The organism is Arthrobacter sp. TMN-50 (assembly GCF_054511125.1).
The window spans coordinates 1-115,343 of sequence record NZ_JBTNDG010000006.1 but is presented as its reverse complement, the minus strand read 5'-3'; the positions used below and the strand labels follow the sequence as shown (position 1 = coordinate 115,343).

89 protein-coding genes and 1 tRNA gene (1 of these 90 running past the window's edge) are annotated in these 115,343 nt (G+C 64.4%); 24 read left to right on the top strand and 66 right to left on the bottom strand.

The features are described 5' to 3' along the window. The 5 genes in view from ACX80A_RS09575 to ACX80A_RS09555 are tightly spaced (at most 7 nt apart) and all read right to left on the bottom strand, a layout consistent with a single transcriptional unit that may run on beyond the window. Nucleotides 1–459, bottom strand: partial view of a DeoR/GlpR family DNA-binding transcription regulator gene (locus ACX80A_RS09575; protein ID WP_459259473.1) — the 5' portion only. Its footprint begins 342 nt before the window's first position; 459 of the gene's 801 nt are visible here — the first part of the coding sequence; the start codon lies at nt 457–459; its stop codon lies beyond the left edge, outside the window. Beyond that, on the bottom strand, nt 456–1,355 hold the full coding sequence (locus tag ACX80A_RS09570) for a class II fructose-bisphosphate aldolase (protein WP_459259472.1): 900 nt from the start codon (nt 1,353–1,355) through the stop codon (nt 456–458). The genes ACX80A_RS09575 and ACX80A_RS09570 overlap by 4 nt, the downstream gene beginning before the upstream one ends. Next, nucleotides 1,352–2,383: a 1-phosphofructokinase family hexose kinase gene (locus ACX80A_RS09565; protein WP_459259471.1), complete on the bottom strand. Its 1,032-nt coding sequence runs from the start codon at nt 2,381–2,383 to the stop codon at nt 1,352–1,354. The genes ACX80A_RS09570 and ACX80A_RS09565 overlap by 4 nt, the downstream gene beginning before the upstream one ends. After that, on the bottom strand, nt 2,380–3,333 hold the full coding sequence (locus ACX80A_RS09560; protein WP_459259470.1) for an ROK family protein: 954 nt from the start codon (nt 3,331–3,333) through the stop codon (nt 2,380–2,382). Before ACX80A_RS09560 ends, ACX80A_RS09565 begins: the two co-directional genes overlap by 4 nt. A gap of 7 nt (nt 3,334–3,340) precedes the next feature. Further along, a complete protein-coding gene (locus ACX80A_RS09555) occupies nt 3,341–4,270 on the bottom strand; it encodes an SIS domain-containing protein (RefSeq protein WP_459259469.1) in 930 nt (309 codons plus the stop codon). Nucleotides 4,271–4,566: 296 nt separating this feature from the next. Here ACX80A_RS09555 and ACX80A_RS09550 point away from each other — a divergent pair, with 296 nt between their 5' ends. From ACX80A_RS09550 to ACX80A_RS09540, 3 genes are all read left to right on the top strand, one after another. Further along, entirely contained in the window at nt 4,567–5,814 is a 1,248-nt protein-coding gene (locus tag ACX80A_RS09550; protein ID WP_459259468.1) for an extracellular solute-binding protein, read from the top strand. Between the two features lie 85 nt (nt 5,815–5,899). Beyond that, nucleotides 5,900–6,835: a carbohydrate ABC transporter permease gene (locus ACX80A_RS09545; protein ID WP_459259467.1), complete on the top strand. Its 936-nt coding sequence runs from the start codon at nt 5,900–5,902 to the stop codon at nt 6,833–6,835. A gap of 2 nt (nt 6,836–6,837) precedes the next feature. Beyond that, nucleotides 6,838–7,752 carry a carbohydrate ABC transporter permease gene (locus tag ACX80A_RS09540; protein ID WP_459259466.1) on the top strand — a complete coding sequence of 305 codons (915 nt, stop codon included), beginning with the start codon at nt 6,838–6,840 and terminating at the stop codon, nt 7,750–7,752. A gap of 24 nt (nt 7,753–7,776) precedes the next feature. Here the strand turns inward: ACX80A_RS09540 and ACX80A_RS09535 are convergent, their stop codons facing one another. The 5 genes from ACX80A_RS09535 to ACX80A_RS09515 form a co-directional block, all read right to left on the bottom strand. Next, a complete protein-coding gene (locus ACX80A_RS09535; RefSeq protein ID WP_459259465.1) occupies nt 7,777–8,988 on the bottom strand; it encodes an amidohydrolase family protein in 1,212 nt (403 codons plus the stop codon). After that, nucleotides 8,985–10,355, bottom strand: a complete 1,371-nt coding sequence (locus tag ACX80A_RS09530; RefSeq protein ID WP_459259464.1) for a formimidoylglutamate deiminase — start codon at nt 10,353–10,355, stop codon at nt 8,985–8,987. The genes ACX80A_RS09535 and ACX80A_RS09530 overlap by 4 nt, the downstream gene beginning before the upstream one ends. Next, a complete protein-coding gene (locus ACX80A_RS09525; protein WP_459259463.1) occupies nt 10,352–11,578 on the bottom strand; it encodes an allantoate amidohydrolase in 1,227 nt (408 codons plus the stop codon). The genes ACX80A_RS09530 and ACX80A_RS09525 overlap by 4 nt, the downstream gene beginning before the upstream one ends. A gap of 78 nt (nt 11,579–11,656) precedes the next feature. Next, on the bottom strand, nt 11,657–13,351 hold the full coding sequence (gene hutU / locus ACX80A_RS09520; protein ID WP_459259462.1) for a urocanate hydratase: 1,695 nt from the start codon (nt 13,349–13,351) through the stop codon (nt 11,657–11,659). After that, a complete protein-coding gene (locus ACX80A_RS09515; protein WP_459259461.1) occupies nt 13,348–14,058 on the bottom strand; it encodes an IclR family transcriptional regulator in 711 nt (236 codons plus the stop codon). The genes hutU and ACX80A_RS09515 overlap by 4 nt, the downstream gene beginning before the upstream one ends. Nucleotides 14,059–14,167: 109 nt before the next feature. Between ACX80A_RS09515 and hutH the strand changes: the two genes are divergently transcribed. Next, nucleotides 14,168–15,745, top strand: coding sequence for a histidine ammonia-lyase (gene hutH / locus ACX80A_RS09510; RefSeq protein ID WP_459259460.1), 1,578 nt, complete (start codon nt 14,168–14,170; stop codon nt 15,743–15,745). Nucleotides 15,746–15,781: 36 nt separating this feature from the next. Then, nucleotides 15,782–17,095 (top strand): DUF2252 domain-containing protein, encoded by a 1,314-nt coding sequence (locus tag ACX80A_RS09505; protein WP_459259459.1) that lies wholly within the window; start codon nt 15,782–15,784, stop codon nt 17,093–17,095. 8 nt (nt 17,096–17,103) lie between these two features. On the opposite strand, the gene ACX80A_RS09500 is transcribed toward ACX80A_RS09505, so the two are convergent. Together ACX80A_RS09500 and ACX80A_RS09495 are read right to left on the bottom strand one after the other, a co-directional pair. Then, complete coding sequence (locus tag ACX80A_RS09500) at nt 17,104–17,835, bottom strand: DsbA family protein (protein WP_459259458.1); 732 nt, start codon at nt 17,833–17,835, stop codon at nt 17,104–17,106. Nucleotides 17,836–17,890: 55 nt separating this feature from the next. Further along, nucleotides 17,891–18,436 (bottom strand): AMIN-like domain-containing (lipo)protein, encoded by a 546-nt coding sequence (locus ACX80A_RS09495; RefSeq protein WP_459259524.1) that lies wholly within the window; start codon nt 18,434–18,436, stop codon nt 17,891–17,893. Between the two features lie 187 nt (nt 18,437–18,623). Here ACX80A_RS09495 and ACX80A_RS09490 point away from each other — a divergent pair, with 187 nt between their 5' ends. Beyond that, nucleotides 18,624–19,448 (top strand): siderophore-interacting protein, encoded by an 825-nt coding sequence (locus ACX80A_RS09490; protein WP_459259457.1) that lies wholly within the window; start codon nt 18,624–18,626, stop codon nt 19,446–19,448. A gap of 22 nt (nt 19,449–19,470) precedes the next feature. Here the strand turns inward: ACX80A_RS09490 and ACX80A_RS09485 are convergent, their stop codons facing one another. From ACX80A_RS09485 to ACX80A_RS09425, 13 genes are all read right to left on the bottom strand, one after another. After that, nucleotides 19,471–20,661 carry a cation:proton antiporter gene (locus ACX80A_RS09485; protein WP_459259456.1) on the bottom strand — a complete coding sequence of 397 codons (1,191 nt, stop codon included), beginning with the start codon at nt 20,659–20,661 and terminating at the stop codon, nt 19,471–19,473. Between the two features lie 8 nt (nt 20,662–20,669). After that, entirely contained in the window at nt 20,670–21,152 is a 483-nt protein-coding gene (locus ACX80A_RS09480) for a cation:proton antiporter regulatory subunit (protein ID WP_459259455.1), read from the bottom strand. A gap of 29 nt (nt 21,153–21,181) precedes the next feature. Further along, nucleotides 21,182–22,255, bottom strand: coding sequence for an NAD(P)/FAD-dependent oxidoreductase (locus ACX80A_RS09475; RefSeq protein WP_459259454.1), 1,074 nt, complete (start codon nt 22,253–22,255; stop codon nt 21,182–21,184). Between the two features lie 35 nt (nt 22,256–22,290). Next, entirely contained in the window at nt 22,291–23,493 is a 1,203-nt protein-coding gene (locus ACX80A_RS09470) for a glycine C-acetyltransferase (RefSeq protein ID WP_459259453.1), read from the bottom strand. Nucleotides 23,494–23,501: 8 nt separating this feature from the next. Then, nucleotides 23,502–24,545 carry an L-threonine 3-dehydrogenase gene (gene tdh, locus ACX80A_RS09465; RefSeq protein ID WP_459259452.1) on the bottom strand — a complete coding sequence of 348 codons (1,044 nt, stop codon included), beginning with the start codon at nt 24,543–24,545 and terminating at the stop codon, nt 23,502–23,504. Between the two features lie 125 nt (nt 24,546–24,670). Next, nucleotides 24,671–25,420, bottom strand: a complete 750-nt coding sequence (locus ACX80A_RS09460; RefSeq protein WP_459259451.1) for a hypothetical protein — start codon at nt 25,418–25,420, stop codon at nt 24,671–24,673. 1 nt (nt 25,421) lies between these two features. Continuing rightward, a complete protein-coding gene (locus ACX80A_RS09455; RefSeq protein ID WP_459259450.1) occupies nt 25,422–26,369 on the bottom strand; it encodes an aminoglycoside phosphotransferase family protein in 948 nt (315 codons plus the stop codon). 102 nt (nt 26,370–26,471) lie between these two features. Further along, nucleotides 26,472–27,980, bottom strand: coding sequence for an Asp-tRNA(Asn)/Glu-tRNA(Gln) amidotransferase subunit GatB (gene gatB / locus ACX80A_RS09450; RefSeq protein WP_459259523.1), 1,509 nt, complete (start codon nt 27,978–27,980; stop codon nt 26,472–26,474). Between the two features lie 5 nt (nt 27,981–27,985). Further along, nucleotides 27,986–29,542, bottom strand: a complete 1,557-nt coding sequence (gene gatA, locus ACX80A_RS09445; RefSeq protein WP_459259449.1) for an Asp-tRNA(Asn)/Glu-tRNA(Gln) amidotransferase subunit GatA — start codon at nt 29,540–29,542, stop codon at nt 27,986–27,988. 3 nt (nt 29,543–29,545) lie between these two features. Then, nucleotides 29,546–29,842, bottom strand: a complete 297-nt coding sequence (gene gatC, locus ACX80A_RS09440) for an Asp-tRNA(Asn)/Glu-tRNA(Gln) amidotransferase subunit GatC (RefSeq protein WP_459259448.1) — start codon at nt 29,840–29,842, stop codon at nt 29,546–29,548. A 92-nt stretch (nt 29,843–29,934) separates the two neighbouring features. Continuing rightward, nucleotides 29,935–31,428 (bottom strand): HNH endonuclease, encoded by a 1,494-nt coding sequence (locus ACX80A_RS09435; RefSeq protein ID WP_459259447.1) that lies wholly within the window; start codon nt 31,426–31,428, stop codon nt 29,935–29,937. 245 nt (nt 31,429–31,673) lie between these two features. Continuing rightward, nucleotides 31,674–32,345 carry a hypothetical protein gene (locus ACX80A_RS09430; protein ID WP_459259446.1) on the bottom strand — a complete coding sequence of 224 codons (672 nt, stop codon included), beginning with the start codon at nt 32,343–32,345 and terminating at the stop codon, nt 31,674–31,676. A gap of 77 nt (nt 32,346–32,422) precedes the next feature. Then, nucleotides 32,423–33,523: an alanine racemase gene (locus ACX80A_RS09425; protein ID WP_459259445.1), complete on the bottom strand. Its 1,101-nt coding sequence runs from the start codon at nt 33,521–33,523 to the stop codon at nt 32,423–32,425. A gap of 142 nt (nt 33,524–33,665) precedes the next feature. On the opposite strand from ACX80A_RS09425, the gene ACX80A_RS09420 reads away from it, so the two are divergent. Then, nucleotides 33,666–34,643, top strand: a complete 978-nt coding sequence (locus ACX80A_RS09420) for a zinc-binding dehydrogenase (protein WP_459259444.1) — start codon at nt 33,666–33,668, stop codon at nt 34,641–34,643. A 19-nt stretch (nt 34,644–34,662) separates the two neighbouring features. Here the strand turns inward: ACX80A_RS09420 and ACX80A_RS09415 are convergent, their stop codons facing one another. Beyond that, nucleotides 34,663–35,178: a GNAT family N-acetyltransferase gene (locus tag ACX80A_RS09415; RefSeq protein WP_459259443.1), complete on the bottom strand. Its 516-nt coding sequence runs from the start codon at nt 35,176–35,178 to the stop codon at nt 34,663–34,665. A 283-nt stretch (nt 35,179–35,461) separates the two neighbouring features. Between ACX80A_RS09415 and ACX80A_RS09410 the strand changes: the two genes are divergently transcribed. Then, a complete protein-coding gene (locus tag ACX80A_RS09410; RefSeq protein ID WP_459259442.1) occupies nt 35,462–36,298 on the top strand; it encodes a formate/nitrite transporter family protein in 837 nt (278 codons plus the stop codon). A 19-nt stretch (nt 36,299–36,317) separates the two neighbouring features. Here ACX80A_RS09410 and ACX80A_RS09405 read toward each other — a convergent pair whose 3' ends face one another. The 8 genes from ACX80A_RS09405 to ACX80A_RS09370 form a co-directional block, all read right to left on the bottom strand. Further along, nucleotides 36,318–36,722, bottom strand: a complete 405-nt coding sequence (locus ACX80A_RS09405; protein WP_459259441.1) for a DUF2087 domain-containing protein — start codon at nt 36,720–36,722, stop codon at nt 36,318–36,320. Between the two features lie 44 nt (nt 36,723–36,766). Next, nucleotides 36,767–37,618 (bottom strand): inositol monophosphatase family protein, encoded by an 852-nt coding sequence (locus ACX80A_RS09400; RefSeq protein ID WP_459259440.1) that lies wholly within the window; start codon nt 37,616–37,618, stop codon nt 36,767–36,769. Further along, nucleotides 37,615–39,795: an NAD-dependent DNA ligase LigA gene (gene ligA, locus ACX80A_RS09395; RefSeq protein ID WP_459259439.1), complete on the bottom strand. Its 2,181-nt coding sequence runs from the start codon at nt 39,793–39,795 to the stop codon at nt 37,615–37,617. The genes ACX80A_RS09400 and ligA overlap by 4 nt, the downstream gene beginning before the upstream one ends. 104 nt (nt 39,796–39,899) lie before the next feature. Beyond that, nucleotides 39,900–41,426: an AAA family ATPase gene (locus ACX80A_RS09390; RefSeq protein WP_459259438.1), complete on the bottom strand. Its 1,527-nt coding sequence runs from the start codon at nt 41,424–41,426 to the stop codon at nt 39,900–39,902. Between the two features lie 229 nt (nt 41,427–41,655). Then, on the bottom strand, nt 41,656–42,447 hold the full coding sequence (locus ACX80A_RS09385) for a PP2C family protein-serine/threonine phosphatase (protein WP_459259437.1): 792 nt from the start codon (nt 42,445–42,447) through the stop codon (nt 41,656–41,658). Between the two features lie 110 nt (nt 42,448–42,557). Next, nucleotides 42,558–43,718 carry an adenylate/guanylate cyclase domain-containing protein gene (locus tag ACX80A_RS09380; protein ID WP_459259436.1) on the bottom strand — a complete coding sequence of 387 codons (1,161 nt, stop codon included), beginning with the start codon at nt 43,716–43,718 and terminating at the stop codon, nt 42,558–42,560. A gap of 62 nt (nt 43,719–43,780) precedes the next feature. Beyond that, nucleotides 43,781–44,341: a PH domain-containing protein gene (locus ACX80A_RS09375; RefSeq protein WP_459259435.1), complete on the bottom strand. Its 561-nt coding sequence runs from the start codon at nt 44,339–44,341 to the stop codon at nt 43,781–43,783. A 19-nt stretch (nt 44,342–44,360) separates the two neighbouring features. Beyond that, the gene (locus tag ACX80A_RS09370) at nt 44,361–45,242 is read right to left on the bottom strand and encodes a biotin--[acetyl-CoA-carboxylase] ligase (protein WP_459259434.1); all 882 of its coding nucleotides are present in this window, start codon (nt 45,240–45,242) and stop codon (nt 44,361–44,363) included. Between the two features lie 292 nt (nt 45,243–45,534). Here ACX80A_RS09370 and ACX80A_RS09365 point away from each other — a divergent pair, with 292 nt between their 5' ends. Further along, a complete protein-coding gene (locus ACX80A_RS09365; protein WP_459259433.1) occupies nt 45,535–46,467 on the top strand; it encodes an endonuclease domain-containing protein in 933 nt (310 codons plus the stop codon). Here the strand turns inward: ACX80A_RS09365 and ACX80A_RS09360 are convergent. Beyond that, the gene (locus ACX80A_RS09360; RefSeq protein ID WP_459259432.1) at nt 46,464–47,324 is read right to left on the bottom strand and encodes an SDR family oxidoreductase; all 861 of its coding nucleotides are present in this window, start codon (nt 47,322–47,324) and stop codon (nt 46,464–46,466) included. The genes ACX80A_RS09365 and ACX80A_RS09360 overlap by 4 nt on opposite strands. A gap of 202 nt (nt 47,325–47,526) precedes the next feature. Here ACX80A_RS09360 and ACX80A_RS09355 point away from each other — a divergent pair, with 202 nt between their 5' ends. The 5 genes from ACX80A_RS09355 to ACX80A_RS09335 all read left to right on the top strand — a co-directional run bounded on the left by ACX80A_RS09355 (nt 47,527) and on the right by ACX80A_RS09335 (nt 54,280). Then, nucleotides 47,527–49,146, top strand: coding sequence for an acyl-CoA carboxylase subunit beta (locus ACX80A_RS09355; RefSeq protein WP_459259431.1), 1,620 nt, complete (start codon nt 47,527–47,529; stop codon nt 49,144–49,146). Nucleotides 49,147–49,151: 5 nt separating this feature from the next. Continuing rightward, nucleotides 49,152–49,394: an acyl-CoA carboxylase subunit epsilon gene (locus tag ACX80A_RS09350; protein ID WP_459259522.1), complete on the top strand. Its 243-nt coding sequence runs from the start codon at nt 49,152–49,154 to the stop codon at nt 49,392–49,394. A 466-nt stretch (nt 49,395–49,860) separates the two neighbouring features. Further along, nucleotides 49,861–51,579, top strand: a complete 1,719-nt coding sequence (locus ACX80A_RS09345; RefSeq protein ID WP_459259430.1) for a DUF885 domain-containing protein — start codon at nt 49,861–49,863, stop codon at nt 51,577–51,579. Between the two features lie 106 nt (nt 51,580–51,685). Continuing rightward, nucleotides 51,686–52,312, top strand: coding sequence for a Maf family protein (locus ACX80A_RS09340; protein WP_459259429.1), 627 nt, complete (start codon nt 51,686–51,688; stop codon nt 52,310–52,312). 174 nt (nt 52,313–52,486) lie between these two features. After that, on the top strand, nt 52,487–54,280 hold the full coding sequence (locus ACX80A_RS09335) for an acetyl/propionyl/methylcrotonyl-CoA carboxylase subunit alpha (protein WP_459259428.1): 1,794 nt from the start codon (nt 52,487–52,489) through the stop codon (nt 54,278–54,280). Nucleotides 54,281–54,330: 50 nt separating this feature from the next. Here the strand turns inward: ACX80A_RS09335 and ACX80A_RS09330 are convergent, their stop codons facing one another. The 4 genes from ACX80A_RS09330 to ACX80A_RS09315 all read right to left on the bottom strand — a co-directional run bounded on the left by ACX80A_RS09330 (nt 54,331) and on the right by ACX80A_RS09315 (nt 59,305). After that, on the bottom strand, nt 54,331–54,927 hold the full coding sequence (locus tag ACX80A_RS09330; protein ID WP_459259427.1) for a hypothetical protein: 597 nt from the start codon (nt 54,925–54,927) through the stop codon (nt 54,331–54,333). After that, the gene (locus ACX80A_RS09325; RefSeq protein ID WP_459259426.1) at nt 54,924–56,156 is read right to left on the bottom strand and encodes a serine/threonine-protein kinase; all 1,233 of its coding nucleotides are present in this window, start codon (nt 56,154–56,156) and stop codon (nt 54,924–54,926) included. Before ACX80A_RS09325 ends, ACX80A_RS09330 begins: the two co-directional genes overlap by 4 nt. Before the next feature lie 153 nt (nt 56,157–56,309). After that, on the bottom strand, nt 56,310–57,722 hold the full coding sequence (locus ACX80A_RS09320) for an MFS transporter (RefSeq protein ID WP_459259425.1): 1,413 nt from the start codon (nt 57,720–57,722) through the stop codon (nt 56,310–56,312). A gap of 182 nt (nt 57,723–57,904) precedes the next feature. Continuing rightward, nucleotides 57,905–59,305: an NAD(P)H-quinone dehydrogenase gene (locus ACX80A_RS09315; RefSeq protein WP_459259424.1), complete on the bottom strand. Its 1,401-nt coding sequence runs from the start codon at nt 59,303–59,305 to the stop codon at nt 57,905–57,907. 108 nt (nt 59,306–59,413) lie between these two features. Here ACX80A_RS09315 and ACX80A_RS09310 point away from each other — a divergent pair, with 108 nt between their 5' ends. The 3 genes from ACX80A_RS09310 to ACX80A_RS09300 all read left to right on the top strand — a co-directional run bounded on the left by ACX80A_RS09310 (nt 59,414) and on the right by ACX80A_RS09300 (nt 62,371). Then, entirely contained in the window at nt 59,414–60,238 is an 825-nt protein-coding gene (locus ACX80A_RS09310; protein WP_459259423.1) for a purine-nucleoside phosphorylase, read from the top strand. Between the two features lie 26 nt (nt 60,239–60,264). After that, complete coding sequence (locus ACX80A_RS09305; protein ID WP_459259422.1) at nt 60,265–62,016, top strand: phospho-sugar mutase; 1,752 nt, start codon at nt 60,265–60,267, stop codon at nt 62,014–62,016. Between the two features lie 73 nt (nt 62,017–62,089). Next, nucleotides 62,090–62,371: a hypothetical protein gene (locus tag ACX80A_RS09300; RefSeq protein WP_459259421.1), complete on the top strand. Its 282-nt coding sequence runs from the start codon at nt 62,090–62,092 to the stop codon at nt 62,369–62,371. Nucleotides 62,372–62,481: 110 nt separating this feature from the next. Here ACX80A_RS09300 and ACX80A_RS09295 read toward each other — a convergent pair whose 3' ends face one another. The 4 genes from ACX80A_RS09295 to mfd all read right to left on the bottom strand — a co-directional run bounded on the left by ACX80A_RS09295 (nt 62,482) and on the right by mfd (nt 69,689). After that, nucleotides 62,482–63,360: an aldehyde dehydrogenase family protein gene (locus ACX80A_RS09295; protein ID WP_459259420.1), complete on the bottom strand. Its 879-nt coding sequence runs from the start codon at nt 63,358–63,360 to the stop codon at nt 62,482–62,484. Beyond that, on the bottom strand, nt 63,357–64,853 hold the full coding sequence (locus ACX80A_RS09290) for an aldehyde dehydrogenase family protein (RefSeq protein ID WP_459259419.1): 1,497 nt from the start codon (nt 64,851–64,853) through the stop codon (nt 63,357–63,359). The genes ACX80A_RS09295 and ACX80A_RS09290 overlap by 4 nt, the downstream gene beginning before the upstream one ends. Nucleotides 64,854–64,862: 9 nt before the next feature. After that, on the bottom strand, nt 64,863–65,882 hold the full coding sequence (gene deoC, locus ACX80A_RS09285; RefSeq protein WP_459259418.1) for a deoxyribose-phosphate aldolase: 1,020 nt from the start codon (nt 65,880–65,882) through the stop codon (nt 64,863–64,865). A gap of 177 nt (nt 65,883–66,059) precedes the next feature. After that, nucleotides 66,060–69,689 (bottom strand): transcription-repair coupling factor, encoded by a 3,630-nt coding sequence (gene mfd / locus ACX80A_RS09280; RefSeq protein WP_459259417.1) that lies wholly within the window; start codon nt 69,687–69,689, stop codon nt 66,060–66,062. 223 nt (nt 69,690–69,912) lie between these two features. Here mfd and ACX80A_RS09275 point away from each other — a divergent pair, with 223 nt between their 5' ends. Genes ACX80A_RS09275 through nhaA form a run of 3 tightly spaced genes read left to right on the top strand, consistent with a single transcriptional unit; the run spans nt 69,913 to nt 72,019 of the window. After that, on the top strand, nt 69,913–70,416 hold the full coding sequence (locus tag ACX80A_RS09275; RefSeq protein ID WP_459259521.1) for a DUF2505 domain-containing protein: 504 nt from the start codon (nt 69,913–69,915) through the stop codon (nt 70,414–70,416). 10 nt (nt 70,417–70,426) lie between these two features. Further along, nucleotides 70,427–70,648 carry an SCO4848 family membrane protein gene (locus ACX80A_RS09270; RefSeq protein ID WP_459259416.1) on the top strand — a complete coding sequence of 74 codons (222 nt, stop codon included), beginning with the start codon at nt 70,427–70,429 and terminating at the stop codon, nt 70,646–70,648. Nucleotides 70,649–70,666: 18 nt separating this feature from the next. Beyond that, entirely contained in the window at nt 70,667–72,019 is a 1,353-nt protein-coding gene (gene nhaA, locus ACX80A_RS09265) for a Na+/H+ antiporter NhaA (protein ID WP_459259415.1), read from the top strand. 24 nt (nt 72,020–72,043) lie between these two features. Here nhaA and sufU read toward each other — a convergent pair whose 3' ends face one another. From sufU to ACX80A_RS09235, 6 genes are all read right to left on the bottom strand, one after another. Next, a complete protein-coding gene (gene sufU, locus ACX80A_RS09260) occupies nt 72,044–72,496 on the bottom strand; it encodes a Fe-S cluster assembly sulfur transfer protein SufU (protein WP_459259414.1) in 453 nt (150 codons plus the stop codon). Beyond that, entirely contained in the window at nt 72,496–73,794 is a 1,299-nt protein-coding gene (locus tag ACX80A_RS09255; RefSeq protein ID WP_459259413.1) for a SufS family cysteine desulfurase, read from the bottom strand. The genes sufU and ACX80A_RS09255 overlap by 1 nt, the downstream gene beginning before the upstream one ends. A 176-nt stretch (nt 73,795–73,970) precedes the next feature. Further along, nucleotides 73,971–75,641, bottom strand: coding sequence for a hypothetical protein (locus ACX80A_RS09250; RefSeq protein WP_459259412.1), 1,671 nt, complete (start codon nt 75,639–75,641; stop codon nt 73,971–73,973). Nucleotides 75,642–75,982: 341 nt separating this feature from the next. After that, entirely contained in the window at nt 75,983–77,254 is a 1,272-nt protein-coding gene (locus tag ACX80A_RS09245) for a glycerophosphodiester phosphodiesterase (protein WP_459259411.1), read from the bottom strand. Between the two features lie 183 nt (nt 77,255–77,437). Then, nucleotides 77,438–78,769, bottom strand: coding sequence for a hypothetical protein (locus ACX80A_RS09240; protein ID WP_459259410.1), 1,332 nt, complete (start codon nt 78,767–78,769; stop codon nt 77,438–77,440). Nucleotides 78,770–78,808: 39 nt separating this feature from the next. Further along, nucleotides 78,809–80,239 carry a tyrosine-protein kinase domain-containing protein gene (locus tag ACX80A_RS09235; protein ID WP_459259409.1) on the bottom strand — a complete coding sequence of 477 codons (1,431 nt, stop codon included), beginning with the start codon at nt 80,237–80,239 and terminating at the stop codon, nt 78,809–78,811. A gap of 229 nt (nt 80,240–80,468) precedes the next feature. Here ACX80A_RS09235 and ACX80A_RS09230 point away from each other — a divergent pair, with 229 nt between their 5' ends. From ACX80A_RS09230 to ACX80A_RS09220, 3 genes are read left to right on the top strand one after another with little or no spacing between them, the layout of a single operon-like run. Further along, nucleotides 80,469–81,623, top strand: coding sequence for a glycosyltransferase family 4 protein (locus ACX80A_RS09230; protein WP_459259408.1), 1,155 nt, complete (start codon nt 80,469–80,471; stop codon nt 81,621–81,623). Beyond that, nucleotides 81,620–83,116 (top strand): lipopolysaccharide biosynthesis protein, encoded by a 1,497-nt coding sequence (locus tag ACX80A_RS09225; protein ID WP_459259407.1) that lies wholly within the window; start codon nt 81,620–81,622, stop codon nt 83,114–83,116. The genes ACX80A_RS09230 and ACX80A_RS09225 overlap by 4 nt, the downstream gene beginning before the upstream one ends. A 28-nt stretch (nt 83,117–83,144) precedes the next feature. Then, a complete protein-coding gene (locus ACX80A_RS09220) occupies nt 83,145–84,098 on the top strand; it encodes a glycosyltransferase family 2 protein (RefSeq protein ID WP_459259406.1) in 954 nt (317 codons plus the stop codon). Here the strand turns inward: ACX80A_RS09220 and ACX80A_RS09215 are convergent. The 14 genes from ACX80A_RS09215 to ACX80A_RS09150 form a co-directional block, all read right to left on the bottom strand. Beyond that, nucleotides 84,095–86,734, bottom strand: coding sequence for a PKD domain-containing protein (locus ACX80A_RS09215; RefSeq protein WP_459259405.1), 2,640 nt, complete (start codon nt 86,732–86,734; stop codon nt 84,095–84,097). The genes ACX80A_RS09220 and ACX80A_RS09215 overlap by 4 nt on opposite strands. 12 nt (nt 86,735–86,746) lie before the next feature. Beyond that, complete coding sequence (locus ACX80A_RS09210) at nt 86,747–87,757, bottom strand: hypothetical protein (RefSeq protein ID WP_459259404.1); 1,011 nt, start codon at nt 87,755–87,757, stop codon at nt 86,747–86,749. Nucleotides 87,758–87,819: 62 nt separating this feature from the next. Continuing rightward, nucleotides 87,820–92,340 carry a PKD domain-containing protein gene (locus ACX80A_RS09205; RefSeq protein WP_459259403.1) on the bottom strand — a complete coding sequence of 1,507 codons (4,521 nt, stop codon included), beginning with the start codon at nt 92,338–92,340 and terminating at the stop codon, nt 87,820–87,822. 2 nt (nt 92,341–92,342) lie between these two features. Then, nucleotides 92,343–93,248: a hypothetical protein gene (locus ACX80A_RS09200; RefSeq protein ID WP_459259402.1), complete on the bottom strand. Its 906-nt coding sequence runs from the start codon at nt 93,246–93,248 to the stop codon at nt 92,343–92,345. Continuing rightward, a complete protein-coding gene (locus tag ACX80A_RS09195; RefSeq protein ID WP_459259401.1) occupies nt 93,241–94,074 on the bottom strand; it encodes a CDP-alcohol phosphatidyltransferase family protein in 834 nt (277 codons plus the stop codon). The genes ACX80A_RS09200 and ACX80A_RS09195 overlap by 8 nt, the downstream gene beginning before the upstream one ends. Next, the gene (locus tag ACX80A_RS09190) at nt 94,071–95,294 is read right to left on the bottom strand and encodes a DUF1972 domain-containing protein (RefSeq protein ID WP_459259400.1); all 1,224 of its coding nucleotides are present in this window, start codon (nt 95,292–95,294) and stop codon (nt 94,071–94,073) included. Before ACX80A_RS09190 ends, ACX80A_RS09195 begins: the two co-directional genes overlap by 4 nt. Next, nucleotides 95,294–95,791, bottom strand: coding sequence for an adenylyltransferase/cytidyltransferase family protein (locus ACX80A_RS09185; protein ID WP_459259399.1), 498 nt, complete (start codon nt 95,789–95,791; stop codon nt 95,294–95,296). The genes ACX80A_RS09190 and ACX80A_RS09185 overlap by 1 nt, the downstream gene beginning before the upstream one ends. Further along, entirely contained in the window at nt 95,791–97,287 is a 1,497-nt protein-coding gene (locus ACX80A_RS09180; RefSeq protein ID WP_459259398.1) for a sugar transferase, read from the bottom strand. Before ACX80A_RS09180 ends, ACX80A_RS09185 begins: the two co-directional genes overlap by 1 nt. 497 nt (nt 97,288–97,784) lie before the next feature. Beyond that, nucleotides 97,785–100,490, bottom strand: coding sequence for a LuxR C-terminal-related transcriptional regulator (locus ACX80A_RS09175; RefSeq protein WP_459259397.1), 2,706 nt, complete (start codon nt 100,488–100,490; stop codon nt 97,785–97,787). Beyond that, complete coding sequence (locus tag ACX80A_RS09170; RefSeq protein WP_459259396.1) at nt 100,483–103,131, bottom strand: LuxR C-terminal-related transcriptional regulator; 2,649 nt, start codon at nt 103,129–103,131, stop codon at nt 100,483–100,485. The genes ACX80A_RS09175 and ACX80A_RS09170 overlap by 8 nt, the downstream gene beginning before the upstream one ends. A 455-nt stretch (nt 103,132–103,586) precedes the next feature. Next, on the bottom strand, nt 103,587–106,265 hold the full coding sequence (locus ACX80A_RS09165) for a helix-turn-helix transcriptional regulator (RefSeq protein WP_459259395.1): 2,679 nt from the start codon (nt 106,263–106,265) through the stop codon (nt 103,587–103,589). Then, nucleotides 106,262–108,589, bottom strand: a complete 2,328-nt coding sequence (locus ACX80A_RS09160) for a LuxR C-terminal-related transcriptional regulator (protein WP_459259394.1) — start codon at nt 108,587–108,589, stop codon at nt 106,262–106,264. The genes ACX80A_RS09165 and ACX80A_RS09160 overlap by 4 nt, the downstream gene beginning before the upstream one ends. Nucleotides 108,590–108,949: 360 nt before the next feature. Further along, entirely contained in the window at nt 108,950–109,537 is a 588-nt protein-coding gene (gene pth / locus ACX80A_RS09155) for an aminoacyl-tRNA hydrolase (RefSeq protein ID WP_459259393.1), read from the bottom strand. A 19-nt stretch (nt 109,538–109,556) separates the two neighbouring features. After that, the gene (locus ACX80A_RS09150; RefSeq protein ID WP_459259392.1) at nt 109,557–110,180 is read right to left on the bottom strand and encodes a 50S ribosomal protein L25/general stress protein Ctc; all 624 of its coding nucleotides are present in this window, start codon (nt 110,178–110,180) and stop codon (nt 109,557–109,559) included. Between the two features lie 341 nt (nt 110,181–110,521). Here ACX80A_RS09150 and ACX80A_RS09145 point away from each other — a divergent pair, with 341 nt between their 5' ends. After that, complete coding sequence (locus ACX80A_RS09145; protein WP_459259391.1) at nt 110,522–111,835, top strand: UDP-glucose dehydrogenase family protein; 1,314 nt, start codon at nt 110,522–110,524, stop codon at nt 111,833–111,835. Nucleotides 111,836–111,866: 31 nt separating this feature from the next. On the opposite strand, the gene ACX80A_RS09140 is transcribed toward ACX80A_RS09145, so the two are convergent. The 3 genes from ACX80A_RS09140 to ACX80A_RS09130 form a co-directional block, all read right to left on the bottom strand. Then, nucleotides 111,867–112,847, bottom strand: a complete 981-nt coding sequence (locus ACX80A_RS09140; protein WP_019483222.1) for a ribose-phosphate diphosphokinase — start codon at nt 112,845–112,847, stop codon at nt 111,867–111,869. Continuing rightward, the gene (gene glmU / locus ACX80A_RS09135) at nt 112,844–114,403 is read right to left on the bottom strand and encodes a bifunctional UDP-N-acetylglucosamine diphosphorylase/glucosamine-1-phosphate N-acetyltransferase GlmU (RefSeq protein WP_459259390.1); all 1,560 of its coding nucleotides are present in this window, start codon (nt 114,401–114,403) and stop codon (nt 112,844–112,846) included. Before glmU ends, ACX80A_RS09140 begins: the two co-directional genes overlap by 4 nt. Nucleotides 114,404–114,494: 91 nt before the next feature. After that, nucleotides 114,495–114,566, bottom strand: a tRNA-Gln gene (locus ACX80A_RS09130). Nucleotides 114,567–115,343: the final 777 nt, after the last annotated feature.

The following is a 115,343-nucleotide window of genomic DNA, read 5'->3' as shown; positions in this document are numbered from 1 at the left end:
GACGATTCCGCCGGTGACCATAATCTTGAAGTTCGGCCGGACAGCTAACTGGGCGGCAATGTTGATTGCATTGGTGACAACGGTGAGGGTGGGCTTGTTCGAGGGTTCCATCAGGTCACTGCGCTTACTGAGGGCCGACGCTATGGCCGTACTGGTGGTCCCGCCGCACAGCCCAATCACCGCCCCTTTGGGAATCAGGTCGCTGGCGGCCTGGGCGATCGCCCGCTTCTGCTCCGCATACGCGTCCCGGTTGTAGCGTCCCGGCAGGTCATAGGCGACACTCTCGATGGTGGCCCCGCCGTGGGTTCTGGTGAGCAGCCGCTGCTCGGCAAGGCTGTCGAGGTCCCGCCGCGCGGTAGCTGGCGAAACCTTTAGCTTGGTGACAATCTCATCGACATCCACCTGGCTGGCTTCAGAGAGGAGATCGAGAATGGCGCTGAGCCGTTCTGCGCGTTTCATCCTGCCGGCCCGTTCCCGGTTAGGCGAACCGACGACGTGCGAACCGACGACGTGGCCCGGTCCCCCGCGGCAAACAGGGTCAGCAGGCGGGCCGCCTCCGTTTCGATTGCAGCACGCCCGGCCCCCAGGTACTTCCGCGGGTCAACGGCCGAGGGGTTGCGCTCAAGGTACAGGCGGACAGCCCGGGTGGCGAGGCTGTTCAGGTGGGTGGAGACATTGATCTTGGTCATTCCGGCCTGGATCGCCGCAGCAAGCGTGTGATCGGAAACCCCCGAAGATCCGTGCAGCACCAAGGGCACGTTCAACGCTGATTTGATCGCGGCAATGAGCGCCAGATCCAATTCGGCGCTCCGCTGCGTCATGGCGTGGGAGGAGCCGACGGCGACGGCAAGCGCGTCAACACCGGTGGCCGCCACAAATGCTGCGGCCTCCGTCGGGTTGGTTCGGACGCCGGGGGCGTGGGCTCCGTCCTTCCCCCCGACCTTGCCCAGCTCCGCCTCCACAAACACGCCGCGTTCCTGCGCGTAGGCGGCCACCCGGGTGGTGGTGGCAACGTTATCGTCGAAGTCCAGGGCAGCGCCGTCGTACATTACCGACCCGAACCCCAGGTCCACTGCGGCGAACGCCAGTTCAGGATCCTCGGCGTGATCAAGGTGTACGGCGACCGGCACCCGGGCCGACCGGGCGATCGCGAGAGTGGCAAGCGCCAGGGGTTCCAGCCTCCCATGGTATTTGACGCAGTTTTCGGAGATCTGGAGGATCACCGGCAGCCCGGCGGCCTCAGCCCCTGTCACCAGCGCTTCGGCAGTTTCCAGCTGGATGACGTTGAAGGCTCCGATGCCCGTGCCGGCAGCCTCCGCAGCGGCCATCAGATCATGAGTCGGGGTCAGTGTCATGCGTCGGTCTCCTGCTGTGGTGGGGCGGTGCTCGGTGAGTCAGTGGTCGCTGGTGCGGTGGTCACTGGCTGAGCCTGGCTGAGGATGACTGCTGCTTCAAGCGTCCGGTAGCTGGCGTCGAGCTCGCCGGCCCCGGGCATCAGAACCGCAGCGGCCGACCACGCGGTCGCCAGCCGCAACAGGGTTTCCCCGCTGGTGATGCCGGCGCCCAGCGCGACGGCGATCGCGGCTACCGCTGCGTCCCCAGCTCCCGTCGGGTTCCCCTCGAACCGGGGCAGGGTCGCTTGCAGTGGTGGTTCGTCCAGCCGGTAGAGGTACATGCCTTGTTCCCCGCAGCTGACCACGACCGCCCGGGCACCACGGTCGAGCAACGCCCGGGCTCCGTCGTCGATGGTCGGTGCGCCGGTCGCCTCCTGGAGCTCATGGTGGTTGGGTTTGAGCACGTCCGCGCCAGCCTCGGCTGCGGTGAGCAGCGCCTCCCCGGAGGTGTCGATGATGCTGGGGACGCCGTGCACCCTGGCGCGGCGCACCAGATCAGCGTAAAAAGAGGTCGCAGCACCATCGGGAAGACTCCCTGACCCCACCAGCACACCGGCACCAGCGAGGCGGGAATCCACCAGGCGGAGCAGGTCCTCCCACTCCGCGGTAGTGAGGGGACGGCCGGCCTCGTTGAAGATGCTCGTCTGGCCGACGTCGCCGTCGACGAAGGCCATGCTGCGTCGGGTAGCAGCGGCGACCTCGGTCAGCGCATGTGGGACACCCGAGGCGGCCAGTTCGGCCCTGAATTCGGCGCCCGATGCTCCCCCGACCGGCCCGACCGCGAACGCCGGGCGTCCCGTCTGATGAACCACCCGCGCGACGTTGACGCCTTTACCGCCGGCCCGCAGCAGCGGGGTGGGAACCCGGTGGGACGCTCCGGGGGTGAGTCGCTGGATCGCGTAGGTCAGATCGAGGGCAGGGTTGGCCGTTACCGTGAGGACCGGCCCGCTGACCCGCAGCGCCGATTCGGGCAGGTCCGGTGCGCTCATGGCGCCTCCAACAGGCGGCGGGCCCGCAGTGCGGCGCCGATCAGCCCGGCGTCCTGGCCCATCCGGGCCTCGAGAAGGACCGGGTGGCGGTGGAAGGAAAGGTTTTTCTCGACCTGCCGACGCAGCGGGCCGAACAGTGCCTCGCCGGCCTGGGCCAGGCCGCCGCCGATCACCACCGCTTCCGTACCGAGGATCGCCACAAGTTGGGCAACGCTGAAGGCCAGGGCGGTGATGGCGTCGTCGATTACCTGCTGGGCGATGGTGTCCCCGGCCGCGGCGGTTGCAAACACGCCGCGTGCTCCGCTCACCGGTCGGCCGCTGAGTTCGGAGTAGCGGCGGGCGATCGCGCCGGCGGACCCGACGGTTTCCAGGCACCCATGAAGGCCACAGGTGCAGTTGAGGCCGCCGGGTACCAGGGCATGCCCCAGTTCGCCGGCGTACCCACCGGCAAGCACCCGCTCGCCGCCGGTAAACACGGCGCCGGCAATGCCGGTGCCGATGATCATAACCACCACATCGTCGAGCCCGCGGGCCGCGCCGAAGCGCATTTCGGCGTCGCCGGCGGCGCCGACGTCGTGCCCGTAAGTGACCGGCAACCCGGTCGCCTGCTGGAGCCGGTCGACGAAGGGAAAGTCACGCCACCCCAGGTTCGCCGAGTAAATCCCGACGCCGTTGACCTCGTCAACGAGGCCCGGTGCGATCAGTCCGATGGCCCCGATGCTGTGGTCCGGCCAGGCCCCCCGATACTCGGCCAGAAACTCTGCGGATCGCTGCACAATGCTCTCCCCGGGCACCCCGGTCCTCGCGGGCGTGGCGGTGCGGCGGATGTCAAGTAGGGCTCCGGTCTGGTCCGACAGTGCTGATTTCATATCTGTGCCGCCCACGTCAATGGCGAGCACCAGGCCCGGGGCCGGCTCCAAACTAAGGAGCGGCGTCGTCGGCGACGTCATAACCCGGTTACGAACCGAGAATGACGGAGCGGGTCAGGTTGCGCGGCAGATCGGGGTTCAGCCCGCGCGCCCGGGCCCTCGCCAGGGTGATCTTGTGGATCTGGGCGAGGTCGGCCAGAGGGTGGCGCCCGGTGTGGACATAGTCGGCACCGGTGGGTTCGACGTCGTCGGCCAGTCCCGGGACGTCGTCGCCGAAGAGCCACACCACCCGGCCCGGAGCAGCGATCGAGATGGGTCCGTGCCGGTATTCCATGGCGGGATATGATTCGGTCCAGCCCTGCACTCCCTCGCGCATTTTCAGGCCGGCTTCGTAGGCCAGTCCCACGGTCCAGCCCGTGCCGAGGAAAGTGAACTGCTCGGCGTCGAGCAGCGCCGGGGTGATCTCTTCCGCCAGCGCAGCCTCGGCGTCAGTCACCGCCTGCTCCAGGTCGATGCCCACGGAGGTCAGGAGGTAGGCGAGGGCAGCGGTAGCGAATCGGGTCTGCACCACTGACTGCTCATCGGCGTATGGCAGGGCGACGACGTCGTCGGCCAGTCCGATCGCGGGTGATTCGACGTCGCCGATCACGGCTATCACCCGGGTGCTGCCCTTGAGCGACGTCATGAGGTCCAGCACCTCCGTAGTGGTGCCCGAACGGGAAATGGCAACCACTGCGTCGTATCCGCGACCGGCGACGGCCGATGCCTCAGAGGCGGCAAACGCATCGGTGAGCCCTTTGCCAGCACTTTCGCGGGCGGCGGCGTAGCTTTGCGCCATGAACCAGGAGGTGCCGCAGCCGATGACGGCGACCCGCGCACCATCGGTCGGGAGGATGTTCTCGGCGGTAGCCTGGTCGATCGCCTGACGCCAGACAGCAGGCTGTGACAACAGTTCGCTATCCATGTGGGCCCCGGCGGACGCTGCGGATCCAGGTGCCTGGGAGGTGGGCTGGGACATCGGGCGCTCCTTCACGGTAACCGCGGTTTGGTCCGCGACTGATTAGAGATGACGTTTACGGGGGTAAAGCAATCAGCACCAATCTAACCATCCTCGACGCGATTTCGGCAGACCGGACGCGGTAACGCTCAGGTATCAATCAGCGCGTCAGCTTGACGTGAGACATGGATCACGTCAGTATCATTCCACTACGGATGAACAGTAATGATCATTCCAAGCGCAATACCGTCAACTTGTTGCAAGTATTCCTGTGTCAGCTGGAGCAGCTACACCACCTTTGGGAAAACGAGGAAACCATGAAGAAATCAATCCGGACCGGAGTTGTCGCAAGTGTTGCGGCGGCCGGTCTCTTGCTCACCTCCTGCGGCTTCGGCGGCGGAGAATCCAGCGGAGACGCAGAGGGCGGCACCACCCTTGACCTCCTGGTCCCCAGCTACTCGGACGGCAGCAAGGCCTTGTGGGAAGGCGTCATCGAGGAGTTCGAGGCAGCCAACGAGGGCATCACCGTCAACCTTCAGGTCGAATCATGGGAAAACCTCGAGTCAGTGCTGAACACCCAGATCCAGGCCGGCGAAGCACCCGACATCTACAACGGCGGCGCCTTCTCCGCCTTCGCCACCGAGGGCCTGCTGTACTCGGCGGAAGAAATCGCCTCACCCGAGACCCTCAGCGACTTCCAGGAATCCTTCGCTGCCAACGAACAGGTTGACGGCACCCAGTACGCCCTGCCGCTGCTCGCCTCGGCGCGCGCCCTGTTCTACAACGAGGACCTGTTCGAGGAAGCGGGTGTTGACGGCGCGCCCACCACCTGGGACGAACTGTATGACGCCGCCGAAGCGATCACCGCAACCGGCACCCCCGGCTACGGTATGCCACTCGGATCGGAAGAAGCCCAGGGCGAGGCCCTGATCTGGATGGCCGGCAACGGCGGCGGGTTCGGTGACGCGGAAGAGATCACCGTGAACACCCCCGAGAACCTGGAGGCAGCCGAGTTCATGAAACGCATGATCGACGATGGGCTGACCCAGGCCGACCCCGGCGCCACCCAGCGCACCCCCATGATCAACGTCTTCATCCAGGGCCAGATCGGCATGGTCTATGGCCTACCGCAGACCGTCGGCCAGATCGAAGTCGAGAACCCTGACCTGAACTATGGTCTGGCGAACATCCCGACAGCGTCGGGCGAGCCCGCCACGCTGGGTGTCGCCGACCGCCTGATGTCGTTCAAGAACGACGGCGACAAGGCCGAGGCTGTCACAGCGTTCATGGACCACTTCTTCGCACCGGAGAACTACGTCGAATGGGTCAGTACCGAGGGTTTCCTCCCCACCACCATCAGCGGTGCAGAGGAAATGTCGGGCGACGAGACCCTGGCACCGTTCCTGGAGATGCTGCCAAGCGCCCAGTTCTACCCCACCTCCAACCCGGCCTGGAACGCCACCGATGGTGCGTTCAAGAGCCTGTTTGGCCAGCTTGGGCAAGGGATGGACCCAACCGAGGTGCTCGACCAGATCCAAGCCGAAGCTGACGCAGCGGCCGAGTAGCCTCCAGCCGGTACCGGTGCGGTCCCTCAGGGGCCGCACCGGTACCGGCCCCTAACCATTGGCGGTAGAGAATGAGCTATTTACGATGAGCGCACAGCCCGTGCTGGCCGGGCGGCCCACGTCCCCCGGACGAAAGCGCCGCGGACAGGATTCCGACGGCCTCCCCGCAGCCCTCCCCTGGATTGGCCCGGTCCTCCTCCTGATCCTTGCGATCGTGATCTTCCCCGCCGGGTTCATGATCTTCAACTCCACCCGGGACATCAGCCAGAGCGGCATCGACCAGGGCACCGCAGGGTTCGCGAACTTCACCGAGGTGTTCTCCGATCCCAACCTCCCGCGGGTACTTCTGAACACGGCGGTCTGGGTTGTCGTCGTCGTGTCGCTGACAGTGCTCATTTCCCTGGCATTGGCCCAGTTCCTGAACAAGCCATTTCCCGGCCGCACCCTGGTCAGGATGGCTGTGGTGGTCCCCTGGGCTGCAAGCGTGGTCATGACTACCACGGTGTTCTACTACGGCCTCGACAGCAACTACGGGATCATGAACACGTTCCTGGTCGATCTCGGCATTCTCGACTCACCCTATGGCTTCACCAAGAATGTGCTTCCAGCGCTCGGGGTGGCCATCATCGTCGCGGTGTTTGTGTCCATCCCGTTCACCGCCTACACCCTGCTGGCAGGGTTGCAGTCAGTGCCGGAGGACGCGCTCGAAGCCGCCAAAATGGACGGTGCTGGCCCCGTCCGCACCTATTTCAGCATCGTGCTGCCGCAGCTTCGTGGCGCCCTCGCCGTCGCCGTGCTGATCAATATCATCAACGTGTTCAACAACCTTCCCATCCTGCGGATCATCACCGGATCGATCCCCGGCTACCAGGCCGATACCCTCATGACCTACATCTTCAAGGTGCTGCAGTTTGACCGGCGGGTCGACCTCGCCAGTGCCCTCAGCGTGGTCAACTTCGCCATCGTCATCGTGATCGTTGCGGCGTACGTGAAAATCGTCAATCCGATGAAGGAGGTCTAGGCATGTCCACCAGCACACTGAATGAACCTGCGCGGTCGGCGCTCCCACCGGTGACTGCCCGTCAGAAGCGCTACGGTGCTGATCAGGTGTCAGGTCGCAGGATGGGCCTGCGGATGGCCATCGGTGCCGTCGTCGCCCTGGTGTTTCTGCTCCCGTACCTGATCATGCTCGTCGGGTCCCTCAAGACCCGGTCCGAAATCCTTTCCGTACCGCCGGCCTACTTCCCCACCGAAGGCCTCCAATGGAGCAACTATGCGACCATGTGGGCCACCCCCGAGACGCCACTGCCCTACAACCTGATCTCGACAATCATCATCGCGGTTTTTGCCACCCTCCTGGTGCTCCTCGTGGCAACGCCCGCCGCCTACTACACCGCCCGGTTCCGGTTCCCTGGAAAGACTGTGTTCCTGTTCCTGGTCATCGTCACCCAGATGCTGCAACCAGCCGTCCTGACCGCCGGTCTGTTCAGGGAGATGCTGCTGCTAGGCATCAACGACACCTGGCTGGCCATGATCCTGGTCAACGCGGCGTTCAACCTGTCCTTCGCCCTCTGGATCATGCACAGCTTCTTCGCCGCGATCCCGAAGGAGATTGACGAAGCCGCCCAGCTCGACGGCGCCGGTAAGCTCACGGTGATGTTCCGGGTGAACCTGCCGCTGGTCTGGCCCGGCATTGTCACCGCGGTCATCTTCACGTTCGTGTCGTCGTGGAACGAGTTCGCGGCCTCCCTGGTGATCATGTCGACGGCAGAGAACCAGCCGCTGTCAGTGGCTCTGACCAAATTCATTGGCCAGTACGCAACCTCGTGGCAATACGTGTTCGGCGTCTCGATTGTCGCGATCATTCCGGTGATCATCCTGTTCGCGCTGATCGAAAAGCGCCTGATCGGTGGCCTGACAGCAGGAGCAGTGAAGTAGCTCCTCCCCAGTGGTGTGGCCGGTTCAGACGATCCTGACGCCCTGCTTCCAGACGGCGTGTGTCAGCGGCACCCCGGGCCGGTACGCCAGGTGGGTGGCAGCCGGCGCGTTCAGCAGCTGCAGGTCCGCCCGATGCCCGACGGCGAGGGACCCGACCGCGCGGGCGCCGTCGTCGTCGGTCCCGGTCTCCCTGTGCAGTGCCACAGCGCCGCCGAAGGTTGCGGCACGGATCGCTTCGTGAACGCTGAGGCGCATCTGCAGCACTGCGGTGGTGACGCAGTAGGCCATTGACGTGGTGTAGGAGGTGCCGGGGTTGCAGTTGGACGCCAACGCGATTTCGACGCCGGCGTCGAGCAGTGCCCGGCCCGGAGCCAGCGGTTGGCGGGTGGACAGGTCACAGGCGGGCAGACAGGTCGCCACCGTCCCGCGGACGGTGGAGCCCGCACCGCCGTCCCACCCCGACCAGGTGCCGGCGAGGGCGTCCAGGTCCGACGCCTCGAGGTAGTTCACGTGGTCAACGCTGGCCGCCCCGAACTCGACGGCGAGTTGCACCCCCTCGCCCGGGCCCAGCTGGTTGCCGTGGACGCGAAGCCCGAGCCCGGCGCCCTGGCAGGCGCCGAGGATTTCCCGCGACTGCTCCGGCGTGAAGGCACCGCGTTCACAGAACACATCGGCCCAGCCCACATAGGGCCGGACGGCGTCGAGCATGGGCCCGCAGACCAGACGCACATAGTCATCGGGGTCGACGCCGGCCGGGATGAGGTGCGCACCGAGGAACGTCACCTCGTCGACCACACCCGCGGCAATGCGGGCACTACGCCCCTCGTGTACGACGTCGAGCCCGTACCCGGTCTTGGTCTCCAGGTAGGTGGTGCCGCCAGCGTTCGCCTCGGCGACCCGGCCGAGCAGCAGCCGGGTCAGGTCGTAATCCGAGGCGGCCCGGGTGGCATCGGTGGTGACGGCGATCCCGCCGGCGGCGTACTCCTGACCCGCCATGCGCGCCTCGAATTCCGCGGTCCGGTCTCCGGCGAAGACGAGGTGGGTGTGGCTGTCCACCCAGCCGGGCAGTCCCGCCCTACCGTCCGCGTCAACCAGGACGTCGGCGGCGGGGGCGTCGGAAGCGGCACCGATCCAGCTGATCCGCTCGCCGTCGAAGACCATCGCCGCGTTCCTCAGCACCGCATGGTCCCGGTCCTGGGTCATCAGTTCGCCGATATTGGTGATCAGAATGCTCATGGCTGCCCTTCGAGTGCGGCGGCCAGCAGAACGGCCGGGTCGCCGAGGGTGAGATGGTGTCCGTTGCGTGCCACTAGTCGACCGGCGACGACGACGGCGGTTACGTCAGCGGCGGTGGCGGTCAGGGGGAGCTGGCCGGGGTCGGATCCGGCGGTCCGGAGGGATCGCTGGTTCAGGCTGACGAGATCGCAGGGGCTTCCCACGGTGATGGCCGCCACCGGGGTGGCCATGGAGTGGGCGGCGCCGGTGGTCGCGGCGTTGAGCAGCTCTGCGGGTTTGAACCGGCCGCGCTGCCCGGAGCCGAGCCGTTCACCGTGTTCGAGGGCGCGCATCTCCAGCCACGGGTCGATCACCGCGTGCTGATCGGTGCCGAGGGCGATCCTGGCCCCGGCCGCATGGAGGGCATGGGCGGGGCCGATTCCGTCGGCGAGGTCCGCCTCGGTGGTCGGGCAGAGCACGGCGGTGGTCCCGGCCTCGCCCAGCACCGCGATGTCCTCGGGGGTGAGGTGGGTGGCGTGGACCACGCTCAGCCGGTCGGAGAGCAGTCCGTGCCGGTGGAGCAGGCCCGTGGGCGTGGTGCCGTAGTGCGAGAGACAGTCGGCGTTTTCGGCGGGCTGTTCTGAAAGGTGGATATGGACCGGGACATCAGTCGGGAGGCCAGCCGCGAGGGTGCGGAGGGCATCTTCCGGGACGGCGCGGACCGAGTGCAGGGCGGCGCCGACAGCGACGAAGGCGGGGTCGAACTGCTCGGCGACGACCCGTCGCAGATCAGTGAACCGCTCCAGCCAGGCGCCGGCGTCGGCGTCGCCAAAACGTTCCTGGCCGACGGTAAGCGGAGCTCCAATACCGCCAGCGAGATAACACGTGTCCAGCAACGTCAGGCGGATCCCCGCGGCTACCGCCGCGCGGCACACGGCGAGTTCCATGGCGTGCGGGCCATCGCCGTCGGTGTCGGGGCCACCGTCGTTGGACCCGTAGGGTTCCCCGCCCGGCCGATGGTGAACGTAGTGGAACTCGGCGACACTGCTCCAGCCGGTGACCACCATCTCGGCGAAGACCGCCGTGGCGAGGTGTTCGTAACCGGCGGGCGTCAGCTGTCCTGCCGCTTCGTACATTTTTTCGCGCCACACCCAGAAGTCGCCACCGTCGTCGTGGGTGCGCCCCCTCAACACCCGGTGGAAGGCGTGGGAATGCGCGTTGGCGGCGGCGGGGAAGACCACCCCATCGAGGGTAAGCGAATCGTCGGGGCTGGGGGCGGCACCGCTAGTCACGCCGGTGATGGTGCCGTCGTCGTCGCATTCGATCCGCACCCCGGGCCGGATCCCGTGGCCAGTAACCCAGGCGCGTTCACACCAGATGGTGCTCACAGGAGGTTTTCGAGGACGTCGGCGAGCGCGGTGGCGGCGAGATCCGCGTCGGGGCGCTCAACATATTCTTCGGGTGAGTGACTGATGCCCGTGGGATTGCGGATGTAAACCATGCCCGAGGGGACGTAGGCGGCCAGGATTCCGGCGTCGTGTCCGGCTCCGGTGGGCAGGGCGCAGGCCGGGGCGCCACCGTTGGATCCCCTGAGGGAGTTCTGGAGCTGGCGTTGGAGGGCCGGATCGAAGTGGACCGTGGTACTGAACGATTCCTCGGTCAGTGTGACGGAGCACCCCTCAAAGGCTGCGGCCTTTTGCGCCTGACCGTGAATGGATTCGACGAGAGCCGCGGTGACGGCGTCGTCGGGGTGGCGGACGTCGAGCCACAGGTCAACGCGGGAGGCGATCACATTGGTGCCGCCCGGGACCGGCTGCACCCTGCCCACCGTGGCCCGGGCATCGTCCTGGCTGGTGGCGATGCGCCGGATGGCCAGGATGATTTGCGCGGCGACCACCATCGGGTCGGCGCGGTCTGCCATCAGGGTGGTGCCTGCGTGGTTGCCCTGACCCTGCACGCTGAACCGCCACCGTCCGTGACCGAGGATGGACGAGCCGACGCCGACTGGCGCATCAAGGTCGATCAGCGCCCTGCCCTGTTCCACGTGCAGTTCGACGAAGTCCCCGATGGTCCGCAGCGTGTCCTCGTCCCGGCCGAGACGTTCCGGGTCCAGTCCGTTGGCGCGGCTGACGTCGGCGAAGGTGTTGCCGTCGTGATCCTTGAGGTGCCGCACCCGGTCGGCGTCGATCGCCCCGGTCAGCAGCCGCGAGCCGAGGCAGGCCACCCCAAACCGTGAGCCCTCCTCCTCGGGGAACACCGCGACGGCTAGCCCGCGGTGTGGTTCCACACCGCGTTCCCTGAGGACGTCGACTGCGGCTAGCGCCGCCGCCACGCCGAGTGGCCCGTCGAACGCGCCGCCGCCGGGCACCGAGTCGAGGTGGCTGCCAGTCACGAGGGAACCGGTCCGGTCCCCCGATGCGGTGTCCCACCAGCCCCACATGATCCCATTACGGTCGGCGCTGACCTCGAGACCCCGACTGGAGGCTTCCGCCGTGAACCATTCGCGCAGCTCCAGCTCCGGCGGGGAGAACACTGGCCGCGAATATCCCCCGCGGGCACGGTCGCGTCCGACGTCGGAAATCGACTCGAGCAGGTCACTTACGGTGTTCATAGCCTTCTCCAAGATCCAATATGCACGCTCTCAAGGTCGAGCCGGCGGCAGGGGGCGGAAGCCCGCCAACCCCGGCTGTCAGTCTGCCATGGGGATCCGAACCCCACGCTCGGCGGCAACCTCGGATGCCCGGTCGTAGCCGGCGTCGACGTGGCGTATGACGCCCATGCCGGGATCGTTGGTCAGCAGCCGTTCCAGTTTCTCGGCGGCGAGGTCGGTGCCGTCGGCCACTGAAACCTGCCCGGCGTGGATCGACCGGCCAATGCCCACCCCACCCCCGTGGTGGATGGACACCCAGGTAGCGCCCGAGGACGTATTGAGCAGGGCGTTGAGCAGCGGCCAGTCGGCGACGGCGTCGGACCCGTCGGCCATTGCCTCGGTCTCCCGGTAGGGTGACGCCACCGACCCGGAGTCGAGGTGATCGCGCCCGATCACGATCGGCGCCGACACCTTGCCCTCCGCCACCAGCCGGTTGAACATCAGCCCCGCCTTGGCACGGTCGCCGTACCCCAGCCAGCAGATCCGCGCCGGAAGGCCCTCAAACTCGACCAAATCGCCGGCGGCGTCCAGCCAGCGGTGCAGGTGCTCATTCTCGGGGAACAGCTCCTTCAACGCGGCATCGGTCACGGCGATATCCGCCGGATCGCCCGAGAGCGCCACCCACCGGAACGGGCCCATCCCCTCACAGAACAGCGGTCGAATGTAAGCGGGGACAAAGCCCGGGAACTCAAAGGCACGCGCGTACCCACCCTGTCGTGCTTCGTCGCGAATGGAGTTGCCGTAATCGAAGACCTCGGCACCCGCATCCTGAAAGCCGACCATCGCCTCCACCTGATGAGCCATCGAGGTCTGTGCCTTCTTGGTGAACCCGTCGGGATCACCCTTGGCCTCCCGCTCCCATTCGTCCAGTGCAACGCCCTCAGGCAGGTAGCTCAGCGGATCGTGTGCCGAGGTCTGGTCGGTGACAATGTCGATGGTGAGCTGCCCGGCCAGGTGGCGGCGGAGCAGTTCGGGGAAGATTTCCGCAGCGTTCCCGACGACGCCGACCGACAGGGCACGCTTCTCCTCTTTCGCGGCCAGCACCCGGCGGAGGCCGTCCTCAAGATCGGTGGCGACGACGTCGAGGTAGCGTTTGGCGGCGCGGCGTTCGAGACGGGTCCGGTCGACGTCGACGATCAACACCGTTCCCCCGTTCAGCGTGACGGCGAGCGGCTGGGCACCACCCATGCCACCGCACCCGGCGGTCAGGGTGAGGGTGCCGGCGAGGGTGGCGGTCGGCGACTTGCCCAGTTTTCGGGCGATCGCGGCGAATGTTTCGTAGGTGCCCTGCAGAATGCCCTGGGTGCCGATATAGATCCACGATCCGGCGGTCATCTGCCCGTACATCATCAGGCCTTCGGCCTCGAGCCTGCGGAATTCGGGCCAGGTGGCCCAGTCCCCCACCAGGTTCGAGTTGGCCAGCAGCACCCGCGGCGCCCACGTGTGGGTGCGGAAAATTCCCACCGGCTTTCCGGACTGGACGAGCAGCGTCTCGTCGTCCTCGAGGTCCTCCAGGGAACGGACGATGGCGTCGTAAGCTTCCCAGCTGCGCGCCGCGCGGCCGGTGCCGCCGTAAACCACCAAATCCTCGGGGCGTTCGGCCACCTCGGGGTCAAGGTTGTTCATGAGCATCCGCAGCGGCGCCTCGGTCTGCCAGCTCTTGGCGGTAAGGGTGGTACCCCGGGCCGCACGGATGGATCGGGTCGGATCGTGTTGGGTAAACGGCTTGCTCATGCGGATGCTCCCATGGTGGTGATGTGGCCCGGGCCGGTGTCGCCGGGCCCGGCGGTGCAGGTTGTGCTCGTCGTTGGATTCAGGATGCCGAGGGCTTCGGCGGCGACCAGCTGGCCAAGGGTTTCGGCCTGGGGTTCGCTGATGCGATAGCTGGGGACCACCACGCTGAGCGAGGCGGCGACCCGGTCCCCGATCATCACCGGGGCGGCGACGGCGGTGACGTCCGGTTCGATGCCGTTGCGGACTACCACGTAACCGCAGGCAGGTGACTCACCGGCCAGGACGTTGCCCGCGGCGGTTCCGGTCAGGGGGATACGGCGTCCTACCCAACTGGTGTGCCTGACGGAGTGGGTGCCCTCGCGCACGGCAATGTAGATGCCGTGGCCGTTGTCGGCGGGGACGTTGAGGTACGCGGACTCCCCTGTCTCCTCCACCAGCCGATCGAGTGCGGCGCCGGCCAGGGAGACCAGCGACTCGTGGCTCAGTGCCTGGGCGCCGAGCTGGACGATGCGCATTCCGGGCCGGTAGCCGTCGTCGTCCTTCCTGACGAAACCGGTAGCTTCGAGGGTACGCAGCAGCCGCAGCGCCGTCGAGGCCGAGAGCGACGCGTCGCGGGCGGCATCGGCGAGACTCACCGCTCCCCTGTCGCAGACGGCGCCCAGCAGGAGCAGCGCACGTTCAACGGTGCGGGTTGATACGTCGGCCATCTGGCTGCTCCTTCTTGTGGGGGTCTTGCAATGCTGGAAATAATGCATTTCACTTATTGAAACGCTCTTTTCATTCATTGGCAAGACTTCTTGTGAAAGCGGGTCCCAGGTGGGCAGCACTCAGACCGTTAATGTGGGCGTCGGAGCCCTCCGGCCCGACGACGTCGTCGCAGTGGCGCGGCATGGCGCACAGGTGGAAATCCTCGAGGAGTCCATCGTCGCGATGGAAGCCTCCCGCCGGGTGATCGAGGACCTGGTGAACGATGCCACTCCGCATTACGGTGTCTCCACCGGTTTCGGTGCCCTGGCCACCACCCACATTCCCATCGCGCAGCGCACCCAGCTGCAGCGCAGCCTGATCCGCAGCCACGCAGCGTCCTCCGGCGCCGAAGTGGACCGGGAGGTGGTGCGTGGTCTGATGCTCGGGCGGCTGTCGACGATGGCGACCGGCCGCACCGGCGTCCGCCCGCTGGTGGCGACGACGTATGCGGCGCTCCTCAACGCGGGCATCACTCCCATGATCGGCGAGTACGGGTCACTGGGCTGCTCGGGGGATCTTGCACCCCTGTCCCACGTGGCGTTGGCATTGATGGGTGAGGGCGATGTGCGCGACGGCGCCGGTATTCTGATGCCCGCCGGTGAGGCGCTGGCCGCTGCAGGGATCACCCCGGTGGAGCTCCGCGAAAAGGAGGGCCTGGCGCTGATCAACGGCACCGATGGGATGCTGGGCATGCTGATCATGGCCTCGGCCGATCTTGGCCGCCTGCTCCAGACCGCCGACCTTGCCGCCGCGATGAGCGTTGAGGGGCTGCTGGGAACTGACGGCGTGTTTGCCGAAGACATTCATGCCCTCCGCCCCCATCCCGGCCAGATCTCCTCCGCCGCGAACATCCGCCTCCTCCTGGACGGGTCGCCGTTGATCCAGGAACACTCGGCGAGCGAGCTCAGTGCGCACCGCAGCACCCGGGTCCAGGACGCGTACTCGCTGCGCTGCGCCCCGCAGGTACACGGGGCAGCACGGTCCACCCTGGCCTACGTGGAATCCGTGGCCGCGATCGAGCTCGGGTCGGCCATCGACAACCCGGTGGTCACCGTCGACGGCCGGGTGGAGTCCAACGGGAACTTTCACGGTGCCCCGGTGGGGTACGCGCTGGACTTCCTGGCAATCGCCGTCGCCGACGTCGCCTCCATGAGCGAACGCCGGACGGACCGCTTCCTGGACAAGGCGCGCAGCCACGGGCTCAACCCGTTCCTGGCGCACGACCCTGGTGTCGATTCGGGGCACATGATCGCCCAGTACACGCAGGCGGGGATTGTGTCAGAGCTCAAACGGCTGGCGAATCCGGCATCCGTTGATTCCATCCCTTCCTCGGCGATGCAGGAGGATCACGTCTCGATGGGCTGGTCGGCCGGGCTCAAACTCCGGCGGGCGCTGGATGGGCTGACGCGGGTGCTGGCGATCGAAATCCTCACCGCAGCGCGGGCCCTGGACATGCGTGACGGCGGCCTGGCCACCTCCCGCAGCGCCGTGGGACTTCATGCGGCGCGGGCAGCGGTCCGCGAGGTGGTCGAGGGCCCCGGCACAGACCGGTATCTGGCACCCGAAATCGAGGCGGTCCGTGTCCTGGTGGGCAACGGATCGCTTCTTAGCGCTGTGCAGGGTGCGTTGGGAGACGCGTTGGTCTGAGGACTGGCCCCGCACGGCGCGGACTAGACTGTCGCTATGTCAGACTCGACCGACCGTGAAACCCTGATCACCGAATCGCTGGTCACCGCGTTCAAGCCGCTGATGACCGCGGACCCGCACGGATTCAGGACCAAATTCCGCAAGATGGCGGCTGACCCCTTCGCCTTCTATCGCGGCAGCGCATGCATTTTCTATGCCGACATGGAAACCCTGACCGATGCCTGGGCGGACGAGTCGACGGCGCGGGTGTGGATCCATGGGGATCTACACGCTGAGAACTTCGGGACCTATATGAGCAGCACCGGTTCACTCACGTTCGACATCAACGACTTCGATGAGGCCTATCTGGGCCATTTCTCCTGGGATCTGCGCCGCTTCGTCACCTCGCTGGCCCTCATGTGTTGGCAGAAGGCTCTGCCCGAGGAGGCGGTGCGCAGCCTGGCCCGGACCTATCTCACGTCCTATCTAGAGCAGGTGGACTCCTATGCGAGCGAGGACGGGGAAGATTTCGCGTTGCGGCTCGACAACACCACAGGAACCATTCAGGTCATGCTTCAGGCCGCGCGCTCGGCCCGGCGCACCGATCTCCTCGATGCGATGACCACCACCGAGGACTATCGGCGTCACTTCCGCGATGGACCGCTCACCCGACGACTGGGCGATACCGAGCATGCCGCGGTCCTGGAGGCCTTCGAACTGTACCTAACGACCATTCCCGAAACGGTGAAGTCATCCCGCGAGGTCTTCTACTCCGTCAAGGACATCGTGGGGAGCACCGGGTTCGGAATTGGCAGTGCCGGCCTACCTGCTTACAACGTGCTGATTGAGGGGTACAACGAGGCCCAGGAGAACGACATTGTGCTCTCCATCAAGCAGGGCAACATCGCGGCGCCCAGCAGGGTGGTCACTGATGAACGGGTGCGCCGGTATTTCAAGCACGACGGGCACCGCACGGTCATCAGTCAACGGTCATTGCAGGTACACACCGACACGTTCCTCGGTTACACCACCATTGACGGGGTGGGGTTTGTGGTGGACGAGCTGTCCCCTTACAAACTGGATCTGCGGTGGGGCGAGCTCACCGAGCCCTCCGAGATCGAGCCTGTCCTGAAAGACCTGGGACGGGCAACGGCTAAAATTCACTGCGCCTCAGACCAGGACAGTGACCAGGATCTGGTCCCGTTTCAGACGGAAGAAGCAATCATCAAGGTAGTCTCCGGTCGACGGGACGAGTTCATTGCCGACATCATCGACTTCTCGGTGGACTACGCTGCCCGGGTCAGGGCAGACCATGCCCTGTTTATCGAGGCATTCCGCGAGAACCGGATCGCCGGAGTCGCTTCAACCTAGGTCATCGGCTACTTGTTGGTCCGGCGACTGCCGCCGTGCCAATCCTCCTGAACGCCAGGATCCCCGGCCGGGACACCGAGGGCCGGGAGTTGCGGCCGCTCCCTGAGGCTGCGCTTCAGTTCGGCGAACCCGGCGAAGCCAGCCAGCCCGACGACGTGGTCCCACAACTGCACTGCCTCGTCATCGCTGGGGAGCCGGCTGATGACCGGGCCGAAGAACGCTACCCCCGTTGGCGGCTTAAAGTGGATGATCGGGGTGCCAACATCCTTGCCGGTGAGGGCCAGGGCTTCATCGCTTTCGGATTGGATCATCTCGTCGAAGCCGGCGTCATCGAGCGCAGCAGCGAGTTCGGCAGGCAGACCGGCGCTGGCCAGGATCTCTTCAGCGAAAGCACGGGTGCCCCGGCGATCCAGCGCGGGGTCGCCGTCGTCGGGAATGGGATCCGATTCGAAAATGTGCTTGCCGCACGCCGCGTAAAACGCTTCCACCGCCTCCTGGCCGTGCTCGGCGCGGGCGCGGGCGGCGACCCTGAGCAGCCGGAGCCCCGCGGTATGCCCGGCTTCGTATTCCGGCGGGAAGTGAGAAGCGTAGTCGATGTACGAATTGATTAGCCGGAGGGAAATGAATTTCCACTCCACCGAGTAGTCCCGCTGTCCCATCACCTGGCGGACCCATTTACTGGTCATCCAGGCGAAGGGACAGACGGGGTCGAAGTAGAAGTTGATGTCGGCGTCGCTCACGCCCCAACGCTAAAGTGTGCCCACGCCTAGGTCAACCATTGGCTTCCTGCTGCACCTACCAGCGGTGGGCTACATCGATCACCACTCTGGAGGCAGTGCCCGGGCCGTCCAGGGTGAATACCCTGAAAGGCAGACGGGCCCTGACGCCAAGCCCAAAGGTTGACTGGCCCTCAAAGCTGCCGGCCGAAGCCAGTTGACGGAAGGTAGTAAACCCGGCGAGGTTGACCAGTTCCCTGGGGTTCGCTGGCCGGTAGGTGGCATTGCCGAACCTGTCGTAGCTCGGAGCCTTCACGATCACCCGGAGGAAAGCGCCGCCGCGGAGCGGAATCAGCTGGCCCGACCCGTCGGCCCTGACCGCGCTGACGTACTCCACCCGGTACCCGGCTCCCTTGCCGCGAATGTCGACGACCATCCGGTCGAAACAGGGATGTTGTCCTGCCCGCACGTTTGTCACCGGAGCGCTCGTCGTTGACGAGTTGACCTTGACCAGGGATCCCCACGTGATCCCGCAATACGGCGCCGCTGCGGCGGAGCTCGGGACGACCAGTCCCAAACCGAGCACCAGCAAGAATGCTGCCAGCAGCGCCCCTATCTTTTTCATCATGCACCCCTCAAGGGTTGTGGAATGGATAGCTACATGATATTGCGCCTCAGGGGTCAAAGATCCGGTCAAACCAACTCTGGAGCCGAACCGTTACGAGGGCTCAGCCGGCGGTATCCGTGGGAGGAGAACGATGTGTACCCCCACGTTGCTAGCCTTGGGTGGTCCAGCAAAAGGAGATAGATCCATGAGTGTTGCCGCCGTCCGGAAGCCCAAACCGCAAACCATTCTGACCGTTCAGAGCACCGAGTGGCTCACCCCGACCATGGTGCGGGTAGTGGCAGGCGGCGCCGGGTTCGCCACGTTCGGAAGCAACAACTTCACCGACAGGTATGTGAAGATCCATTTCGCCAAGCCCGAACTGGGACTCATCCCGCCGTACGATCATAGGGCCCTCAGCGAGACGCTTGACCCTGCCGATCTGCCCGTCACCCGGACGTACACGCTCCGCTGGGTGGATTATGCCGCGCGGCGTTTGGCTATCGACTTCGTGGTGCACGGCGAGGAGGGGCTTGCCGGACCGTGGGCGGCCTCCGCCGGACCGGGCGACACCCTGGTGGTGACGGGTCCGGGCGGTGGGTACTCCCCCGATGAGAGCGCCGACTGGCACCTGTTCGCGGCCGATGAGTCGGCGCTGCCGGCGGTGGCCGCTGCCCTCGAGTCGGTCAAGCCCGACGCCGTCGGGCTTGCTTTTCTTGAGGTAGAGACCGAGTCGGACCGTCACGACCTCGCCGCCCCGCCGGGGATTGAGGTCGTGTGGCTGTACCGCCGTGGGGTCCCCGCTGGGACCCTGCTCCCCACCGCGGTCCAGCAGGCACAGTGGCGCAGCGGCCGGGTGCAGGTCTTCGCCCACGGGGAGCGGGAGGCCATGAAGCGGCTCCGCGACGTCTTCTTCACCCAGCGAGGCCTTGAACGCGGTCAGGTGTCGTTGTCCGGCTATTGGGCCGAGGGGCGCACCGAGGACCGGTTTCAGGCGGAAAAGAAGGAACCCGTCGGCAAAATCCTCGACTAACCCGGCCCGGACTCCCGTCCGATCAGGTGGCGGGAAGCGGTTCGGGGCGCGGTTTGCGCCGTAGCAAGCCCATGGCGGGCTCCACGAGGCGCGCGGCGACCGGCCCAAGCACCGCAGTGAGCAGCACATAGGCGGTGGCGAGTGCAGCCAGTTCGCCGGTCACGGTCCCGGACGCCACAGCGAGCCCCGCGATCACTATCGAAAACTCACCGCGGGCAATCAGGGCGACACCGGCGCGCGCCCGGCCCAACCGCCCCACGCCGTGACTGCGCGCCGCCCACCAGCCTGTGGCGATCTTGGTCAGTGAGGTGATCAGGGCGAGGAGGACAGCGATGCCGAGCACCGGCGGTATGGTCTCCGGGTCGGTGTTCAGGCCGAAGACCACGAAGAAGATCGCGGCAAAGAGGTCCCTTAGTGGTTCGAGGATCCGGGTGGCGGTGGTGGCGGTGGCGCCCGAGATGGCGATGCCGAGCAGGAACGCACCGACCGCCGCTGACACCTGCATCGCCGCCGCGACGCCCGCCACCAGCAGCGCCGCGCCGAGCACGGTCAGTAGGAAGACCTCCCGGTCCTTGCTGTCCACCACCGCCGAGACGACGTTGCCGAACCGCAGGGCGATGATCAGCACCACGGTGACGACGACGAGCGAGATGCCGACGGCCTGCATGCCCCCCATGAAACTGGCTCCCGCCAGGACGGTGGTCAGGATAGGCAGGTAGACGGCCATCGCCAGGTCTTCGAACACCAGCAGCGACAGGACGACAGGGGTTTCCCGGTTGCCCAACCGCCCCAGATCGGTCAGGACCTTGGCTACAATTCCCGACGACGAAATGTACGTGACGCCGCCCATCACCATGGCTCCCACCGGCCCCCACCCCAAAAGGAGGGCAACAACGGCGCCGGGTGTGAAGTTCAGGACAATGTCCATGACGCCAGCAAGCCAGGACTGCCGGAGACCGGTCACCAATTCTTTGGCCGTGTATTCGAGTCCCAGCATGAGCAGCAGCAGGATGACACCAATCTCGCTGGCGATCTCGCTGAATTCGTCCAGCCCATCCAGCTCGATCAGGCCCCCATTCCCGAAGAAGAGGCCGCCCAGGAGGTAAAGCGGGATTGGCGAAAGTCCTACCCGCCCGGCGAGGCGCCCCAGGATGCCGAGGCAGAAGAACACGGCCCCCAGTTCGATCAGTGTCAGTGCGCTGCCAGCATCCAAACCGACGCTCAGCCGCCGCTGAGGATGGCCGCGGCGTCGTCCAGCCCATCGGCTGTTCCGACGGCCACCAGCAGGTCACCGGCCCGCAGGGTAAAGTCCGGCGCGGGCGACGGCTCAACCTTGCCTTCGCGCAGGGCTGCCACGACCGACGCGCCGGTGCGGGTCCGCATCCTGGTATCGCCGAGCCGGTAGCCGTCGAAGGGTGAGCCTCCGGTGATCAGGAACTGTCGCGTGTTCACCCCTGGAAGATCACGATGTTCTTCGGTCAGCTGGGCCACCAGTTGGTGGGCGCCGAGCAGGTTGCCGAGGGTCGCGGCTTCGTCGGCGGTCAGGGGAATGGACACCAGACAGGCGTCAGGGTCGTCCTGGCGTGAGATGATCAGCGCCGTCTCACCATCACGCTGCGTGACGGTTCCGATGCGCCGCCCCGACGACGTCACAATATCCTTGCGCATGCCGATGCCCGGCAGCGGCGTCTTGTCGACCTTCATAAGGGTAATTCTAGACCTGTCCTAAGCGGTCAGCGCGTCGGTTTCAGCGCCCCGGTGAGGGCCGGGTCGCTGGTCCCTTCCCTAAGGATCAGCGCCTTCGCCAGCTCCGCAGTCCCCGCCGACGTCTGGAAGCCGTAGCCGCCCTGGCCTGCCAGCCAGAAGAACCCGTCGGCCCCCGGATCGAAGCCGACTAGCGGTAACCCTGCCTTCGTTGAGGTGCGCAACCCGGTCCAGGAACGATCGATTGACGTAATCCCCAGGGTGGTTGCCTCGTCCAACCGCCGCCGGAGCGCCATCAGGTCGGCGGTACGGGGCTGGGCGTCCTCGGGCACACTCGGCTCCGACTCGCACGGCGAGATCAATGCCCCCGACCCCTCCGGCCGAAAGTAGAAGCTGTCGTCGGCCGCGGCGACCATCGGCGTCCCGGGCGCCAGCCCTTCAGTCAGCTGCACGACGGCGGCGGTCCGGCGATAGGGTCGCAAACCCTGGGTTTCGACACCTGAGATCACGGCGAATTCATCGGCCCACGCCCCGGCGGCATTGACGATGACGGCGGCGTGGATGGCGTGCGCGCCGGCACCGACGCTCCACCCGTGCCGTAACTGTTGGACCGAGTGGACCCGCGCGGCCGTGAGGATGATGGCGCCGTCGTTGAGCGCCGTCCGTCGGTGGTGAGCAATCAGGGCGTCGGAGTCCAGCCCAACCGAGGTGTCGTCGATCCCGGCGGCGGTGAAGGTTTCCGGGCGGAGCCGGGGGCAGAGGGCGAGGGCTTCCTCGGGGTTGATGGCGGTCATGGCACCGCTGGAACGCTGGGCGACGTCTTGCTGGGACCCGATCAGCATGAAGCTGCGCGGGGTGAGGAGCCGCAGGTGATGTTCATCATCGGCGGCACGGAGCAGGTCGAGGGTCCGCATTGTGAGCTGCTGCACCTCGGGCGGCCCATAGCTGGGAATGAGCTGCCGGGCCGACCTGGACGAGGCGTGATAGGCGAGGTCCTGTTCGGCTTCAACCAAGACCACGGTGCAGCGTCCAGCCAGTTGCGACGCCAGGGAAAGCCCGGCAATGCCGCCACCCACAATGAGAACGTCAGCGTTGAGTGCCATGCCAGCAGCCTACCCGGCGTCACCGAGCGGGAAGGCTAGCTGGTGGCCGTGACGACCTCGCGGGCAGCGATGAATGCTTGCACGCAGGCTTCGACGTCGGCGGCGCTATGCGCAGCGGACAGCTGGACCCGGATCCGGGCAGCACCGCGGGGCACCACCGGGAAGCGGAAGGCCGTCACAAACACGCCGCGTTCCAGCATGGCGTCGGCGGTTTTGGCTGCCTGCGCCGCGTCGCCGAACATCACGGGAATGATGGCGTGTTCGCCGTCGAGCAGGTCGAAGCCTTCCTCGGTCATCCGGCGGCGGAAGAGCGCCGAATTCTCCTCGAGCTTCGCCCTCAGATCGGCGCTGTTCTGGACCAGGTCCAGGGCGGTGAGGGTGGCGGCGACGATTGAGGGCGCCAGGGAGTTCGAGAACAGGTACGGTCTGGCCCGCTGGCGCAGGAGGGCGACGATTTCGGCGTGCGCTGCAACGTAGCCACCGGACGCGCCGCCGAGCGCCTTGCCGAAGGTTCCGGTGTAAATGTCGACTCGGCCGGAGACTCCCGCATGCTCGGGTGTTCCCGCACCCGTCGCACCCATGAACCCGACCGCATGGGAGTCATCCACCATGACCATCGCACCGTACTGGTCGGCGAGGTCGCAAATGGCTTTCAGCGGGGCGAGGTAGCCGTCCATCGAGAAGACCCCATCGGTGACGATCAGGGTGCGGCGCGCTCCACCGGCTTCCTTGAGCTTCGCTTCCAGATCGGCCATATCGCGGTTGGCGTAGCGGTACCGTTGAGCCTTGGACAGGCGAATACCGTCGATGATCGACGCGTGGTTCAGTGCATCCGAAATCACCGCGTCCTCGGCTGTCAGCAGGGATTCGAACACCCCGCCGTTCGCATCAAAACAGGAGGAGAACAGGATGGTGTCCTCAGTGCCCAGAAACCGTGACACCCGCGCCTCAAGCTCCAAATGCAGGTCCTGGGTGCCGCAGATGAACCGGACGGAGGCCATGCCGAACCCGCGCTCGTCGAGCGCCCGCTTGGCAGCGGCAATAATCGCTGGGTGGTCGGCCAGTCCCAGGTAGTTGTTGGCGCAGAAGTTCAACACCCGCTGGGGATCGCCGTCGAGCGTTGCTGCCTCAATGCGATTCGACTGCGGGGAGGAAATCCGCCGCTCGTTCTTGAACAGGCCCGCGCTGCGGATACCGTCCAGTTCGTCGGTCAGCTGACCCTGAATACTCGTGTACATGGTGCCCCTTAGAATCCGGTCCAGTCGAGGACTACTTTGCCGCTGGCCCCGTTGCGAGCGGTATTGAACCCCTGCTGCCACTGCGCCGCGGGGAGCGTATCGGTGACCACGCTGGAAATCGCCTGCTGCAGGACTGGGTTGGACTGCAGCATCGCGCTCATGGCGTACCAGGTTTCGAACATTTCGCGTCCGTAAATGCCCTTGAGGGTGAGCATGTGGGTGACCACCTTGGCCCAGTCGATGGTGATGTCGGCCGAGGGCAGCCCGAGCATCGCGATCCTGCCGCCATGGTTCATGTTGTCAATCATTTCGGGCAGAGCGGTGGGGTGACCAGACATCTCCATGCCGACGTCGAACCCCTCCCGCATCCCGAGCTGCCGCTGGGCGTCAGCGATCCGGGTGGCGCTCACGTTAACGGCCAGATCGGCACCGATGGTGAGGGCCAGGTCCAACCGCGGCTGGAAGACGTCGGTGACGGCAATGTAGCGGGCCCCGGCGTGGCGGGCGACGGCGGCCGCCATCAGTCCGATCGGCCCCGCGCCAGTGATCAGCACGTCCTCGCCGACGAGCGGGAAGCTCAGCGCGGTGTGGACGGCGTTGCCGAACGGGTCGAAAATGGCGCCCAGTTCAGGGGTAATTCCTGCGGGGTGGACCCAGACGTTGGGTTCGGGGATCACCACAAACTCGGCGAACGCGCCGTCGCGTTGCACACCGACGCTGGCGGTCCTGATGCACATTTGGCGGCGACCTGCACGGCAATTCCGGCAGGTTCCGCAGACAATGTGGCCTTCGCCGGAGACCCTGTCCCCGACCTTGACGTCCCGCACGCCCGTCCCGAGTTCAACCACTTCACCGTAGAACTCATGCCCGGGGATCAGGGGGGCGTTGATGATCCCTGCGGCCCACTGGTCCCAGGATTCGATATGAAGATCGGTGCCACAGATCCCGGTGGTCATCACGCGGATCTTGACCTCGCCGAGGCCCGGTGTGGGTTCAGGTCGGTTAACCAATTCGAAACCGGGGTGTGGCCCGGACTTGTAGAGCGCCTTCACTGCTGGGGTTTCCTTCCACCCGCACGCGGTGGGTCAGCGTGGTACGCCCCTGCGCGTGCAGTTCAGTCATCCTGGTGCGGTGACACCTCCGCCAGCGTATCAGCCGGGCCGGGTCGGACCGGGGATCATTCGCCGTCCCGCAGGGCAAGGCACATGACCGAGGCATCGTCGGCCGCCTCGCCAATCTCGTGTTGGGTGACACGCAGAGTCAACATGAGCTCCTGCGCTCCTTCAGGGGTGCTGACCGCTTCGAGAAAAGCTTCGGGCCCCGAGACCAGGCCCAGATCGACGGCCCGCCAGGCCCCATCCGACGCCAGCACCACGGTGTGCGCCAGGCCTACCTCTACCAGGTGCGCGCGCTCCGCCGCCTCGGGTTCCCGTCGTGCCACCCACACACCATCTTCGGTGTTGCGGTCGCGTCGTGCCTGCCGGTGGTCGGTAATCGTTCCGGTCGGCTCGCTGATGGGGGTCCCCACGTGCAGCCAACTCCCGTCGTACCGGCGCGCCACGATGTGACAATCGGCGAGGCTGAGGACCCGGACGCCGTCGTCGTCGGCCGTCACCAGCGACACTGCGGCACTGGGGAACCGATGCGACCGGTCGCCCACCAGCCGCTGGCCCAGGGCATCAACACTGGTCAGGGCGGCGGCGAGTACAGCGCGGGGGTCGGCGGGACCGACGCTCTCGGCCAACGCCAGGTTGAGGACCTGCGCGTACCACGACGGGTTGGAGGCGCCCGGCAGGTCGATCTCTTCAAGAAGGGAGGTGGCTCCGTCAATCATCCAGGCGGCGTTGCCCCGATACCCGCAGGCGTCTTCCATGATGTGGTTGTCGCCCTCGGTTTGCACACGCGATAGGTGGGTCCACTGCGCCATGTCAGCGGATACCGCCGGCGAGCCGCGTCCCGTGGTCAACCAGGACCGAGTGCAGCACCTGCTGGCCCATTGCGCTGAATACCGGATCGTCGGTGGAGTCCGCCATCAGCGCCGCCCCCATGCACAGCGCCCAGCCACGGGCACGCTGCCAGGTGGCATCCGACGTGGGGCGGACAATGTTGATCCGGTTTTGGAAGACCCGGCGGCCGTGTCGGTCGAAGACCAACCAGGCGGCGGCGAGGTCCGTGGCGGGGTCGCCGCCGGTGAGGTCGCCGAAGTCGAGGACCGCCGTCAGCTTCTGTCCGGGACCGAGCACCAGATTTGCCGCGTGGAGGTCACCATGCAGCCACAGGGCCGGTCCGTCCCACGCTTGCTGATCGCGAAGTTCCTCCCACAGGGTCCGCAAGGGTTCGGCTGTGAGCAGCGGCAGGGCGTCGAGTCGCTGCTGGACGGCCTGGTCGCGTCCGCTGAGCGCTCCGCCGCGTACCGCGTTTCGAGGAGCGGCTGCCGGAGCCGGCTGCTGGAAGGCCAGCACGAAGTCGGCGAGATCCTCAGCCGCGGAAGTCCGGTCCGCGACGGGGACCTGGGTGGCGACTGTACCGTCCGCCCAGGCCGTGATGCTCCAGTGCCAGGGGAACGACGGCGACGGTGCCCCCGTCCGGACCGGCGCAGAGGCGACGCGCAACGGTGACTGCTGCGACGATGCCCGCGGGCCGGCGTCAGCCAATAGTTGCGGGAGCCAGCGTTGTTCGTTCAAGGCAAGTTCGGCGGAGTTCTGCCGGCGGGGCAGCCTGACCGCCAAATCCTCGCCGAGCCGGAAGATCACGCTATCCCAGCCCTCGGCGACCGGTTCGAGCGACAGGTCAGCGAGGTCCGGGTGCTGAGCACGGAGGAGGCCACGGACCAGGTCAGTGGTGATCTGCACCTCGGCGGGCGGCCTGTTCGCCACGGGTGGTCCTTTCCATCAGAAACGGTGAGCAACCCGGACCGCTCGGAGGGAAATGTTACCCCCTCTGGTCCAGGTTGCTCACCTGTCGGGCGATCTGAGCGACTAGCCCTCGACGCCGAGGCGCTGCAGGATCAGTTCCCGCACCCGGCCCGCGTCGGCTTGGCCGCGGGTCGTCTTCATGACCCCGCCCACGATCGCGCCGACAGCCTGCACCTTGCCGCCACGGATCTTGTCCGCCACGTCGGGTTGGGCGGCCAGTGCGGCGTCGATGGCCTCGAGCAGCGGGCCGTCGTCGGACACGACCGCCAGCCCGCGGGCCTCAACCACCTCGGTGGGGGTGCCTTCACCGGCGAGGACACCGTCGAGCACCTCCCGGGAGAGCTTGTCGTTGATCTTCCCCGACTCGATCAGCGAGTTCAGCTCGACGATCAGCTCGGGGGTGACACCCAGCTCGGACGGCTCGACGTCGGCCACCTTCGCGCGGCGGGAAATCTCGCCCATCCACCATTTGCGGGCGACGGCGGGTTTGACCCCGGCGGCGATGGTGTCCTCGATTGAGGACATCACTCCGGCGTTGACGACGTCGCGGAACTCGGCGTCGGAGTAGCCCCAGTCCTGCTGCAGCCGTTTGCGGCGTTCGGCCGGCGGCTCGGGCAGTTCCGAGCGGAGCCGCTCGATCCAGTCCTCCGTGGTGACGATGGGCACCAGATCGGGTTCCGGGAAGTAGCGGTAGTCGTCGGCATCGGACTTGGGCCGCCCGGACGTCGTCGACCGGGTGTCCTCGTGCCAGTGACGGGTTTCCTGGACGATGGCCGTCCCGGAATCCAGCACCGCAGCGTGGCGCTGGATCTCGTACCTGACCGCGTGCTCGACGGCGCGCAGCGAGTTCACGTTCTTAGTTTCGGTGCGGGTGCCGAACTTCTCCTGCCCCTTGGGTTTGAGGGAGACGTTGGCGTCGCAGCGGACGTTGCCGCGCTCCATCCGGGCGTCAGACACGCCGAGGTTCTTCACGATCTCTCGGATCGCCGCCACGTAGGCCTTCGCCAGTTCGGGAGCACGGGCGCCTGCCCCGACGATCGGTTTCGTCACGATTTCCACCAGGGGAACGCCGGCACGGTTGTAGTCCACCAGAGAGAACTCGGCACCCTGGATGCGGCCCGTGGAGCCACCCATATGGGTCAGCTTCCCGGCGTCCTCCTCCATATGGGCGCGCTCAATTTCGATGGTGAACACGGTGCCGTCGGCGAGCTCGATGTCGATGGACCCGTCGTAGGCGATCGGATCCTCATACTGGGACGTCTGGAAGTTCTTCGGAGTATCCGGGTAAAAGTAGTTCTTCCGGGCGAAGTAACACTTCTCGGCGATCTTGCAGCCCAGCGCCAACCCAATCTTGATCGACGACTCGACGGCCACCCGGTTCACCACCGGCAGCACGCCGGGCAGGCCCAGGTCCACCGGGGTGACGTTGGTGTTGGGGGTGTCACCGAATGCATTGGGCGCCGAAGAGAACATCTTGGTCTGGGTGTTCAACTCAACGTGGACCTCGAAGCCCAGTACCGGATCGTACTTGTTGAGGGCGTCATCGAAGGTCAGGATGTCTTCCGTTGCCATGCTCATCAGTTGGTTCCTCCTGCAGTGCTAGTCTCCATGCGGTCGGCAGCGCCCTTAGGTCGCAGCACCGGGGCGCGGTCCAGCAACGGACCGCCCCAGTTGGCTTCGAGCAACGATTCCAGTACCGCTCCTACCCGGTATAGCCGGGCGTCCTGGCGAGCCGGAGCCAGCAACTGGATCCCGACGGGCAGCCCGTCCTCGTCTGCGAGGCCGCCCGGCAGGGACAGCCCGGGTACGCCGGCCATGTTCGCGGGGATCGTAGCGACGTCGTTCAGGTACATGGCCAGCGGGTCGTCGAGCTTCTCCCCCAGCTTGAACGCCGTCGTCGGCGCCGTCGGGGAAATCAGTACGTCAGCCTGCGTGAACGCAGCCTCAAAGTCGCGCTGGATCAGGGTGCGGACCTTCTGCGCCGAGCCGTAGTAGGCGTCATAGTAGCCAGCGCTCAGCGCGTAGGTGCCGAGGATGATCCGGCGTTTGACCTCGTCACCGAACCCTGCGGCACGGGTGGCGCTCATGACACGTTCGATGGTGGGGGCACCATCGGGCACTACCCGCAGGCCGAACCGGACGCCATCGTACTTGGCAAGGTTCGACGACGCCTCGGACGGCATGATCAGGTAGTAGGCGCCCAGCGCGTAGTCGAAGTTCGGGCACGACACCTCAACGATTTCTGCGCCCGCACCGCTCAGCAGGTTCAGTGACTCCTGGAAGCGGGTCAGGACGCCGGCCTGGTAGCCCTCGCCCTGCAGTTCCTTGATGACGCCGATGCGCATCCCCTCGACGTTGCCCAGCCGGGCGGCCTCGACGAGCGCGCCGAGGGGATCGGTGAGGGAGGTGGAATCGTTCGGATCGTGACCGCCAATAACCTCGTGCAGCAGCGCCGAGTCAAGGACGGTCCGCGAGACGGGGCCAATCTGGTCCAGCGAGGACGCCATCGCAATGGCGCCGTACCGGGAGACTCCCCCGTAAGTGGGCTTCACTCCGACGGTTCCAGTGACAGCACCGGGCTGACGGATGGAGCCGCCGGTGTCGGTGCCCAGGGCGAGCGGCGCTTCGAAAGCGGCGACGGCGGCAGCCGAGCCACCGCCCGATCCGCCCGGAATGCGGTCCAGATCCCACGGGTTGCGGGTGGGTCCATAGGCGGAATGCTCGGTGGAGGAACCCATAGCGAATTCGTCCAGGTTGGTCTTGCCGAGGATGGGCATGCCCGCGGCGCGGAGACGGCGAATCACCGTGGCGTCGTATGGGCTATGCCAGCCTTCAAGGATCTTCGAGCCAGCGGTGGTGGGCTGACCCTTGGTGACAATCAGGTCCTTGACCGCAATCGGAACACCAGCCAGCGGGTGGAGGTGCTCCGAGTTGGCGCGGGCTTTATCGACTCCGGCTGCGACGGTGAGCGCTTCGTCAGTGTTGACGTGCAGGAAGGCGTGGACGCCGTCGGCGCCGCCGTCGACGTGGGCAATTCGATCGAGGTGGGCCTGGGTGGCTTCGACCGCCGAGATTTCTCTGTCGGCAAGTTTCTGCGCAAGCGCCGCGGCGCTGAGCCGAATGAGTTCAGTCATGGGTTATTCCCCGTCCAGGATTGCAGGGACCTTGAAGCGTCCGTCGGCGTTATCGGGGGCACCGGAGAGGGCTTCCTCGTTGCTGAGGGTTTCGCCAATCACGTCCTCGCGGTACACGTTGCTCAGCGGAATGGGGTGGCTGGTGGCGGGGATGTCGTCGCCTGCTGCCTCGCTGACCCGCTTGATTGAGTCGACAATGACAGCCAGCTCGCCAGCCATCCGGTCCAGCTCGTCGGCGCTCATATCGATGTGGGCTAGCCGCGCCAGGTGCGCAACGTCCTCACGGTTGATCTCAGCCATAAATCTCCCATGGTCAGTGAATTGGTGTTTGATTCCAGTCTACGTGCGGTGCACGCCCCGACCGATTCGGGCCGGAACGGGAACAGTGCGGTTCAGACGTGTGGACGGCTGGCCCGACGGCGTGGCCTACCCAGTCTGGGTGGACCTTCCCTGTGGGCCGACTCTGGTCCGGATACTGGTCCGGATGCGGTCCCAGTTCCGGGGAGGGGTGGTGCGGTGGAGTGGTAGGTGTGGCCGGTGGGGGTGGTCATCCGGAAGGTATGTCGGGACCCCGGTCCTGGTCCGGGGCGTGGTTGGGCTGTCCAGCCGGGGGTTTCTTTGGTGTGGTTGCACGCTTCGCAGAGCCCCGCCCCGTTGGCGATCGAGGTACGCCCGCCCCGATTCCACGGGACGATGTGGTCGTAGTGCCGGATCGGTGCATCACAATACGGGGTGCGGCAGGTGTCATCCCGGGCGCTAATGAATCGGCGTTGCGCCCGCGTGAAGAACCGGGCTCTGGCGTCCATCGCCACGAGGTCCCCGGTTGCGGGGGCGGTGTAGAGGCGCCGTACCCACACGTCGTAATTGGGCTGGGTGGGATCAGGGTGGAGGAGGTCCCTGGCCCAGGAGGACGGGACGATGCCGTACCCGGGGATCCTGGCTGGTTCGCTATCGCCCTGGAACAGGGCACGGTCGGTCATGATGACCTGCACCTCAACCCGGGTTATCCCTCCGGCGACACCGGTGATCCGTTCGACCAGGGTGTCCGCCATCAGCTGACCTTTAGACCGGGTGTCTCCGGCCGCCCGGGCGGTATCGGCGTGCCGGGTCAACGCCGCGTAGGCGGCGACGGCGTTCTTCACTGGTAACAGGGCGGTCAGGTATGCCATGGTGTCTGGTGCCGGCCGGAGACTCACGTACCGCTCATTGGCGGCGTGGGCTGCCCGGTTCACCACCGAACGTGGATCCCGGCGGTACGCCGCAGCCCGGGCGGCCGCGATGATCGTCTTGTCCCCGCACCCGGTGAACGTCCCCGCGTCGGCTGCGAGTTCTTCGTCGACGGCGGTCCGGTCGGCGCTGGACAGGCACGCGGTTTCCTTCACCAGCAGGGTCGCCCGCCACTCATTGAGCTCGCCGGCCTCCAAAGCTGCGAGGGTGTGCGGCATTTCCGTCACCAGCGCCCGGGCCAACCCCAGCAGCCGGCTGCCGCGGGACGGGGACTCCCGCCGAGCCAACGCGACCTGCACGCCAATACTCTTGCCCTGCTCCGCCTTGCCCTGTTCCGCGACGGGTATCCCGGCGTCGGTCTGGGCAGCACGTTCGACCAGATCAACAGCCACAACAATCCGGGCTTGCACCCCAGCGATAGCGGACTTCACGTCCTCCAGGCCGCGAAGCTGATCAATCAACCCGGCGGACGTCGTAGCCAGCTTCAGCGCTCTAAGGGCCACAGCCACCGCCTGCGTCGAACCCACCACCGCGGTCCCGCATCCCGCACCTCCGCCACCCGATTCAGTGCCGTCTTTCGGGCCAGGAGCGCCGCGCGGAGCCGTCCGAGGGAGGGTGTATCCCTTCCGGGCCAACGCTGGAGCTGTCCTTCCGTCCATACCTCAATTGTCCCAAACCCCGCCGACAGTTTCGGGTTTCATGAGCCTATGTGGATAAATCTCTCGAACAAAGATTCGAAACCAAAGAGGTGTGAACACAACTCGTTCCCGACGCCCTCGTCCTCTTCGCGGCAACCGCCTGCGTCGACTACCCGGAAGAACACCAGGCGCTCCGGTCACCGCTCGACCCGGAGTATGGCAACAGCAGCCAGTATTACCCCGACGGCACCTGACAGCGGAACGGGTCATCGCTCACCCTCAGGGAGAATCCCCGCTATTCCTGACGAATCCAACAGCGGGGCTCCGACGACGTTGATCCGCACCGGCAAGTCCCGGAGCTGGGGTTGGCTTGCAAGCGCACGAGCCAAGGTGACTCCGTCATCCGCTCCACCAATGACGTCCACCACGATCTCAGCGGTGACCGCATCGAAGTAGACACCCTGAATGGTCGGGGAGATCTCTTCCCAGGGAGTGTCCTCAATCGCCTTCACCAGCTCCAGCATCGAGTACTCGGCCCCGTACTCGATTACGACGATCGGCCACAGCGGATCGCCGCGGACGGCATCCAACCCGGAGAGGGGCTCCTCCCCCGTCAGCCTCACAACACCACCAAACTCGGGCTCATGCCGCAGGAATACTCCCGCTAATCGAGGTCCGGCAAACGTACTGATCCGTCCCAGCAGCGCCGACAGGTCCTCATGGTGGCTTAGGCGGTCCGCCGCTTCGTCGACCGGCAGCGCGTAATCTTCGACATATCCGCGAGCATCAATCTCCAAGGGATCAGTGACGACGACGAGCGGCGCACCCCACGATGTCCGCTCCGGTTCCTGCGCCTGTCCCGGCGCCGCGAGGTTTACTGTCCCCAGGAGGAGGATCACCAGCGCTGAAGACGAACCCGCCCGTGCCTTGGCTGTCATCAGCATTCCTGTCCTAAGTCCGGTAGGCACAGGCTACGCCCAGGAGTCCACGCTGCATATGACCGGGTCTGTCACTCTCATTTGTTCCTGCCGCGCGCTGCGACACTCCAATGGTCGACGACGACGCCGCCGCTGATCACCGTGACCTCATCGACAAGGTTCATGGTCAGGCACACGTGGTTGGGAATTACCCTCAATCGCTCCCCCAGGGCTGGCAAGGGGAGGTCATCCGGCCAGACGACTGTGGCGTGGTGCTCGGAGAGTGCTGTAACCCGAGCTTCGGGATGGTCCATCAGACGTCCAAACCCCGTCGCCCAGGCCGGACGGTCGCTGCCGACCACCTTGCTGCCCGCGTCAAGGACCAACCGACGTGGCGTATCGCCCTCGCCCTCATGCCTGCTGACAACAGTCGACGCGATCGTCAGGGCAATACCGTCGAGGGTGCACCGTTCGAGTTCCAGCTGCTGGGCGTCGCCAAAAACATACACTCCGGGCCGGGCCTCTGTTGCTGCCGACGGACCGGTGAGGACAGCCGTCGGAGTGGATCCGCCACTGATGCGGGTGATATTGAACCCCGCAGTCTCCAGCAGATCGGTGGCTTCGGCGAGCGCCTGCTGTTCCTGCCCGGCTGCGCGAACGGGCATCCCCGGCGCATAGCTGTGACCGGGGAAGGTGAAGACCCCCGTCATCCGCAGTCCGACGCTGGCCGCAGCACGGGCGACCTCCACGGCCCGGGCTGGGCTGACGCCGCTGCGATGATGACCGCTGTCAATCTCCACCAGGACCTCGATCCGGTCGGCGCCCTCCGCCAGGGCCGTGCCCATGACCCGTGCGGACTCAACCGAATCCGCACCGACCGCGACGCGGGCCGCAGAGCTGAGCCGCACCAGACGGCTGGCGTGGTGAGAAGTGACCCACAACGGGTAAGCGATGAAGACGTCAGTTGCACCATGCTCCACAAAAACTTCGGCCTCCCCGATCGTCGCCACTGTCAGCCCCACAGCACCCGCTGCGATCTGGAGTGCGGCGATCTGCGGGAGCTTATGGGTTTTTACATGCGGGCGAAGGTCAATTCTTTTCTCACGCATCACGTAGGCCATCCCGTCGATATTGCGCTTCAGAACGTCCAGGTCGATCATCACCTCTGGCGTTTCGACACCCTCTGGCACATCGCTCATCGTTTCTCCTCTTCCTCATGACGACGCTATCCGCACCACACCGGCAGACCCACCGACCTTCTCACAACCCCGGGACAGGAATACCGCACCCTGCCTTTCGGTTGCCTTCCGAGTAACCACTTGGAGCAGAAAGAAGGCAACTATGCGCGCTATTCGGCAGCACACTTTTGGGGAACCCTGGGATGTACTTCGGGTGGATGATGTTGCGACTCCCGAGCCCGGCCCCGGTCAGGTTCGCGTCCGCACGCTCTTGTCGCCCATCCATAACCACGACCTCTGGACGGTTCGTGGAACCTACGGCTTCAAACCCGAGCTTCCCGCCCAGGCGGGTAGCGAGGCCGTCGGGGTCATCGACGTGCTGGGCGACGGCGTCGACCACCTCACCGTAGGCCAGCGGGTCGCCACCGGTGGGACCTTCGGAGTGTGGGCTGAGTACTTCATCGCCCAGGCTCAGGGCCTGATTCCCGTTGATGATGAGGCTCCCGACGACGTCGCCTCACAGTTGGTCGCCATGCCGTTCTCGGCACTCGCCCTCCTCGACTGGCTCAACCTCACCGAGGGCGACTGGATCATCCAGAATGCCGCCAACGGCGCTGTTGGTCGGTTGCTGGCCCAGCTTGCTCCGAGCCGCGGCATCAACGTCGTCGGCCTCGTGCGCCGTGACGCGGGAGTCGCTGAACTAGCCGCGCAGGGTATCGAACGGATTGTTTCGACCGAGCATGAGGGCTGGCAGGACCGGATCGCCGAGCTTACCGGCGGCGCGAGGATCGTCGCGGGCATTGATTCGGTGGGCGGTGAGGCAAGCAACGATATCCTCTCCCAGCTTGGCGAGAACGCAACGCTCGTGGTGTTCGGGGCAATGGGCGGAAGCACCATGACGCTCAACTCCGGGGCGATCATCTTCAAGAACCTGACGGTCAAGGGCTTCTGGGGCAGCACGGTGATGCGCGAGTTGCCGCCTCACCGTCGCGGCGAGCTATTCAGCGAACTCCTGCTGCGGGTGAAAGATGGCACCCTTTCCTTCCCGATCGAGGCCAGCTACTCGTTCGATCAGGTGCAGGAAGCGTCGAAGGCCAACTTCGTTGCGGGCCGCAAGGGCAAGGTTGTGCTGCGCCCATAAGACCGTCGCGCCGGTGCAGTTAGAGCGCCAGCCGGAACACCCAAAGCAGGATCTCCTCGTCGCTTACCCACCAGTCCCGTTCGGGCTGCCGCTCAAATCCCAGCGAACGGTACAGGGCGTGGGCACGGGTCATGTCGGAACCGCTGGTCAGGCTGACGGCCGAGATGCCGTTCAGGGACCGGGCATGCTCGATGATCGCCTCCACCATGATCCGGCCCACCCCGCCGCGCTGTAGTGCAGGGTCGACGGCGAGCATCCTGAACTCCAGTTCACCGGCGACGGCGATGTCGGTGTACCGCTGCCCCTCGAACGTGATGGCCACCGAGGCAACCACCACCCCGTCACGTTCGGCCACCCAGATCTCGGCGTGCTCGGCACGGTGTTCGACGTCGGCCAGCACCCTCATGTACGGGTGGTCGGCGGCCTCGAAGTACCCCGCCTCCAGGTAGGCTGCGCAGGTGATGCGGCGGACGTCGTCGTAGTCGGCTTCCGCTACGGGGCGGATCGTCAGGTTGGCTGGAGCGTGGGGGGTCATCAAGTCCTCATCGGGAAAACGGGTGGGGTACGACGTCGGAGCTTATCTTCCAATTCTGCTTTACGCCCCGGTCCTGCGCCACACGGCACTGCTCCCTGTCACGTCTCAGCCGCCCGACTGGGCGGGGACTCTCGCTGCCAGCTGCAGTACGATCGAGCCGCAGGCGCGATCGGGAAGAATCGCACGCGCCAGTTCTCCTCCCCTATTGCTACCATTTCGCGTAACCACTAGCGCCAATCGGGGAGGGCTCCGCCTCCCGCAATGAAGCGCGGGAGAGGGCGTCATGAGTGAAGCACGCAGGCGAGAATTAGGGGAAACCGACGCCCCCGTCGAGGATGAGCTGAAGGAGTCCTTCGATAACACGGTTGAAGAAGGCGCCGAGCGGCTGCACCGCACCTTCAGGAACATTCTGGTCACCGGCCTGTTCGGGGGTATCGAAATCGGGTTGGGCATCATGGCCTACCTCGCGGTGCTGCATGAGACTGATAATCATCTGCTCGCCGGGCTCGCTTTCAGCGTGGGCCTCGTTGCCCTCTTCCTGGCCCACAGCGAACTCTTCACCGAAAACTTCCTGATGCCGGTGGCTGCCGTTGTCGCTAAAGAAGGCAGTCTGCTCCAACTGGCAAAGCTCTGGGGCGGCACCCTCGTAGCGAACCTCGTCGGCGGCTGGATCTTCGTCTGGATAGTGATGCAGGCCTTCCCTGAATGGACGGGGACAGTCAGCGAAAGTGCCCACCATTTCGTTGATGCTCCCTTCTCCATGCAGGTCGTTACCCTGGCCGTGCTCGGCGGCAGCACCATCACCCTGATGAGCCGGATGCAGCAAGGCACCAGTAACGATGTCGCCAAGATCGTGGCGACTGTCATCGGCGGGTTTCTACTGGCCGGCCTGCAGTTGTTCCACTCGATCCTGGACTCGCTGCTCATTTTCGCCGCGATTCATTCCGGGGCCGACATTACTTATCTGGAATGGCTCGGCTGGTTTGGGTACACCCTGGCTTTCAACATGCTCGGCGGACTCCTCCTTGTAACGCTGCTTCGATTGGTGCGCACCAAGGAACTCATCGAGGAGCGACGCGACCAGGCCCCCGAAGATCCTGACGCACCCCACGACAGCTGACGACGTCGGCCTTCAGGTTTCAGGCCCGACGGTATCCGGTGCCGTCCGGGTGACGGTCAAGATGGCCGTAATCCACCATGGCCCGCCGCAGGGTTGGGACGTCCCGGGTCACCGTCGCTAGCACCAGGTTCACCTCGCGCTCCGACAATTCCTGGTCCGCCGGGATTAACCGCTTGGTTAGATGCTCAAGAACCGCGCGGCGGTCGGCAGGATTGCGCGGCAGCCCGTCCAGATGCCCGTTGGCAAAGAAACGGTCGATTCCCTGCGGCTTATCCCGCGCCGCAGCGCCGAGGACCGCCTGAAACAGGTCCGCATTGACCGTGCCATCGGCACACAGCAGCCCGGCAGTCGCAAGTTTGTCTAGCTCCCTGGCCGAGGCATCCGCGCCATGTCCCAGCACTGCAGCGGCATAGAGTTCCCGCAACCGGGGTGTCGAAAGTGTTGAAAAGACTCTTTGCCAGCTCGCAGTCATTCGGCACCCCCAGTGGAAGCCGCGGCCACCTTCGTCGCTCGCGGCACGAGGCCGGGGGCTCCGGCGATCGTCACGGCAGCAAACCGCTCGCCCTCACCCGGTCCCCCGGCGAGCGCCGAGGTGAGGTTCGGGCGGAGCACCGTGGCGCCTGCCTCCTCGGCGATCAGCGCACCGGCGGCCCAGTCGTGTTCGTTGAGGCCACGTTCCGCGTACCCGTCGAGGGTGCCGTCGGCGACCATGCACAAGTCAAGTGCCGCCGACCCAATCCGCCGGACGTCACCGAAGCCCTCCATCAGCCCACCTAATTCCCGGACCTGCTGGGTCCGGGCAACAGGGTCGTAACTGAAACCAGTGCCAAACAACGCTCCCTTTCGTCCGACGTCGGGCCCGTCGAGCCTGGTCACCCGGCCGTGGTCCCGTACCCAGGCGCCCTGCCCCTTGGCCGCCCAGTACACCCGGTCCAGCGCTGGGGCGTGCACCACCCCGGCGAGCCATTGGCCGTCGGCGTCCATGGCCGCAACCGAGGTGCAGTAGTAGACGATGTTGCGAATGAAGTTCGTGGTGCCGTCCAGCGGATCGATGGACCACCGCACCCGCCCGGCACCCGAGGCCCGGTCAGGAATGGAGGTTCCCAGCTCCTCGCCGGTGATCACGTCGTGGGGACGTGACCGGGAAATAACGTCCCGCACAGCCCGTTCGGCGGCCAGGTCGAACACCGTCACCCAGTCACTATCCGAACTCTTGGTCTGCGCCCCGAGCGATTCGACGCTGCGCCGCGCCAGCACGTCGGCCCCCGCGGCGGCCGCCTGTTTCGCCAGGTGCAGCAATTCCGACGCCAGCCCGCTCACCCGGGGCCCTCCGTCAGGAGTTGAGTGAAGCCGTCCTCGTCCAGCACGGTTAGCCCGAGCGCCTCGGCCTTATCCAACTTGGTGCCGGCATTCTCTCCGGCCACCACATAGTGGGTGTTCTTCGATACCGACCCGGACGCCTTACCGCCCCGCTGGATGATCGCCTCCTTCGCCTCATCGCGGCTGTAGTGTTCCAGCGACCCGGTGACGACGACGGTCACCCCCTCCAGCGTGCGCGGCATGGAGGTGTCGACGTCGTCCTCCATCCTGACGCCGGCCGCCGCCCAGGCATCGACGATCTCCCGGTGCCAGTCCTCGGCGAACCATTCAGTAAGGGCCGCAGCGATGGTGGGGCCGACGCCGTCGACGTTCGCCAACTCCTTCTCGGACGCCGCACGGATCCGTTCCATCGATCCGAACGCAGTGGCGAGGGCACGTGAGGCGGTGGGGCCAACATGCCTGACGGAAAGGGCGACCAGGACCCGCCAGAGCGGCTGCTGTTTGGCCTTCTCCAGCTCGGCGAACAGGCGGCGGGTGTTGGCGCTGGGCTCGGAAGCCTTTTTGGCGGTGCCCTTGGTGTAGAAGTAGGGCACCAGTTCCTTGCCCGTCACCTCGCCCTTGACCCGCTTGTCGCGGAGGATCCGCACGTCGGCGAGCGCCTCGGGGGTGAGATCGAACAGCTGTGCCTCGGACGTCAGCGGCGGTTCGTCAGGTTCGGCGGGCTGGGTCAGAGCGATCGCCGCCTCCCAGCCCAGGGCCTCGATGTCGAACCCGCCCCGGCCGGCCAGGTGGAAGACCCGTTCCCGCAGCTGCGAAGGGCAGGACCGGGCGTTGGGGCAGCGAATGTCGACGTCGCCCTCCTTCGCCGGCGCCAGGGGCGTTCCGCAGGAGGGGCACTCGGTGGGCATCACGAATTCGCGTTCGGTTCCATCACGCAGCGCGACGACGGGGCCCACGATTTCCGGGATGACGTCGCCGGCCTTGCGGAGCACCACCATGTCGCCGATCAGGACACCCTTGGCCTTCACCACATCCTGATTGTGCAGGGTGGCCATCTCGACTGTGGAACCGGCCACCTTGACCGGCTCCATCATCCCGAACGGGGTGACCCGGCCGGTGCGGCCCACGTTCACCCGGATATCCAGCAGCCGGGTATTAACCTCTTCCGGCGGGTATTTGAAGGCCACCGACCAACGGGGCACCCGTGAGGTGTGGCCCAGCGCCCGCTGCAGGGCGAAGTCGTCCACCTTGACGACGATCCCGTCGATCTCATGGAACAGGTCATGCCGGTGCTTGCCGTAGTGCTCAATGAAGTCAACCACCGCCGGCGCGTCGTCGAGCACCCTGTAGTAGGGCGAGGTGGGCAGGCCCCACTTCTTCAACAGACCGTAGGTTTCGGACTGGGACCGGGCCGCGAGGCCTTCGCGGACGCCGATTCCGTGCACGTACATGTCCAGGGGGCGCTCCGCCGTCAGCGCCGGGTCCTTCTGACGCAGGGATCCCGCTGCGGCGTTGCGGGGGTTGGCGAACGGCGCCTTACCCGCAGCGACCATCCGCTCGTTGAGTTGGGTAAACGCGGCGGACGGGAAGAACACCTCGCCGCGCACCTCCATCTCGGCGGGATGGCCCGTCCCGGCGAGGGTCCTGGGGATGGATTCGATGGTGAGGACGTTGTGGGTGATGTCCTCACCGGTGGCGCCGTCGCCGCGGGTCGCCGCCCGCACCAGTTCGCCGTTCCGGTACAGCAGGTTGACGGCCAGACCGTCGATCTTCAGCTCGGTCAACCACTTGATGGTGCTGCCCGGGCTGACGGACTCCACGCTCGCTGCAGCCCTGCTGACCCAGACGTCCAGTTCATCCAGCGAGAAGACGTCCTCCAGGCTGTACATGCGTTGCAGGTGGTCGACGGCGGCGAACGCCGAGGAAGCGTCACCGCCGACCTCCTGAGTGGGCGAATCGTTGGCGACCAACTCCGGATGCAGGGCCTCGATCTTCTCCAACCGCCGGAACAGCTCATCGAACTCCGCGTCGGAGATCGTGGGCGCGTTCTCGTTGTAGTAGGCGAACCGGTGCCGGCGCACCTCCTCCGCCAAAGTGTCGTATTCCTCCCGCAGGGAATCGACCGGCGTCTGGCCGGCAGGGAGCTCGATGCTGGTGTTATCCGAAGTTCTGGCCACAGTCCTATCTTGCCTCAGTCCCCCACCCGATACTCGTTAGGCGGCTGGGAACCGACAAATGTTCCTCACGCGGCCCTCGGGTAGGGCCCAAACCGGGTGGGGCGCTAGGAGCGGTCGTCGTCGGTTGGGTTTGGCGGTGGATTGTCAAAGGACACAGATGTCGCGGACCGGTAAGGCGAGGGATAGCTCGCTGAATAGTGATCGACCTCGGGGAAGTACCCGAAGGATCCGTGCCCGGATTCGGGGTCTGGGTGAGGCGATTGCCCGTTGCTTCCCAGCAGGCTCCGGGTCAGGGTGGCGCCGTCCGACATCAGCTCGGTCACCGCATGCTGCAGCTGGCCATCCCCGACCGGGACGCCCGCTGATGCAGCCGTCAGAACCGCCCGCCGCACCAGTTCCTTGGTGAACGATGCAGTTGTCCCTTCAGTCCCCCCAGCAGCCAAACCGATCGCTTCGGGGCTGAACGTCCCCTCGGGTGCATACAGCCGGAGCAATGCTGTGCGCTCGACCTCGCTTGGAAGCGGTATTTCGACGGCGAGGTCAACGCGGCCGGGTCGCTGAGCGAGTGCGCGTTCGAGCATGTCCACCCGGTTGGTGGTGAGGACGAAGGTGACGTCGGCGTCGTCGTCGAGCCCGTCCATCGCGTCGAGCACTTCGAAGAGCAGCGGTTGCGGACCGTGCCCGAAGCTTCGGTCCTCGGCGATGAGGTCGCAATCCTCGAGGACGACAATCGAGGGTTGCAGCGCCCGCGCCATCCGGGCCGCCTCACTGACGTGGGCCAGGGTGCCGCCGGACAGGAGGATTGCGGTTGTCCCCTCGCTGGCGCTCAGCAGGTAGCGGACGGTGTGGGTCTTGCCGGTGCCGGGCGGGCCGTAGAGAAGGATGCCGCGTTTGAGGTGCTGGCCCGCGGCAACCAGCGCGTCCCGGTGAGCGGCGATGCCGAGGGCGTGCTCGCTCACTCTGTCCAGCAGTCCCTCGGGAAGGATGACCTCGTCCTCAGTCAGGTTCGGCCGCCTGAAAAAGGTGACGCCAGCGCTACTGGGTCCGAATTCCTCAAGGATGAAGGTCAGAATCTGGCCCTGCAGCACACTCTCCTTCTGGACGCGACGCCTGAACTCGGCGAGAAAGTTCCTGGTCGCAGCGGGATCCGCGCAGATGACCTCCAGCGAGGCGCTCGGACGCCCATACTGCGGTTCAGCCTTGCGTTGCAGAATGGCCATCGCTGCACTTTGATATCGGAAGAGGTGTAAGCCGAGCGCAACCGTCTGCCGCTGTTCATCCGGGCCGATCGGGAGATTCGTGTAGTCGGGCTGCGACAGCGGGAAACTGGGATACAGCTCGGAGTGCTGCAGCATGTCGCTCAGGGTCAGGTGGTGCCGCTGATCCCCGCCGCCAATACCCACGAGTCGTCCCTCGGTGCCCGTGAGCGAGGCGAGGACGATGTCCGCATCAACGAAGCGGTGGGGTAGCACCTCCTCGACGACGACGGGTAGGGTTGACGGCTCGACGCCGAGATGCGCGGTCAGTGTGTCGAGGAGCTCCCGGCCGCGCGGCGAAACCGGTTGTGCCTCCTGCACCACACGGACCATGGCGCCAAAGTCCCGCATGAATTGTGCTGTATCTTCCCCCATGATTGGAGGCTAGCAGGTGCGTCAAGAGACCAACCGGCTTCTCGACACCGGTCCGGTGAGCAATCTGGGCATCGGCCGTGGATATTTCCCGCCACAATGCTCAGGTCAACCCCCTGGGTCCGGTTTGCTCACCGAAACGTCTATACCGACCGGGCTCATTTTCTCGAAGCTCGTCAGTCCGCCGCCGAAAACCCACACCCCGTCGTCCTCCGCTTCCCGGGCGACGGAGTTAGAGGCCTTGTGTCTCCGTCGTCAAAGGACCCGGTTCGCCTCCGCTGAGGTCCACCACGATCACCGAGATGTTGTCCCGGCCGCCGGCGCGCAGCGCTGCCTGCACCAGCGCGCCAGTGGCATCCTGCGGGTGAGCGAGGGTAGTGAGGAGGTCGAAGATCTGCTCATCGCCCACCTCGTTGATCAGTCCGTCGGAACAGACCAGCATCCGGTCACCGACGGCGGCGGGAATCAGCCAGAAATCGGCGTCGATGTCGCTCCCTGTGCCCAGCGCACGTGTCACTACATGACGGCGTGGGTGAGTCAGGGCCTCCTCGGGGGTGATCCGGCCAAAGTCCACGAGCTCCTGAACCTCGGAATGGTCGATGGTGACCTGCTCGAGCCCGCCTTCGCTGAGGCGGTAGGTGCGGGAATCCCCCACGTTGAAGACCAGCCAGTACGGCTCGCCGCCTTCCTGCACCAAGATGGTTCCGCTAAGGGTCGTTCCGGCGCGCCCTCCGGTTTCGGCACGGATCTGCTCGTCAGCGGTGACCAGGATTTCCTGCAGTTCCTCAGGATCGAGCTCTGGACGAGGCTGCCTCGCAACCCGGCTCTGCATCAGCGTGCGGATGCAGATGCTGCTGGCCACCTCGCCCGCCTCATGCCCGCCCATGCCATCAGCTACCGCAAAGATAGGGTCGGCTGCGACCAGCGAATCCTCGTTGTGTTCCCTGCGCAGGCCCACGTCCGACGCGTACCCGCAGCTCACCGTGAGCTCGAGGCCCGGGACCGGTGTCTTATCGGTTGTCATATCCGCCCTGCCATCTAGCTGCCGTCAATGCGATGTGTCACGTAGTTACTTGGCTACCCTAGCCGACGCTCAACCGCAGCCCCCGCCCATCGGCCGGTAGCGTGCCCGGGCTAGTCGAGGATCAGTCCGGTGCCTGTGCCCCGCGCCAGCGTGACCGGGTGCACTTCACCGAAGCCCCTGATAGTACGGGCGCTATGCGGGATGAGGACGAAACGGTCATTATCCCGCAGGGTGGCCGCCGTTGAGGCGTCGATCAGCACGGTCCCGGGTTCGGCCAGCGACGTCAGGCGGGAAGCGAGGTTCACTGTTGGCCCGTAGATGTCCCCCAGCCGGGACAGGATTCTTCCCCAAACGAGGGAGACGCGGGCCGAGGGGAGCAGGTCATCCTCGGTGAAGGCCTTCGCCAGGGCCAACGAAATCTCGGCGCCTGCCTCGGGAGACTCGGCAATGTACAGCACTTCATCACCGATGGTCTTGACCAGCCGCCCGCCGCCCACGGAGATGATTTCGGCGCAGACATTCTCGAACCGCTGCACGAGGTGGGCGAGGGTGCGCTCGTTCATCTGCCGGGACAGGCTCGTATAGGACACCAGATCGGCGAAACCTACAGCACGGGCCAGAGGCAGCGGGGCGTCGTCCTCATCCCCCACCCGACCCTCGGCGCTGGCCTGCAGCCCCGATTCGGCGCGCAAAGCGAGCCGTTGCACCGCGGCGTTCAGCTGCCGACGCCACGCGTAGACCAGGGTCTTTTCGAGCGGCCCGATGAGGTCGGGGAGTTCAGCAACCAGGGCCCGCCGGGCGACTGCGTCGGGGATTTCCCGTTGGGCGGCCATCTCTTCGACCAGCGCCTCGATCTGCCAGACCACCATCCGGTCGGTCATCTGGCCGATGGCGCGGGTGATAGAGATTGCCGCGTTCTCGGAGACCTTCTCGCTACGCACAAGTTCGATGATGGTGATCAGCGCGTCCTTGTCCTTCTCAGTGAAGGCAACGTCCTCATCGGAGATATTCGGGAAACCCATGGCCCGCCAAAGCTTCCGGGCAGAGAGCAGTGAGACGCCCGCGCGGGCGGCAACGTCCCGGCGTCGTAGGGTACGCTCGGCGCCCAGTAACTCGATCTCCAGGTCCCGGATTGCTTCTCGGGTCAGCTCAGGGGATGCCGCCAGCTCATCGTCCGGGGTTGGGATGGACTGCGACTGCGGCTGCGGCTGCATCGCCAGACCGGGCGCGAGCTCGTCCTGGCCCGTGTCGGACTGGTCGTCGGCAGTCATCAGTTCTTCTCCTGTCCGGGGTCTCTCATCGGCGTCTTTCGTCGGTGGTCTCTCATCGGGCGTCAATATCCCTCGAGGTCGTGCACCGGGTCAGCTTCCATGTCTACACCATCAAACATGACGGTCAGTGGGAGGTCCCCGATCGCCTCCACCATGAACTCCTTGAAGAGGTGCACCTGCGGCACGTCCGGGTAAATTACCGTGCGGTCACGGCCCAGGTCCACGGTGAGGGTTCCGCTGCCGGTTGACCGCTGCAGCAGTGTCTGGCTGGTGTCCAATTGGTAGATGCTGGCGAGCGCGAGCTCGTGCTCCCGCCGGGTAGAGAAGCCTTGCCGTTTGATGAACCGCCGGCTGGTCAGGATGTAGCGCATTCCCCACCACTTCATCATCGGCCGCACAAAGATCCGCAGTAGGATCAGCACCCCCACCGCCAGGACCAGGACCACCAGCAACGGAACCGAATCGAGGATCGCCGTCGGCAAGCCGTCCCGGCTCAGCAGGCCGAGCCCAAAGCCCAACACCGCAAGTACCACCAGCGCTCCGACGAAGGGCAGCAGCAACGATCTCGGATGGGGCCGGGTTCGTACAATGACGTGCTCCCCCGGTGCAAGCTTCAGACGCACAGCCGGTCAGCCGCCCACGTCAGGGGACCGGTCTCAGGTGCACGACGTCGCCGGCGGTGACCGTGTGCCGTTCGTCGTCGTAGTCGCGGACCAGGAGGGCGCCGTGCTCGTCGAGGCCCAGGGCCCGCCCCAGCAGTTCAACGCCGCCGGGCAGCTCCACCCGGACATTCTGGCCGAGGGTGACCATCCGGTCGCTGACCCGCTGCGCGAGGGTGGTGCCGTCGGCCCAGTCGCGGCGGGCGTCGCCGTCGACGGCCCGGAAGGCAGCATAGTGGTCGGCGAACCGGCGGAGGAACGCACGCAGCAGCACGTTGCGGTCGGTGGTGGTGGCGTATTCGAGCAGCAGGCTGGTGGCGGTGGGCACCGGCAGCTCCTGGTCGGTGAGGGACACGTTGGCGCCCACCCCGACGACGACGGCGGCGGGCCCCTCGTTGGTGCCCGCGACCAGTTGGGCCAGCACCCCGGCGAGCTTGCGTCCGTCGACGAGGACGTCGTTGGGCCATTTGAGTTGGGGGCTGATCTCGGTGCGCTCCTCGATGCTTTCGGCGAGGGCGAGCGCGGCGAGGAGGGAGAGCCAGGAATAGCTGTGCGTGGGTAACGGGCGGCCCTGACTGTTGCGGGGCCGGAGCAGGATGCTCAGGATCAGCGACGAGCGCTCGGGGGCAGTCCAGGTGCGGCCCAGCCGGCCCCGTCCGGCGCTCTGCTGCTCGGCGGTGAGCACACTGAGGTCGGGCCAGTCGCCGGCGTGGGTCGCCGCATGGGCTGCGAGGTCGGTGTTGGTTGATCCGGTCTCCGCTACCACGTCGAGCCGCCCGTAGGGTCCCTTGGGTGCGCAGAGGGCGTCCCGGAGCGCCGCTTCATCCAATCCGGGGCGTTCGAGGCTGGAATAGCGGGAAGTCATGGATTGATCTTACCCAGCGTGGCTTTGACCGGTCATGCGTTGGCTTTTGCGCAGCTGTGGCGGGTCCCCCAAAACACTTGCGCAGCACTGGCGGGTTCGAGGCACTCCGACCCACCACACGTGCGCAAAAGTTTTCCGGGGTTTCCTTCGACAGGGATTGCACCCGCCACACCTGCACAAATGGTGGCGAGCGCCGTCGACGTCGAACCCGCCCACCCGCCACAGTTGCCCAAATGTTGTGTGCCTGTGGATAACCCAAACACGGTTGGCCACATTGCGGTCCAATGGTGCAATGACACAGCGGGCGAAGCTTCCCGGTCCTCTCGATGGGCGGTCATTCACCACGAACGCCGCTGCGGCCATCGGCGTTCCGCGAAGCCGCACCCGGGCCAGCGACCTAAGCCTTCCCAGCCGAAGCATCCGGGTACCCCGCCAATCCAGCCAGGGCATGTTGGACCGGTGCCGTCCGTACACCGAGCTGAGTGCCGGGTCCTTCATTAGCCATACGACCGCTGCCGCGATTCATGGAATTCCCCTCCCCCGATGGTGCACTACCGAACCGGTGATCCACCTGTCTCGCGCAGCGGGTGGCGCCGGGCCGCGCCGACGCGGTGTGGCTGGGCACCGACTTGCGGTGCAGCCCGGAGACCTCGTCAAACTCCACGGCGTGGCCATGACGTCCCCTGCCCGAACCTGGCTCGATCTTGCGGGCCTCCTCAGTCACGAGCACCTTATCTGTGCCGGGGATTACCTTGTGTGCTCCCACCAGCGGTCATTCGGTGAGGCAAAGCACGCCGCCGTTCCGCTCGCAGACCTGGAACAGTTCCTGGATCACCACCGCCGCACCCGGGGGATCCGGGCCGCACGGGCGGCATTCGTCAGACTCCGCGTGGGCGTCGATTCACCGCCGGAGACCCTGGTGAGGTTGATGGCTGAGGATGCCGGGCTTCCCTACTTCAACGTCGATTGGCCCGTGCTGGATCCGACGGGTGGCGTCACCTTCTGGACCGATCTCGCCTGTGAGGAGTACCGGACGTGCGTCGAGTACGACGGCGCCCACCACCTGACGCCCGGGCAACAGTCAGCCGATGCCCGTCGGGATGCCTGGGCGTCCGAGCTCGGCTGGGCGCAGGTCAAGCTCAACAAACTCGATCTCCGCCAGGGCAAGGGTTCGGTAGTGGCAAAGGTCGCCGCCGCGCTCCGACGCCAGGGCTGGGCCGGCTAAAGAAAAATGTCGGGGACCAGCTGATCTTCGGTGGCGCCAAGGCTGTAGCGGGTGAAGTCGGTGACGCCCTCCTCACGCAGCACCCCTTCGTCGGTGAAGAAGTTTCCCGTGCACGAGCGGGACGGGCGGACCAGGATGGCGTGGGCGGCATCGGCCACGATTTCGGCCTTACGTGCGCCGTTCACAATCTGCTCCCCACCGGGCAGATTTCTGATGGCAGCAGTGTCGATCAGGGTCTGCGGCCAGAGCGAGTTGACGGCGATCCCGTCCGCCCGAAATTCCTCGGCCAGCCCGAGTGTCGTCAGGCTCATCCCGTATTTTGCCATCGTGTAGGCAAGATGGCTGCCAGCCCAGCGCGGCTCCAGATTAAGCGGCGGCGATAGGGTCAAAATGTGGGGGTTGTTTGAGGCCAACAGGGCATCCAGCGAGAGTTTACTGAGCAGGAAAGTGCCCCGGACATTGATGTCGGCCATCAGGTCGTAACGTTTCATGCTGACGTCCCGGGTGAGTGAGAGATCGATTGCCGAAGCGTTATTGACGACGACGTCGAGCCCGCCGAACTCCACGGTGGCAGCGGCGACCGCCGCGGCGACGTCGTCGTCGTTCCTCACGTCGCCGACAATCGGCAAAGCGTTCCCTCCGGCGGCGCGAATCTGCTCGGCGGCGGTGAAGACCGTGCCGTCGAGCTTGGGGTGAGGCTCTCCCGTTTTGGCCATCAGAGCGATGTTCGCGCCGTCGCGCGCAGCACGCAGGGCAATCGCGAGGCCGATCCCGCGACTGCCGCCTGACATCAGGATGGTGCGACCTTCGAGGGTCGCCGGGGTGGTCTGACGTAGGGCGTCGTTGCTGGCTGTCATGAAGTAAGAATAGTGCGACGGGTGCCCCCAGAACCTAATTGTTACTCACGAGTAACATGCGGGGGAGAACTAACCCAGCAGACAGTAAATTGTAGGTGTCCTACAGCGGTGAGGCGCCTAACCCTCATTAGACTGGGAGAAACGCCGGACCCTTTGTGGGGAACCTACTTAAACCCGGCAATGCCGCCAACCCGGAGACTCAATGCAGACTGGCTCAGCACCTTTGGTCGAACAGGACCAGACGATCGACCTCACGACCACCGCGGGAAAGCTCGCTGATTTCCGCCGCCGCGAGGGCTTGGCGCAGCAGCCATCCGGACCCGAGTCAGTGGCGAAACAGCACGCCCGCGGGAAGAACACGGCCCGCGAGCGCATCGATCTGCTGGTCGACCCCGGGTCCTTTGTCGAGTTTGATGCCCTGGCCGTCCACCGCTCCACCGCCTTCGGCATGGAGGCGAAAAAACCTCTGGGCGACGGCGTCGTCTCGGGCTATGCAACGGTCGACGGCCGCCAGATTGCCGTCTACAGCCAGGATTTCTCCGTATACGGCGGGTCGCTGAGCCAGGTAAACGGCGAGAAAATCGTCAAGGTGCAGGAATTCGCACTCCGGAACGGGTGCCCGGTGGTCGGGATTAACGACGGCGGCGGCGCCCGCATCCAGGAGGGGGTGTCTTCGCTGGCGATGTTCGCCGATATCTTCAGGAACAACGTCCATGCCTCGGGGGTCATCCCCCAAATTTCCCTCATCATGGGGCCCTGCGCCGGCGGCGCAGCCTACTCTCCCGCCCTCACCGACTATGTGGTCATGGTGGACAAGACGTCGCACATGTTCATCACCGGCCCGGACGTGATCAAGACCGTCACCGGCGAGGACGTTGATATGGAGACGCTCGGCGGTGCCCGGCAGCACAACTCCACCACCGGCACTTCCGCCTACCTCGCATCGGATGAACGCGACGCCATCGATTTTGTCCGCGAACTGCTCGACTTTCTCCCCTCCAACAATCTGGCCGAGGCACCAGTGGCCGAGTTCGTCGAGCAGCTGGAGCTCACAACCGAGGATGAGGCACTCGATGCCCTGATCCCCGACTCGGCGAACCAGCCGTATGACATGCGCGCAGTGATCTCGACGATTGTCGACGACGGCCACTTCCTGGAGATGCAGTCCCTCTACGCACCCAACGTGATGATCGGCTACGCCCGGGTGGAGGGTCACACGGTCGGCATCGTCGCCAACCAGCCGTTGCAGTTCGCTGGCACTCTGGATATCGCCGCGTCCGAGAAAGCCGCCCGTTTTGTCCGCAACTGCGATGCCTTCAACATACCCATCCTGACCCTCGTGGACGTGCCCGGCTTCCTCCCCGGCAAGGACCAGGAGTTCAACGGCATCATCCGCCGCGGTGCCAAACTGCTGTATGCCTACGCGGAGGCGACGGTCCCCAAGCTCACGGTCATCACCCGTAAAGCCTACGGCGGCGCGTACATTGTGATGGGCTCCAAAAAACTCGGCGCTGACCTGAACCTGGCGTGGCCAACGGCGCAGATCGGCGTGATGGGTGCTCAGGGTGCGGTAAACATCCTGTACCGCGGACACCTCAAGGCGGTAGCCGACGCCGGCGGCGACGTCGATGCGGCCCGCGCCGAAGTGATCACCCAGTACGAGGAAGAGCTCCTCAACCCGTACCAGGCCGCGCAGCTCGGCTTCGTCGATGCGGTGATCGCGCCGTCAGACACCCGGCAGCAGATTGTCCGGGGGCTGCGGGCCCTCCACGACAAACGCGCCTCCAATCCTGCCAAAAAGCACGGGAACATCCCGCTGTGACCACCATGCCGACCCCTGCTCGGGACTTCACCCAAGAGCCGCCGGCTCCCCGCGGGCCCGTGTTGACTGTGATTCGGGGTACCCCGACGCCCGAGGAGCTGGCGGCGCTGACCGCCGTCGTCGTCGCATTGTCGGAGGGTGCAGCTGAGCCCGACACGGCGACGTCGCAGCGCAGCTGGGCGCGCCGGAACCAGCTGCGGCTCGCGCCGCGGCCTGGCCCGGGGTCGTGGCGGCGTAGCAGCCGCTAGCCGCCGTTTAGCGGGGATCATCACCGTTCCCATGAACAGGGGCATGCCGGTCTCCTGATGGATGATCTGAGACTGGAAGCCGGTCAAGACGAGCTCGACGTCGGGCATCGCCGCTCCGGATTCGTCCGTCGTAAGATACTTGTGGTCCCACTTCGGTGGTCATGACCGGCGACTCTCCCTCGTCCGGGAGGATCAGGCGCAGGTGGAATCCCCCGTTGTACGGCAGATCCACGGCCGACCAGCCGGAACAGGACGCGTAATTGGCCAGGACCGGGTCAAAGGGCGTCTTCCACGCGGTCGCGAAGTACACGGTGTTGAGTAGGCTCAGAGCGGTGTCCGGATCGTGGTCAACCGGCGCCTCGGTGATCCGTCCCAGTGGCGCGCCGGTCAGGGCTCAATCCGGTCACCGTCAATTAAGGTGGCTCAAAGCAACCACTGGTGGCGCCAAACCGGTTAGGCTCGTGCTGTGAATAATGAGACCCCCGCCACAGCCAGCCTCCCGTCCCCGCAGCTTCCTACCCGGGCGAAGACAGCCATTGACGCCGTCGCCGACGCCTACACCGAGACCCTGCTTCAACTCGATCCGGGCTTCGCCACCGAGCTGGGCTTCCCTGGCCATGAAACCGAATACCGTGACTACTCCCCCGCCGGCCTGGAAGCCTGGGCTGAAGCCACCAGGGAAACGCTCGGCCGGCTGACCGATCTGGAACCGGCCGACGACGTCGACCGGGTCACCCTGGATGCCATGCAGGAACGCCTCGGGCTGGAACTCGAAATTCACGACACGGGAATGAACCTTGCAGACCTCAATAACCTTGCTTCGCCGGCCCAGGAGATCAGGATGATTTTCGACCTGATGCCGACCGACACCGCCGACCAGTGGGCCCACATCGCTGGCCGCCTCCACAACATCCCGGAAGCCCTCGACGGGTATATCGTCTCTCTACGGGCCGGCAAGGACCGCGGCCTCGTCGCCGCCGAACGCCAGATCCGGATTGTGATTGACCAAACCACCAAGTACGCCGAGGATGGCGGTTTCTTTGACGACTTTGCCTCGACCGCCTCGCTTGAGGACGGCGACCTGCCGGAACCGCTGCGTCAGGATCTCGTTGAAGGGACCGCTGCGGCCCGCGCCGCGTACCTGAGACTGGGCGCCTTCCTGGAGAAGGAGTTGCTGCCAGCGGCGCCAGCCAAGGATGCGGTCGGCCGGAAACACTACGCCCTGATGTCGCGCCGGTTCCTGGGCGCCGTCGTCGACCTTGAGGAAACCTACCGGTGGGGGGTCGAAGAACTGGACAGGGTAATCGCCGAGCAGGAAGCAGTTGCCGACGAGATCAAGCCGGGCGCGTCGATCGAAGAGGCGATGAAGATCCTCGACGAGTCCCCCGACCTGCAGTTGAAGGGTGCCGACGCCCTGCGGTCGTGGATGCAGCAGCTTTCGGATAGGGCAGTCGCCGAACTGGCGGGAGTCCACTTCGACATCCCCGAGATCATGCGCACCCTCGAGTGCAAGATCGCTCCCACCCATGAGGGCGCCATCTACTACACGGGACCCAGCGACGACTTTTCCCGACCGGGCCGCATGTGGTGGTCCGTCCCCGAGGGTGAGGACTCCTTCACCACCTGGAAGGAGACCACCACGGTTTATCACGAGGGCGTTCCGGGCCACCACCTGCAGATCGCCACCGCGACCATGCAGCGCGGACTCCTCAACAACTGGCGCCGCAACGCGGTGTGGGTCTCCGGTCATGGGGAGGGCTGGGCGCTGTATGCCGAGCGGCTCATGCAGGAACTGGGGTACCTCAACCATCCTGGGGAACGCCTGGGGATGCTCGATGCGCAGCGGATGCGGGCGGCGCGCGTGGTGTTCGACATCGGGGTACACCTGGAGCTAGAGGTCCCCGCCCGCTGGGGCACCGGCACCTGGACCCCCGACAAAGGGTATGAGTTCCTCAAGCGAAATATCGCCATCACCGAGGGCTCGCTGGACTTCGAGTTCAACAGGTACCTCGGCTGGCCGGGTCAGGCCCCCTCCTACAAGATCGGGCAGCGGCTGTGGGAACGGATCCGCGACGAGGTCAAGGATCGCGAAGGCTCAGCGTTCAACCTGCGCAGTTTCCACACCCGCTCCCTGAACCTGGGGTCGGTCGGGCTGGACACGTTGCGTCGGGCCCTGGTTGGCTAGCCGGGCCCCGACGGCGAACAGCACGACTCTGCATTGGCGACCGGATAGTGAGCAACCTGGACATGGTGGATTGGGGTCGGTTGCCCAGAAGTGTTTAGGCTGAGCTATGACTGCCCGCCTGATCCTTGCCTCCGCCTCACCCGCCCGTGCCAAGGTCCTGTCCGACGCTGGGATCCACCACTCGGTGTTCGTCTCGGACGTCGACGAGGACGCCGTCGCAGCCCAGTACGGGCCGCTCGACGCGTCCGATACCTCCCTGCTCCTGGCCCGTGCCAAGGCTGAGGCGGTCGCTTCGGTCAGTGGGTCCGAGGGCGCGCTGGTCATCGGCTGCGACTCGATCTTCGAATTTGACGGCGAGGCGCACGGCAAGCCGTGGGAGCCGGAGATAGCGCGAGCGAGGATCCGGCGCATGAGCGGCTCCGTTGGTGTCCTGCACACCGGGCACTGGCTCGTTGATACGCGTGACGCGTCCGACGGTGGATCGGGCGCCACCGTGGGCGCCGTCGCGTCGGCCTCCGTGCATTTCGCACACCTGACTGACAATGAGATTGATGCCTACGTGGCTACCGGCGAACCCCTGCAGGTGGCCGGGTCGTTCACGATCGACGGCTTGGGCGGGGCGTTTATCACCCGGGTCGACGGCGATCCGCACGCCGTCGTCGGACTGAGTGTCTCAACACTGAGGGGACTGCTGGGATCGGCAGGGCTTACCGTGATGGATTTTTGGGCTTAGCCACACCCATTTTCGTTACCCAGTGACGCTCGTCCACCAGCTCCAGGTGCGGTTCGCTTTTGTAGCATCCCTACAAAGAAATCGCCCGCCACACGCGCTATCCGCATGGATTATGGGCATAGACGACAATATGGCGCTAGGCTCCGAACAGATACGAAGGAGCCAGACCACACTATGAGCGAGTCCTTTTCCGGTGCAGTAAACCCCGTTTCCAAGGTCCTGATCGCTAACCGCGGCGAAATTGCCGTGCGCATCATCCGCGCTGCCCGCGACGAGGGCCTGACGTCGGTCGCGGTGTATGCGGATCCTGACCGGGACGCCTTGCACGTCCGGCTGGCCGATGAAGCCTACGGCTTGGGTGGCAGCACCGCCGCAGATTCCTACCTGGTGATGGACCGTATCCTCGAGGCAGCCCAGCGCAGCGGCGCCGATGCCATCCACCCCGGCTACGGCTTCCTGTCCGAAAACGCTGACTTCGCCCGCAAGGTGATCGACGCCGGCATCACCTGGATCGGCCCGTCCCCCGACGCCATCTCCCAACTGGGTGACAAGGTCAAGGCCCGTCACATTGCCGAGAAGGTGGGCGCTCCTTTGGTGCCCGGGACCAAGGATCCGGTCGGCTCGGTCCGTGAAGTCCAGGATTTTGCCGACGAGTTCGGGCTACCCCTCGCCATCAAGGCCGCCTTTGGCGGCGGTGGCCGCGGCATCAAGGTGGTCCGGGATGCAGCCGATATCCCGGAAGCCTACGAATCGGCGGTCCGCGAAGCCACGGCAGCCTTCGGGCGTGGCGAGTGTTTCGTGGAACGGTTCCTCGATGCCCCCCGCCACGTCGAAACCCAGTGCCTTGCTGACGCCCACGGGAACGTCGTCGTCGTCTCCACCCGCGACTGCTCGCTGCAGCGCCGCAACCAAAAGCTGGTCGAGGAAGCACCTGCCCCGTTTCTCAGCGACGACCAGAACCGCCGGCTCTACGAGGCGTCCAAGGCCATCCTGCGCGAGGCCGGTTACCAGGGCGCCGGGACGTGCGAGTTCCTGGTCGGCCAGGACGGCACCATCTCCTTTCTCGAGGTCAACACCCGACTCCAGGTGGAGCACCCGGTCTCGGAGGAGGTGACCGGCATCGATCTGGTCCGTGAACAGTTCCGCCTCGCCCGCGGCGAAGCCCTGGGCTACGGCGACCCCGAGGTGCGCGGCCATTCCTTCGAGTTCCGCATCAACGGCGAGGACGCCGGCCGCAACTTCATGCCCGCCCCCGGCACGGTCCAGACCCTCACCCTCCCCACCGGTCCCGGCATCCGGGTCGATTCAGGTATCGAGGCCGGTGAGGTCATCGGCGGAAACTTCGACTCCATGCTGGCCAAGCTCATCGTCACCGGCGCCACCCGCACCCAGGCTCTGCAGCGTGCGCGCCGCGCCCTGACGGAAATGCAGGTCACCGGTATGCCGACCGTCCTGCCGTTCCACGCGGCCGTCGTCGCGGATCCCGCGTTCGCCCCGGCGGACGGCCCCTTCTCGGTCCACACCCGCTGGATCGAGACCGAGTTCGTTAACACCATTGAGCCGTGGATTTCCGGGGAGGTACAGGATTCAGCCTCCGACGACGACGGCGCCCGCCAACGCATCACCGTAGAGGTAGCCGGCAAACGGCTGGAGGTGGTCCTCCCCGCCGGGCTGGGGGGAAGCGGGCGCCAAGCGCCGGCCGGTAAGCCCAAAAAAGCGCTACGCGCTCGCGGCGGCTCGGCGGCGGCCGACGGCGACAATCTCACCTCCCCTATGCAGGGCACCATTGTGAAGGTGGCCGTATCCGACGGCGACCTCGTTGCCGAGGGAGACCTGATAGTTGTTCTGGAAGCCATGAAAATGGAGCAACCCCTCACCGCTCATAGGTCCGGAACCCTGTCGGGACTCAGCGCTGCGCCGGGCGACACAGTGGCAGCCGGTGCCGTCATCGCTGCCATTTCCGACTGACCACTAAACGCTGACCACTGCGCTGGCTGCTGAGCACTTGTGCTGGGCTGTCACCCGTCCTTGGCGTTGCCGCCCTTCTCCTGCTCGTGTTCGGCTGCTTTCTCTGCCTTTTCCTGTTCACGTTGCAGCTTTTCCTGCTCGCGTTCGGCGTCGCGCAGTTCCTTCTCGGTCTGCTCATCGGTCTCTTCGTCGTCCGCGGGCTCTTCAGGAGTGGAAACCGGCCCCGGGGACGTGGCCTGCTCCGAAGGCTCGGGAGCTTCGGCTGGAGCGTCAGCCGGAGGCTCAGGAGCCGAGGATTCCTCCGGAGTCTCAACGGTTGGTCCCGGTTCGGGCGCTGCCGGGGCGGGCTGGCCCAGCTCGGCAGCAAGGGCAGCAAGCAGTTCATCAATCGTCGATTGGATCTCTGCCGCGCGATCGGCGGTGACCGTCCCCTGCCCCTGAGCCACGGTCACCGCCTGGCTGAGTTCGGTGGCCAGCAGGGTGGCACCGGCCTGATCCCCGCCCGCAGCCGCCGTGGCAATGTCGCGAACCGAGGCCTGGAACCCGGCCGCAGTGCCCGATTCGAGGTCCGAGGTACCGCAGCCTGCCAACACGAGCGCAGTGGAGAGCGACGCTGCAGCCGCCCAATGGTGTGCCCGACGCCTCATGGTTGCACCTCTTCATAGAGTTCCTGGAGTAGTTCACCGGTGATGCCCGGTACCGCTGGCAGCTCTTCGGCAGGTTCCGGTCCGCCGAGGTTCAGGCCAGCCACGATCGCTGCACCGAGAATCAGCGCTGCGACGGCGGCAAGCACACCAACCAGCCAGCGTCGGCGTCCGCGCGGCTTCGGGCGTTCCGGGATAACAGGCGACGAGGCCGGCTGTACCGCACTTGCCGGCGAAGCCACGGTTCCCCGCGCAGCCGTCGGTGGCTGGGATGTCGCCATGACTGCCGTCGCCCCTACCGGGGCCATCGGGGATACTGCGGTCCGCGCGGGCCCACGTGGCGGTTCGTCGGGCAGGAATAACTGGAAACGCCTGTCGGCTGACGCGTCAGCGTCCAGCACTTCGGTGTGGGGTTCAGGGTGCTGCCATTGGGCGAACTCAGAGGCTACGGCACCGGCGGTGGGCCGGTCGTCGGGGTTGTCCGCGGTCATCCGCGAGAGCAGGGACTGCCAGGCCGGCCCGAATGCCGTGGGAATGGACGGAGCGCGGTGCAGGCGGGCCACGACCGACTCCAGGCTCGTCCCGGGGTAGGCTCGCGCTCCGGTCAGGGATTCCAACAGCACCAGACCCAGGGAGTAGATATCGGTGGAGGTGCCGATCACACCTCCACGGGCCTGTTCGGGACTGAGATAGGCTGCCGTGCCAACAGTCTGTCCGGTGGCGGTCTGCCGGGCAGCATCAAAGAAGCGCGCAATCCCGAAGTCAGTCAACAGGTAGCCGAAGACGCCGCTCTCCGGTTCGGTGCTGCGCGTCAGGATGTTCGATGGCTTGACGTCCCGATGAAGGATTCCCTGCTGATGGATATAGGCAAGGGTCCGTGCCACGTCCCAGCCGGCCAGCCGCACCGATGCGGGCGGCAGGGGTCCGCCGGTCAGGACTGACCCAAGATCCGGTCCCTCGATCAGCTCCATGACCAGATAGGTGGACCCCGACGACGTCTCGGACGAATCCATGTCCAACACCCGCACCAACCCGGGGTGGTGCAGTCCCGCCAGCAACCGCGCCTCGTCGGATCCTCGGGAGACGCCATCCGCCGCCCCCGGTCGGAACAGCTTCACTGCCACATCTCTGCCAAGTCGCGTGTCCCGCGCGCGGTACACCTCGGCCATCCCGCCGACGCCCACCACACCGCCCAGCAGGTAACGCCCGTCCGCCAGTGATTGGGTACTCATGCCGCCTCCGCTGGTTTGGTTCACTGACCGATTCTACGTGGGCGCCCTCGGGGAAGCATTAATAGGTCTTCCAACGACGACGGCGCAGCACCCCTAGGTGCCGCACCGTCGTCGCGAGTGGTCCGGGTCGGTCAACCGGGTCGGCGGTCCAGGTCAGGCGACGTTATTGTCGTAGTCGTGATCGCGGGTTTCGCGACTCAACCAGAGGGCGATGAACGTCGCGACAGCTGCCGCGCTCAGATACAGTCCCACCAGCAGCGTACTGCCGTCAGCGAGTTGCCACAGGGCAATAGCAACGAACGACGCCGGTGCGGCCCCGATCACGCTGGACATGTTATAGGCGACAGCCGAGCCGGTGTACCGCACGTTGGCCGGGAACAGCTCGGGCAGGATAGCCGCCATGGGTCCGAAGGTGAGGCCCATCAAGATGAAACCGATAATGAGCAGGGCCATCGCGCCAGTGGTCCCCGCGCCGAACAGGGGCACCCAGGTGAACCCGAACAGGGCAATGCCGATGGTGGTGGCCATCAGCATCTTTCGGCGGCCGAACCTCTCGGCCAGCGGACCGGATACCAGGGTGAAGATACCGAAGAACACCACACCGATGATGAGCATGACGAGGAAGTCCCCACGGGCGATCCCAAGGCCGGGAACAAAGGCCTCGGCGGCAGCGTCGTCGAAGCCACGGCCCGCCGCCTCTGCGGCCGCCCTGGCGTCCTCGACCGACGCCGGGGTGGTTCCGAAGGTCAGGGTGAACGCGGTCATCAGGTAGAACAGTACGTAGGTGGCAAACATGATGAACGTGCCAAGCAACAGGGCACGCCACTGGTGCTTGAACACGCTGGCCAGGGGCAGCTTCACGACCTTGCCCTTATCCTTCACCTGCTGGAATGAGTGGCTCTCAATGAGCTTGAGCCGCACGTACAGTCCAACGATCACCAGGACGGCGCTGAGCAGGAACGGTACCCGCCAGCCCCAGGCCAGGAACTCCTCCTCACTGAGGGTGGCGTTGAGGTAGACGAAGAGCAGGTTGGCGAGGATGAAGCCGATTGGTGCGCCCAACTGTGGAAACGTGCCGTAGACGGCACGCTTGTTCTTCGGGGCGTTCTCGGTGGCAAGCAGCGCAGCGCCGCTCCATTCACCGCCGAGGGCCAGACCCTGGAAGAACCGCAGCAGCACCAGCAGTGCCGGAGCGAGGATGATCCAACCGTCCACCTGGGCGGTTGGTAGCACCCCGATGAGGAAGGTAGCGATGCCCATGGTGAGCAGGGACGCGACGAGCGTCCCCTTCCGCCCAATCCGGTCCCCGTAATGCCCAAAGATGATCGACCCGAGCGGCCGGGCCACGAAGGCGACACCGAAGACGGCGAAGGAGCTGAGGATCGCGTTGGCCGGGGTGGCACCCGGGAAGAACAGGGCCGGGAAGACCAGGACTGATGCCGTGGCATAAATGTAGAAGTCATAGAACTCGATGGTGGTGCCGATGAGGCTCGCGAAGATAACGCGACCCTTGGGGTTCTTCGGCTGTGCTGCACCGGCGTCCACGGCGGACGGGGTTGTTGACATGTCTGTGGCTTTCTCTCACTACGGCGGCCGTGCGGGCACCGCGATCAGGTGGTTGAATGCATCAATCAGACCAGTAAGGTCCAACGGGTGGATAAAATTGTCCATTATATGGACAGCGCACCCGACAGACAGGGTACCCCAGCCCGGTTCCGTCAGGGCTGGGGTAGCTGGAAATCCTTGCCCTACAGACGGACGTGGAGCCGCCGCGCTGCCTCTGAGATGGACCCGGTCAGCGACGGGTACACGGTGAAAGTGTTCGCCACATCGTCAACATGCAGCTTCTTGGTCACGGCCAGAGCGAGGGGGAAAATCAGCTCGGAGGCCCGGGGACCGACGACGACACCGCCGATTACCGTTCCCGATCCCTTGCGGGAAATGATCTTGACAAATCCGTCGGTCACGTTCATCATTTTCGCCCGGGCGTTGGTGTGGAGGGAGAGCTTGACGACGTCGCCCTGGTACCGGCCGGACTCGACGTCGGCCTCGGAGACCCCCACGGTGGCAATCTCGGGGGCAGTGAAGATGTTGGAGGCAACCTGTTTCAGCTTCAGCGGGGTGACGCTGTCGCCCATCAGGTGAGCCATGGCAATCCGGCCCTGCATGGCGGCGACTGACGCGAGAGCCAGCACCCCGGTGCAGTCCCCCGCTGCGTACACGTTCGGTGCCGATGTGCGAGACACGCCGTCAACCTTGATGTGGCCCGATTCGGTGAGTTGGACTCCCGCTTCCTCGAGCCCAATCCCCGCCGTGTTGGGGATCGATCCCACAGCGATGAGGCAGTGACTGCCCTCGACGGTCCGGCCGTCGGACAGGGTGACCACGACGCCGTCGCCCGCCCGCTCCACGCCCTGGGCCCGGCATTCGGAGAGCACCGTCATCCCGCGGTTCCTGAACACGTTTTCGAGCACCTCGGCGGCGTCTGCATCCTCGCCGGGCAGCACCCGGTCCCGGCTCGAGATCAGGGTGACCCTGGAACCGAGGCCGTCATACGCTGAGGCGAACTCGGCGCCCGTGACTCCCGAACCGACCACGATCAGGTTCGTGGGGACCTCGGTGAGGGTGTAGAGCTGGGTCCAGTTGAAGATGCGTTCGCCGTCGGGCTGGGCGGTGGTGAGTTCCCGCGGGTGCGCTCCGACTGATAGCAGGATGGCGTCGGCTTCGATGATCGTGGTTTCGCCGTCGGCGGTGACCTCAAGCCGGTGATTGTCGAGCAGTTTGCCCTCACCGATGAAAACCTTCACTCCCACCCGCTCCAGTGCCCGGGTAATGTCCGCCGACTGCTCGTGGGCGAGCTTGAGGAGCCGCGCGTTGACCTGGCCGAGATCCGCGTAGGCCGCCTCGGTGTTCTCGAAGCGCACCCCCAATTCGTGCGCCGAGGCAACCCGAGCCATGATGTCGGCCGTTGCGATGAGCGTTTTGGACGGTACGACGTCGGTCAGGACCGCCGCTCCGCCGAGCCCATGACGTTCGACGATGGTAACGCTGGCGCCGAGCGACGCGGCGACCATTGCCGCCTCATACCCGCCGGGCCCGCCGCCCAGAATGGCGATTCGAAGGGCACTGAAGTCTAATTGGCTGGTCACAACTGTCCATTCTGTCCTATCCCGGGCGTGCACCCAAACGGTCGACCTCCCCCCGCCAGTCCCTCCTCCCGGTGGCCGCACGCCGGGAACTGAGGGTAAGTTTGACCAGTGATCGAGAACCCCACGCCGACGACGCCGACCGACCCCTTCGACCTCGCGCGCGCCGCAGCCGCCCACATTGCCACCCACACTGGCGTCGAAAGCCATGACATCGCTCTGGTGCTCGGCTCGGGCTGGGGCGAAGCAGCCAACCTCATCGGCGAAACCACCCACACCCTGCAGTCCTCGGACATTCCGGGCTTCTCGGCCCCGGCGGTCGAGGGCCATGTGGGTACTGTGCGCTCGGTGCTGACGGCGTCGGGCAAACGGGCCCTCGTCGTCGGTTCCCGCACCCACTACTACGAGGGCAAGGGGGTCAGGGCGGTCGTCCACGGCGTACGCACCGCGGCCGCCGCGGGAGCCAAAGTGATGGTCCTGACCAACGGGTGCGGCGGGCTGCAGGAGCAGTGGTCCCCCGGCACTCCCGTCCTGATCAGCGACCATCTCAACCTCACCGCCACGTCACCGCTTGAGGGTGCCACCTTCGTCGACCTCACCGACCTGTACTCACCGCGCATCAGGGATCTCGCCCGCGAGGTTGACCCCTCCCTCGAGGAAGGCGTCTACGCCCAGTTCACGGGCCCCCACTACGAGACCCCCGCCGAGGTTCGCTACGCCAGGACCATCGGCGCCGATCTCGTCGGGATGTCGACGGCCCTGGAGGCCATCGCCGCACGGCACGCTGGCATGGAGGTCTTCGGCGTTTCCCTCGTCACCAACCTGGCAGCCGGCATCAGCGCAACACCGCTGAGCCACGCCGAAGTCATTGAGTCCGGTGCAGCCGCTGGCCCCCGTATCTCACGTTTACTGGCTGACATCATCAGCCGGCTCTAGCTCCAGACCAAAGGTAAGTTGAAGTCATGACGAACGCCGACCACGAGTCCCTCCTCGCGACTGCCCGGGGCTGGGCGGCCGAGGATCCGGATCCGCAGACCGCTGCGGAACTGGAGGCGCTGCTTGAGCAGATCAACGGCGAAACCAACCGCGCCGCCGCGATCCAGGAACTACAGGACCGATTCAGCGGACCCCTACTGTTCGGCACCGCAGGGCTGCGCGCTGCCCTGGGCGCCGGCCCGAACCGGATGAACCGGGTGGTGGTGCGTCGCGCCGCCGCCGGTGTCGCAGCCCATGTGCTTGGCGTCGCCAGCGGGGGCTACGTGCCGCGCGCCGTCGTCGGCTTCGATGCACGCCACAACTCACGCAGCTTCGCTGAAGAGACTGCCGCAGTCTTCACCGCGGCCGGCATCCAGACCTTCCTGATGCCCAGCGAGCTCCCCACCCCGGTGCTCGCCTACGCGGTCCGCGCCCTGGAGTGTGAGGTGGGCGTCATGGTCACCGCCAGCCACAACCCGCCGCAGGATAACGGGTACAAGGTCTACCTTGGTGGCCGGGCCGTTGACGCTGATGGCCGCGGCGCCCAAATCGTCGCACCACAGGACACCGAGATCGCCGCCCGCATCGCAGCAGTCGGGCCGCTGGACGGCATCGTCCTCGCACCCCGTGGCTGGAGTGTGCTCCCCGCCACCATCGCCAAGGACTACGTGACCTCGGTGATCGCCCTGGTGGACCGTAGCCGGTTCCCGGCGCGCGACCTCTCAATCGTTCTGACCCCGATGCACGGGGTGGGCGGCAGGACCGCCCAGGAGGTCCTGGGCGCCGCGGGCTTCGGAACCGTCCACGTCGTCGCCGAGCAAGCCGAGCCGGATCCCGACTTTCCCACTGTCGATTTCCCCAACCCTGAGGAACCGGGGGCGCTTGACCTTGCGCTGGCCGCGGCGGCAGACCTGGACGCCGACCTGGTGCTCGCCAATGATCCCGACGCCGACCGGGTCGCCGTCGCAGCAAAGGACCCAGCAACCGGCGAATGGCGGATGCTCCGTGGGGATGAAACCGGCGCCCTGCTGGGTCAGCACCTCGCGGCGCGACGGGCCCACCGGGTTGACGCACAGGGTGCCGAAGCACACGGGGCGGGAACCGTCTTCGCCAACTCGATTGTTTCCTCCCGGCTGCTGGCCCGCGTCGCCGCCACCGCCGGCGTCGCCCACACCGAAACCCTCACCGGGTTCAAGTGGATTTCCCGTGTCCCGTCGCTGGCCTACGGCTACGAGGAAGCTCTGGGTTACTGTGTAGCCCCGGATCTGGTCCGCGACAAGGACGGCATTTCGGCCGGCCTGCTGATGGCCGAACTCGCCGCAGCGACCAAAGCCGAGGGCCGCACCCTCTTCGACTTGCTCGACGACCTGTCCCTGGTGCACGGACTGCACGCCGGGGACCAGCTCTCGGTCAGGGTCGGCAGCCTGGGCCTGCTCGGGGCCATGATGAACCGGCTGCGGGAAAATCCGCCGCAGTCCTTCGCCGACTCGGCCGTCGACGTCGTCCAGGACCTTTTACTGGGCCACGCCGGGTTGCCACCCACCGATGGGTTGCTCTACCTGACCCGTGACGACACCCGGGTAATCATCCGCCCCAGCGGCACTGAGCCGAAGCTGAAGTGCTATCTGGAGGTGGTGGAACCGGTGGAGTCCGCCGCCGGGCTCAACGACGCGAAGGTGACCGCCCGCGCCCGGCTGGATGCGGTCCTGCGCGATGTGGAAGAATCGCTGGGACTCTGACCGCTGCGCCGGACGGCGGCGAATCCAGTTATGGTTGAGTCAGTAACGTTCTGTACATTCTCGAGGAGACTCCATGTCACACCCAGCGACTTCGGCACCCGCAGAGCGGTCCGCTCAGCGCAAGCAGCCCACCCACTCCGGTGAGGGGCATCTGGCCAGCAACATCGTCACGTTCGCCGTGATGATGGTGCTGTTCCTCGGATCGATTTTCTCGTTGACCTTCTTCGACCAGCAGAACGTCTGGGCCTTCGCTGCCTGCCTAGTCCTCTTCTTCCTGGCATTCTGGATCCCGCAAACCATCCTCGGCCGCTCCGACACCGGTCCTGACCTCGCCGAGGGCGACCGTAAGGCCTAGGCGGCACCTAAACGTACGGCTTCTGCCCACGAAAAAGCGGCGGGCCCGCAGGCGAGTGGTTGCCTTACCACTCCTCTGCAGGTCCGCCGCTTTTCTGCGCGTGGGACGGCCTAGAGCAGGCCCTTCGTGTGCCAGACGGTCTTCGTTTCGGTGAAGAAGGTGATCCGGTCGATCGAGGGGGCTCCGGCGTCGGGCCCGCTCTCGGGTGGGAGAACCCGTTTCATGGTCTCCGCTGCGGCGATCTGCAGGTCAACCCACTCGAGGCTTTCCGCGCCGAGCAGGTCCAGCGCGTTGACGTCGGCGTGCGATGCCAACCAGGGGGCGATCTCCGCCGGGGACCCGCTGAGGATATTCACCACGCCCGCGGGGACGTCCGAGGTGGCGAGAACTTCACCGAGGCTCAGGGCCGCAAGCGGTGCGCGTTCGTTGCCGAGCACGACCACCGTGTTGCCGCTGACCAGCACCGGCGCGACCGCACGGACGAATCCGAGCAGCGAGCCGGGGCCCTGCGGTGCGATGACCGCGACGACGCCGGTGGGCTCGGGGGTGGACAGGTTGAAGTACGGGCCGGAGACCGGGTTGGCGTTCCCTGCAACCTGCACGTATTTGTCGGCCCAGCCTGCGTACCAGACCCACAGGTCGATGGCCTCGTCCACCTGGGCGGCCGCGGCGGTAGCCGTGACCCCCTCGGAGGCGGCAATTTCATCGGCGAACTGGGCGCGGCGCCCGTCGAGGACCTCGGCGATCCGGTACAGTACCTGGCCGCGGTTGTACCCGGAGGTCCCGGCCCAGCCGCTGACTGCGGCGCGGGCGGCGGTAACGGCGTCGCGCGCGTCCTTGCGTGAGCCCTTCGCGGCGTTGACCGTGTTCAGCATGGGCCCACCCTTCGTTGTTGCTACCTCGTACACCCGGCCGGACTCGCTGCGGACAAACTTCCCGCCGATGTAGAGCTTGTAGGTTTTCGGCACCCCCAGGCGTGCAGCACTCATTTGGAGCCTCCCAGGACGGTCTTGTTCATGATGGCTGAGACAACTGACGTGCGGGCTGCGGCCGGGGCCAGGTAGGCGCCCAGTCCATGGCGGCCGCCTTCCCGGCCGTAACCGGATTCCTTGTAGCCGCCGAACGGCGACGCCGGGTCGAACTTGTTGAACGTGTTCGCCCAGATCACCCCGGCGCGCAGCTTGTCGGCGACGGCGAGCACCCGGCTGCCCTTGTCCGACCAGATCCCTGCCGAGAGACCGTACGGCGTGTTGTTGGCCTTGGCGATCGCCTCGGCCGGGGTGCGGAAGGTCAGGATGGACAGTACCGGCCCGAAGATCTCGTCACGGGCGATGCGGTGGCTGGTCGACACGTTGGTGAAGATGGTGGGCGGGAACCAGAAGCCCTGCTGTGGCAGGTCGCCGACCGGGCTCCACCGTTCGGCGCCCTCCTGCTCCCCGACGTCGGAGAGCTCGCGCATCCGGCCTAGCTGGGCGGCCGAGTTGATGGCACCGATGTCGGTGTTCTTGTCGAGGGGATCGCCGACCCGCAGGGTCGACATGCGGGCCTTGAGCCGCGCCACTACCTCGTCATGCACGGATTCCTGGACCAGCAGCCGCGATCCGGCGCAGCAGACCTGGCCCTGGTTGAAGAAGATCCCGTTGACGATGCCTTCGATGGCCTGGTCGATGGGGGCGTCGTCGAACACGATGTTCGCACCCTTGCCACCCAGTTCCAGAGTGAGCTTCTTCCCGGTTCCCGCCGTCGAGCGGGCAATGGACCGGCCGACGGCGGTGGAACCGGTGAAGGCCACCTTGTTCACGTCCGGGTGGTTCACCAGTGCTGAGCCGGTCGCGCCGGCACCGGTGACGATGTTGACGACGCCCGCGGGCAGGTCGGCCTGCTGCAGGATCTCAGCGAACAGCATGGCGGTCAGGGACGTGGTCTCAGCGGGCTTGAGGACCACCGTGTTGCCCGCAGCCAGGGCCGGGGCGATCTTCCACGCCAGCATCAGCAACGGGAAGTTCCACGGGATCACCTGGGCTGCGACGCCCAGCGAGCGGGGGTTCGGGCCCAGTCCGGCGTGGTCGAGCTTGTCAGCCCAGCCCGCGTAGTAGAAGAACCAGGCGGCGACCAGGGGCACGTCGACGTCGCGGCTTTCCTTGATCGGTTTGCCGTTGTCAAGGGTTTCAGCGACAGCGAGCTCACGGGAGCGTTCCTGGATCAGCCGCGCGATGCGGAACAGGTACTTGCCCCGGTCAGCGCCCGAGAGCTTCGACCAGGTCTTCTCGTAGGCGCGCCGGGCGGCGGCGACGGCGGTGTCGACGTCGGCCTCGTTGGCGCACGAGATGGTGGTGATGGCCTGTTCGGTGGCCGGGGAGATGGTGGTGAAGGACTCCCCGTTACCGGGAACGAACTCACCGTCGATGAACAGGCCATACTCGCTTTTGAGGTCCAGGATGGCTGTGGACTCCGGGGCCGGTGCGTATTCGAGAAAAGTCATGGGTTGTCCTTAGTCGATCGTGACGTAGGCAGGGCCGGAATAGCTGCCGCTGGTGAGCTTCTGACGCTGCAGGAGCACGTCATTGAGGAGGCTGGAGGCACCGAAGCGGAACAGGTCCGGCGTCAGCCAGTCCTCCCCCACCGTTTCGGCGACAGTGACCAGGTACTTGATGGCATCCTTCGAGGTGCGGATACCGCCGGCCGGCTTCACCCCGATTTTCTCCCCGGTGAGCCGGTGCCAGTCACGGACCACTTCGAGCATGGAAAGCGTCACCGGGAGGGTTGCCGCGGGGGCCACCTTGCCGGTGGAGGTCTTGATGAAGTCGCCGCCGGCCAGGATGGATAGCCACGAGGCACGCCGGATGTTGTCGTACGTATTCAGTTCACCGGTCTCGAGGATCACTTTCAGATGCGCGTACGAACCGTCAGGGCGGCGGCAGGCTTCCTTGACCGCAACAATCTCGTCGAACACCAGACCATAGCGGCCGGACAGGAACGCACCACGGTCAATGACCATGTCGATCTCGTCGGCGCCCGCAGCGACAGCGTCGGCGGTGTCGGAGAGCTTCACCGACCGGGACGACCGCCCGGACGGGAAAGCGGTGGCCACCGCAGCCACGTTGATACGGCCCAGCGCGCCGTCGTCGTGCGCTGGGCCCAGCGCCTCCACAGCCTGGGGCACCAGATCGCCGTACACGCACACCGCAGCTACGCGGGGGGTGGTGAGATCAGCGGCGTCGGGGACCAACGCTTTCGCGACGAGCGACCTGACCTTGCCCGGCGTATCAGACCCCTCAAGGGTGGTCAGGTCGATCAACGAGATGATTTTATCCAGTGCCCAGGCCTTCGAGGTGGTCTTGATCGACCGGGTTCCCAGCGACGCCGCCCGTGCTTCGAGGCCGACGGCGTCAACGCCGGCGATGCCTTCAAGGTAACGTTTCAGGGCCTTCTCGGTGAGGTCCCCGCCGATCACTTCCAATGCCCGGGACGCAGGAGCAATGGCGGTGCTCCTGGTGGCAATAGCTTCCATCGTTGAGTGTTCTCCGTACTTCGATTCGGTGCCATGCGGGACGGTTCCCACAGCGCGGGTCGCGGTCCGCGGCTTCGCAACTGGCGGCTGGTTTCCGGGGGCTGTAGGACAGGGGGTCGTACCCGCAGGGTCGCGTTCGACTTTACCACCGCGCCCCTCCCGCAGGAATGCGCTGCTTCAGTCCGTGAAGATGGCATCCACCACGTTCTGGGCCCAGGTGAGAATGTCCGCATCTGCAAGATCCCGCCCGCCCACCGGCGACGATTTGGGTTTCGGAATCAGGGCAGCGTTCAGGGCAGGCTTCAGCGAGGCTCCCGGATACATGCGCTTGAGCCGCATTTCCTTCGATTCCGGCAGCACGGCCGGGGCGAACTTGATGAAGTTTCCCTGCAGCGCCACGTCGGTCAGGCCGGCTGCCCGCGCCGCAACCCTGAACCGGGCGACAGCGATCAGGTTGACCGCCGGCGCCGGCGGCTCCCCATAGCGGTCGTTGAGCTCTTCGACCACGCCGTCGATCGCCTCAACGGTGAGGGCCGACGCCAGCTTGCGGTAGGCCTCCAGACGGAGCCGCTCCCCCGGCACGTAGTCGTGGGGAAGGTGTGCGTTGACCGGCAGCTCAATCTTCATTTCCGCTGCCTTTTCCTCTGCCTCCCCACGAAAATCAGCCACCGCCTCCCCGACCAGCCTGATGTACAGGTCGAAGCCCACCCCCTGGATGTGGCCCGACTGCTCACCGCCGAGCATGTTCCCGGCGCCACGGATTTCAAGGTCCTTCATGGCCAGCTGCATACCCGCGCCAAGCTCGTTGTGCGAGGCGACCGCCTTGAGCCGCTCCAGGGCGACCTCGCCGAGCGGCTTCTCCGACGGATAGAGGAAGTAGGCGTAGGCCCGCTCCCGGCCGCGGCCCACCCGGCCGCGGAGCTGGTGCAGCTGGGACAGGCCATAGTTGTCGGCCCGGTCGACGATCAGCGTGTTGGCGTTGGAGATGTCCAGGCCGGTCTCGATGATGGTGGTGCACACGAGCACGTCGAAGCGTTTTTCCCAGAAGTCGACAATGATCTGCTCCAGCCGGGACTCGCTCATCTGGCCGTGGGCAACGGCGACACGGGCCTCGGGCACCAGTTCCTTGAGGTGCGCCGCGGTCCGGTCGATCGATGACACGCGGTTGTGGACGAAGAACACCTGGCCCTCGCGCATCAGCTCCCGTCGCACCGCCGCCGAGGTCTGCTTGTCCGTGTACGGGCCGACGTAGGTGAGTACCGGGTGCCGTTCCTCCGGCGGGGTGGCGAGTGTCGAGGTTTCCCGGATGCCGGTCAGTGACATCTCCAGGGTGCGCGGAATGGGCGTCGCGCTCATGGCGAGGACATCCACATTGGTGCGCATCTTCTTCAGCGCCTCCTTGTGCTCCACCCCAAAGCGCTGTTCCTCGTCAACGATCACCAGGCCCAGATCCTTGAACTGCACCTGGTTGGAGAGCAGCCGGTGGGTGCCGATGACGACGTCGACGGCACCCGAGGCGATCCCATCAGTGGTTTCCCGGGATTCCTTGGCACTCTGGAACCGGGAGAGGGGTTTGACCCGCACCGGGAAGCCGGAAAACCGTTCGGAAAAGGTTTCATTGTGCTGCTGCACGAGCAGGGTGGTGGGCACCAGGACGGCCACCTGCTTGCCGTCCTGGACGGCCTTGAATGCTGCCCGCACGGCGATCTCGGTTTTTCCGTAGCCGACGTCGCCCGACACCAGGCGGTCCATCGGCACTTCCCGCTCCATGTCGGCTTTGACCTCGTTGATGGTGGTCAGCTGGTCCGGGGTCTCGATATAGGGGAACGCTTCTTCGAGTTCGCGCTGCCACGGCGTATCAGCCGAGAAGGCGAAGCCGCGCGACGCCATCCGCGCGGAGTACAGCCGGATCAGCTCTCCGGCGATCTCCTTGACCGCCTTGCGCGCCTTGGATTTGGTGCTGGCCCAGTCGGAGCCGCCCATCTTGCTCAGGGCTGGGGCGTCGCCGCCAACGTAGCGGGTCACCTGGTCCAACTGGTCGGTCGGCACGAACAGGCGATCCCCGGGCGCGCCACGCTTGGAGGGAGCGTATTCGAGCAGGAGGTACTCGCGGATGGTCTTGGTGGGTCCAGCGCCGGTGGCACGCTGCAGCAGCTCGACGAACCTCGCGACGCCGTGCTGTTCGTGCACCACATAGTCGCCTTCGCGCAGTTGCAGCGGGTCCACTGCGTTCCGGCGTTTGGATGGCATCTTGCGCATGTCGCGGGTGCCTGACGCGGTGGTCCGGCCCAGCAGGTCCGCCTCGGTCAGCAACCCCAGCTTGAGCGAGTCCAGCACAAATCCCCGGCCCGCCGAGGCGGTGGTGATCTCGATGATTCCAGGTTGCGGTGGTGAGTCGAGGGAGTCCACCCGGGCCGCCGGAATGTCGTGGTCGTGGAACAGTTCGGCCAGCCGTGCTGCCGGGCCGGGGCCCTCGGTGGCAACGACCACCCGCCACTGGTCCCTGACCCGCTTCCCCAGGAACTCCATCATTTCCGCCACATCGCCCTGGTAACCGCGTGGCTCGCGGGCGTGAACGGTGAACGTGTCAATCTCGGGCAGCAGGTCCTGCAACGAATCGTCGGAGCCGAAGGAGGTGATGGACCACCAGGCGACGTCGTTGGCCAGGGCCGCCGACCGGGTGTCGGTCAGGGACCTGAAGCTGGCCGTCTGCAGGTCGGCGCCCAGCGTCCCACCCAGGTCCAGGGGCGCCGCGCCGCCGTCGGACGCTGTCGCCCAGGCCGCCTCAAGGAACTCCTCGTTGGTGGCGGCGAGGTCGTGGGCGCGGGTCCGCACCTTCTCGGGTTCGATGACGACGGCGATCGACCCGGCGGGCAGCTCCCCCAGCAGCGGCACCATGGAGTCCACCAGGACCGGGGCCAGCGATTCCATCCCTTCCACGGCAATGCCGCCCGCGATCTTCTCCAGCATGGCTGCGGCCGCCGGCAGGTCGGGTTTCAGGAGGGCTGCCCGCGACATCACCGATGGGGTGATAAGGATTTCGCGGCACGGCGGCGCGAATAACGCCACCGGACCGCTGTCCTCCTCACGCGCCAGTGAGCGCTGGTCGGCGACGGCGAACCAGCGCATCGCCTCCACCTCGTCACCGAAAAACTCGACCCGGATGGGGTGGTCCTCGGTGGGTGGGAACACGTCGAGGATCCCGCCGCGGACGGCGAACTCGCCGCGGTGAGTGACCATGTCCACCCGCGCGTAGGCGGCGTCGGACAGGGCGCGCACCACATCGGAAAACGCAGCGTCCTGGCCCACCGTCAGCGTGACCGGCAGCAGTTCGCCGAGGCCGGCGACGAGGGGCTGCACCACCGCGCGGATCGGCGCGACGACAATCCGCACGGGCCTGCCCTCGGGGTGTGCCAGGCGGCGGAGCACCGAGAGCCGCCGACCCACCGTGTCCGACCGGGGGGACAACCGTTCGTGCGGCAGCGTTTCCCAGCTGGGAAACTCCTCAATGTCCGACGCCGGCAGGTAGCTCCCGAGCGCGGCGGCCAGGTCCTCTGCCTCGCGGCCGGTGGCGGTCACGGCCAGCACCACGGGAACCCGGTTGCCCTCACCGCTGCTGGCCCGTTCGCTGCCACCTGCGGCGGGCAGGCCATCAACCATTTCGGCCAGCAGTGCTGCGCGCAGCCCAGCGGGGGCTCCGATCTGCAAATCAGTGTTGCGTTCCGGCACACGCGTCGACGCGTTGATGCGCACCCGGGCGAAGGAGGAGTCTTCGCCGAGGGCGACACGCAGTCCGTTCAGGCTCAATGGTTCTCCTACAGGATCCGTCGGTCCCGGCGAAACGCCTGACCCGAGGTCAACAGATGTCGTCAGCACAAAAATTCTCAACACAAAAGCCCGAAATTCTGTCGAATCCCGGGTGCTCTCCCAGCCTACCCTGCACCACCTCCGCGGTCAGCTTCACCGTCCTGCCCTAGGATGGGTGGGACGCAAACCGCATATCACCCCCGCTTTCCACCCCGGAGGAACCTTGGCCCTGAACGCTTCAACCACCCTTCCCTACGACGCCGCCACTGTTACCGGTGTCTTCACCGACGAGGCCTTCCTCAAGCACGTCAGTGAGCGGGTCGGGGGCACCCTGAAATCCGTCACCGTCGACGGCGACACCTCGGGGCCCTTCACCCTCACCGCCGTCAGGACACTCCCCACCAGCCGCCTTCCGGACATGGTGCGTAAGTTTGTCGGCGACAGCCTCTCCGTCACACAGACCGAGCAGTGGACGGCTCCCCTACCCGACGGTTCGCGCGTGGCCAGGGTGGCCATGACGGTTGCCGGTGTGCCGGTCACTGTCGACGCCGAACAACGCCTCGTTGCCGCCGGAACGGACACCCGGGTCGAACTGACCGGCACGGTGAGCTCGTCCATCCCGTTCATGGGGTCGAAAATCGCCTCGGCCGCCGAGCCCATGATCGGGAAGGCCCTGAACCTTCAGGCCAGCGAAGCACGCAAGTGGCTCGAAAGCCACCAGGCCTAGGGGGTCACTCGTGTCGCTTCCCACCCCCCTGGCCCTGATCCTGATCCTGGCCGGCGCCTGGACCCTGATCGTGTGGCCGCCGTTTTTGCGGCGTGTTTTCAAGGATCCGCGCTCAAAGGATGAGTCAGGTGCACCCACCAGGTTCCTCAAGGTGCACTTCATGTTGATCACCACCTCGATGATCCTGGGTATCGCCACGCTGGTCATCGGCGTCCGCACCCTCATCGGCTAGAGCATCGGAAGGTCGTACGTGAGTCACCCCCAGGAAGGCCACCCCCAGAAAAGTGTTCTGGGCCGGTCGAGTTACCCCGAATACCTGAGAATCAACGAGATTCTCCGGAAAGAGACCGTTGGCGGCATTCTATTGCTCATCGCAGCAGTTGCTGCGCTGGTCTGGGCCAACTCCCCGGCGTCCGCCAGTTATTTCGCCATCCGCGACTTTGAGTTCGGGTACGAGCCGTGGCACCTTCGACTAAGCGTCGGCGCCTGGGCCGCTGACGGGCTGCTGGCTATCTTCTTCTTCCTGGTGGGCCTGGAGCTCAAGCGCGAATTTGTGGCCGGCGACCTCAGGAAACTGAGCAGGGCCGTGGTTCCGGTGACGGCCGCCGCGGGTGGCGTGATGGTCCCCGCACTATTCTACGTGGCGGTCAACCTGTCCTCCCCGGAGTCGCTGAGGGGGTGGGCCATCCCCACGGCAACCGACATCGCGTTCGCCCTCGCAGTCCTCGCAGTCATCAGCTCCCACCTTCCCAGCGCGCTGCGAATTTTCCTGCTCACCCTCGCCGTGGTCGATGACCTCATCGCCATCGGCATTATCGCCTTTTTCTACTCCGAGGACGTCGAGTTTACCTACCTGCTGTGGATGCTGCTGCCCCTGGCCCTGTTCGGGTTCCTCGCCCAGAAGAACCCCAAATTTTTCGGCCGCCACATTCCGGCCGCCTGGCTGATCCTGCTGCCCATTGGCGTTGCCGTCTGGATCCTGATGCACGCCTCGGGCGTCCATGCGACCGTGGCTGGGGTTTTGCTCGGCTTCCTGGTTCCGGTGCTACGTAAGGGTAGGGACGGCACCGTCAAACTGCCTCGACCGAACAAACCTGGTCTGGCTGAGATCTTCGAACACCGGTTCCGTCCCCTGTCCACCGGCTTTGCCGTGCCGGTGTTCGCCTTCTTCTCCGCGGGGGTGGAGATCGGCGGCGTCGACGGCCTGGTGTCGGCCCTCGGCGACACCGTGACTCTCGGCATTCTCGCCGGGCTGATCCTGGGCAAGCCCATCGGGATCCTGCTGACCACCTTCGTCCTGACCAAAACCACCCGGGCAAGTCTTGACCCGGATCTGCGGTGGATTGATCTCCTGGGGGTTGGGCTGCTGGCGGGCGTCGGTTTTACCGTGTCGCTGCTCGTCAACGACCTCAGCTTCGCGCAGGGCTCATCCCAAAACGACCATGCGAAGGTGGCCATCCTCGGCGCGTCGCTGGTCTCCGCATTGATCGCATCGATCATCCTGCGCAGCCGCAACAAGCACTACCGCGCCGTACTGGAGGCCGAGAAGGTGGACGCCGACGACGACGGCGTCCCCGACCTGTTCGAGGACCGAAACCACTGACCGGTGCTACCGGGCAGCCCACGCCTATTTGTTGGCGGCGAGGAGCGCTTCCTCAAGCGCCACCCAGGCCAGCATGGCGCATTTGATTCGCGCCGGGTAGCGGGAAACCCCGGCGAGTGCTGCTGCGTCACCCAGCACTTCTTCGTCGGCGGCGACCTTCCCGCGTGATCGCATCACGGTCCGAAATTCGTCCACCAAATGCATCGCCTCGTCGCGGGCCAAGCCGAGGAGGAGATCGGTCATCACCGACGCCGACGACATCGAGATGGCGCAGCCCGCGCCCTCCCAGCTGACACTGGTGAGGGTTCCATCGGAAAGTACGGCCCGCAGGGTTATCTCGTCTCCGCACACCGGGTTGAGCTGGTGCGACTCGCCGAGCGTGCCGACACCGTCGTGCTCGAGTAAGCCGGCACCGTGCCGCTCCCTGGCGTGATCGAGGATGATCTGTTGGTAGAGCTGCTGCAGGGCATCGGACATTACTTCACTCCAAAGAACGGGCGGACGCCGGCGACGGCCGCCAGGAAGGCAGCCACCTCGTCGCTGGTGTTGTACAGGTAGGTGCTGGCGCGGGTGGTCGCCGTCAGACCGAGCCGACGATGCAACGGCTGAGCGCAGTGGTGGCCCACCCGTACGGCGATGCCCTGGTGATCCAGGTACTGCCCGACGTCGTGGGCATGGACGCCGTCAACGTCGAACGCGGCCAAACCAATTCTTTTCACTTCCGCCGCGGGGCCAAGGACCCTGATCCCGGGCACTTGGCTCAAGCCATCGACCAGTTGTTTGCCCAGCGTCTCCTCCCACTCCTGGATCCGCTGCATGCCAGTTTCGGTGAGGTAGTTCGCGGCAGCTGCCAGGGCAATCGCCTGGGAGATACGCTGGGTGCCGGCTTCGAACCGTGCGGGAGCGGGGAGATACTCGGCGCGCTCCATGGTGACCGTAGTAATCATGGAGCCGCCGGTCAGGAAGGGAGGCATGGCGTTGAGCAACTCGGCTCGACCGTAGAGAGCTCCTATTCCGGTGGGTCCCAGCATTTTGTGACCGGAGAACGCCATGAAGTCGACGCCGAGTGTCTGGACGTCTACGGGGAGGTGCGGGACCGACTGGCATGCATCGAGAACGGTCAGCGCTCCGTGCTCCCGCGCCAGGGCGACCAGCTCGGCGACCGGATTGATGGTGCCAAGCACATTGGAGGCATGGCTGAATGCGACGACTGCTGTGGCTGGGCCGATGATGGTGGCCGCCTCGTCGAGCCGGAGCGCGCCGTCGTCGTCCACCGGAATCCAGCGGAGCGTCGCGCCGGTGCGCGCAGCCAGTTCCTGCCAGGGAATCAGATTGGCGTGATGTTCCATCTCGGTGACAACAATTTCGTCCCCCGGACCGAGGACAAACCGTTGGGCGGCCGCCCCTCCCCGCCCTACGGAGGCGTTGGAAAAGGCGTAGGCCACCAGGTTCAATGCCTCGGTGGCGTTCGACGTCCACACAATTTCCTGCGGCGATGAACCGATGAACGCGGCGATTGTTTCCCGTGCGGCCTCGTACGCGTCGGTGGCATCGACAGCCAGCGTGTGGGCTCCGCGGTGCACTGCAGAATTGCGTTGTTCGTAGAATTCCTGCTCCGCCTCCAGCACCGTCAGCGGGTTCTGCGAGGTGGCACCACTATCCAGGTAGATCAGTGGCAGCGAGTTGACCTGGGTGTTCAGGATGGGGAAATCGTTGCGGATCCGCCTCACTTCAGTGTCGGTCAACGGGTGATGCGGAGCGGACGGTATGGACAAGCGGGCTCTCCTCGGTTGTGGCGGGGCACCTACACTCTACGCGCCCGGGATGCCCTGTGGCCCACCGCCTGCAGGTCAGGTCCGTACCGACCCGAACACCCGACCACCATTCGACAGGTGTTCGGGTGTTCGGGTGTTGGCTTGTCACCGTCGGACGATGTCTGCGCGATAGCTGGTCAGTGCGCCCAGGTGTAAGGCACCGGCGTAACAGCATCGTCGAGAACAACGGTCGGTGCAGTCTTGATCGTGTTGTCATTTGAGGACCGGTAGCTATGTGGGGTCAATACGAGCATTCTCTTACCCTTGCCGATCGGACCGGACTGGCTCCCGCTGATCCATTCGTCGGTGATTGCTCCGATGATGGTCAGCTTCCCGTCCCCTGTGTTCGACATGAAGTTCACGTGCCGGCGGGTGTACGAGCTGTGCATGACCGGCTGGTGATGCACAATATTGAAGCTCTCCTCATGGTTGATTCCCGTGACATTGCGGATCGACTGAAGATTCCAGGTCTGAGCACTATTCGACCGCCAGAAGGTAGGCATGCCAACTTTCGAATCATGGGTGATGACGTCGTAGAGCCTCGCCCGGTCATGGTTGTTATAACCAATCGGAGACGCACCCACAATCGCACCCCTAACCCGTGATGCGAAGGTATTCCCGGTCCATCGGTAACCGTCGATCTCAACGTTCCGCGTCACCGAATCACTGCCGCGCCACCAGTTCAATCCGAAGGTTTCGCCTGGCGGGGTTCCGGCGTCACCGGGCACACCGGTGATGAGAATATCCTTGACGACGGTTCCCGGCGATGACTGACCTACCATTATTCCGTTGTACAGATGGCCTTGCTCGGTGCCCTGCAACCAAAAATTTGAGAGTACCTGACCCTGTCCGTCGTTCATCCGCATCAGGTAAAGCTGGTTCGTCTGTCCGCTCCCCTGCGCTGGCACAGTGGAGGCAAAACTGGAGGTGTTCGCCTTCATCCTGATAATAGTGTTGCGGCCTTCACCGACGATGCCCTTCACTGCCGGCGGGACACGAATTGCCGCCGATGGATCGCGAAAGTTGGATACTTCGAATACACCTGCAGGTAGTTTCAGGATTTTCCCCGCAAGTTCAGGTTTTGCCAGGACTGTATTGATGTTTTCCCCGGGGTCCGCGACGCTTGCCCAGGTCACCCAGTTATTTGCGGGAGCAGGAGCTGGCGCAGGAGCGGGGGCGGGCGCCGGAGCGGGGACGGGAGCTGGCGCAGGAGCGGGGACGGGTGCCGGAGCGGGGACGGGTGCGGGAGCAGGCGCCGGGCTCGTGCCTGGGGAAGTCACCCAAAATTTCGCCCCTTCGTCAGTCCAGCCGTTCTGCGCTAGCTCAGAGCGTTCCGCGGCAGTCGTCGCAAATCGGTGCACGTCGCCCTTGAGGTAACGGTGCACCGCCACTCCGCAATCCAAAGCGGTCGTCGCGGCGTAAAATTCGAGGTTTTGGCTTTCGTATCCATGAACGCTTTGGGCGTTCTCGTACTCTCCGATACCTGGCGTATCCGGTATCCACACGAAGTTTCCCTCCCGATACATCCGGTAAACAGGATGGAGCCCTTCGGCCGCTGCTGACGCTGCTTTAAACGCCACACCCGTGTCCAAGGTGAATCCGAAGGTTTGTTTGGCCGCTGCGATTTCGTCGGCAGATGCGCTCAGGAGCGTCGCGCCGCTGTCGGGGTTGATACTCCTCAGTATTCCCTGCGCCATGGCTTGGCAGGATGCCGAATCGACCGGTGCCGAATATGCTGCGGTACCGGTCACGGGGAGAAGCGAAAGGGCGAGCAATGAGCCGAGTGAACGTGTTGTAAATTTCCTCATAGAGGGTCCTATTGTTAGATGCGATGAATGGCAGGAGCCTATTAGCAATCTCTCCTGCATTCCTGGCAACTAAGCCCAGCTCTTAGTTTGAGCGCGCGCCCATGCCATCTAGCTGGCATAAGGACTGACACCCTGAATTTCCCGGACCTGATCCGGATTGTGCGCTGCTAACTTGCTCACGACAAAGATCAAACAGCACTCAGGATTTTCCTCGTTCTCACACCGAACTGTGAAAACTTCCCATATCCTGACGTGTCCGCGTAAAGAGTTCCAGCAACAACTGGCGACCATGCTATCACGGAACAATAAAGCGCCCCGCATCCGCCGCGTCAAAGCCGGAATCAGGTGACCGATATGCCACGGAACTCCACCGGCGGATAGTCATAATAATTGCGGCAGAGGGAGAAGTATCCTCCGCGGTAGACGTCAGTAGCCACCGTCATGGTGCGTTCCTGAACATCCAATCGGGCACACTGAATGGTCTGGTCCGAGACGTCTATTCGGAAGCTCATCCATTCCCCGACAACGGGAGGCGCGGTAGTCATGCGACCCAGCTCGTAGCCGTTTATTTCATTAGCTACGCGCCCAAATATGACTAGCTCCCCATCCCCGCGGACCACCAGGTGATACCCACCCGACGCAGAAACTTCGCGCACTCGGTACACCGAGTCATCCCGTTGCCCGAACGCCAGCCCGGCGTGGTCCCCGTCGCGAGGCAACGAATCGGGCCACCGCATTTCGAAGCTGATGCTGTAGCCGGACGCCGGGACCGGACAGAGGGACCCCATGCAGTAGCTTGCCTTGTCACTGTGCGACAGCAGTATCGACGATCCCGAACTGATGATTTCCGGTTGGTGCGTCCAGGCAAGTGCCCATGGAAGGTCACCAGGGGCTCGCAGTCCGGTGGCAAAAACATCGGCTGAAGCCTGCGCGGTCGCCGTTGTGACATACGGAATATTCGAGCACATCATCCCCCGCACACCCAGGTCAGTCAGTCGATCCCGCTGCGAACGCGTATGTACCTCCCAGACAATTACGGGCGTGCCAGTTTGCACCAACTTTGTAATGAGGTCGTTGGGGGCTGAGTGATGAATCCCGAGAAGGTCGTGCCGTTGGGCGAGGCCCTGGAGGTTTTCTGTTGCGACGACGTCGAAGTCCTCGTTGGTCAGATACCCCCACGTTCGGTATCCCCGCCGGGTAACCTCGGGGGGTACTTCGGCTAATGCGGGCTGCTTCCACACGAAATGCTGGTTAGGCTGCGGATAGCTATCCATCAGATCGAGCAACGCCGTGGAGTTCTTGGCTTGTTTGTCTTCAACAAAAATGACTGAGTGGGCCGCATGGGTATTTAGGACATCTCGCAACCGTGGAATTGGGAGCAGAAGGCTTTTGTCTCCGAGCCATTGGCGTGCGTCGTTCAGGAGCCCGGCCAGCTCTTCATAGGTGGTATCAGCGATAACCCGGTCAATGCCAGTCAGTCGGAGCGTATTGAGATCGTGATGACACACTAGCTGGTGGTCGGCCGTAGCGCTAAGCGATACTTCAATTGCCTTGGCTCCTGAAGCTACTGCCTGCTGATAGGCCTCCATGGTGTGCTCGGGCCAGTTATCCATTGATCCTCGGTGCGCAACATAGAACACCTCATCGGCTAATAGATCGTCGACTGTATGGATCGGACGCGACATTTGACCAGGTGAAGGAACGGAACATCCCGCGAGTACAAGTCCTCCGGATGCGCCAATGATGAACTGTCGTCTTGACAGCGACGCCGACATGTATGGCACGCCTCCCATTCCCTATCGTCCGATCCAACGCGCCCCCGAATCGACACTGGGCTTGGGTTTCACCCAGCTCCTGGCGGCGAACCCTCTGAATCGGTGAATCTGACCCGGCTGGGCAGTCCTCCGCTCGGCAGCAATCACCGTCATTGCAACGATAGTCCACACAATGATGCCAGCCACTGACCGGGTTGCGAGGCCGCTGTACGAATGAGGAATCAGCACCACGATCAAGCCGGCGATGGTTAACCCAGGCACCGCGTGCCGACTCCGGTATGCCACCACGATATAGAGCAGGGTGCCGAAGTACAGCACGGCGAACACGATTCCGATATCTACCGCATACATCAGTAACGAACTTTCGAAACTGGTTTGGAGGCCAGCATATTCGGATGCCTCGTAACTCGAAGTAACCCCCTGACCAGTGAAGAGGTAGCGATCCCAGTCGCGAAGGAAAATGCCGTACGCCCTATTCCGGGCCTCGGTGGAACCGGTATCGTCCGAGACCCGACCGAGTATTCCAAGTGCGAGCGGGGAGGCAAGCAGAAAGAAGAATCCAGTGCCGATGGCCGCCAGAACCACCGCTTTGGTTCGCCGACGATGGTGCGCAAACACAATGGCGTAGATGGCACCGGCGGATGCCACGACAATTCCGACACGCGACTGACTGATGAGCACCCCGGTCATGAACAAAGCCAACATTGGAATCGCAAGGTAGAGACTTCGAACTCCGGCAAGGAGCGGCATTAGGGTGCACAGCACGAGCGACAGTGCCAGGGGTTGATCGAATGTGCCCATCCACCGTTGGGTTTCCGGGTTGAACCAGAACTGGGTAAGAAAGCCCTCCTCATAAAAAATGACGTTTCCTTCGAACCATTGCCAGATAGCGATGCCGGTGACCACACTGGCGCACAGGAAGAGGAAGTTCCTAAGAGTGGTTGCAAAACCGTGGGTGGTGGCACCCGCTGCAAGGATAAGTAGGAAAATTATCGCGGGGGCAACCATTTGGTCGATGAACAGGACCATGCCGCCGCCACTTTGCATCGTTCGAGTCGTCAGAAAAGACACGGCGAAGATCAGCCCCAACACGAGGAACAAATAACTATGCCGGACAAGAGCCTGGCGGAGGGCTTGGGGGTTACTGCCCACCTGGATGACAAACACAGCGAAAGTCAGCCAGGTTGACGCGTGAAAGGTGAGGGGGCCGACGCGCTGCCCTGTGATGAGGTAGCTCCCCACCGTGGGTACGAAAAACCACAGCGCAATGACACAGAGGATCGCAGCGGCCGGGCGGGCGCGCAGCAGGAAAGCTGCCAGGAAGCAAAGACCTACCCACGCGAAAAGTTGCACTTCACTCCGCTCGCTAGAGTGTCGGACTCGTGCCCCAAATTATTGACTTTCAACATGCAGACCACGTTTTTCATCCCGGGCTGGGTCCTGTTGAGGACTGTTCTCGTTGTCAGACTCCGGCGTCTTCGGGGGGCTCTGCTCCGGGGACAGCCGATTCCTCAATCGCCTGTCGATGGGTACCGCGTTGAAGACGATTCCCAGGACCTTCGCACCTACCAGTTCAAGTGTTTCCGTGCCGGCCCTTAGGCTGTCGGGAGTCGAGGCCCCATACCTGGCCACGACGATGACGCCGTCGGACAGCGCGCATAGGGTTCTGGAGTCGGCAAAGGGCAGAAGCGGGGCACTATCAAGGATGATCAGATCAAACGCTTCCCTCGCCTGTCTCAGGACGGACTCCATCGCCTTACCGCTCAGGAGCTCGGACGCTCGGCCGGAGGCTGTGCCCGCGCACATAATCCAGAGGTCTTCCTGGGGACCGGCCTCAATAGCGGAGCTGAATTGGCTGCCACGCTGGAGAACTTCCGAAAGACCGTTTTCCTGGCTCATCCCTAAACGCTCCGCGAGTCGCGGGTTTCGCAGGTCGGCTTCAATAAGAAGTGTCCGGTAGCCTGCTTCTGCGCAGGCCACCGCAAGGTTGTAGGCAATTGACGACACGCCATGGCCCGTCTCCGTCGATGTCACCGCTATGGCACGCAGCGAATCTGCATCTGACCGGAAGTGAAGATTGGTTCGCAGGTTACGAAGCGCTTCGAACTGGAGTGAGTTCGTCGACGTGACACCGAGCTTCCTCACCTCGCTCTTCTTGGCCGCGGGGACGGTGGCTAGCAGCTTCAGCCCGCTGACGGTCTCAAGACCGGCCACGGAGCGTAATGCGTCGTCGGCACGGTGCCGGAAAATTACCACCCCCATTCCAATAGCAAGTCCGATGAGGATACCCAGCCCATAGTTAAGAGTTTCGCTAGGGGAAACGGGGTTGTCGTCCTGGGTTGGTCCCGCGACGACGTTCAACACAGTTTCCGCACCGTCAGGATTTCCCGCACTTTCGAGATCATTGACCAAACGATTGAAGTTGGTGGCAATCGAGGACGCGACAGCCAGTGCCTCGTCTTGCTCAACGCTTCTTACATTTGCAGTCAGAATGAGTGTCTCTGCATCACCATTCGCATTGATCATGTCGGTGACCGTCTCAACCGATTCGTCAACACCACTGGCTTTCGAAATCTGTTCCACAATCTTTTCGCTCGTTAACAGGCTGGCGTAGCCGACAATTCGCAGCCGGGCGAGTTCGTCCGCTTGAAGGGCCGATTGGCCCGTAGCGGTCGGTGCGAAGACATAGAACCTGACCGTGCTTTGGTACACGGGGACGGTAGCCAAAGTGATGGCCGCTGCGATGCCCGTGCAAATAACGACAGAAAGGAGAACGATCCACCAGCTCTTGCGGGCGGAGCGAGCGAGCGAGCTCTGAAGCATGTGGATACCTGTCTACATCAGGGGCATCGGAGCCAGCGCCCGAAGCTTCACCCGCTAGGGGTGAGTGGGTAAATCTCGCCCCTGACACGGAAGAACCGCCCGGAATTAGTTCTACTACACAACCGGTCGCCGCGTAACCCCATTGACAACACTGCATACAATCATTTCTAGTTACACGGAGTCGCTGGGAAGAGAGTATTTTTGGCAACTCCAGGACAGGGGGCGTGCGGTGAGAGGTCAGAAGTTGCGGGTGTTGGTGGCTCACCCGAGCAGTGAACTGTACGGCACCGACCGGGTGCTCCTCGAAAGCATCGATGGCTTTTTGGATCGGCACTGGACCGTGGCTGTCGCGCTTCCCGTTGATGGGCCACTCGTCCCGAAACTGCAGGACCGCGGGGTCGTGGTTTATCGTTGCAGCACACCAGTATTACGCAAAACCCTTTTATCGCCCCTGGGTCTGATTAAGCTTGCTATCGCCACCATGTCCGGTGCCGCTAAGGGTTTTCGAGTAATCAAAAAATTTAACCCTGACATCATTTACGTCAGTACGATAACTATTCCGCTGTGGCCCGTCTTAGGGCGTGTCAGCGGCCGACCCGTCCTTACCCACGTCCACGAGGCCGAGGGAAGCGCTCCGCGTTTCTTGCGGATGGCGCTCGCCGGACCGCTGGTGATTGCGAGTTCCATCGTGGCGAATAGTCGCTACAGCGCTGAGGTTCATGCGACGGCTGTCCCCTGGCTGAGGGGTAGGGCGGAGATTGTCTATAACGGTGTGCCGGAGCCGACCTCGACCGTGGCCGCACAAACGAATAATCCGCAGCCGCTCAGGGTGCTTTATGTCGGCCGGTTGTCTCACCGCAAAGGAGTCGATGTGCTGATCGACGCAGTCGGTGAGCTGCACCGGCGGGCAGTGCCAATAGTGTTGGACGTTGTTGGTGCCGTGTATCCCGGGTATGAGCCCTATGAGCAAAGCCTTCGGCAGAGCGTCGCGCGGCAGAGCCTCGAAGACATCGTGACCTTTCACGGGTTTCACACCGATGTTTCAGGCTTCAGGTCAGCTTCGGATGTTGCGGTCGTACCATCACGGCTCGACGAGCCCTTCGGCAACACTGCTGTGGAAACCCTCCTTGCTGGGCGACCACTCGTGGTGAGTGAAACGTCTGGGCTGAAGGAAGCGGCGGGGGGTTATCAGAGCACGCAGTTCATTCCGCCGGGCAACGCCGCGGAGCTGGCTGATGCCCTGCACCGGGTCATCCAGAACTGGGATTATTTTCGACGTGCGGCTGCCGATGATTCCCTGGCGGCCGCTGCGAAGCACAGTACTGGCGCGTACCGGCGCGCCCTGTCGGACGCCATCCAGCGGACTGCAGGCGCAACCGAGTGAAGGGGACCGACAGCGCCTCGCCTGCGGCGGAACCGAGGGACAGCGTTGATGGGGTATATCAGCAAAACAAGGCAGTGCACGGGGTTCGGTGGTCCCTACTAGCCGTGGTCGGACGGCAGGGCTTCCAGATTTTCGGCGCGCTGATCCTCGCTCGGATCCTCGGTCCGGCTAGCTACGGAATCATCAGCGTGGCAAGTATTTATGTAGTTCTGGTGACCCTCCTGCTGGATCAGGGGTTGTCGGCGGCGCTGGTGCAGCGACCGCAGCTCACCGCGCGGGCCCCAGGCGCTGTAGTGACGCTGAATATGGTGACCGCCGGTGTACTCGGCGTGTTGACGTGGCTCGCCGCTCCTGGGCTGGCAGGTTTCTTCTCGGTGCCAGAATTGATCCTGGTACTTCAGATTTTTGCCATCGCGCTCCCACTCAAAGCCCTCGGGATCGTGCCTCGGGCAGTGCTTTCCCGCGAGCTTCAGTTCCGCGGCATGGCCATGTCGGACGTCGCTGGTGCCGCAGTCGGCACCGTTTGCGGCGTCACGGCCGCTCTATTAGGGGCGGACTATTTCGCCGTCGTGTACCAGGTGATTGCCATGGATGTCGTCGCGGGGGTGGTTTTGCTGGTCGCGGCTAAGGGCCCGGTCCCAAATCTGCACCTGAAGGAGGTCCTTCCCCTGCTGCGTTTCAGTGTCGGGGTGTTCGGTGTCAATGCCCTCGCCTACTTCTCCCGCAATGTCGACAACATACTCGTGGGCCGCGTTTTTGGCGTTACGGCTCTGTCCTTGTACGGCATGGCCTACCGGGTGCTTGCGGTCCCGGTGATGCTTTTCGGTCAAACGGTCAACCGGGTGATGTTTCCGGTATTTTCGCGCACCTCCACTGATCGAGATTTGGTCGCAGGTAACCTCTTGAAATCTATGCACGTGCTTTCAATGCTGGTGGTCCCGATCATGGTCTTCACAGCCTGCGCCTCCCCCGTTCTTGTCCAGCTGGTACTGGGTGATGACTGGACGGAGGCTGCACCGCTGTTAAGCGTGCTTGCTATTGCGGGCGCACGGGAAACCATTTTCTTCATCGCTCCGTCACTCATGCGAGGCATGGGCAAGGCGGGCCTCAATCTGAAATACGAAATTCTCGCGACCATCGCTCAAGTGACCGGGATTGTCGTCGGCCTGCAGTTCGGCTTGCTCTGGGTCGCCGTCGGTTACGCGGCGGGTGGTTTTCTCCTCACCCCGGTGCTGCTTCTCATTCAATCGCGGCTGTGCGGAGCGGCCGTGAAGACTCAGCTCGCCACCATTTGGCCAGCGATACATTGCAGTTTCTGGGGCGCGTCAGCCTATTTGGGTATCAACCTCCTGCACCTGTCGGACGGACTTCAATTAATTGCAGGATTTATTGGATTTGTCCTCATGTGCGCTTTGATACTTGGCGTGTTCCATCGTCGGCGAACCCGGGTCTTCCTCTCGCGTCTGGTCACTCTAACGAATCTGCGCCGCTAGGCTCCGTGATTCCCCCAGAAAGGACACCATGGCAGACTCTGACGCAGACTCCGTCGTCATAGCGATATTGACGTACCGTAGGCCGGACGACCTCGCCGCTACTCTGCCTGAGCTCGTCTCACAGGCACGGTCTACCACCATCCCGGCAGCCGTCCTTGTGGTGGACAACGACCCTGATGCGGGTGCCCGCGAGCTGGTCCGCCAATATGACGGAGGTCTCGTACGCTATGTCCACGAACCTGAACCTGGCATCGCCGCAGCACGTAGCCGAGCCCTGAAGGAGGCGGCTGGCTTCAGTATGCTTGCGTTCATCGACGACGACGAGCGACCCACCCCTGGTTGGCTGACCCTTTTGCTGGAGGTTCAGCGCTCAAGCGGTGCAGCCGGCGTCGTCGGTCCGGTAATCTCCGAATACGCCCACCCACCCGAGCCGTGGATCACTGCCGGAGAATTCTTCCTCCGCCGCAGAATGCCTACGGGCACTGCCGTTGCCGTCGCGGCAACCAATAATTTGCTGCTGGATCTTAGACAGGTCCGAAAACTGGGGCTCGACTTCAACCGCGAGTTCGGTCTGCTGGGCGGCGAAGACACACTGTTCACCCGGCTCCTCCACCAGCAGGGTGGCAGGATGGTCTGGTGCGATGAAGCCATCGTCATGGACCGTGTACCCGTCCAACGGCTTACCCGCTCTTGGGTCCTACGCCGTGCGTTCAGCAGCGGTAACAGCTGGAGTCGGGTCAGCCTCGAACTGGTGACGGGCAGACGGTCCCACCGGTTCTACCGACGCCTGCAATTGTTTGCGGCCGGACTTCTCCGGCTTACCGGCGGGTGTGTGGGTTGTATTTTGGGGGTCGCGACCCGTTCAATGGCACATCGGGCGAGAGGACAGCGCACCATGGCACGGGGTGCGGGAATGATGTTGGGGGCGGCCGGTTACGTGTACCGGGAGTACCGGCGCGGGCAGCCGACCGCAACCCGTTAGGGCACCTGGTCGCTGATCAGGTTGTCGAATCTAACCAGCAGCGGCGCATTACCCGCACCACTCGACAGATAGGTAAAGAGTCCGATCCCACCCGAAGCCTGCAGGGCGGCAGTCGAATCCGTTGCCGTCACCAGCCAACCGGCCGGCTCGATGGCTCCTACCCGCCACACTTTCGCGCTGATGACAGTCGGGGATAGCCCAACAACACGCACCCGTACCTGCAACTGTTGACCTGCCGCATACTGGATGTCTGGAACGGGGCTGGAGGCTAGCGAAGTCTCGGTCCCTGCGGCGGTGCGGGTTGCCTCCAGCCGGAGGGCGCCGTTTGCGGAGATATGAACCTTCGCCTGGTACCGCGCCGATCCGCCGACCGTCCGTCCGGCAAGCCAGAGATAGGTGCCGCTACCCGTGCCCAGCTTCGACAGCGCCACCTGAACGCTGGTGTCGGCTCGGGTGGATAGGACAGCATTGAGGCTCGCCGACGGCCCTGCCCCAGCGCGATCAAGGTTCATGATTCCTTCCCCGTTTGCGACCGAAAAAAGAGAGGCCGAACCCCCAAGGGACCAGGCGCCGCCCTGGTCTGCTGCACCGAGACCCGACGCCACGTTCCGCGTAAACGTGTCTCGGGCGAGTGCTTCCTCGGGCGGTGGAGGATCCGTTGACACGGTTACCTGTCGTCCAACTGTTGCTGTCGCGGCGTCGTCGTCCGTCACCGTCAGCCCGACGGAGTAGGTGCCAGCCGCGCTGTAGGTGCGGGTTGCAGTGACCCCCGTTGCGGTGGTCCCGTCGCCGAAGTTCCAGGTGTACCCGGCGATAGTACCGTCCGGGTCGGTGGAACCGGACCCGTCGACGGTGATGGCGAGCCCATTGACGGTGTGCGTATATGCAGCGGTAGGCGACGCATTGGCTGGCGAGCCGCCGCCTACCGGCACGTTGACGCTGACGGTCCCCGATCCGACCGTGTTGCCGAACGGATCGCTGGCGAGAATGCGGTAGTTGTGGTTTCCTGCTGGCAGCCCAGTATCAGTGAATTCGACGAATGGGCGGTTCCAAAAGGTGGACTGTCGGACGCTGTGATGAACTGGCGCAGCAGTGTTGCCGTCGCGGATAACCCGATAGGAAAGGTTTTGATTGTCCCTATCCCAGTTTGTCTGCCATCGCACCCGCACCTCACCGGCACGCAAATAGGTTAGCGCCGGATTAGTGGGGGTGCCGGACACCCGTGGTCCATCAACGTTGGGAGCTATCCCAGGGACAGTAAACCGGACCAGCCCCTGTTGGGGCCTGCCATTGACGTTGCGGAACTCCCCGGCCATCGCCACGTATTGTTCAGTGCCAGTCACGGTCCAAGGTCCCTGTGACTGGCCCGTCACGGTGCCGGTATCCAGCTGTGGAAACCAGGTGAGCAGTTCGGGGGCGGGCTTACCCGTGAAGCTCGGATAACCGTAGATGTCGGCGGTAGCGGTTCGGGTTGCCGCTTTGGAAAAGGCGATCGCACGCCACCACGTCCGCGGTTCCGTCTGTGGGAATCCCCCGATGTTGCCACAGTAATGGGCATGACCTGCCGTATATACGGCGGTTGACGACGCCCACACTCCGTAAGTGTCCCCGTGGCAGTCTTCGACCCATTTGAGGTTACCGTCGGCCCAGTTTCCGGCGAAGGCGCCCTCTAGGTTTCCACCCGTTCCGAAGATGTAGCCGGTGCCGTAAAAACTGGTGCCGTCCGAGGACAGGGAGAGGATCGCCGAGTCGGTGCCAGCATTGCGGATAATGTTATTGACGCCCAGCGCCATGGAGGCACCGGTGGTTGCGTTTACCCGTCCCAAGCCGTAGCCGGGCCGGGACGAGCCGTTGAGGGTAGTGAAGGCCCCACCTACGACTACCGTAGACCGGTCCGGTGAGATGACCAGGGCGTTCACCCGCTCATTGGCGTTGGGATTCCACGGAAGAAGTGCCCCATCGGACGCCCGAACTGCAGCTAGCCGAGAGCGGGCAACCGACCCCACAGAGCCGAAGGTGCCGCCAAGATATACCGTGTCATTTGTTGCGGCGATCGCTCGAACCGAACCACCCATCCGTGGGTTGAAACTTGAGATCACGGATCCTGTGGCGGGGTTGAGTGCCACCGCCCGCAGCCGGGAGGTTCCGTTGACCGTGGTGAAATCGCCCCCAACGTAGATGCGGGATCCATCGGGCGCTGCGGAGATGGTCAGTGCCTGACCGTTGAGGTTCGGTGCAAATGATCCTAGTAATGCGCCCGTGGTCAGGTTGTAGGCGAGAATGTTGTTCCGCGAAACCGTGGACGTGTTGGGGGCGGCACCCGAAGGTCGCGCGGTGGTGAACCTTCCCGCCACGTAAACCACATTTCCAATGATTGCCTGCTGCCAGGCGACGCCGTTGATCTGCGCTGTCGGGAGGGCATCGGACGAGACGGTGACCGGAGTAGCGGGATTCTGCGGGTTCGCTGGCGCGGAATCCGCCTGAGCGGGACCGCCGACGACGGCGGCCGACAGGGCAAGTAGCACACATAAGACTGCCGCAATGGCGGCCTGACTGGTGAGCTTGACCTGAAACTTGAGTTGGGCGGCGACGGTGCGGAGGACCGTTTCCCCCCTTGACGGTGAGTGGTCGGTCATAATGGAACTGCCTTAGTCGAGCATTGGACCCACTGGTAGATAGGGCCTGTCACCGGCTGGAGCCGGCACCAGATCCTGTGACAGCCCGTGGGCGTCGCTGACGGCGGACGCGGGCGCAACGGGGGCAGAGCCGCCAATTTTCAGGCGGTCGCTTGCCGAATACAATCCCCGGATCCACGCATCGTTGCCGGACCCTTCGACATTATTGGACTTCATGAGTGCCTCTTCCTGCGTTCCAGGTATCAGGCCGAAATGGCGTGGGGTTGGGGAAATCTGGCGCGCCGGATATCCGGCCTGTAACGCAACCCAGTGGAGCCAAATGTCGTCGGCCGTCGGACTGAGGTCCAGGAAGGCAGTACCTCGTTTGGCGAGCTCCTCAAGCATGGCCGGCGGGTAAATAACACCCGACACGCCCAGCGCGACGTTCGAGAAATCCGCCCGGGTATCCGAGCAGTTCGGCCAGGTGTGATAGCTCCGGACGCTGCCGTCCCCTAGCAGGATTCTGCTAGCCCAATGGCAATTGATGCTGGTGGGGTGGTCCAGGTACGCGAGATGCAGCCGTCTGAGCCAATTGATCGGGTACATGATGTCGTCGTCGGCGGTGACCAACGGAAATCTATGATCCTGCACTGACTGGACGTAGGGGAAGTATTTCGTGTGGGGGCCCAGATTGCTGGTCAGGAGGACTTCAAGGCCTCGGGCTTCGAGCCGGCGCAGGGCTGCGGGCCGCGAGGCATGGCGTGCCGGGTCGTCGAGCCAGAGAATGATCCGTGACGGCTTGGTGTTACCCCTCGCAATCGATTCGATGGCTATGGCAGCGGCGTCGATACGTCGTCCGTAGGTGGTGATCGAGACGACTACCGGCGTTGACCCTGTTATTTTCTCTCGAACGACGACGTTCCGGACAGCCAGATAGCACCAGAGCAGGATGTTCCGCAACCGCCGCGCGCCCTTCCGAAGCGCCCGCAAAAGCAGGCGGACTCTCGTCGGCGGGTCTGTGCGCGCGGGCAGTTCGGTGTTCATCGGGTCCTTTCCGACGCCGCCGGGTTCCGCCCATTGGGTAGAACCCGGCAGGACATATCTTATTACGGCAGCGTCGTGATGGCGAGGTCGTCGAAGGTGGCGGTGACCGGCGCGTTCGTTGCTGAACCCGAAAGATAGGTCAGCAAGGCTGCACTCCCCGGAGCCTGCAGAGCCGCAGTGCTGTCTGTCGCACTAACCATCCAGGCCACCGGCTCAGTAGTTCCCACCTTCCACACCTTCGCCCTGATCGTGGTCGGCGACGTTCCAGTGACCTGCAGCCGTACCTGCAACTGCTCCCCCGCCGCGAGACGAAGCCCGGCAACACTTTGGGTTGCAAGAGTAGTCATCACGCCGTTGACAACACGGGTCGCATCAAGCGTCACAGTGCCCGTCGAGGACACCCAGACCTTGCCGCGGTATTCCGCAGTCGAGACTTTACGCCCCACCAGGTAGAGGAACGTCCCGCCACCGCTGCCGACCTTGTCCAAACCAAACTTCACCGACGATTCGGAATTGGCAGAGGACACCGAGTTCAGGTACGCGGACGGACCCGATCCAGCCGAACCGATCCGGATCGAACCGACACCGTTCGCCACCGAGAACAACGAAGCCGACCCTGACAGGGTCCACGCACCGCCCTGCTCAGCAGTTCCAAAGCCCGAGGAAACCGTCCTGCTGAACGTATCCGCTGCCAACACACCGTTCCCCGCAGGAGGCGAAGCCACCGTGACGTCCTTGGTCGTGCTGTGAGTCGCTCCGTCGTCATCGGTAACAGTCAGCCGCACCGGATAGGTTCCCGCCGCACCATAGGCATGCGACGCCCTCGCCCCAGTACCCGTGCCACCATCACCGAAGTCCCACGCATACCCGGCAATCGTCCCATCGGAGTCACTCGACCCCGAACCGTCCACCGCAACACTCAAACCATCAACCGTCGAAGAGAACGCAGCAACCGGCGCCACATTCGCTGGCGCCGGGGGATCGCCCGCGCCCACCGTGGTGATGGCGAGGTCGTCGAAGGTGGCGGTGACCGGCGCGTTCGTTGCTGAACCCGAAAGATAGGTCAGCAAGGCTGCACTCCCCGGAGCCTGCAGAGCCGCAGTGCTGTCTGTCGCACTAACCATCCAGGCCACCGGCTCAGTAGTTCCCACCTTCCACACCTTCGCCCTGATCGTGGTCGGCGACGTTCCAGTGACCTGCAGCCGTACCTGCAACTGCTCCCCCGCCGCGAGACGAAGCCCGGCAACACTTTGGGTTGCAAGAGTAGTCATCACGCCGTTGACAACACGGGTCGCATCAAGCGTCACAGTGCCCGTCGAGGACACCCAGACCTTGCCGCGGTATTCCGCAGTCGAGACTTTACGCCCCACCAGGTAGAGGAACGTCCCGCCACCGCTGCCGACCTTGTCCAAACCAAACTTCACCGACGATTCGGAATTGGCAGAGGACACCGAGTTCAGGTACGCGGACGGACCCGATCCAGCCGAACCGATCCGGATCGAACCGACACCGTTCGCCACCGAGAACAACGAAGCCGACCCTGACAGGGTCCACGCACCGCCCTGCTCAGCAGTTCCAAAGCCCGAGGAAACCGTCCTGCTGAACGTATCCGCTGCCAACACACCGTTCCCCGCAGGAGGCGAAGCCACCGTGACGTCCTTGGTCGTGCTGTGAGTCGCTCCGTCGTCATCGGTAACAGTCAGCCGCACCGGATAGGTTCCCGCCGCACCATAGGCATGCGACGCCCTCGCCCCAGTACCCGTGCCACCATCACCGAAGTCCCACGCATACCCGGCAATCGTCCCATCGGAGTCACTCGACCCCGAACCGTCCACCGCAACACTCAAACCATCAACCGTCGAAGAGAACGCAGCAACCGGCGCCACATTCGCTGGCGCCGCAACCACAGTGACATCCTTAGTGATGCTGTGCGTGGCCCCGTCATCGTCAGTGACTGTCAGCCTGACAGCGTAGGTCCCTGCTGCCACGTACCCGTGGGAAGCGTTGACGCCGGTGCCGGTACTGCCATCGCCGAAGTCCCACGCGTAAGAATTGACCGTCCCATCCCCGTCAGCCGATCCTGACCCATCAACCGTCAGCTGCAATCCGTTGACGGAGGGAGTAAAGGCGGCGGTGGGGGGCGCGTTCAGCAGCACGCCGGTCGTTCCGGCGTCGTAATGGGTCTTGACTGCACTGGCGCTCAGTGCCGTGGGGTAGATTGCCACTTCATCGATATCGCCCTGGAAATACCTACTGGTCGGAATTGATGCCCATCCCGCCAGATTGTCGCCACCTACCCGCCAGTACCCGTCGACTGATCTACCAGTGGTAGGCGTGTCCCGCCCGGCGGCACGCACTCCGTCTATGTAGAGCTGCATTCCGTTGGAGCCCAGGGTTGCCACCACGTGGTGCCACTTTCCATCGTTGTACCTCGCGGTGCTGTTGACGGTCGACCGTATCCCCTTTGGAGCCACCCCGAAGAAGATCCTGCCCATGTTGTCCATATAGACGTGACGGTCCACCACAGCTGACAACGTGTTCAACGCGTCGCCGAAGCCGATAATTTTGCCGCCGGTGGTAGTACTGGTCCGGATCCACGCTTCGGTACTGAATGTGTTGGGCCGCTTTGCCCGGGTGGGGTTAGCGAGGATCCCACTGGTGGTTCCGTTGAGGGTCACGCCCTTATTTACGTCTCCGCTGAGTGCCCCGGCAGTACCAAAAGCCACCCCGGCCGACGCCGCAAGGTCATCCGCACCCGATGAGTCGAATCCGGTTGGGCCGGCGGGTTCACCAAGCCGCCAACTATTCAGTGGTCCGTCCCGTTTGACGGTCTGGTGATACGCGCTCGGCGGAGACTCCTCAGAGGCCACTGTGACGGTCACCGTATCCGAACGGACTTCATTGCCCGCAGGATCGGTGGCAAAAATACGGTAGCCATACTGGCGCCCCGGTACCAACCCCGTGTCGACGAAGGTCATGCCGGGCCGTTCCCAGAACGTCGATTCCTGCGACAGCGTCCGGATCACCACCGTGTCCCTGCGGACCTGGTAGGTGAGGTTCTTGTTGTCCTGGTCCCAGTTGGCCTGCCACCGCACCCGCACCGTACCGGGCGCAGTTGACACCAGGGTGGGGTTGAAGTTGGTTCCGGTCACGCGCGGGCCGCGCTTATTCGGTGCGATTTCCTTGACTGCGAAACGCACAAGGCCCTGCTGCGCAATCCCGTTGACGGAGGGGAATTCGCCGCCGTATGTCATGTACTGCGTGTTTCCGGTGACCGACCAGGCGCCCTGATTTTGACCGGTATACCGTCCGTCCAGGATGGCAGGGAACCAGTTGAGCAACGTTGGGGAGGGATTCCCCTCGAAGTTGGTGTACCCGTAGGCCTCATCAGTCACCTTCCCCGTGGCACTCTTGCTGAAGGCCAGGGCACGGTTGAACTGCCATGGCGCTTCCTGCGGAAATCCGCCGATGTTCCCGCAGTAATGGGCGTGGCCCGCTGCATAGATGACGTTTCCCATCGGGTAGACGGAATAGGTGTCCCCATGGCAATCCTGGATCCACTCGGTGGAGAAGTCCGACCATTTCACCGAAAAAACACCCTCATGGGTACTCTGCCGCCCGAAGGTGTAGCCGGACCCGTACACGTTTGTGGAGTCGGATGCGAGACTGGTGATGGACCCGCTCGGACCGCCGTTGCGCACAATGTCGTTGATCGGAAACGGCAAGGATAGGCCTGTCGTGATGTCCACTGCCCCCAAACCGTAGCCTGGGCGGTCTGACCCGTTGAGAGTGGTGAACGAACCGCCGACAACCATTTTGGTCCCGTCCGGTGAAAGGGCCAGACCATTGACCTGACCGCTGTCGGTTACTGGCGCCCAGTCGAGGAGGGCCCCGTCGCTGGCCCTGAAGGCGGCAAGCCTCGACCGGACGACCGTGCCCACCCCGGTGAAAAGCCCCCCCAAATACACGGTGTCGTTGGTTGCCACAATGGCTCGCACCGACGCGTCCATCTTGGGTACGAAGTTGGTCAGCAGACGACCGTTGATGGGGTCCAGGGCCGCGACCCGCCATACCGTTGCACCATTGACGGCGGTAAAAGATCCCCCGACGTAAATTCGTGAGCCATCCGGAGAGGAGGCAATCGCTGTGGCCTGGCCGTTAAGGTCCGGCGCAAAGGAATCGATCAACGTTCCGGTGCGGATGTCGTAAGCGAGAATATTGTTGCGCACCACAGTGTTCACCCCCACCGGGGAGCCAGCGGGCCGCGCAGTCGTGAAGCTGCCAGCAACGTAGACGGTGTTGCCGACGATGGTCTGTTGCCACACCACCCCATCGATTTGGACTGTTGGTAGGGCATCGGCGGTTACAGTAGGTGGGCTCGCCGGATTGGCCGGGTCGAGGGGTGCGCTATCCGCCAATACGGGCGGAGCCCCCACAAACACCAGCGATACCGCTACCGCCAGTGAGCATAGCGCCGCCGTGAGGCTGCGCGTCCGCGGTGTCCCACCCCGGCCGCTTCCTGCCTGTGCCTCGTGTGCCTGGCCCGGACCCCGCGTCGCGCGGCGCGGCAAATGTGCTTTCACGACTAACCTTCTTCGCCTGGTGCTGCACCTTCGAATGCAGCAATGGGTGAGGACGCCTCCATGTTTAGAAGAATCCGTACTTGGTCCCGTTGGTCAACGGGAATTGAAAAGACAAGGGTGGCTGAGACGGATCCGCCCGCATCAACGGTTGCCGGGAAAACGGTGGCGTCGGATCCCGTGAGCTGGACGGCTGGCAGCCGCTCAGGGCCATATTCGACGTTCACCACTGAGTTACTCAGTGTCACAGCTTCACCCGTTGTATTTTCAACAGTGATTACAAACCTCAAGGCCGGCCCGGCGATCTCACCAATCCCGAACGCCTCCGCCTCGATTGACTCCATGGTGGTGATCTTTGCGGAGATTCCATCGGCGACTACTGCCGGCTCCTCAAGGTCGACTGGTTCCGAGACGGGCTGCTCAATGGCGGCGAGCTCAGCATCTGACGCCGTCGGCTCATCTGCTTCGGCAGTATCTTCCTCAGCTGGCGCTTCTTCAGCAGCCTCTTCCTCAGCAGCCTCTTCCTCAGCTGGCGCTTCCTCAGTAGTATCTTCCTCAGCTGGCGCTTCCTCGGCAGCCTCTTCCTCGGCTGGGACTGCAGCGGGTGCCGAACCTTCGTCCGACGCCGCGGCCGTGGTCGGCTCTTCCTCGGTTACTGGTTCAGTCGGGGTGGGCTCGGCCGACTCTTCGGAGGCTGTCCCGGGTGCGGATCCAGTGCTGTGAGGCGAGCTGGTAGCTGCCGGAGTGGGTGTGCTGTTTGCGGTGGCGTCGGTTCCCGGCCGATTGGCTAGCAGGTAGCCGATTCCCAGGGCCAGGGCCAGGGCGCAGACGAGCACCCCGGCAGCGACCTTACGGAGGGTACCGGAACGGGTTCCCTCCTCAGGCTGACCGCTCTCTACCGGATTACTCACTGCACAGACCTTCCTGTAACGAGGGCGTGCCGGGCCCGGGTTGGGTGTTGTGGGCGGCACGCGTGGTGGCATCGAGCCGACCCATGTCCCTGAACCATTTGATGGATGCCAGCATCAGATGCCCCAGATTTGCGGCAAAGACCACCGTGTACAGGGCCATGAAGGCGGCTGGTGCACCCAGGAGGATGAAGGTGAGGCACAGGAAACCGTAGTCGGTGGGAATCAGGAGGAGCGATTTGAGCCGGGACCCTGATCCTTTATCGGGAAGTGTTCCCGTCTTGAGGGTGTGGATTTCCTTGAGGTGATCGTTGAGGATCATGGAGAAAAAGGAAACCGCTGCAACAACGCAGAAGGCCAGTGGAACAAGCAGCCACAGCGGGGTGGACAGCTCGAATCCCCGGTAGGCGACGACCAACACTGCAAGATGGATGCTGGAAAGTTTTGCGCTGTCCACAACGTGGTCGAGCCATTCGCCTGACAGCGAGCCGCCACCTCGCAGCCGTGCAACCTGTCCGTCGGCGGCGTCGAATGCATACCCGACGGCCAGGCATAGCCAGACCGCAAAGCCCAGCCCCCACGATGGAGTACCGAACGCAAGCATCCCAATGCCGGTGAAGGTAAATGCTGCGCTGACAGCGCTGACGGCGTTCGGCGTCAGCCCTGCACGGTGGCAGGCGGCAGCCAGGTAGCGTCCCGCCCGTCGGTTGATGTAGATCGAATAGGGAGGCGCTCCCGGTGCGGCTGCTTTTTGCGCGGCGGCGAGAGACAGCACCGTTTGGCGATAGCTGCCGGTCGTGGGGCGGGACTCCGCGAGGGTCTGGCTCATGAGGCCACCACCTTGGGTGCTGCCAAGACAATTCGAGGACTTCCGGCGGCCTGCCTGCGTGGGGCGCGGCGGAGGGCGGGGGTCCGGGCCAGCGAATAGCACAGCTTTTCGTAGCGTTCCGCGACCTCGTCCCAGTCATAGCGTTCGGCGGCCTGCCGTGCGAGCCGTCCCCGGCGTTCACAGTCCAGTGCATCCCGTTCCGCAGCATGCATCAGCCGTGTGACGTCGTCGCTGTCGGCGAAGTAGCGGCCCGCCGCTCCCAGCACCTCCGAGTTGAAGTCCACCTGGTAGGCGTTGGTCGCTGCGCCCGCCCCGATCGCCCGGAGCAGTGACGGGTTGGTTCCGCCCACTGAGTGACCGTGCCAGTACACCCGCGCGTGTGCGTAAAGCTGGTCGAGCAGTTCCTGATCCCAGACTCCTCCGAGGAAGCGGACCCGTTCATCAGCGAGTGAGTGGACTTTACTGATGTAGGAGTCGGCGTAGGGTGCCGTGCCCACAACGACAAGCGGCAAGTGGGCCGAACTCTTTCGGTAGCCGTCGACAATCAGGTGCACATGGTTCTCTGGCTCAAACCGTGCGACCACCAGGTGGTAGCTGCCGGGTTCCAGGCCGAGCTCAGCGACCTTGTCACTACTCGGGCCGTCAAGGAGCGGAGCTCCGTAGGCAATGTATTCGGTGGAGGCGTTGAAGCGTTCGCGGTAGTAGGTCTGGATACCAACGGCGTCGGCGATCAGGGCGTCGGACCAGCGTACGGCGAGCGCTTCGACGGCTCGATAGTACCGCTTTCCAGCTTTTCCCCACTTGGCACGCTTCCATTCCAGACCATCCACATGGGTAGCTACCGGGATTCCGGCCGCGCGGATCACCGGAAGCCACGGGGCGTTGGCCGCGTTAAAGACGATCGCGACGTCCGTCCGGTGCCGGAAAAGGTGACCCACCGACAGCCCGGTGTGACTCAACGTTTCCAGGGACCGTTTCTTGAGGGAGGGCAGGTGAACCAGCCGCATGCCGAGATGTTCCTGCACGTCGGCGTCCGCAGGGGTTACGGGGCGGCAGTAGACGGTGACGTCATGCCCCATCGTTGCGAGGCGACTGCCCACTTCCTCGATGCAGGTTTCAAACCCACCGTAACGGGCAGGTACCCCGCGGGTACCGATCAGCGCGATGCTGAGCGGTCTCATTCGCTGCGAGCCCAGCGGATTGTTCAGTGATTTCAGCATTAGTTGGTCCCATTCAACAGTGGATATTCGTGGCGATCCCGGTTCAGGTTGAGGTTCTCCAGTGCTAGCCGGAGGGCAGTACTGGAGGTGTGGACGGTGTAGGGGAAGTAGACGACAGCCACGTTTCGTGCCGCGAACTGCTCTTCCAGCCGGCGAGCACGTTCGGTACCCTTCCAGTCGTCCCCTTTGAAGAAGATGTTGAACCTGAGCTGATCCCAGACGGCCATCCTGTCCGGCACCGTTTCGGCGCACACCCGGTCCACCAGCCCGATGTTCTCGACAATTTCCATTCGTTCGGTGAGCGGAATGACCGGACGGTGGCCCTTCGTCTCAGCGAGGATGTCATCGGAAACCACACCTGCGATGAGGAAGTCGCACCGCGACTTTGCCTGGCGGAGAATGTTCAGGTGTCCCACATGGAACAGGTCGAAAGCGCCTGCCGCATAGCCGATGCGGATCCCCTGGACGTCTTGTTTGCCTGTCGTGTCGTAAGCCATCAGTAAGCCCCCGTCGGTTTGACTAACACTTTGAAAGTCCGCCACATGATCATCAAATCCCCCATGACCGACCAGTTCTCGACGTAGTAAAGGTCCAGGCGGACGCTCTCGTCCCAGTCGAGGTCGGACCGTCCGCTGATCTGCCACAGTCCTGTCAGTCCTGGTTTGATAAAGAGCCGGCGGTGGGTGTGCCCGGCGTACCCGGACACCTCGCTGGGAAGGGGAGGCCGGGGTCCCACCAAAGCCATTTCCCCCCGCAACACGTTGTAGAGCTGCGGCAGTTCATCGATTGAGTACTTGCGTAGCCAACGTCCCACGGTGGTCACCCGCGGGTCGTCGCGTAATTTGAACAGGACCCCATTGCCTTCGTTACGCTCCCTCAGCGCCCCCAGGTCCTCTTCGGCTGTGGTCACCATGGACCGGAACTTGTACATCGGGAACTCGGCAGACGACCGGCCGACGCGGTTCTGCTTGAAGAGCACCGGTCCCGGTCCGTCACGCCTAATCAGGATGGCGACGACGGCAAAAACTGGTGCCAGGAAGATCAGCGCTGAGAGCGACACGATCACATCCATCACACGCTTAACCACGTGCCGTCCACCAGTGAACTGGGGCATTTCCACATGCATCAGGGGCAGGCCGTCGACTGGCCTCATCTGAATCCGGGGACCAGCCACGTTGGTAAGCGTCGATGCCAGCACAAGTTCGGTGGCGGTGCGTTCCAGCCGCCAGCCGAGCTCCCTGATGTATTTGCTTCCCTTGTGCAGGTGTCCGGCGACGATCACCGCGTCGGCTCCGGTGTCCGCAACCGATCTCTCGACGTTACTCAGCCCGTAGACCACCGGGACAAGCCGGTCCCCCGCGTGGATGAGCCGGGATCGATCCCGGCCCTCCAGCACTGTGCCTACGACGTCGTAGACGGCCCCGGTTTTCTTGGCCAGCTGCCCGACGACGTACTGCACGTCATCGTGCCGGCCCACCACTATCACTTTCGAAAGAAAGAGCCCGAACTGACGTTGCCGCATGAGCCAGTTCCGCCAGATCCACCGGGTACCCAACAGCCCGATGAGCCCTGCCGGGAGGGTGACGATGAGGAAGTTGCGGAAGTCGTTGGCGCCAAGCAGCACGACGGCGACGGCCATCCAGCTGAACGTTGCGGCGCTAGCCTGGACGATGCGCTTGTACTCGGGTGCGCCAAAGCCGATCAGTCGGGGGTCCCGGGTCCTGAACATCGACAGCATGATCAACCAGCCACCGCAGACGGCGACGGCGAAGGTCACCGTCTCGGCGGTGGCAGCCACGCTGGCCATACTTTTCAGAATCCAGTCTGTGCTGATCAGTACGACAGTCAGGACGATCAGGGTATCCGTAACCCGCAGGGACATCTGGTAGCGCTGCCGCCAGGGTACGCCCGAGACGGCGGCTGCCCGGACCCTGGTGCGCCGCGAGACGGAGGGGAACGGGAACCTGAGGGCCTGTTCCTGGGTCTGATACACGTCAGACCCCGATCCGGCGGACGGTGGCGGCGCGGCGGTCCCGCTCCGTGCAGGGAGCCGACGACGGCTGGGGACGAGCCTTGGTCTCGGAAGGCTCCGACGTCGCCGGCTCCGAATGGGGAGGACGTATCTCAGAGCTGAGGCCCAATGCCGGTGCAGAAAGCGACCGGCTGGTTCGCAGCTGCGTCCAGAACGGAACCCGGTGGTCTGAATCGACCGTTGTTCCGCTACCTGAGGGGAGATGGGAAGGTGTAGCTCCTGTGGACCGGCGATTTGCAACGCAGGTTAAGTTGATCGACATTTCGAGACCCGCTTCATAAGTGCCCTAGAACTGCTTTCGGGGCAAGCCTATGAATCAGCTGTACCGCGGACACGAGTGGAGGCTACTTGAATTAGGACGGGTAGTACTACTCGAATGCGCGTGCCCGATTCGGGTAATACTCGACGAAGGAGGAGATGCTACGCGCATCCGATGGGCAGAGCCCAGGTAGGTGCTCTCAGGCCTGGAAAAGGTCCTGCAGGTCATCGCGGCGACTGATGCCCAGCTTGGCAAAAATCCGGTAAAGATGGCCCTCGACCGTTCGAACCGAGACGCCATGCAGTGCGGCGATGTCACGGTTCGAGTGGCCCTGGGAAGCTAGGCGGACGATGTCCTGTTCACGTTGGGTCAATTTGGTGGCTGACAGTTCTTCCGAAAACTGCTGGCCTTGCATACCCTCGAGTTTCTCAACCACGGCGTTCAGGGTGGACTGCAACGCATGCGAGCGTCGGGACTGTCCCTGCTGGACGAGTAAGTTGATAGCCATGCCCAAACATTCAGCAGCAATCAGGAGGTAACCGCCGCTCAGGGCTTGCTGCGCCGCCGCTTCAAGAGCAGCAGTATCTTTGGCCAGCATAGCGCCCGCCATGGCGTTCACAACGGCACCGTCATTTCCTTCGAACTCACTGGTGATTCGCTGAAGCGGAGCAAGGGAGTGTGAGTCGCCCAGGCGGACCGCCAGTTCGAAGGCGGATGCAGCGAGGGTGGTCATGCCAGCTGAAATTGCCTCGTCGCCAATCAGCGAGAGCTCGGAGATGCTGGCGGCGGCGCCTCTGAACTTCGCTTCGCTGGCCACCGCGTGGATCCGGCCCTGGAGCCGGGCCTGGAGCGAACCGCGGGGCGGCAGCGAAGCAAACTCGGCAGAATAGTGCCGGGCACCTGTGGTGTCGCCGGCCATGGCGCAGGCATAGGCAGCCATGCCCGTGGACATGGTCAGGAGCTGAGCAACGTCCGACTCACGAAATCCCTCAACAGCGAGCATGAGGCGTTTTCGGGCGGTCCGCATCCTGCCTTGGCGCAGGGCGACAATGCCCTCAAAAAATTCGAGCATTCCACCGAAATACACCATCCCGCCATCCGCGGCCTGCGAATAGGCCGCAAGTAACGTATCCACCTCGGTGAACTGACCGCCGCGAATCAGAGACATGCCGTGTCTGGTGATAACAAATCCCTCATGGCGCAAAAAGCGGTGACCATTCGCCGCAATGATCGCGAGTCCTTCGGAGGTTGCCGCGGCCCCCTCCCGAGACCGACCGGTCGATCCAAGTGCCTCACCGAGCAGTGCGAGGGCAGCCAACCGGGTTTCGTCAGTACCGTTTGGCTCTGCTCTGATCTCACGAAGCGGCGTTTCCGATTCGCGGTACCGGCCTTCGAGGTTTAACACGAAGCAGGACAGGAGTCGGCAGCCCATCCGGGAAATGGAAACCGACTCGGTGGAAAGGCCCTTCCGCTCCCGCTCGATCCGGTCGATGGTCTCGGCCCATCGATCGACGTCGTTCTGGATCTCTCGTGGGTTGGTTCCTGACCTCATCCGTAGGTCTATTGAAAGCAGGGTTGCTTCCTTCGCTATCCTGAGGCTGCCACAGTTCAGGAGGGCCTCGTCAACCAGCTCGCGGGCGTAGTCGAAGTCTCCGCGGGTCAGGCGGGCGTGGGCAATTTCGACCAGTGCCCGCGATTTTAGTTCCGGCGCCTTCACGACACGGGCGGCCCGGATGGCAAAGGCCGGGTCGAACAAGCGGTTGGCGACGATCGCTGCCTTGAGCAGCGTCGCGTCATCGAGCACGGCGCCGCAATCAAGACCCCAGGAAACCCACCGGAGAAAACCTTCGATGGACTCGGTCTGGTCTTCTGAGAGCTTCAGCAGGCGCCTGCGGATAGCCGTGCTTCGTCCGATCGGTACCTGCGCGCGGAGGACCTCGCCATAAAGTGAGTGCACCAAAGCCACCCGGCTGTCGGAACCCGGGGAGACGGCCAGGAACTGGGCATCAATCAGCGTGTCTACGGCGTGCGGCTCGCAGATATCCCGCAGGACGCTGAGTGCCACGGGTTCAGCGAGGGCCACGGTTTCGAGGGTCTCCAGCTCGGCTGTTGTCCGTCCACGAAGTTGACCCTGAATGAGGTCGGTGAGGCGTAGGTCGATCCCGGGCCGATTTCCGGACGGACACCACACTCCATTGCGTTGTACCAGGTATTTTGAACGAGCATCTGGGTGCAGCAACGCCAGCAGAAACATGGGATTACCTGCGGAGGTCTTGCTGAGGAGTGCACTCACGCTCGCGAGAATCTGATCTCCAAGTTCCCTTACACACAGCTCATGGATTTCCTGTCGGCTGAGCGGTTCGAGGTCGTACCGGTTCAATATCCCGTCGTGCCAGAGAGCCAGTAATTCCGATGGCGGCCCGGGCGTTGGGCGGGCGAGCACCAGTGCCCGGGCACGTCGGGTAGCGATGAGTTGCGCCAGTAGGACACTCGTACTGTCATCGAGGTCGTGGGCGTCGTCAACAATGAACAGGGGGGCTGGCGAGCCATCCTTTTGCTGACCTAGATGCCGCATCAGGGCGCGGTAGATGGCAACGGGCGATCCGGCGTCGGTAACTGAAAGGTCTGTCAGGTACGGGGCCAGCGCACCGAACGGGATTTTTCTCAGGGAAGGCTGCGCCGACACCTGCACCACAGTGATCCCGTCGGCCAATGCGTCGGCGAGGGCCCGCGACAGGGCAGTCTTTCCCAGACCCGGATCGCCCACTACTATGGCACCATGATGTTGCGGCTTGGATAATTTTTCGAGAATGTCGCTGATTAAGGATTGCCTGCCGACCAGGCCGACCGAGGCAGAGCCGACCGAGGCAGGGGCGAGCCCTTCGGTTACCTCGTGACTACTCAAGGATCATCTTCAACTGGCTGCGGTTGGATACACCCAGCTTCGCATAGACCTGATACATGTGTCCCTCGACAGTTCGGATGGAGAGGGTTAACAGTGAGGCAATATCCCGGTTACTGGATCCATCGGCAACGAGGGATGCGATGCTCCGCTCCCTTTCGGTAAGCTTGTCAAGGACACGCTGGCGCAGTTCCCCGCTCCCGCGCCCGATCACGCGGAGCACCCCGTCCGCCGCGACAGCGGCACGCCGTTCCCCATCGCCCGGGTTGTCGAGGGTCAGCCGCTGCACGAGACCGGCCGCGTCGGAAGCCAGCCGGCGGTTGCCGACGTCGGCGGCCAGGGTCGCGGCTTTGAGGATTTGGTCGGTGTCTCCTGACGCAACCCCTTTGCCATACAGCGCACAGATCTGAGCGTAGGCTCCCTGGCCATCCATTCCGCTGGTTGCGAGCCGCTCTGCAACCTCGGTCAGTCCGAGCTGGACCGCCTGGCAGAGGAAGAACAATTCGTGCCCAAGGTTCCCCTCGGCCCGGTCCTCGTCGGCGAGGCGGAGCATCTCCCGAGCCGCATCGAGCGGATCCCGGGTTGCCGTTGATGCCAGGACCGCGAAATATCTGGTCGTCCTGCTGGTGTGCCAATCATACCGACGGGAGGTCAGATCAACCCCAGCGAGATGGGACATGGATAGGTAGGCGTCCCCGCTGAGCGCATAGGCGTAGGCGGTGGCAGCTTCCGCCAGGGACAAAAATTCCTGGTGGTCGCGGATCCTGAGTTGGCTGAGGGCGGGAAGCAGTTTCCCGAGTGCCTCGGGACCCCGTCCGGCATAGGCATAGAGGCAGCCTTCGGCCAGTTCGAGGGAGGCGCCGTCGTAAATTCCGGCCAGCGGCAATTCAGCATGATCGTTCAGCATGGAGAGGCACCGCTCCCATTGGCCAGACATCAGCATCACCGAGAACAGCCTCACCTGGGCAGATTCGGAAAGTAACGGATCCGCGGCGGAGTCGGCGAGCCGCGACAACACCAGCCGGCTGAGCTGCATTGCGTCGTCCTGCCGACCCGTCATGCAGAGGGCTTCCGAGAGCCACCCACACAGCTGGTGACGCACGTCGGCATCCAGGTCGCTTTGCTTGAGCAGTTCATCGAGGGGCTCAATCATTGCCGGGTAGTCGCCGTTATATGCGCTCAGCTCGGCATCGAGCAATTCAATTTTGGCCAGCGGACCAGCGAGGTCTTTACGCCCCGCCTGTCCTTCCAGCGTCAGCCGCTCGCGGAGATCGTCGAGGAGGGCATCCACCTCGACGTGGCGAACAGGATCCCGGGTCAGCAGACGGCATTTGAGCACCATCATCCCCACCCACTCTCCCAGATCGGATCGGTCCCACTCCGATCCAACGAACCTGTCGAGGATTTCGAGTGCACGGGCGGTGTCCCCCTGAACGCCGTACGCCCGAGCCTCCTCGATAACCACCGAGACCCCCACCAAGTCGGGCGGGATGACCCCGAGGAATCGGAGAGCCCCTTCCGGGTTGAAGTACCGATTCGCGAGCTGCGCCGCTTCAATGGCCAGCCCCGGATCGATATCCATTGAACAGTCAAGGCACCAGGCGGCGTAGTTCATCCGGCTCAACGCCGGCATCGGCAGCTGCAGCGAAGCTGCTGCCAACTGGTGCAAGAGCTCCCTGCTCCGTCCAATCGGGACCTGCCGTCGAATCACATCGCCAATCAACCCAATGCCAACTCGAACTATGGGCGGCTGCAACTGTTCGATCTGGAAGATCCCCGTGTCCATCAGGGCATCCACCTCAGCTCCGTCGGCGAACTCGGTGAGGAGTTCCAGCGGCATGACCCCGACAATGGAGATAATCTCGGCAGTTTTGCGTTGATCGGGGGTGAGGCGGGCGAGCCGGGACAGGATCCGTTCGGTGATGGTGCGCCCGGGATCAGGTGCTCTGTGGGTGCCTGCCACCCAGATTCCCTCCTGGACGGTGATGTACCCGGAATCCACTTGTTCCCGGCCGATGGCCTGAAGAAACAGCGGATTACCGCCGCTGGCGTGCCACGTATCCAGAACGACAGACCGGGAGACCGGGGCTTCAAGTCCTGCGGTGAGCAGTTCGGCTGTATCGGCCAGGGATAACGGCGCCAGGTCGACCCGGCGGATGAGCCCGTCCTTCCACAGGTCGCTGAACTCCTCTGGCGCAGCCTGAAGGGTCTGACAGACGAGGAGCACCTTGACCGCATCACTTCTGACCAGGTGTGCAATGGCCATTGCCGAGGCGCTATCCAAGGCTTCGATGTTGTCGACGAGGATCAGAGTGCTTTTGCCCCCGGCCCGCGAGGTGAAGAGGTTCTGCAAACTTCTCAGAAGAATCAGCGGGTTATCGACCGCCTCGTCGTCGAGCTCGCTCAGGAAAAAGTTGAGTGCGCCGTAAGGCATGTCGGCGGTGAGGGCGCTGCCCCGAAGGTAGATCAGCTCATATTCGTCCTCGACGTCGCTGGCTGCCCGGCGTGCCAGTACTGTCTTGCCGATGCCTGCGGGGCCGGTGAGAACCGCACCCCTGCAGCCCGGTTGTGCCACAGCCTCCCGCAGCACTGTTAGTTCATCGTTCCGGCCAGTAAGTGGCCAGACTCCTTGCACCCCAAACATAGCGCCCCACTACATGGTGCAGGTCAGAACGGCGAGTCGTCCCAGCCCGACAGGTCTCGGGAAGCGGGGTGTCCTCCCGCTCCCAACTTTTTACGCCCGATGCAAAGGGAAACTAAGCATCATGCGTATTAGGGCATAACCATACGCTGGATCGCGGAAGAAGGCACGAAATATCCTAAAAACCCTCATCCGGGCCTGGTGACCAATCCAGTAAGGCTCGGTCAAGGTTCCCAGGGAGGGCCGACGGCGGGCTGGGGATCAGCCCGGTCTCAGGAGGCTGTCCGCCGCCGGCCCGACCGTGGTTCCTCCATCGCAGGAGGACGATGTCGCTCCAGCACGCCCGGCCTGGGTGACTCTGTAACTTTAAGTATTTGGCTCTCGGGGCACACGGGTAGTGGCTACTCGATTTCTCGCTGCCACTTACTTAACCCGCGCTACGGGTTTACGCGCTGCCGTCATTGTGAAACTCCAGCCGCTGACATCCTCCGGGGAAGTTCCTCACGGCTACTGATTCCTAGCTTGAGGTAGATCCGGTAGAGGTGACCTTCGACGGTTCTGCGGGACACGGTCAGCCTGGTGGCGATTTGGCCGGAAGCAGCACCTTGCGCGGCGAGCCTGGCGATTTCCAGCTCACGATCGGTCAGGATCACGCGCGCCATTGCCTCACCGCTGAGGGCTCCGGTGCGGATCACCCCCAGGGTGGGGCGCAGATCCCGGACCTGCTGCAGGACGGCTCGCTGCGCCCGCGCTTCTCCCTGGGCGCCAAAACTGGCAGCGGCCCGGGCCAGACATTCAGCCCCCAGCAGGTGCCGTCCGGCCTTCAGCGCGCGAGCACCCGCCGCCATGAGCAGGGCCGGATCGTGTGTAGCTGTGGCTTCCGCCATGACCTGCACAACATCCGGTGAGGCGGCGCCCATCCTTTCCGCCAGATCGTCGAACCGTTCAACCGTGAGGGGGTACTTCAGCAGAAAGAGAAGCTCAAGAATATCCGCTTCGGCATGGACCAGGCCGAAGGCCCGTGCTGTATCCGCCTGCGCCAGAACCGCAGCCCCGTGGTCCGGGCTCGACTCCGGCCAGGTCTGTGCAGCTGCAACATAGGCATCGGAGACCAGATTCTGCGGCAAAGAGCCCCGGTACTGTAGCCTGCTGTACTCTGCCGCGTAGGTGGCGGCCCGCTCCGGGTTTCCAACCAGCCGATGGGCGAACGCAGCGGCTCCCAAAGCCAGGGGCAAGAGGAACTCGGGGTCGCTCCGTCGCAATTCCTCAATGCCAGCGATCAAAAGACCGACCCCGCGCGTGATTTTTCCGCATCGAATGTCCATCACTCCTTCAAGGCTCGTCATTTCGCCGCCAAAGAAGCGAAGTTGGCGCGGCGCATGCAGCTCATGCCACTGCAGAAGCTCGGCAAACCCTGCCTCATCCCGGGTCTGCACCAGCAGGACCCCCCGCCGAACGGTTACCGCGCGGTAGTGCCCAGCGAGGATCCCACCCGGTGCAGTCTCCCCCACCGCTCGCTGGGTTAACTCATTCGCGTCGGCAGTGTGCCCAATTGCGCCGAGCGCCTCCCCGAGGACCAGCTGGGCAACCATGGTCTCCGGCGACTCTGGGTGACCCGCTCGGAGGACCCGCCTGAGGCCCTCTATGGCCGCACCGTAGTCGCCGGCCAGACTCAGCGCCGCACAGTTCAGGATCGCCGCACCCTGCGAGCCGTGTTTGGCGTGGTCCTGCGACAGCCCTCGGGCATTCGTATCCCACCGGTCCGCGATTTCCATCAAACCGTCGGGCCCCCGGCCACGCTGCAACGATATTCTCGCCTCGGTCACCGCTGCCGACGACAGGGTCTGAAGGTCGCCTGCCGCGTCCATCACTCCCCACATCTCGGCGGCCGCAGCTTCGATGTCCGCCAGACCAAGGAGGCTGCGCGCTGCTTCCACCTGTGCCGCCGTCGTGAATTTTCGGGACGTCACCGCGGCAGCGAGCTGCCGTGCCAGCTGGGGTGAATAGCCGTCGTTGGCTCGCTGCGCGGCCTCCACCAAATCGGGGTCAGCGATGGGGTAGCCGAGGCTCAGTTCCCACGCCACGCGGTTGCTGACCCCTGCATCACGGAGTAGTTCGCATCCCACTGGTGATCGCCGAAGCAACGTCAGGATTTCGGCACGCCTCCCGGGTGGCACAAGGTCCTTGACCGCTTCGCCATATACCTCCGGTTCGATGGTCAGGCAGCTTCTATCGCTACCGTGGTGTCGCGAGTAGGAAAGGATCTGGGCCTGCAGTGCCTCTTCCAGGCCGCCTGCATCCACGAGAAGCCGTGCGGCCCCCATCGGCAGGCAGCCCAACATCGCAACAATTTCAACAGCGCTGCGCCCAGCTGGGCTACAGCTCAGAAGGATCGGCTTCACCTGGCTTACGAGTACGTCACCAGCGGAGTCTGGGGCGCCGGCCATCAACCACACGCCGTTCTGCTCGACCAGCGCTCCCGAGCCGCGGAGGTGCGCGATCAGCGCCCGGGCAGGGTGCGGGTTGCCCCGCGACCAGTCGGAGACAAAGTTGACGCAGCCGGAACTGGGGATGCCACCGAGGTCCTGCCGGCACAACTCGCCGGTCTGGTCACGGGTCAGGGGGGTGAGTTCGAACCGCGCGAGCAGCCCGTCCCCACATAGAGCATTCAACTCGTCGGGCTTGTTTCCCGAATCCACCGACAGGACCAGGAGCCGGATTTCACCGGCAAGGACCAGTTGCCCGAAGAGTTGGCTGCTGTCCTGATCTAGATGATGGGCATCCCGCAAGACAACGAGTACTGGAAGTGACACATCGGCGGCCATCGAGCCTAGGGCTGATCTCACGGTGCGGAGCACCGACAGCGGGGAGTCGAGGTTCGAGGGAAAGTCTTCCCTGAAGACCGGTCCCAGCGCTCCGTAGGGAACTTCCTCAAGCGATGCATCGGCGTGGATGGTGACGGGCACCACCCGACCCTGCAATTGACGGAGAACGCCGTCCACCACAGCGGACTTTCCGACGCCGCGTGCGCCGCACACCAGAACCCCGCCGATCGCCGGGTCAAGGACGCCGGCCGCGATTGCGTGGATGTCGGCTGTGCGGCCAACAAGCCCGACAACCCCGTTGTGGATGCTCATCGGGTGACCGTCGCCCCCAGGGCCGTCTTGGCCAACAATTCCGCCTTCGTCCGGACATGAAGTTTCGCGTACACCCGGTGCAGGTGGCCCTCGACGGTGCGGACGCTGACCCCCAAAGCCTGCGCCACCTCCCGATTGGTACTGCCGTCAACTATTGCCTGCATTACTTCGGTCTCCCGAGTCGTCAGGGATGCCAGTTGCCGGCGTGCGCCGACCACTGTGCCGGGTGGACCGATAATCCTGCGGACTCGTTCAGCAACATACGCCTGAGTGGCCGGCTCCTCCCCCTGGGTAGCAAGCTGAACTGCTGACGCCGCCGCATCGCGGGCGAATAGCAGGTCACCCAGGCCCAGCGCCGCGTCCATTGCCTGCAACACCAGTTCGGCGTCTTCGGAATCGATGCCTTTCGCATACAGCTGGCAGAGCGACGCATAGCGGCCCTGACAGGTTGCGCTCAGCACCAGGACGCTCGGCGCAACCCCATGATCTCCCAGCCTCATCGCACTGCACAGTGCAATCAATTGCCAGGTACTGTTACCCAGTGCCTCGTCCTCACGGCCCAGGCCCCGGAATTCGAGCGCCGCCCGGTCATCCGACACCGTCCCCCGCAACGCAAGGGCAACAAAATGCCTGGTTAGACGTTGCACGGTCCACGACGCTACGGGCGAGACGACTGCGGCTAGTGATAAGTAGTGTTCGGCCCGCTCTGGGTCGTCAGCGGAGCTGATCCATGCCAGGGCCGCGGCGGCCAGCGGTGCGGCGCCCGCAGGATCGTGGATCTGAAGCTGGCGCAAGGCTGGAAGCAATGAGCCCTCCGCTTCCATGTGGCGCCCCCCTGCCGCGTAAATCAACCCCTCGGCAAGCTCCTCATAGGTTCCAGCGCCCCCGCCAAGGTGCAACGCTGAAACGTCCAGCATGGCGAACAGATTCCCTGCAGCCGCTTCAAGTGCTGCCAGGCTCACGGCAACCCGGGACGACGGCGGGGTCCCGACGTCGAACCGGGGTTGCAAAGCCAGTGCGGCCTCCTTCGCATCGTCCACCCGTCCGGTGAACGCCAGTGCCTCGCACACCAGCACTGCTGCTCGGCGGCGTTGCTCCGGGTCGAGAGCATCAGGATCGAACTGGGGCGCCTGCAAGTCGCCGATGACCTGGCTATACCGGCCGTTGGAGCCCGCGTCGATCGCATGTTTGAGGAAACCCTCCGCGGCGAGCCTTTGTGGATCAGGACCGGATGACGCGGACTCCCTGATTGCTGTCCCGGACGTCAACCCGTCCGACCCCCACAGCTGGACCTGGCTGGCGCAACCGCGGAGCAGATCGCTGAGCAATGAGCTTGTCACCGAAATGGTCGCCCACCGATCCCTGGCAATGGACAGGATCCCCAGTTCCAACAGCTCATCAAGAACCCCAAGGCTACCCGTCGGGATGCTCCCCAGGGGGCTGGGGCCGGTTTCCGCAAGACGGTTGAGCAGGGTGCGCTGCGGTGGCAGGAGCGCCGCGATTCGTTCAGTCATGAGACGGGCTGAGCGTGACCCCAATTCCACCTCCGTGGTGGTGAGAATCCCCACGCCGCCCACGCACCGCAGAGCACCCGAGACCAAGTAATCATCGAATATCGCGCTAAGGAGCCGGATGTTCCCTCCGCTGTGGCGGTGGAGCGCGAGCGACGACGCACGCGAGGCAGGTTGTCCCAATGCCGTCCCGAGGTAGTCCGCGACGTCCCGCTGGCCTAAGGGAAGCAGCTCAACCTGAGTTAACGCTTCCTCCCGGTGCAGCCTCTTGAAGTACTCGGGTGCACCCGAGATTTCACTGCACGCTGCAGCCAGTCTGATGGTCCGCGACTGCACCATCTGGCCCAATACTGTCGTGGAGTTTTCGTCCAGGAGGTGAACGTCATCGACTATCACGATCACCGGTAGGCCGTGCGCCTGATCTTCCAGCACTCGGGCCAAGCCGTTGATCACGCGGGCGGGGTGACTCATGGCCTCCTGTGACAGGTCGGCTAAATGACCCTTGAGCGCACTGTAGGGCTGGTGGGAGCCGATTGTTGAGCCGCGAAGGTGGATCAGGTGAGCGGCGGTCCGCAGCCGATCAACGACTGACCGCAGCATGGTCGTTTTTCCACTTCCTGCTTCACCGGTGAGGATGACACCCTGCGGGCCTGACCCGGCGGTCAGCAGATCCCCCACCGAGTCGGCGAGTCGATCACGGACCGTCAGCACGGGGGAGACGGGTCTTCTGAGCCCTGCCGTCTCTCCTGGCACCCTGACGGATGGCATGGCAGGGGCGGGGTGGCAGGCGTGCGTACTGACGTCGGAGTTCATTAGGAGACCTATTTCTTCGCATTCCCAGCGTGGTGAAGTACTGCACACGCTAGGCCCGGGCCGGCGGCCGCACATGAGTAGCGGCTACTTGAATTTCCCCGGCTCAACACGCGGCGACTACTCGAATCCGCAAGTGTGGGTACTCGCGGTACTGGCTCGCGGGACCGACGTCGGGGGCGAGGGTGGCACGGGGCGAGGGTGCCCCGGGGGATCGGCGCAAAAAAGGGACCGACGTTGGGATGGGGGTGGCCCAGTCTCAGAGGCCGCCCAACGTCGGCCCCCGCATTTGGGGCCATATTGGCCTGATCCGCTCCGGGCCTTGAGGTGCCCTGACCGGAATTCGTGAATCTAATCTATACGCTATTTGCCCGCAGAGTGGAATTTCTGCTGAGCGCTGACAAGTCCCTCGATAATAAGAGATTCGACAGCATCGGCTGCGTCTTCGAGGAGGAAGGCGAGCTCCTTCTTTTCGACGGTGCCGAAGTCCCGGAGGACGTGTTCTGCAGCGTCCTGTCGCCCGGGTGGACGTCCCACACCCACCCTGACCCGCAGGTAGTCCTTGGTGCCGAGCGCTTTACTCATGTCCCGGAGACCGTTATGGCCTCCCTCACCACCACCACATTTAAGCTTGACAGTGTTGAAATCGATATCTATTTCGTCGTGGACGGCAATGACGCGTTCGGCGGGAATGTCGTAGAAACGGCTCAGCGCACTGACCGGGCCGCCCGAGAGGTTCATGAACGTGAGGGGTTTGGCCAGGACGAGCCGGGGCCCGCCCAGACCGAGCCGGCCTTCGAGGACGGCGGCGTGGGCCTTGTGGCTTTTGAATTTCCCGCCCAGCCTGGCGCCAAGCAGGTCGAGGACCATCTGGCCGACATTGTGCCGGTTATGGCTGTAGTCGGGCCCGGGATTCCCGAGCCCGACTACCAACCAGGTATCAGTCGCCACCAGTGCGCCGGATAGGTGGCTACTCGCCTTCTTCTGACTTCTCGCCGGAGGCTGCTACAACATCGCCTTCTGCAACGGTTTCTTCGTCATCCTCGCCCAGGTCCTGGACGGTCGGCTCGCTGATGTTGACGATCAGGGTGTCGTCTTCGATCAGCAGGGTGACGCCCTTGGGCAGCTCGATGTCGGAGGCGTGGATGTGCTCGCCGACGGTGCGTCCCTCAACGTTGACGGTCAGGGAATCAGGCAGGTGGGTAGCTTCTGCTTCAACCTGAACCGAGTTGTGTTCGAGGTTCATGACGGCGCCGGGTGCCAGTTCGCCTTCGACGTGGATGAAGACGTCAACGACAACCTTCTCGCCGCTACGAACTGTCAGGAGGTCAAGGTGCTCGACAATGCGCTTCAGCGGGTTGCGGACCACGTACTTGGCGAGGGCCAGGTGCTTCTCACCGTCGACGTCGAGGGTCAGCAGCGCGTTGGAAGTCCTCAGGGCCAGCGTGGTGGCCTTGGACGGGAGCAGTACGTGGATGGGGTCGGCGCCGTGGCCGTAAATGACGGCGGGAATTTTGTTCTCACGGCGCGCGCGGCGTGCCGCACCCTTACCGAATTCGGTGCGAACTTCTGCTGGGAGTGTGAGGTCAGACATGGATTCTCCTGTAGTGACGGTGAATGGATCGTTGCTTGGGTCACGATCGGCATCTGTCTAGGAACAGGTCATCGTCGACACATTATGTATCGGACTTCAGTCACTAGCCACCGTCGATCACGGAACAATTCCCGGGTCTTACCGGAATGCTCCCTCGCCTAGGCATCGCAGTCAATGTTACAGCACGTTCAGCAGAGGCATCGACACTCCCTGGGAATGGCAGGTGAGGAACTGGCCAAGAATCCCTCATCATCCTCTAATGTGTGAGGCATACCGTTGAAAGCTGATAGAGCCCGTCGGATTCTTCATGGGATCCCAGGCCGACCCTACAAAGGATCTACATGCGAATTTCAGTTATCGGTTGCGGCTACCTTGGCGCCGTCCACGCGGCGTGCATGGCGAAATTGGGACACGACGTCGTCGCCATCGATGTTGATCAGCGGAAAATTGCCGAGTTGCAGGCCGGACGGTCGCACTTCTTCGAACCCGGCCTCCCTGAACTCCTGGATGAGGTGCTGCAGACGGGTCGGCTCAAATTCAGCTCTGACATCGTTGACGCTCGTGGAGCGCAGGTCCACTTCCTCTGTGTGGGGACCCCGCAGCGCAAGGGCGAGTACGCGGCTGACCTGCGGTACGTCGACGCCGCGTTTGCGTCTCTAGTGGATTCGCTGGAGGCGGGGAATCTGATCGTCGGCAAGTCGACCGTTCCGGTGGGCACCGCTGCGCGGCTCGCCGATGACCTGGCTGAGCGGTTCCCCGAGGCAAGTCTCGCGTGGAACCCCGAGTTCCTCAGGGAGGGCTTCGCCGTCAAGGACACGCTGAGCCCTGACCGGCTGGTGTACGGGGTGCCAGCTGGCGAGGTCGGTGAGCTGGCAACCGCAATGCTCGATGACGTGTATGCGGGGCCGATCGGATTGGGCACCCGGCGGCTGGTCGCCGACTATGCCACCGCCGAGCTGGTTAAATCGGCGGCAAACTCGTTCCTCGCCACGAAAATTTCCTTCATCAACGCGATGGCGGAGGTGTGCGACGCCGCAGGCGCCGACGTCACGTTGCTGGCCGACGCTATCGGGATGGATGATCGGATCGGCCGAAAGTTCCTCAACGCGGGTATTGGCTTCGGCGGCGGTTGTCTGCCCAAGGACATTCGTGCCTTCATGGCCCGGGCCGGCGAACTGGGGGCCGACCAGGCGCTGACGTTCCTTCGCGAGGTGGACGATATCAACCTCCGACGCCGGATTCGGGTGGTTGAGCTGACCCGCCAACTCGTCGGCGGGTCCCTCCTCGGAAAGCGGATAACCGTGTTGGGGGTGGCGTTCAAACCAAATAGCGACGACGTCAGAGACTCCCCGGCGCTGAGCATCGCCGCGCAGCTTCAGCTTCAGGGCGCCGACGTGACGGTGACCGATCCCGAGGCGCTAGGCAATGCGCGGGGTCGATTCCCCGAATTGACCTATGAACCCGACTTCGACGCCGCCGTCGCCAATGCCAACGCAGTGCTGGTCCTCACCGAATGGGACCAGTACCGTTCCCTCGACCCGGCGGAGCTGGCTCCGCGGGTTGCGAGCAAGAACATCCTTGACGGCCGCAACGTGCTGGATCCCGCCCAGTGGCGCGCAGCGGGGTGGAACTATCAGGGCATCGGGCGGCCGTGACGGCCTGCCCGACGCCTTCGATCAGTCGCCCCTAGGCGTTGCCGTCGAACAGGCTGGTGACCGATCCGTCGTCGAAAACTTCACGGATTGCCCGCGCAATCAACGGTGCGATGGAGAGCACGGTGAGCTGCGGGAACCGTTTTTCGGACGGGATGGGCAGGGTGTTGGTGACCACTACCTCCCGGGCACCGGATTCGGAGAGTCGGCGGGCTGCCGGATCGGAGAACACCGCGTGCGTGGCAGCGATGATTACGTCCTTGGCGCCCGCATTCTTCAGCACCTGAACCGCCCCTGAAATGGTTCCGCCGGTGTCGATCATGTCATCGATCAGCACGCAGGTCCGTCCCTCGACCTGACCGACCACCTGCTTGGAAACCGCCTGGTTGGGAACTGTAAGGTCACGGCTCTTGTGAACGAAAGCGAGCGGTGATCCGCCAAGCCGCTCGGCCCACTGCTCGGCTACCCTGACCCTGCCGGTATCCGGGGACACCACGGTGACGTTGTCGGCGTCGACCCGGGTACGAATGTAGTCGGCCAGCAGCGGGATAGCCATCAGATGGTCTACAGGCCCATCGAAGAAACCCTGGATCTGCGAAGTGTGCAGGTCAACGGACATGAGCCGGTTGGCGCCGGCCGTCTTGTACAGGTCGGCGACCAGGCGCGCGGAAATCGGTTCGCGGCCCCGGCCCTTTTTGTCCTGTCGGGCATAGGGATAGAACGGGGAGACCACAGTGATCCGCTTGGCCGACGCCCGTTTCAGGGAATCGATCATGATGAGCTGTTCCATCAGCCAGTTATTCAGCGGCGCCGGATGTGCCTGGATGACGAACACGTCGGTGCCGCGCACGCTCTCGCCGGATCGGACGTAAATCTCGCCGTTCGCAAAATCATAGGCCGAGATCGGCAATAGTTCAGTGCCGAGCGCCGCGGCGATTTCCTCCGCCAGCTCGGGGTGTGCCCGCCCTGAAGCCAGGACCAATTTCTTTTCGCCGCGTGCGGTGATCTCGCTCATGAACGGTCGCTTTCGTCAGTGCTGGTGATGCTGCTGGAGGATTCTCCGGTGGCAAGTTTTTCAGCAGCCAATTCCTGGGCTGCGGCTGCCGCCTGGGCCGCGGAACTGCCGGGGCGTTTGGCCTGCACCCAACCCTCGGCTGTGCGTTGTGGTGCGACGTTGACGGCCAGTGCTCCCGGCGGAACATCGTCACGCACAATGGCGCCCGCACCGGTGTAGGCACCATCGCCGACAGTCACAGGGGCGACGAAGACGGTATTGGAACCGGTGCGGACGTTGCTGCCGATGATGGTCCGGTGTTTGTTGACGCCGTCGTAATTGGCGGTGATGTTGCCGCAGCCGATATTCGTGTCCTCGCCGATCTCGGTGTCCCCCGCATACCCGAGGTGCGACAGCTTTGACCTGCGACCGATGGTGACGTTTTTCGTCTCGTAGAACGCGCCGATCTTGCCACCTTCGCCCAGCACCGTACCCGGGCGCAGGTATGTGAAGGGGCCTACGGTGGCGCGGGCAGCGATCCGTGCGCCAGCGCCGTGGGTTCGGAGCACCCTGGCTCCCTCCCCCACCACCACATCGGTGAGGGTGGTGTCAGGCCCGATGACGGCGTCGCGCGCTATCTCGCAGGCGCCGTGAAGCTGTGTGCCGGGCAGGAGCGTGACATCCTCCGCCAGCTCAACCAAGGTATCGATCCAGGTGCTGCCGGGATCCACGATTGAGACTCCGGCGCGCATCCAGCGGGCCAGGGTGCGGCGGTTGAGTTCAGCACCGAGGGCTGCAAGCTGCACCCGATCGTTGGCTCCCTCAACCTGCCAGGGGTCAGCGGAGACGACGGCGGCCACCCGACCACCCTCGTCTGAGGCGATGCCGAGGACGTCGGTCAGATACATTTCGCCCTGGGAGTTGCCTGCGGTGACTGAGGTGAGTGCGCTGCGCAGGGATGCCGCGTCGAAGGCGTAGATACCCGAGTTGATTTCGTTGATGGACCGCTGGGCGTCCGAGGCATCCTTGTGTTCGACGATGCCGGTGACGGTGCCGTCGTCGGCCCGCAGTATCCGGCCGTAGCCAGTCGCGTCCTCAAGGATGGCGGTCAGAACGGTCACCGCGTTGTCTTGGGTGGTGTGTGCCTCGACGAGATCGGCCAGTGTGTCAGCGGTCAGCAGCGGCACGTCGCCGTAGGTAACCACGATCGTACCGTCGAGGGGGGCCTGCGCTGCCTGGTCTAACGCTTCGAGCGCCACCTGGACTGCACGTCCGGTGCCTGGCACGTCGTCCTGGTCCACGATGATCGCCTGATGGTCGAGGCTGGCGATGTGGCTGGCGACGAGATCGCGTTCGTGCCGGACCACTACTGCCATTGCCTCGGGAACCACCCCGCGGGCTGCGGCCATGGCATGGCCCACCATTGATCTGCCGCCGAGGGTGTGAAGGATCTTCGGGGTCCGGGATTTCATCCGGGTTCCGGCTCCTGCCGCGAGCACGATGACGGCTGCCGGACGTAGGACCCCTACCTCTGAGTCTGACGTGTGGTGGTTCGTGTTTGAGGTCTGCGGACCCATCGAGGAGACACTCCTGCCTGTAGTTTCGCTGTCAACCGGAAAAGTACAGGCTCACACCGGCAATACTACCTGCGGCACTAGTGCCCGACAGTTCCGCCCATAGGATTCGAACCTATACTCCACAGCTCCAAAGGCTGGGGTGCTGCCATTACACCAGGGCGGACTGCGCTTCAGGAACTGACATATTTCCGTCACGAAGCGCGGTTATCCAGTTTGCCATGAGTCGGGGCAAACCTGCGACTTGAAAGCCCCTCCGGGTAGATTCACCGATTGGGGCGAAGGTTGCCTTCCGGCCTGTCCTTCTTGCGCTTCCCTCCTCCCACCGCCCAACCGTGAGCTATGGCGGGTTGGCGGGCTGTTAGGTAGCCGGATCTGACCGTTCGGCGGGTGGCTTTGAGTGCCACCTCTTTCGGTCTTGATCGGGTCCTAAAAAATTGTTGAAATTGTTTTGGTGGGGGTCTCCTTCCGGGCCTAATAATGTCGGTGGCGGGTGATGGTATGGGGGTATGAAAAGCAGTAGGGCTTCTTCTACCGGGTCGGGATTCTTTCCCGATTCTGGCGCGGATCCCGCCTCCACGAACGGGCCCGCGGACACTGCTACGGACGGGTCCGGGGCGTCCGCGGGCACGGCCACGGGGGCTGCTACGGACGGTTCCGGCGGGTATGGTCCGGGTGGTCCGTTAGCTGTTGACGCGGTGTGGACGACCCCGGTAGACGATCCGGTTGGTGCTCCGTCGGAGAGCCCGGCTAGTCCTGATCCTGTTCCTGATTCCGGGGTTGCTGGTTTTGGTGCGTGGGTGGGCTCTGGTGGTGGGTTGACGGGGTTGATGGGTCGGGTGGCTTTGACGGCGGTGGCTGGCCTGGATGTTGAGCAGACGCTGGGGGTTTTGAGGGGTCTTGGAGGGTTGCGGTCCTGGGTCGATGCGCAGGAAGCCAAAGC

Bases quoted from the DNA above. Each gene is read 5' to 3' on its own strand.
- ACX80A_RS09570 (WP_459259472.1), bottom strand. From the start codon at position 1,355: ATGACACTGACCCCGACTCATGATCTGATGGCCGCTGCGGAGGCTGCC.
- ACX80A_RS09565 (WP_459259471.1), bottom strand. From the start codon at position 2,383: ATGAGCGCACCGGACCTGCCCGAATCGGCGCTGCGGGTCAGCGGGCCG.
- ACX80A_RS09560 (WP_459259470.1), bottom strand. From the start codon at position 3,333: ATGACGTCGCCGACGACGCCGCTCCTTAGTTTGGAGCCGGCCCCGGGC.
- ACX80A_RS09555 (WP_459259469.1), bottom strand. From the start codon at position 4,270: ATGTCCCAGCCCACCTCCCAGGCACCTGGATCCGCAGCGTCCGCCGGG.
- ACX80A_RS09550 (WP_459259468.1), top strand. From the start codon at position 4,567: ATGAAGAAATCAATCCGGACCGGAGTTGTCGCAAGTGTTGCGGCGGCC.
- ACX80A_RS09545 (WP_459259467.1), top strand. From the start codon at position 5,900: ATGAGCGCACAGCCCGTGCTGGCCGGGCGGCCCACGTCCCCCGGACGA.
- ACX80A_RS09540 (WP_459259466.1), top strand. From the start codon at position 6,838: ATGTCCACCAGCACACTGAATGAACCTGCGCGGTCGGCGCTCCCACCG.
- ACX80A_RS09535 (WP_459259465.1), bottom strand. From the start codon at position 8,988: ATGAGCATTCTGATCACCAATATCGGCGAACTGATGACCCAGGACCGG.
- ACX80A_RS09525 (WP_459259463.1), bottom strand. From the start codon at position 11,578: ATGAACACCGTAAGTGACCTGCTCGAGTCGATTTCCGACGTCGGACGC.
- hutU (WP_459259462.1), bottom strand. From the start codon at position 13,351: ATGAGCAAGCCGTTTACCCAACACGATCCGACCCGATCCATCCGTGCG.
- ACX80A_RS09515 (WP_459259461.1), bottom strand. From the start codon at position 14,058: ATGGCCGACGTATCAACCCGCACCGTTGAACGTGCGCTGCTCCTGCTG.
- ACX80A_RS09505 (WP_459259459.1), top strand. From the start codon at position 15,782: ATGTCAGACTCGACCGACCGTGAAACCCTGATCACCGAATCGCTGGTC.
- ACX80A_RS09495 (WP_459259524.1), bottom strand. From the start codon at position 18,436: ATGAAAAAGATAGGGGCGCTGCTGGCAGCATTCTTGCTGGTGCTCGGT.
- ACX80A_RS09490 (WP_459259457.1), top strand. From the start codon at position 18,624: ATGAGTGTTGCCGCCGTCCGGAAGCCCAAACCGCAAACCATTCTGACC.
- ACX80A_RS09480 (WP_459259455.1), bottom strand. From the start codon at position 21,152: ATGAAGGTCGACAAGACGCCGCTGCCGGGCATCGGCATGCGCAAGGAT.
- ACX80A_RS09475 (WP_459259454.1), bottom strand. From the start codon at position 22,255: ATGGCACTCAACGCTGACGTTCTCATTGTGGGTGGCGGCATTGCCGGG.
- ACX80A_RS09470 (WP_459259453.1), bottom strand. From the start codon at position 23,493: ATGTACACGAGTATTCAGGGTCAGCTGACCGACGAACTGGACGGTATC.
- ACX80A_RS09460 (WP_459259451.1), bottom strand. From the start codon at position 25,420: ATGGCGCAGTGGACCCACCTATCGCGTGTGCAAACCGAGGGCGACAAC.
- gatB (WP_459259523.1), bottom strand. From the start codon at position 27,980: ATGGCAACGGAAGACATCCTGACCTTCGATGACGCCCTCAACAAGTAC.
- gatA (WP_459259449.1), bottom strand. From the start codon at position 29,542: ATGACTGAACTCATTCGGCTCAGCGCCGCGGCGCTTGCGCAGAAACTT.
- gatC (WP_459259448.1), bottom strand. From the start codon at position 29,842: ATGGCTGAGATCAACCGTGAGGACGTTGCGCACCTGGCGCGGCTAGCC.
- ACX80A_RS09435 (WP_459259447.1), bottom strand. From the start codon at position 31,428: ATGGACGGAAGGACAGCTCCAGCGTTGGCCCGGAAGGGATACACCCTC.
- ACX80A_RS09430 (WP_459259446.1), bottom strand. From the start codon at position 32,345: ATGACAGCCAAGGCACGGGCGGGTTCGTCTTCAGCGCTGGTGATCCTC.
- ACX80A_RS09425 (WP_459259445.1), bottom strand. From the start codon at position 33,523: ATGAGCGATGTGCCAGAGGGTGTCGAAACGCCAGAGGTGATGATCGAC.
- ACX80A_RS09420 (WP_459259444.1), top strand. From the start codon at position 33,666: ATGCGCGCTATTCGGCAGCACACTTTTGGGGAACCCTGGGATGTACTT.
- ACX80A_RS09415 (WP_459259443.1), bottom strand. From the start codon at position 35,178: ATGACCCCCCACGCTCCAGCCAACCTGACGATCCGCCCCGTAGCGGAA.
- ACX80A_RS09410 (WP_459259442.1), top strand. From the start codon at position 35,462: ATGAGTGAAGCACGCAGGCGAGAATTAGGGGAAACCGACGCCCCCGTC.
- ACX80A_RS09390 (WP_459259438.1), bottom strand. From the start codon at position 41,426: ATGGGGGAAGATACAGCACAATTCATGCGGGACTTTGGCGCCATGGTC.
- ACX80A_RS09385 (WP_459259437.1), bottom strand. From the start codon at position 42,447: ATGACAACCGATAAGACACCGGTCCCGGGCCTCGAGCTCACGGTGAGC.
- ACX80A_RS09380 (WP_459259436.1), bottom strand. From the start codon at position 43,718: ATGACTGCCGACGACCAGTCCGACACGGGCCAGGACGAGCTCGCGCCC.
- ACX80A_RS09370 (WP_459259434.1), bottom strand. From the start codon at position 45,242: ATGACTTCCCGCTATTCCAGCCTCGAACGCCCCGGATTGGATGAAGCG.
- ACX80A_RS09365 (WP_459259433.1), top strand. From the start codon at position 45,535: ATGACACAGCGGGCGAAGCTTCCCGGTCCTCTCGATGGGCGGTCATTC.
- ACX80A_RS09360 (WP_459259432.1), bottom strand. From the start codon at position 47,324: ATGACAGCCAGCAACGACGCCCTACGTCAGACCACCCCGGCGACCCTC.
- ACX80A_RS09355 (WP_459259431.1), top strand. From the start codon at position 47,527: ATGCAGACTGGCTCAGCACCTTTGGTCGAACAGGACCAGACGATCGAC.
- ACX80A_RS09350 (WP_459259522.1), top strand. From the start codon at position 49,152: ATGCCGACCCCTGCTCGGGACTTCACCCAAGAGCCGCCGGCTCCCCGC.
- ACX80A_RS09340 (WP_459259429.1), top strand. From the start codon at position 51,686: ATGACTGCCCGCCTGATCCTTGCCTCCGCCTCACCCGCCCGTGCCAAG.
- ACX80A_RS09335 (WP_459259428.1), top strand. From the start codon at position 52,487: ATGAGCGAGTCCTTTTCCGGTGCAGTAAACCCCGTTTCCAAGGTCCTG.
- ACX80A_RS09330 (WP_459259427.1), bottom strand. From the start codon at position 54,927: ATGAGGCGTCGGGCACACCATTGGGCGGCTGCAGCGTCGCTCTCCACT.
- ACX80A_RS09325 (WP_459259426.1), bottom strand. From the start codon at position 56,156: ATGAGTACCCAATCACTGGCGGACGGGCGTTACCTGCTGGGCGGTGTG.
- ACX80A_RS09320 (WP_459259425.1), bottom strand. From the start codon at position 57,722: ATGTCAACAACCCCGTCCGCCGTGGACGCCGGTGCAGCACAGCCGAAG.
- ACX80A_RS09305 (WP_459259422.1), top strand. From the start codon at position 60,265: ATGACGAACGCCGACCACGAGTCCCTCCTCGCGACTGCCCGGGGCTGG.
- ACX80A_RS09300 (WP_459259421.1), top strand. From the start codon at position 62,090: ATGTCACACCCAGCGACTTCGGCACCCGCAGAGCGGTCCGCTCAGCGC.
- ACX80A_RS09295 (WP_459259420.1), bottom strand. From the start codon at position 63,360: ATGAGTGCTGCACGCCTGGGGGTGCCGAAAACCTACAAGCTCTACATC.
- ACX80A_RS09290 (WP_459259419.1), bottom strand. From the start codon at position 64,853: ATGACTTTTCTCGAATACGCACCGGCCCCGGAGTCCACAGCCATCCTG.
- deoC (WP_459259418.1), bottom strand. From the start codon at position 65,882: ATGGAAGCTATTGCCACCAGGAGCACCGCCATTGCTCCTGCGTCCCGG.
- sufU (WP_459259414.1), bottom strand. From the start codon at position 72,496: ATGTCCGATGCCCTGCAGCAGCTCTACCAACAGATCATCCTCGATCAC.
- ACX80A_RS09250 (WP_459259412.1), bottom strand. From the start codon at position 75,641: ATGAGGAAATTTACAACACGTTCACTCGGCTCATTGCTCGCCCTTTCG.
- ACX80A_RS09245 (WP_459259411.1), bottom strand. From the start codon at position 77,254: ATGGATAACTGGCCCGAGCACACCATGGAGGCCTATCAGCAGGCAGTA.
- ACX80A_RS09235 (WP_459259409.1), bottom strand. From the start codon at position 80,239: ATGCTTCAGAGCTCGCTCGCTCGCTCCGCCCGCAAGAGCTGGTGGATC.
- ACX80A_RS09220 (WP_459259406.1), top strand. From the start codon at position 83,145: ATGGCAGACTCTGACGCAGACTCCGTCGTCATAGCGATATTGACGTAC.
- ACX80A_RS09215 (WP_459259405.1), bottom strand. From the start codon at position 86,734: ATGACCGACCACTCACCGTCAAGGGGGGAAACGGTCCTCCGCACCGTC.
- ACX80A_RS09210 (WP_459259404.1), bottom strand. From the start codon at position 87,757: ATGAACACCGAACTGCCCGCGCGCACAGACCCGCCGACGAGAGTCCGC.
- ACX80A_RS09195 (WP_459259401.1), bottom strand. From the start codon at position 94,074: ATGAGCCAGACCCTCGCGGAGTCCCGCCCCACGACCGGCAGCTATCGC.
- ACX80A_RS09190 (WP_459259400.1), bottom strand. From the start codon at position 95,294: ATGCTGAAATCACTGAACAATCCGCTGGGCTCGCAGCGAATGAGACCG.
- ACX80A_RS09185 (WP_459259399.1), bottom strand. From the start codon at position 95,791: ATGGCTTACGACACGACAGGCAAACAAGACGTCCAGGGGATCCGCATC.
- ACX80A_RS09170 (WP_459259396.1), bottom strand. From the start codon at position 103,131: ATGTTTGGGGTGCAAGGAGTCTGGCCACTTACTGGCCGGAACGATGAA.
- ACX80A_RS09165 (WP_459259395.1), bottom strand. From the start codon at position 106,265: ATGAGCATCCACAACGGGGTTGTCGGGCTTGTTGGCCGCACAGCCGAC.
- ACX80A_RS09160 (WP_459259394.1), bottom strand. From the start codon at position 108,589: ATGAACTCCGACGTCAGTACGCACGCCTGCCACCCCGCCCCTGCCATG.
- ACX80A_RS09150 (WP_459259392.1), bottom strand. From the start codon at position 110,180: ATGTCTGACCTCACACTCCCAGCAGAAGTTCGCACCGAATTCGGTAAG.
- ACX80A_RS09145 (WP_459259391.1), top strand. From the start codon at position 110,522: ATGCGAATTTCAGTTATCGGTTGCGGCTACCTTGGCGCCGTCCACGCG.
- ACX80A_RS09140 (WP_019483222.1), bottom strand. From the start codon at position 112,847: ATGAGCGAGATCACCGCACGCGGCGAAAAGAAATTGGTCCTGGCTTCA.
- glmU (WP_459259390.1), bottom strand. From the start codon at position 114,403: ATGGGTCCGCAGACCTCAAACACGAACCACCACACGTCAGACTCAGAG.